This window comes from Streptomyces sp. NPDC029674 (genome assembly GCF_044903205.1).
In the GTDB taxonomy this organism is placed as follows: Bacteria; Actinomycetota; Actinomycetes; order Streptomycetales; family Streptomycetaceae; genus Streptomyces.
Genome location: NZ_JBJDPY010000013.1, coordinates 157946 through 270196 on the forward strand (window position 1 = coordinate 157946; position 112251 = coordinate 270196).

A 112251-nucleotide genomic window follows, 5' to 3' on the forward strand; every position below is an offset into this window, starting at 1 on the left:
GGCGGCGGCCCGGCAGAACCTGATCCGCGAACCGGTGGAGCACGTGGAGGTGACCGGTCCGCAGGGTGCGCGGCTGCAGTCGGTCCACGGGGACTCCCACTTCGTGGCCAGCAAGGCGCTCGTGCTCCCGGAGCTGGCCCGCGCGACCACGGGCAGGGAACTGCCGGAGGCCGGGGCGCTCGTCGCCGTCCCCAGCAGGAACCTGCTCGCGTTCCATCCGATCGAGGACGGCACGGTGGTGGACGCGGTCAACGACCTGGGCACGTACGCGCTCGGCGCCCACGAGGACGGGCCTGGCGCGCTGTCGCCCCGCCTGTACTGGTGGCACCAGGGGCGGCTGACCTCGCTCACCGTCATCGACCACGAGACCCGCTCGTTCTCCGTGGTGCCGCCGCCGGAGCTGATGGAGGTGATGAGGGAACTGCACGCCGGAACGTCGTCGACGCGCCCGCAACACACCGCCTCTGCCACCGACTTGGCCGGACTCGACGGCACCGCCGCCGCCGAGCACATCACCCGGCTGGCGCAGGGCCCGGCAGGGCTCGCCGCCGCCTTCACGGCCACGAAGAAGCTCAGCGACGCTCGCTTCGCGGCCGACCCGGACGGCGCGAACCTGGAGACGTGGGAGGCGTGGGTGTGGGCGATGCAGACCGGCTCGGCGCTGTTCCGCACGGCCACGTCCCACCAGGGCACGGTGGAGTGCCGCATCGCCGACCAAGTGCTGTCCTTGCCCGCCACAGGACCCGTACCGGCCGCGGACGCCCGCGCCTGGCTCGACGCCTTCTACCTCGCCGTCGTCTGCCGGGAACAGGACAGACTGATCCTGCTCTGCGACGTGCCGATGGACGACCTGCGCCGGGCCACGCCCCTCGACGCGTACGTCTTCCACTGGATCGAGACGCTGCGGGCCCTCTGGCTCCGGCAGCCCATGGACGACGTCGTCCAGCACCTGATCGCCACCATGGAGACCTCCCACCCCCATGTCGCGACCGGCACCCCGAGCGACTTCCTCAACCTGATCGACTACCAGCCGGCCGCCCTCATGCACCCCCTGGTCAAGGGTGACCGCGAGGCCTTCTCGAAGGCCCTCGCCGAAGCCCTCGCCCACCACGAGCGCTACTGGACCGGCCGCACCGACGGGACAGCGGACGCCGGGGGCGACGCACCGTACAGCCGCGTGGCACTCGGCCCCCTCGCGATGGCGTGCCTGGCGCACGACTGGGACTTCCCCGTCGACGAGAAGTCGCCGTTCCTGCCCAAGCACCTCCTCAACCGCGGCTGGCTCGGCGAGTTCACGACGTAGAACACGGCGTGTTGTCGTCGTGCGGTGTTGTCCACGGCGGTGGTGATGGGCGAGTGTGCTGTGTCATGGACTGTGACCGGCACGACACCGCGTTGCCCCTGTCGCGACTGTTTCGGCCGTCCCGACGCCAGCTGTTCGTCGCCGCGGGTGCCTCCGGGGCGGTCGCCGCGCTGGGGACCGCCCCGGCTCCGGCCCGGCCGCGCACCACGGTTCCCCTCTCGTTCACCCGCGTCACGAACGGAGCGGCGACCCTCTCGCCGGCCGCCGACCGGCTGGTCGTCGAGGCGCAAGCCACTCTCTGGTCCCTGCCCCGCACCGGCGGCGAGGCGCTGCCGCTGACACCGGCGGGGCTGGAGCCGAACCGGCCGGTCCACGCCCCGGACGGCACGTCGGTCGCGTTCGGCGCCTACCAGGACGGCGGATTCCACCTCTGGACGATGCGCGCCGACGGGTCACGGCTCCGGCAGCGCACCGAAGGACCCTGGGACGACCGGGGTCCCGCCTGGTCGCCGGACGGATCGCGCATCGCCTTCGCGTCCGAGCGCGGCGGCGACCCGGTGCGCGGCGGTTCGTACCGCATCCACGTCCTGCACCTCGCGAGCGGCGAAATCACCCGGGTGACCGGGCGCCCGGGACAGGACGGGCCGCTGCAGGACGGGCCGTGGGAGGACTTCGACCCGACCTGGTCACCGGACGGCAAGCGACTCCTGTTCGTCCGGGGCAGACCCGTCAGCACGGCTCAGGGCACCACACTCGACGCCCGGACCGTCGCGGCCGTCCCCGCCGGCGGCGCGGGCCCCGTCACCGTCGTCCGCACCGAGACCACGGCCGCGCAGGTCATGACCCCCGCCCTGGCCCCCGACGGACACCGGCTCGCCTACCTGCGCACCACCGCCGCGCCCCGCGCCTCCTGCACCCTCGTCGTCGACGGCCGGCCCCTCGCACTCGACGGCGATGTCGCTCCCGTGCCGCCGCGCTGGACGGTCAAGGGCGAGCTCCTGCTCACCGTGGACGGCCGCTTCACCCTCGTACGCCCCGACAGTCCGGGCACGTCCGAAGTGATCCCCTTCGATGCCACCCTGCCGGTGCGCCGCCCGCGGTACCGGGTCAAGGAGTACGACCTGGGCCTTGGACGGGCGCGTCCGACCCGGGGCATCCACCTGCCCGCGCTCTCGCCCGACGGACACCGGATCGCCTTCGCTGCCCTCAACTCCCTCTGGCTGGCCCCCACTTCGGGCGGCCGGCCGCCCCGCAGGCTGCACCGCGCGGCGCCCACCGGCTTTCTGCTCGGCCCGTCCTGGGCGCGGGACGGGAAGTCCCTCGTGTACGCCGACGACCGCGACGGGCTGCTCGGCGTGTACCGGCACGATCTCGCCACCGGAACGGAGACCGCACTGGCGACCGGCGGCCGGGTCCACCCGGCGCTCTCGCCCGACGGCGAGCGGCTCGCCTCCCTGGACATGACCGGCCGCCTCATGGTGCGCGACCTGGCGTCGGGCACCGAACGCGCGCTGGTGACGCCGCTCGGCGGAGGAGGCCTGCCGGGCCGGCCGAGCTGGTCACCGGACGGCCGCCACCTCGCGCTGTGCGACCGCAACCGCCTCAACCACCGCTTCCGCGAGGGCTACAACCTCATCCGGATCGTCGACGCCGCCACCGGAGCGGACCGGCTGCACGCCGTGGCCCCGCACGCCTCGGTCTCCGACCGGTACGACTCCGGTCCCGTCTGGTCGCCGGACGGCCGGTGGCTCGCCGTGATCGTCGAATCGGCGCTGCACCTGCTGCCCGTGGCGCCCGACGGCACACCGCGCGGCGCCCCGCGCATGCTCTCGACCGAACCCGCGGACCACCCCTCATGGTCGGGTGACGGGAAGACGCTCCTCTACCTGTCGAACGGCCGGCTGCGCCTGATCGGCGTCGACGGAGGCCGCCCGCGCACGGTCCGCGCACCGCTGGACCGGCGCAGGCCCGCGCCCGCCGACGTCGTCGTGCACGCGGGCCGGCTGTGGGACGGCACCGGCGACGAGGTGCGGGAGGACGTCGACATCGTCGTCCGAGGCGGCCGGATCGCCTCCGTGCGACCACACCGCTCCACGGGCCGCCCCGCCGCGGACCGCCACGTCGACGCCTCACGGCACACGGTCGTCCCCGGCCTCTGGGACACCCACACCCACCCGTGGCAGACGACGTACGGCGGACGCCAGACGGCGGGCCAACTGACGTACGGCATCACCACGGCCGTGTCACTGGGCGGCTTCGCCTACGAACAGGCCCGCGTCCGTGAGGCGGTGTTCTCGGGCGAACTGGCGGGCCCCCGCCTCCTCACCACGGGCGAACTCCTCGACGGCGCCCGCGTCGCGTACAGCATGGGCCGTGCCCACCGCAGCGGGGCCGCGCTGAGACGCACCCTGGAGCGCGGGGCGGCGCTCGACTGGGACTTCGTCAAGACCTATGTGCGGGCACCGGGCTGGGTGATGGAGGAGGCGGCGCGCTTCGCCCACGAACGGCTCGGCGTACGCACGGGAGGCCATCTGCTCTCACCCGGCATCCAGCTCGGCCAGGACCTGACGACTCATCTGCAGGCCACGCAGCGCGCCGAGTTCGGGCACGCGGTGACGGCGACCGGCCGCGCCTACGACGACGTCGTCGAGATCTACAGCGCACGCGGCGCCGCCTTCTCCCTGATCGCCACACCGTTCACGTCGGCGCCCCTGCTCGGCGCGGACCCCGGCCTCGCGGACGACCCACGCGTCACCGCGGTGATGCCCCCGTGGGACGCCGCGGCGGTCAAGGCCGGCGCCGCCGTCCCGCCGAGCGAGGCCCAACTGGCCACGTCACGCAGGGAGGTCGACATCTACCGGCGCATCCTGGCCGCCGGCGGCCAGGTGGCCCTCGGCACGGACCAGCCCATCGTCCCGGTCGGCCTCGCCCTGCACCTGGGGCTGCGCGCCCTGCACCTGGGCGGCCTGTCCCCGGCACAGGCCCTGCGCACCGCGACCGTACTGCCGGCCCGCGTCTTCGGTCTGGAAAGGGACCTGGGCACCCTCGAAGCCGGGAAGGTCGCCGACGTCACCGTGGTGGACGGCGACCCGTTCACGGACTTCGACACGATGGTGCGGACGGTGTCGGTGCTCCGGGGCGGCACCCCCTACACGACCGAGGAGCTGACGTCCGCGTTCGAACGGCAGGGGGAGGACGAGGCGTACTGGCTGAAGGTCGGCCGTCTGATGCGGCGGGACGGCTGCTGCACACCGGTGACGTGAAGGGACCCTGTGACGTGAGGGGCCGTGTGACGTAAAGGGACCGGCCTACTCGAAGCGTGAGATGTCACCCGCTCCGCGCCGGACGATCTCCGCCTCACCACCGGAGAAGTCGATGACGGTGGTCGGCTCCGTGCCGCAGTCGCCGGAGTCGACCACCGCGTCCACGAGGTGGTCGAGGCGCTCCTTGATGTCCCAGCCCTGCGTCAGCGGCTCCTCCTGGTCGGGCAGGAGCAGCGTGCTGGAGAGCAGCGGCTCGCCGAGTTCGGTGAGCAGCGCCTGGGTGACGATGTGGTCGGGGATGCGGACACCGACGGTCTTCTTCTTCGGGTGCATCATCTGCCGCGGCACCTCTTTGGTGGCGGGCAGGATGAAGGTGTAACTGCCGGGCGTGGCGGCCTTGATGGCGCGGAACACGTCGTTGTCGAGGTGAACGAACTGCCCCAGCTGCGCGAAGCTCTCACACATCAGGGTGAAGTGATGGCGGTCGTCGAGCTGACGGATCGACCGGATGCGGTCCATGCCGTCGCGGCTGCCGAGCCGGCAGCCCAGCGCGTAGCAGGAGTCCGTCGGATACGCCACGAGCGCGCCGGAGCGGATCCCGTCCACCACGCTGCTGATGCTGCGCCGCTGGGGGTTGTCGGGATGCACGTCGAAGTACTTGGCCATTGCGCGAGTGTAGGTGACCCGCGTGTGCGCCGCGTCAGCCGGTGAGGGCGTGGCGCAGGGTCTTCGCGAAGGGCTCGGGGGCGCCGTGCTGACCGTATTCCCCGCCCATGAATCCGGCGTGGTGACTGGGGAACACGGCGAGCTCGGTGCCGAGTCCCTCGGCGACGGCGGCCGCCGCGCGGGCGGCGAACTCGCCCTCGGACTCCTGGCCGGCCGCGAGGACGACACGGGTCGACGCGGCACGCAGCGCGGCGAGATCCGGCCGGTAGCCGGTGCAGCCGCGCAGGTTCTGCCCCAGCAGCGGGTTGTCGCGCGAACCGTCGTCCTCGGCCGGCAGCCCGAAGTCGGCGGGAGACGGCGCGGGCTCGTCCGCCCAGCTCGCAGGGAACGGTCCCTTCCGGCTCGTCACCGCGATGAACTTCGCCATCGCGGGGCCCAGGCCGGCACGCAGATAGGTGGCGTGGATGTCCGCGCAGACCGCGAGCATCACCTCGCGGTCGGGGAGCACCTGCGCGGTCGGCGGCTCATGGGCGACGAGGGTGCGCACGAGATCCCCGTGCCGCTCCATCAGCGCGAGGGCGTTGACGGCCCCGCCGCTGGTCGCGAAGACGTCGACAGGGCCCGCGCCGAGCGCCTCGATCACCTGCCGCAGGTCGGCGGCGTGCTCCTCGACCGCGGTCTCGGCCGCGCCGTCGGTACGGGGGCTGCGGCTCACTCCCCGGGGGTCGTAGGTGACGACGGTCCGGTCGGTGAAGTACGACGCGAGCGTGGCGAACCCCGTGGCGTCCATCGGCGAACCCACCAGGAACAGAACGCTGCCGTCGGACACATCGCCGGACCCGCCGCCGCGGATGTCGTAAGTCAGTGTGGCGCCGTGTGCGGTCAGCGTGCGGGTCTCTGCCTCAGCCATGACGGTCTCCTCGGTGGTCGCGGCCGCGGTCGCGGTTGCGGTTGCGTGAAGGAAGACCGTGCGCACCCCGAGAACTCATCGGTGAGCCGCGCCGATGAACTCGAGCAGGTCCTGGTTGACCGCGTCGGCGTGGGTGATGAAGATGCCGTGCCCGGCGAGGGGGTACTCCTTGTAGACGTTGTCCGGCACCAACTTCGCCAGACGCTGGCCGCACAGGGCGACGGGAGCGGAGTCGTCGGCGTCGCCGTGCAGGATCAGCGTCGGCACCCGGATCGCGGCGGCCTCCTCGCGTACGTCGGTGCTGAACGCCGTCCGCACGACCTCGACGGCAGCCTTGGCCGAGCAGTCGAGGCAGCGTTGGATCGTCCACTCCATGAGCTCGGCGGAGACGGCGTTGCCCAGGTGCGTGGCGAAGAACGCCTGCGAGTTCTGGGCCATCCACCTCGGGCGGTCCTTGATCCGGCCGGCCTCCACGGCGTCGAACACCTCCTGGGCGATCCCCTCCGGGTTGTCCGGCGCGGCACGCATCAGCGGCGCGGTCGTCCCGATCAACGCCACCCGGCTCACCCGGTCGTAGCCGTGCCGGGACAGGTAGCGGATCACCTCGCCACCGCCCATCGAGTGCGCCACCAGCGTCACGTCGCGGAGGTCGAGACGGTCGAGCAGGGCCGCGAGGTCATCGGCGAGGGTGTCGTAGTCGAAGCCGTGACCGACCCAGTCCGAGCGGCCGTGCCCCCGCCGGTCGAACGCCACGCACCGCAGGCCCTGTTCGGACAGCGGAAGCATCTGGAACTCCCACGAGCTGCTGCTGAGCCAGGCGCCCGCCACGAACACCACCGGCTTGCCCTGCCCCCAGTCGGTGTAGAAGAGGCTGGTCCCGTCGGAGCCCTCGAAGTACGGCATGAATGGTTCCTTCCTGAGTGGCGCGGTGGCGAGGTGCCGCCTGTCGCTGCGACGGCCCCACTCTCGCCCGGCGATGACCATGCCGTCGATTACTCCCGAGGTAATTCGGTGGTGAGCGGAACTCCGGCGCTCCCGAGCACGACTACTGGGACGTCAACTGGGCCGATGACGAAGGGCGTTGGTGGTCATGTCGAGGGATGGCGGCAGGCGGAAGCCGAGTCGGCGTGGAGTGCTGCGGGGCGCGGTGTCGGGAGCGGTGGGGGCGGGGGCCGTCCTCGCCGTCGGTACGAGCGGTTCCGCGCAGGCGGCGCCCGCGGCCGGGCGGTTGAGCGTGGCGATACTGCTCTACGACGGGTTCACGGCACTGGACGCCGTCGGACCGTACGAAATGCTGTGCCGCGTGCCGGGTGTGCGGGTGACGATGGTCGGCCACGAGACGGGCCCGGTCCGTACGGACACGGGAGAGCTGAGCCTGGTGGCGGAGCGCGCCATGCGGGACGTACGCCACGCGGATGTGCTGTTGATCCCCGGGGGCGGCGAGCGGGGGACCACGGCCATGATGGCGGACACCACGGTCCACGAGTGGATCCGCCGCATTCACCGCCGGTCGGTCTGGACGACGTCCGTGTGCACGGGCTCGCTGATCCTGGGTGCGGCCGGGCTGCTGCGCGGTCTGCCCGCGACGACGTACTGGGCGTCCAGGCCGTACTTGGCGGAGGTCGGCGCGACGTTCACGCCCGGACGTTTCGTCGAGGCAGGGAAGATCATCACGGCCGCGGGGGTCTCCGCCGGCATCGACATGGGACTCCACCTCGCCGCCCGCCTCTCCGACGTCAAGGTGGCGCAGGCCGTGCAGCTCGCGGTCGAGTACGACCCGGACCCGCCGTACGACACCGGCAGCCCGGAGAAGGCCGACGCCGAAACGGAGGCGCTGGCCCTGAAGCTGATCGCCGACGCGGCGGTCTGAACGCGCGTCAGTCCTCGTCGGCGTCGGATAGGGCCTCGGTGATCATGCGGGTGGCGAAGTCGGGGTCGTCGGCGATGCGGTTGATGTGCTCCGCGAGAAGGAAGGCGGTCGCTTCCAGGGGGTTCATCTCCTCGTCGGTCCAGTCCCCGTACTGCGCGCGCCACAGATTGGGACTCAGGCCGAGGCCCGCGGCGGTGACCAGGCCGGCCATGGTGGGGATGACCTCCGAGGGGCAACTCTTGGGCATCATGCGCATCGAGGCCACGAGGTTGGGCACCACGTACTCGATGACGTCCTTCTCGTGCTGCTCGTGGACGTTCCGCAGCCAGGTCATATACATGAAGATGAGCGTGCAGGCGCCGTCCAGCACGTCATGGGCTCCGTCGGGGCCCAGCGACCGTGTGAACTGACGCACCAGTTCCTCGTGTTCGGCATCGGTTTCGGTCCTGCCGTCGTGGATGCCCTTGAGCCGGGAGTCGATCATCATGAGCGCCACACCCACATCGCCGACGGGTGCGTACTGGGGGTCGCAGGGCGATGGCACAGGATCTCTCCCGCATACAGACGAGGGCCGTGAAGGTGAGTCACGAGTCTGTCGCTCGACACCGGCCCGGAAGAAGCGTTCGCGCCGGCGTCATGCTTTCGGGACGGCCCGCTCGGTCACCTGAGCGGGCGTGGGCGACCTGTTCGGGCGCACGCGTCCGTCGTGGCTTCGGCGATCCGGTCGATGTCGGAGGCAAGGGGAACAGGTTCTGAGCCGCCGGTGACGTGGTACTCGTAGTGGTACGCCCCCAAGGAGATGAGCATCCCGTGACCGAATCTCCCGAAGCCTGCGGACAGCCCGGGCCCGGCACCGAGACGACCACCGCCGACCGGGCCTGGCTCGCCGTGGCCTGCCAACTCGCCACCCAGAGCCCGCCGTCGGCCACGGCGCTCTCCGGCGGCGCCGTCATCGTCGCCGACGACGGCACGGAACTCGCCCGCGCCCACTCCCGCCGGGAGGGCCCGCACGACCACGCCGAGGAAGCCGCTCTCGGCCAACTCGCCCCGGGCGACCCGCGCTTGGCCGAGGCCACGCTCTACAGTTCGCTCGAACCGTGCGCCGAGCGTGCCTCCCGGCCGCGGCCCTGCGCCCGGCTGGTCCGCGAGGCGGGCATCCGGCGCGTGGTCGTCGGATGGGTACCCGGCGTGGACGGTGCCGAGCGGCTCGAAGCCGCCGGCATCACCGTCATCGAACTCCCCGAGTACGCGGACGCCGCCAAGTCCCCCAACCGGCACCTGCTCTGACCCGCCCGGGCACGCGGACCACCGCAGGGCGCGGACGGCCGGTCACTGCGACTGTTTCGAGCTCACCACGAAGCGTGCCCCGTCGGGATCGCACAGGATGGCCTCCGTCGCGTTCCCTTCCCCCTGGATGACGCTGCCGCCGTTCGCCAGCGCGGCCTCGGCGCACGCCGCCACGTCGTCGACGGTGAAATGGATCTGCCAGCGCGGCCGGATCGCGGGATCGGGCGCGGACTCCACCGCTCCCGAGTGGATGCGGGCCACGACGTCGCCCTGGCTGCGCAGCACGACCTTCTCGTCCTCGTAGTGGACTTCGCAGCAGCCCGCGACGTTGGACGCCCAGCCGAGGACCTCCGCGTAGAAGATGGCCGCGTCGAAGGCGTTGCGGGTGTGGAGCTCCACGAAGACCGGTGCCGCGCGGCGCCACTCCTCCCAGTTGGCGACCAGCTCGCCCTCCCAGATCCCGAAGACCGCTCCGTCGCGGTCGGCCAGCAGCGCCGCCCGCCCCGGGGGGAACGAGATGGGCCCCACGGCGGTCGTCCCGCCACGCTCCTGGCTGCGGGCGACGGTCTCGTTCGCGTTGGACGCGGCGAAGAACGGGGTCCATGCGACGGCCGTCTGCCCCATCGCTTCGACGACGGATACCCCGGCCACCGGAAGTTCGCCCACATGGGCGAACCTGTACTGGTCGCCCAGCTTGCCGATGCGCCAGTCCCAGCCGAGCACGGCGTGGTAGAACCTCTCCGCAGACCGCAGGTCGCGCGTGGTCAGGCTGACCCAGCAGGGCGCGCCGAACACCGAGCTGCTGGCTACGTGCTCGGTCGCAGGTGTCTTGGAGCTGTTCATCTCTGTACCGTTCCGAGGTCGATGGACGCCGGCCTCCATCATCCCCACGGTCGGGCCCCGCGTCGCGCCATGGCACTGGTGTGACTTAACGCTGCGCCGGTCACCGAGCGCGTCGATGGGGCTGCGGCGACGCCGCTGTCCCCGGAAGAGTGAATCGAACGGACAGGTGCCGGGCGTCCGGGCCGCAGGCACTTGCCCCGCCCGTCTGGCATCGAACAGCTGCTCGACAAGTCGCCCGAGGCTGCCCGTATCGGCCCTGTGATCAGGGACGTTGTCTCGGTGTTCGGTCCATTTCCCGCCACCGAGGAGAATCCGTGAATCCCGTCCGCGTGCTGACCGCCCTCCACCCCCTGTTCGAGAACCCGCCCGCTCAGGCCGTCGCGGCCACCGCGTTCCGGCGCCCGGTCGACGTGCGTCGCGCCCTGTTCGCCTCCGCGTCACGACCGTCATCGAGGTGGGGAGCATGACCGACCCGACCACACCCGCGCCCGACGGACCCGTATCCGTGTCGGTCCCCGCGGCACGCACCGGAGCCCCGCGCCCCTCCGCCCCGCCGGAGCTCGACTACAACGGGCGCAAGCACCGCGGCGCCGTGGCCGACGCCACCTTGTGGGACATGGCCCGCCGCATTCCCGCGGCGTTGATCCAGACGGGCCGGCTCGCCTGGACGGTCGACCGCCGCATGACCGTGACGGTCATCGTGTGCCAGCTGCTGTCCGGCATCGGCACGGGAGTGATGCTCGGCGCCGTGGCCAGGGCCCTGCCGCAGCTGATGGGCTCCGACCCCCGCGAAGGCCTCACACGCGCGTGGCCCGCTCTCGCCGTCGCCGTCGTGGCGATGGCCACCGGCGCGGCGATGTGGATCCTCGCCGACTGGGCCACCCGGCGCCTGAACCCCAAGATCGCCTCGGCCGCGGACCTCACCCTCGTCGACCTGTACATGCGGGCCGAGCTCGCCGCGTACGACACCGAGGGCTTCGGCGACCGCAGCAAGGCGGCGGAGATCGGCGCGCTGCGCGCCGTCGACCTCGCCGACGACGCCAAAACCCTCACCAACGGATTCGTCCAACTGGTGTCCGCGGCGACCGTGCTCACCTCCCTGCACCCGCTGCTGCTCGGAGTGCTGCTGCTGTCCGTCGTTCCCCGCGGCATGGGCGGAGTGATCGCCGCACGGGTCGACTACCGCATCCACGACCGGACCGTCTCCGCCCGCAACGTCCGCGGAATGATGCGCTGGTGGCTGACCACGGCCGAGCTCGCCGACGAGCTGCGGGCCAACACGATGCGCGGCTACCTGCACTTCTGGTACCGGGCCATGTGCGACCGCGTGGAAGGCCGCGAGCTGGCGGGCGCCCGCCCGTACCTGTTCATCACGTTGCTGGCCGCGTCACTCGGCGGCCTGTTCACCCTCGGCATGTGGGCGTCCCTGGCCGCGCTGGTGCTCGCCGGCGCCATGTCGACGGGGATCGCGGGCACCGCCGTCGTCGCCTCCCAGACCGCGGGACGCGCGCTGAACTCGATCATCAGATACAGCACCGTCATGTTCCACCACGGCCTCTACCTCTCCGACTACTACGAGTTCATCGACGAGGTCCGCGCCATGACCACGGCCCGCGGCACCGCCCAGGCCGCACCGCCGCGCCGGATCCGCCTGGAAGGCGCCTCCTACAGCTACCCGAGCAAGGACACCGCCGCCGTACGGCCGATCACCCTCACCCTGCGCCGTGGCGAGATCGTCGCCCTGGTCGGGGAGAACGGCGCAGGCAAGTCGACCCTGATCCGCCTGCTCACCGGGCTGACCCTGCCCACGCACGGCAGGGTGCTGTGGGACGACACCGATCTGGCCACCGCCGACGCGGACTCGGTCTGGCGGCACGTGGGCCTGGTCCCGCAGAAGAACGGGCACTGGCCGCTCGCGGCACGGGAGAACATCACCCTGGGCCAGCCCCGCGAGCACGGCGACGAGCGGATCTGGGACGTGGTGGAACGGGTCGGCATGACCGAGGCCCTGCGCGAACTGCCCGACGGGCTCGACACACTGCTCGCCCGCTCGGTGTGGGGCGGCCACGAACTCTCGGGCGGCCAGTGGCAACGGGTCGCGTGTGCGCGGGCGATGTACCGCGAACCGGCCGTACTCGTCCTGGACGAGCCGACCAGCGAGATGGACGCCCGCGGCGAACACACGGTCTTCCAGGAGCTGCGGGCCACGGCCCCGGACCGGATCACCGTGGTGGTCACGCACCGACTGGACAACGTACGGATGGCCGACCGCGTCATCGTCCTCGACCGGGGCGCCGTCCGGGAACAGGGCACCTTCGACGAACTCGTCGCGACCGAGGGAAGCCTCCTGGGCGAGCTGAACGCCCTCGCCCAGGACCGCTGAGAGGAAAGGCAGGGTCAGCGGCCGTACGCGTCGGAGCGGGGGAGGGGGCCGACGCCGGCGCGGCGGCCGGGGCGGAGTGCGGCGTGCCGCCGGCCGGGACCGGGGCCTCCCCGGGCGGCCAGGGCGTCGGCGACGGCCCCGGTGGCGAAGGCGTAGACGGCCTTGTGCAGCAGGTCGACGGCCAGCTCCTTGCGGGGCCAGGTGGGCGGCGGGGCGCCGACGCCGGTGGCGTTCTCGAGGATCTGGTCGTTCGTGAGGCGCACGACGGCGAACTGCGCCGACGCCGCAGGTCCGCGCAGCCCGGACTGGGCCATGACCGAGCGCAGCACGCCGAGGACGGCGGCCTGACCGAAGTGCATGGCCCAGTTCACGGGGAGGGGCTGCCGGCCGGGGCGTTCGGGCATGCCGGTCAGACGCTGGAGGGTCCGCGCGGGCACATGTGAGTCGGGCCGCCCGGTGAGGGCCTGCTCCATCTTCTCGCCGAGCGTCATCACGACACCTCCGGCGGCACCGGCGACCAGTCCTTGCCACAACGCACGCTTGATCATGCCGTTGCGGGTACCCGGTGCCGACGCGTCGACCCACCCGATCGGGACGGACTCCACCCGGTCGCTGGGCGCCTCACCCGGATGCCGGGACCCGCGGGCGCGCGAACGGCACCAAGGGGTAGGCGTACGGGGCAGCGGCCCGTCCCCGATCTCGGCACGGCAGAAAGGCAGACCCATGAACGCATCGGCCCGTCCGCACCCCGCCGCCCCCGGGACGAGGCCCGAGCCGCGCAGGTCGATGGTGGTGTGCGGGCTGCTCGGGGTCGCGGTGATGGCCGCGGTGGACGAGATCGTCTTCCACCAGATCCTGCACTGGCACCACTTCTACGACCGCTCCACCACCGGCATGGGCCTGATGTCGGACGGCCTTCTGCACACCGGCGAACTGCTGGGCCTGGTCGCCGGTTTCTTCCTGTACGCCGATCTGCGGCGCCGCCGCTCCCTGTCGCCGTCCCACGCCCTGGCCGGGTTCTTCCTCGGCCTGGGGATCTTCCAGCTGTACGACGGGATCGTGGACCACAAGCTGCTGCGCCTGCACCAGGTCCGCTACGGCGTGGATGTCACCCCGTACGACTGGGCGTGGAACCTGGCGGGCCTGGTTCTGCTGCTGACCGGCGTGGCGCTGGCCGTCCGCGCGGCCCGCGTCGGCAGGACGGACTCGGGCTCGGGGTCGGGCTCGGCGTCGTGACGCTCGCGCACGTCCACCCGGGCCCGGCCGTGGGACACGGCCCCGGCGTCACCGAGCTGATCACGGTGCCGGCCGCCCTGCTGGCGGCCGCTGCCTATCTGCTGGCCGCGGGCCGGCTGCGGCAGCGCGGGGACAGCTGGCCCTGGTGGCGTGACGTCTCGTTCGCCGCCGGCGGTTCGGGTGTGGCGTGGGCGGCGGTGGGACCGCTGCCGGGCGGCCCGTTCACCGCCCACATGGTCCAGCACCTCATCATCGGCATGGCGGCCCCCCTGCTCCTCGTCCTGGCCCGCCCCCTCACGCTCACCCTGCGCACCCTGTCACCCGGCGCGGCGCGCAGGGAACTGCTGACCCTCGCCCGTTCCCGCCCCGTCACCTGGCTGCTCTTCCCGCCGCTGGCGGCCCTGCTCGACGTCGGAGGGCTGTGGCTGCTGTACCGCACGGAGTTGTTCGCGACGATGCGGCACGAGCCGTGGCTGCACGCCGTCGTGCACGCGCACGTCCTCGCGGCAGGGCTGCTGTTCACCTTCGCGGTCTGCCAGCTCGACCCCGTCCGGCACCGGTGGAGCCTCACCGTGCGCGGGGCTACCTTGCTGGCCGCCGGTGCCGCGCACGCCGTACTGGCCAAGTCGTTGTACGCGACGACACCGCCCGGCACCTCGTTCACCGCCGCCGACCTGCACACAGGCGCACAAGTCATGTACTACGGCGGCGACTTGGCCGAGGCGGCGCTCGCCGTCGTCATGGCCGCCACCTGGTACCGGGCCGCCGGCCGAGCCCGGACGGCCCGGCGCTCGGCCCGAAAGGGGCCGGCCCGAGCTCAGGAGATGGAGACGCTGAAGACCGGTGACAGCGTGGCTTTGCCTCCCGGGGAAACCGTCCCGGCCGAGGGCCCCGAGCACTGACTGTCGAGGTACAGGGTGACGGGGGCGTCGGTGTGGTTCTGGATGGAGGCCTGACCGGGGGTCGGGTAGCAACCGCTGGGGTTCTGGTGGTGCTCATTGTTGATGATCAGGTCGCCCGTTGCGGCCTGGGCGCTCAGTGGCCCGGTCAGCACGAGCGTCCCGGCCATGGCCAGGCCGCCGAGTACCGTGGTGAGTCGTTGTCGCATCGAACCGCTCCTTCGTTGCGGGACGGGACCCGGTCTCGCCGCGCGGCTTTTGCCGCTGACCAGGCCGGGGACGATGCCCAGAGGTTGCCCGGCCATGCGCCGGACTCGGCGATGAGCAGGCGAGATACCACGAACGAGTGTCCTGCTTCGGAGCACACCGGTATCGGCCTGGTCGCGGAGGAGCTCGTCAGCGGGGGCCGGCCGCCGAGCCGCCGCGCTGCCGACCGCACCGCCTTCAGGGGCGCGCCGCGATCTCCTCGCCGCGGCCCGGCGCCCCTTCGCCTCCGGCGAGCAACCGGGACAGTTCGACGCGGGACCGTACACCCAGCGCGGCGAACACGTTGCGCAGGTGGTGGTCGACGGTGCGGTGGCTCACCGAGAGGCGTGTCGCCACCTCGCGGTTGGTGGCGCCCTCCGCGACATGGCGTGCGATGCGCTGCTGTTGGGGAGTGAGCGCCGTCAGGGGCCCCGGACGGCCCGGCTCTCCCGTCACCGCCTCGCCCGCCGCACGCAGTTCGCCGCGGCTGCGGTCCGCCCAGGCCCGTGCCCCGCACCGCTCGAAGGCGACCAGGGCGTCACGCAGCGGGCCGCGTGCCTCGCGGGTGCGGCGCCTGCGGCGCAGCCACTGCCCGTACAGGAGCTGCGTAAGGCCTCGTTCGAACTCGCCCGGCAGGCGGTCGTGATGCGCCAGCGCCCTCTCGTACGCCGCGGCCGCCTGCTGGGCGGGAGCCAACAGGGCCTGGCAGCGGGCCAGTTGGGCCGGTGCGAGCGGGTCGGCCGTGGCCCCGGCCCAACGGGTGAACTCCTCCGTGGCGTGCCGGGCCTCCGCCGTACGCCCGGCCTGCACGGCCGCCTCCACGAAGCACGGAACGGCCAGCATCCTGACGGCGAAGTGACCGCGTCGCGGCCCCGGGGTGACCAGCGGTGCCAGCCGGGCCGCCGCGTCGGCCGGGCGCCCCGCGGCGAGATCCGTGCGGGCGACGGCCCACACGGCGAGGGTCGCGGCCTGGGCGAGTCCGTTCGGTCCCGCGCCCGCCGTCGCGGCGTCCGCATGCGTGGTGCAGGCGTCCGCGTCGCCCTCCACGGACGCGGCGAGTGCGAGAACGGCGTGCAGGGCGACCGCGGCGTTGGGCTGCGTGAGTCGATGCGCGGCTCTGAGACCTTCGAGGGCGTGCGCCCGGGCACGGGTGTGGCGGCCCCCGCGCAGCTCTCCGTAGGCCAGCTGCTCCAGGGCGCGCGGCAGGAGGACTTCGGGACCGTACGCGCGTACGGCGGCGAGTGCTCTGGTCCCGGCCTCGCACGCGGTCTCCACCTCACCGACCACGAGGGCGGCGGCACCGGCGCGCAGCAGCCCGGCCGCTTCGGACGTTCCGGGCAGTTCCTCCAGGCAGCGGCGCAGTGCGGCATGTCCCTCGGCGGTGCGGCCCGCGAGGACCGCGCACATGCCGACGCGGTACGCCTCCAGGAGCGGGTCGTCGGCGCAGGACGGTACCCGCGTCATAGCCTCCCGGTAGGCGGCGGCATCGCCCATCGCCCAGGCCGCCTCCGCCGCGCCGATCAGTGCGTACCGGGCCTGCTCGGGCGGGAGCAGTGCGGCGGCGGTGAGCAGGGACTCCCTGGCGTCGTCGGCAGGACCGTCGGCGAGTGCGAGCAGTCCGTGCACCCGGTGGACGCCGCCGTGGGCGGGGACGGCACCGGCGCGGGCCAGCAGGGCGCGGGCTCGTACGGGATCTCCTGCCAGCCGGGCCGCCTCCGCCGCCTCGGCGAGCCGGTCGGTGCGGGACTCCGGGTCGGCGGTGAGCGCCGCGGCACGGGCCAGGACGGCGGACCGCTGGGCGTGCGGCCGGTCCGCGGTCGCCTCCGCGGCGAGGGATCCGGCGAGCCGCGCGTCGTGGTCCTCGGCCGCGCAGGCGAGTTGGATCAGCTGGGAGAGGCGGTCGCGGCAGGCGTCGGCGAGGCGCACATGGGCGGCTCGGCGGCGCGCGAGTGGGGCGCGGCGCAGGACCGCCCGGCGCAGCAGCGGGTGGGTGAAGTGGATGCGGCCGCCCGCGCCGACGACGGCCCCGGCGGCTTCGGCGGACGCGAGCTCTGAAGGGGCACCGCCGGCCCGCAGCACCAGGGCGAGGTCCGCGCCCGCTCCCTCGGGCTCGTGCTCCCCGGCCGCCGCGGCGAGCAGCAGCAGGGCGCGGGCGCTGCCGGGCAGCTCGTCGACGCCGACCGCGGTCGCGTAGTCGTCGAGGACGTCCTCCCCGCCGGGCAGGGGGTCGGGCAGCTGGGTGCGCCCCGCCAGCTGGTCGGGGGTGAGGGCCGCGACGAGCGCGCTGAGCAGGCGGGGGTTCCCCGCGGCCGCACGGATGAGCCATGCGCCGACGACCGGGTCGGCGCGACCCCGGGTGAGCCGGTCGAGCAGGGCGGCGGCCGCGCTGTCGTCGAGCGGCTCCAGACGAAGGGTCGGCAGCCCTGCGAACTCGACCGTGCCTGCGGTGAGTTCGCAGAGCGTGAGCAGTACGGCCACGGGTCTCGCGGCGGTCAGGCGGCGCAGCTCCGTGGAGAGGGCGGCCCGGGCCGCGGGCTCCCACCGGTGGGCGTCATCGACGCAGACCAGCTGCGGCCCTTCGTACTCAATCGGCACAGGACTCCTGTGCCCAGCCGGTGCGGTCGGGCGCACCGTCGGCGTCGGGTGACAGGCCGCCCGTGCGTACTCCACCAGCGCGGTGCGGCCGAGGCCGGGAGGCGCGGTCAGGACAAGCATGCCGCCCCGACCGGCCCGTACGCCTGCCAGCAGGGAGTCCACGGCGGCGAGCGCCGCGCGGCGACCGTGGAGCTCGGGGGTCATGAGCGCGCCGGGTACGGACGTGGAAAGGGTCACGCCCGCACGTTACTTCCGCGTAACACCGCCCGGAAGCCCCGCGTCCGCCGCGCTGGGCAAGCCCCCAGTGGCACCCGCCTCCGGATGTGCGCGAGCACAATCGCACGGCCGGGGCGGACGCGCGTCGTCCGTCGCCCGGACAGCAGGCGACGGACTACGCGCTGGATGCGACGGCGATTTAGGCGCAAGGGGCCTTCAACGTCACTACGCGTGCGGGCAGTTGCCCCGGTACTCCTCGATCGTGAGGCTCGGCCTCGGCAGCGGGCAGAGGAACTGCTCGTAGCGGGTGTCGTTGTCGATGAACCGCTTCAGCCACGAAATGCTGTACTTCGCGATCGTCGTGTTGGACGAGTTCGGCGTGAAGTGGCTGGCGTTGTTGAGCTCCAGGTACGCCTTGTCCAGGGAGCCCGGCAGCGACTCGTAGAACGGTTCGGAGTGGCTGGAGACCGGCGCCACGCTGTCACCGTCCGCGCCGACGACCAGTGTCGGGGTCCTCAGCTCGGGCCAGGTCTTGTCGGTGTTCCAGCCGGTCAGCGGGATCGCCGCCTTCAGCGACGTACGGCTCTTCGCCGCCTCCAGGCTGCCGCCGCCACCCATCGAGTGGCCCATCACGCCGAGCCGGGAGGCATCGACCCGGCCGCGCACCGAACTCGACTTCGTCAAGTAGTCGAGGGCGGAGAGGAGCTGGCGGCCCCGGCTGTCGGGCTGGTCGAGGGTGGTGAGGGTGTCGATCGTGAAGACCACGAAGCCCTGGGAGGCGAGCCGCGGACCGAGCCAGGCGATGCTCGACTGGTAGGCGGTGAAGCCCGGCGAGATGACGACGGCGCCGAACGTGCCGTCGGCGGTGGACGTCGGGTAGTAGATGGTGCCGCCGCCGAAGCCGGAGACGCCGAGCGAGGAGACGTCGGTCTGCGAGACGGCGTAGGAGCCGCGGGAGGCCTCGATGCTGGAGACGGTCGGTGCTGGTCCGCGTTCGTACGGGTTCTCCGCGGCGGCCTGGGCGGGGGCGAGGCCGGTGCCGAGGAGGCCGGCGGTGGCGACCGCGGCGGCCAGACAGGCGCGTACGACAGGGCGGGAGAAGACGTGCAGCTGCACGGAGGGGTCCTCTCGATCGTGGCGGAACCGGGCGGGGAGGGGAAGGTGCGCCCCGGCTCCCGGTGGGACCGCCGTGTTCGTTGGGGGTCTCACCGTGGCGCCGCCGACGGCGTACGACATCGGCGAAATCACCGGTGTCGCGGGCGGCTGAGGGTCCGCGACACGGGCCCACGGGACGGCTTCGCACCGATGGTTGCCCATTCCGCACGGTTACGGCCCAGAAAGTCCGCCGAAGCGCCCGGCCCGGCTGATGCAACCGGCCCATCCACACCGGCGGAGGGCACGCGGCACATTGACCCCCGCAATCGCACGGTGTTCGCTCGGCCTTCCCGGCCGGCACACGGAGACCGCTGTCGACACAGGAGGAACAGATGACCGTTCATCAGCGCGTGACGGCCGCGGGCACCGCGCTCACCGCCCTCTGCGCCGCGACCGCAGTGACCGCCGCGACCACCATGATCGTGCTCTCACCCGCGGGCGACGCATCCGCCGCCCAAGCCTCCGCGCCCCGCACCGAACGGGTGAGCGTCGGCCCGGGCGGCGCCCAGGGGAACGCCGCCTCCACCAACCCCGCCATCAGCGCGAACGGCCGCTACGTCGCCTTCGTCTCCGCGTCCCGCAACCTGGTCGGGAACGACACCAACGGCACGCCCGACGCCTTCGTCCGCGACCTGAGCACCGGCACGACGGAGCGTGTCAGCGTCAAGAGCAACGGAAAGGCGAGCCACGGCGTCGTACGGGAGGTCTCGATCAGCCCCGACGGGCGGTACGTGGCCTTCACCTCCACGGCCGACGATCTCGTACGCGGCGACCCCAACGACCTCGACGACGTCTTCCTGCACGACCGGAGCACCGGCAGGACCCAGCGGATCAGCCCCACGGGCGCGTCCTACGACGGGCTGCGCGGCCACCTGACGTACGACCCCGCCGTCAGCGGTGACGGCCGGTACGTCGCCTACGCGTCGGGTGCCGAGGACATAGCCCCCGGCGACGCCAACGAACGGGACGACGTCTTTCGCTACGACCGCAGGACGAAGACCACGGAGCTGGTACAGCTCACCGACGCGGGCAAGCACGGCGAGGGCGACGCGTTCGGCCCCGCGTTCGCGGGCGACTCCGGCGGCCGGTACCTCGCCTTCACCTCCAACACCTCCCACCTCGCCGAGGTGGAGGACCACTCCTCCGCGACGGACATCTTCCTGCGCGACCACGAGAAGAAGACGACGGAGCTCATCAGCGTTCCCCACGCCTACAACCGCAAGACCCCCTCCTGGGGCGCCGCCCTGAGCGGCGACGCCCGCCATGTGGCGTTCACCTCGGCCTCCAGGGTGCTCCGGCCCGAGGGCCCGGCCCCGGAAAGCCCGCACAACGTCTTCCTCTACGACCGCGAGACGAAGCGCATGCGCCTGGTCAGCGCCGCGCAGGACGGCACACCGGCCAACGGCAACAGCGACGGCGTCTCACTGAGCCCGGACGGGCGCTACGCGGCCTTCACCTCCGAGGCCTCCAACCTCACGCCCGACGACGGCGACAGCAGCGCGGACGTCTTCCTGCGGGACATGCTGACCGGGGAGGTACGCCTCGTCAGCGGCGAGAGCGAACCGGTCTCCGAGGACACCCAACCGGGACGACGGACCGGAGTCGCCGAAGGCGGCGGCTCAGTGGTGTTCGACTCCCCGGCCTCCAACCTGGTGCCCGACGACACGAACGGCGCGCCCGACGTCTTCCTGCGCCACGTGCGCTGAGACCGCCCGCGCGGAACCGGGGGCGGGCCGGCCTCACATCGCGCCCAACGCGTCGCGGAGCCGCCCGACGACCGGCGCCAGCCGACCCGCGTCGACCGGCACGGCCCGTCGCAGGTTCACCAAGTCCTCCAGCGCTTCCGCTACTTGGTGTCGTGAGGGGCGGTGCGACAGGAAGCGGTGCAGCTGCTCCTCGGCACGTCCCCAATCGGGCAGCGCGCACAGCACCACCAGCAGATTGCTGCGCGCCAGGTCCGTGCCGCCGGGGCCGTCCACCCCCTGCGCCTCGAACAGTTCCAGCGCACACCGCCACCGGTCGGCCTCGCCGGGAGCTCCGGTCACTCTCATGGTCAGAGCGCTCTGGTACGGGAACCAGCCGCAGGCAGGCCCGAGTTCGACGGCACGCTCGCCATCGGCCAAGGCCTCCTCGTAACGGCCCAGGTCGGCGAGGGGCTTTGCCGCCTCCGTCGCCGGTCGTGCGCTTCACCGGTCGAGCAGATCGCGCAGGGCTCCGCCGACCACCGCGGGGTCCTCCTCCGCCATGAAGTGGCCGCAGGAGACGGTCCGGTGATCCAGGTCGGGCGCCCAGGCGCGCCACAGGGCGGCGGCGTCGAAGCCGAGGGCCGACCCCCAGTCCTGCTGGAGTACGGACACCGGCATGGTGAGGCGGTTGCCCGCGTCCCGGTCCGCGCGGTCGTGCTCGACGTCGATGTGGGCGGAGGCGCGGTAGTCGGCGACGATGGACGGCACGGCCTCGCGGGACGCCTTGAGGTAGGCGGCGCGTACGTCGGCGGGGATCGCCGCGGTGTCGCGTGTCCAGATGTCGAGGAAGTGGCCGAAGAACGCGTCCGGGGCGGCGCCGATCAGCTGCTCGGGCAGACCGGGCGGCTGCGCCATCAGGTACAGGTGGAAACCCACGGCGGCGGTGGTGCCGTGCATGACGTCCCACATGTCGAGGGTCGGCAGCACGTCGAGGGACAGGAGGTGCGTGACCGCTCCCGGGTGGTCGAGCGCGGTCCGCAGGGCGACGAGGGCGCCTCGGTCGTGCCCGGCCAGGGCGAACCGGTCGTGGCCGAGGATCCGGGCGAGCTCGACGACGTCGGCCGCCATGGTGCGCTTCGCGTACGTCGATCCGTCGACGTCCTCGGCGGGCTTGTCACTGTCGCCATACCCGCGCAGGTCCGGGCAGATCACGGTGTGCCGCTCCGCGAGGCCGGCCGCGACGTGCCGCCACATGAGGTGCGTCTGCGGGAAGCCGTGCAGCAGCACGACGGGGCTGCCGGAACCGCCGACGGCCACGTGGAGGCGTACGCCGTCCGCGACAGGGACGCGGTGGTACTCGAAGCCGGGGATGGTCGGTGTCATGGGGTGCTCTCCGGGAAGATGGGGCGAGCGGTGTGCCCGCCCGGAAGTGGGTCGGGCCGCCGGGTGGCGGATGCCTTCAGCTTGCCGCCGGTGAATCAGCAAGTGATCAGTAGCGATCAGCAGCAGTCAGTACGGAGAGAGCACGGTGGTCCGCACATGTCGGGCATGACGGAGACGGGGGCGGAGAACGGGGCGGGGGCCGCGCAGGCCGTCGCATTCGAGGTGCTCGGCCCCGTGGGCGCCCGGAACGCGGCCGGACCGCTGGCCCTGCGAGGACCGCGCCAGCGAGCCGTCCTGGCCCGGCTGATCGTCGCCCGCCGCCACGTCGTGCCCGTCGGGCGCCTCATCGACGACCTGTGGGAAGACCCGCCGGAACGTGCCCTGGGGACGGTACGGACCTTCGTCGCCGCGCTGCGCAAGGCCCTGGAACCCGACCGCCCGCGCAGGGCCCCCGCCCGGCTGCTCGTCACCGAGGGCCCCGGCTACGCGCTGCGGGCCGCGCCGGACGCGGTGGACGCCTGGCGCTTCGAGACGGCCGTGGCCGAGGCCCGCCCGCTGCCGCCGCGGGACGCGCTGCGCCGGCTCGACGAGGCACTGGCCCTGTGGCGGGGCCCGGCCTACGCCGAGTTCACCGACGAGGACTGGGCGCGCACGGAACGGTCGCGCCTCGCCGAGCTGCGCGCACTGGCCGTCGAGCGCCGCGCCGAGGCGTCACTCGACCTCGGCCGGGCCGCCGACGCCGTGCCCGACCTCGACGCGCATGTGGCCCGCCACCCGTGGCGCGAGGACGCCTGGCGGCTGCTGGCCCTCGCGCTGTACCGCTCCGGCCGCCAGGGCGACGCCCTCGCGACCCTGCGCCGGGCCCGCGCCACGCTGGCGGAGGAACTGGGGCTCGACCCGGGCGCCGGCCTGCGCCGCCTGGAGGCGGACATGCTGGCGCAGGACGCGAGCCTGGATGTGGGGGAGGGGCGACGGTGGCCGAGTACGAGGGACGAACTGGACGGCACGTCGTCCGAGGCACCGGTTCCACCTGCGCGGCTCGGCCCACCTGGTCCGCCTGGTCCGTCTGGTCCGTCTGGTCCGCCTGGTCCGTCTGGTCCGTTCGAGCTGTCCGGCACGCCCGGCTCACCCCATCCCCCCGGCCCATCCGATCCCACGGTGACCGCATCCCGCCTCTGGAGCGAGGCGGCCGCATCGTACGACCGCACCGTCCAAGCCGGGGCCCGCGCCCGGCTCGAGTCGACGGTCGGGCTCATCCGCAGCCTCGCCGTGACCGGTGCCGGGGGACTGGAGGCGGCGCGGAGCCACCGCATGGGGACCGTCGAGGCGGCCGAGGAGTACGGCGACCCGGAGCTGACGGCCCGAGTGATCGGCGCCTTCGACGTACCCGCGATCTGGACCCGCGCCGACGACCCCGAGCTCGCCCGGCAGCTCGTCGGGGCCGCCGAACGGACCCTCGCGAGACTGCCGGATGACGCCTCGGAGGCGACGCGCTGCCGTCTGCTCGCCACCATCGCGGTGGAGACGCGCGGCGTCAGGACACCGCGCGGACCCGACGCCGCGCGGGAGGCGGAGCGCCTCGCGCGGCGCCTCGACGACCCGGCGCTGCTCGCGTTCGCGCTCAACGGCACGTTCATGCAGTCCTTCACCCGCGCGGGCCTCGCCCCACGGCGCGACGCCATCGGCGCCGAGCTCATCGAACTCGCCGCCCGGCACGGCCTGGTCACCTTCGAAGTGCTCGGCCACCTCATCCGGCTGCAGGCACGCGCCGCACTCGACGACTTTCCGGCCGCCGACGCGCACGCCGCCGCCGCGACGCGGCTGTCACGGCGTCACGAACTGCCGCTGGTGAGCGTCTTCACCCAGTGGTACGACGCCCTGCGCCTGGCCGCATCCGGTGACATGACCCGAGCCGAGTCCGCCTCCCGCGCCGCCGCCGCGAGCCTGGACGGGGCGGGCATGCCGGGCATGCGCACGGGCCTCCTGCCGCTGGCCCTGGTGTCCCTGCGCCTGGCCCACCTGCGGCCGCCCCACGTCGACCTCGCGGCGGACTGGGGCCCCCACCGCCCCTGGGCCGAGGCGCTCGCCCTCGCGGAGGCCGGCCGCCACGCCCAGGCCCGCGCGGCCCTGCGCGCACTGCCCGAACCGCCTCCGGACCTGCTGTACGAGGCGCTGTGCTGCGTGGAGGCGGAGGCGGCCCTGCGCTCCGGGGACCGGGCCGCGCTCGCCAGGGTCCGCTCACGCCTGCTGCCCGCCGCCGGCCAACTGGCCGGCGCGGGCAGCGGAGTACTCACCGCCGGTCCCGTCGACCGCTGGCTCCCCCGCCTCGCGGACGCGCTGGACTGAACTCCTCCTGCCGCGTACCTCGTTGCGCAACGTGCCACGCGCCGAACGCGAGCAGAACGGAGATCAGCGCGAGCACCACGGGCACCGCGGTGAGCCACCCGGGAAACTCACCGCTCGCGTACGTGGTGCCGTCGTCCAGGACGCACTCGAACCGGAGCGGCAGATGCGAAACCCGGTAGCCGGTGATGTTCTCGGCGGAGACGGGAGCGTCTGCCTGGCACGACGGCGAAGGAGAGGAAGAGGCTCCGTGGGAGGACTCGTTCACCGCCATCTCGATGCTGAAAAGGCCCTTGAAGTAGACGGCGGCGGCCGCGCAGCCGGCCAGCAGTGCCGACCGGTGCATGAGTGGCCCCGCCCACAAGGGCGGACGGCCTGGCAGTGCCATGGCCAGGACCCCGAAGAAGGCGATGAGCGCGCCGATGGCCGCAACCCCGGAAAGCCCACCAGCCAGTAGTACGAGCATTCGGCCCACCCCATCAGAAGAGACCACACCAGGCTGTGACGGCCGTCACCCCACCCGTCACAGAGGCGTCACAGCAACGGAGCGCCGAACACTTCGTCCTTGCCGAGCAGCGCCTTCGAACCGACACTGACTGCATGATCAGTGCAGCGCGCGAACCACTACCCGGAGGCGGGCTCGTCCTGACCGTCCCAGGAGGTGCGCAGGGCTGCTGCCGGCCCTCCTTGCGCTTCGAACGCGCGACAGACCGGAGCTGGTCCCTCCTCCAGGACGAACACCCGCTCATCCAGGCCCACTCCGAGGGCGACGGCTGCTGCCGCGACCTCCACCTGCGCCGACTGCCCGGCCACCGCTCCCCGCTGCCACCCGTGACCGCCGCGGCGATGCGCTCCGAGGTCAACTGGCCCCACCAATACGCGCGTTGGCTCGCCGAGGACACGGGGCGCGGCCCGCTCCACCACGGGCGCTGGCGGATGACCCGACGCGCCACCTTCGCTCCGGGCATCTGGAGCTGCGACCTCGTCCGGGACTGGCCCGACGCGACCCTCGAACTGCTCTGCGGGGGCGGCTGGCACGGCGTCCTGCCACTGCGCCCGCTCCCGGCACCGGACACCGCCCGCGTGAAGGCCTACCGCAAACACGTCCACGAGGGCACCCTCGCCCCCGTCCTGTTGTGGTGGGTGTCCTTCCTGGACGGCTGGCTGCTCCTGGACGGTCACGCCCGGGCCGCGGCCGCGCTGGCCGAGGGAACGGAACCGGTCTGCGTGGAACTGGCCCGCGTACCGGACGACACCGACTGGCGGACGACCGCCGACCGGATCACCGAGGCTCACGAGGCACAGATGGCGCGCCTGGCCGCGCTCCCCGCCGGCCCGCACATCGCACGCCAACGACAGGCGCTGGAACAGGGCTACGCCGACGCCCTCTCCACCCTCCCGTACGACGCCGCAGGCACCCCCATGTTCCAGCGTCATCAGCGCAGTCGTCATCCGCAGCCGTAACCGCAGTCGTCACTGTGCGAGGGGCCGATGCGTCGGCGGAACGGGTGTCAACCGGTAGGCGTCTCCGTGGGACACCACCCGGCCCGCCGTGGGCTCGGGGAAGTGCGTGCCCAGCACGAGGGTGTCGGTGTCGGCGACCGAGGCGAGGAGAGCGCGGCGCGACGCTTCGGCCTGGTCCGGGTCGATGTCGACGCAGCTTCCGATGTGGGGGTGGGGGAGCTGGACGGGATGGTGGATCAAGTCGCCGGTGATCAGCGCTGTTTCGTCGTGACTGGTCACTTGGACGGCGAGGTGGCCCGGGGTGTGACCGGGGGCGGACAACAGCCGTAGCCCGGGGGCGACTTCGGTGCCGCCGTCCGCGATGTCGACGAGGTCGAGCAGCCCGGCGTCCTCGACCGGGTGCACGGAGTCGCGGAACATCTGCCGCCGCGCCTCGTCCATGGCGTACCCCGCCCAGAACTCCCGCTCGGCGCGGGAGGTGACGTAGCGGGCGTTGGGGAAGGTCGGGACCCAGGCGCCGCCCGCCTGCCGGGTGTTCCAGCCGACGTGGTCGGTGTGCAGGTGGGTGAGGACGACCAGGTCGACGGAGTCCGGGGGGAACCCGGCGTCGGTGAGGCGCTGCAGGTAGTCGGTGTGGAGGTCGTGCCATGCCGGGTTCGCCCGCGTTTTGCCGTTGCCGATACCGGTGTCGACGAGCACCCGCAGCGACCCCACGACGAACGCGAAGCTGTGGCTGTCGAGGTGGAGCACACCTTCATGGCCGGCGAAGTCGGGGCGCAGCCAGGGCTGTTGCCCGACTACGTCGGCCGTGGCGTCGGGCAGCAGCCAGGGCCCGGTCTCGGGCGGCAGGGGGATTTCGTCGATGCGGTGGACGGTGATGTCGCCGACGGTCCAGTGGGGGAGTGCGGGGGCGGTCACGTCTGAAGTCATGTCTGGTCCGTTCCGTTTCCGAGTCGAGCGCACGCTAAAAGCTAACTGTTTGCGTTAAGTGAGCGTAGGCCCTACCGTGGCACTAACGCAAACGGTTTGCGTTTAGCGGGGCTCGCCCACGCAGCTCCGTCCCGACCCGACCCGACACGACACGGAAAAGGAATCTCGATGCCCACCCCTGAAGAACGCACCCCTGAAGACGGCACGCCTGAAGAACTCACCCCTGAAGAACTCACACCGTCCGAGGCCGCCCGGTGGGCGGCACGATCCGGACTCCCGCTCGCGGCGGACCGGCATGAGGCGGTCGCCGCCACGGCCGACCACATCCGCTCCGTCGTAGCCGTCCTGCGCGAACTGGACTTCGCGGACACCTCTCCCATGCCGCCCACCACGACGGCCCTGCCCGCCACCGCCCCCCTCCACCCCACACAGGAGAGCCACCATGCAGCCGTATGAACTGTCCCTCGCCGCTGCCGCCGACGAGATAGGGGCGCGTCGACTCTCGCCCGTGGAACTCGTCGACTCGGTGCTGGACCGGATCGAGCAGACGGAACCCGGCCTCCAGGCCTACGTCACCATCACGGCGGAGCGCGCACGTGACGCGGCGCGTGAGGCCGAACAGGCCGCCGCCACAGGCAACTTGAGGGGCCCGCTGCATGGCGTTCCCGTGGCGCTGAAGGACCTGATCGACGTCGCCGGTGTGGCGACCACGGCCAGCTCCCGGGTCCGGGCGGAGCACCGGGCGCACGCCGACAGCACGGTCGCGGAGCGCCTGGGCGCGGCCGGCACCGCCCTGGTCGGCAAGACCCACACCCACGAGTTCGCCTACGGGCTGACCACGCCGCAGACCAACAACGCCTGGGACCCGGAACGGGTGGCCGGCGGCTCCAGCGGCGGTTCCGCCGTCGCCGTGGCGGCGGGTGCGGCGACCTTCGCCCTGGGCACGGACACGGGCGGGTCGATCCGCGTGCCGGCCGCGTTGAACGGCGTCGTCGGCCTCAAGCCCACGTACGGCCTCGTTCCCCGGCACGGCGTGACGTCCCTGTCCTGGTCACTGGACCACGTCGGCCCCCTGACCCGTACCGTCGAGGACGCGGCCCTGGCGATGTCCGTACTCGCGGGACACGACCCGCGCGACCCCGCCAGCCTGTCCGCGCCTCCCGCGGACTACCGACCGGCACCCGGAACCGACCTCACGGGGCTGCGCGTCGGCGTCCCGCGGAACTACTACTTCGACCACGTCGACCCCGAGGTCGAGGCCGCGGTGCGAGCCGCCATCACCCAGCTGCACATCCTCGGCGCGACTCTCGTCGACGTCGAGATCCCGATGACCCGCTACATCCAGGCCACCCAATGGGGCCTGATGGTCCCGGAAGCCACCGCCTACCACGAGCAGACGCTGCGCTCGGCCCCGGAGCACTACGGAGCCGACGTCCGGATCCTCCTGGAAGCCGGCGCCCTCATGCCCGCCGTCGACTACCTGCGCGCCCGACGCGCCCGCACGCTCATGCGCCAGGCCTGGCTGCACACGCTGGACGAGGTCGACGTGATCGCCGCGCCAACCGTCCCCGCGACCGCGGTCCGCTCGGAACAGGAGACCATCACATGGGCCGACGGAACGACGGAGAGCGTCTCCGACGCCTATGTGCGCCTGTCGGCCCCCGCCGACATCACCGGCGTACCGGCACTGTCCGTACCGGTCGGCCGCGACCGCGCGGGCATGCCCATCGGCATGCAACTCCTGGGCCGCCCCCTCGCCGAGGCGGTACTCCTGCGGGTCGGGCACGCCTACGAGCGGACAGTCCCTGCCCACCCGTTCGCCCCGGCGGCCGTCGCCCCCTGAGGACTCACTTTAAAGTGATGACGTGGAGGTCATGACGTGAGCCGTAGACCAATGGCGCGCCCCGGCGGGCGCAGCGCCCGGGTACAGGAGGCGGTGCACACCGCCGTGCGCGAACTCGCGGCCGAGGTGGGGCGTGACGCACTGACGGTCCCGCAGATCGCCGCCCGCGCCGAGGTCACGCCCTCGACGATCTACCGTCGCTGGGGCGACCTGCAGGCGCTCCTGTCGGACGTGGCGGTCGAGCGCCTGCGCCCCGAGGCGCCGCCGGAGGACCGCGGGGACCTGCGATCCGACCTCCGGGCCTGGGCGGAACAGTTCCTCGACGAGATGTCGTCCCCGGGAGGCCGCGCCTACATCCGCGACGCCCTGCTCGGCGATCCGGACGGCAGCAACGCGGGCCAGTGCTCCGCCTACGCGGCCGAGCAGATCGACGTCATCCTGACCCGCGCGGCCGACCGCGGGGAGACCGCCCCCGACGTCGAGACCGTACTGGACCACGTCGTGGCCCCGATGATGTACCGCATCCTCTTCCGGCCGACCGGCCATGACGCCGCGTACGCCCGCCGACTGGTGGCCGGAGTGCTCGACACCCCTTCCTGACGACGGCGGCCCCGGCGGATCAGAGGAGCAGGCGGCCGAAGACGAAGGCGGCGTCGGTTACCCACACCGAGCGCCCGGCCCGTCACTCCGGGCGCAGGCTCAGGACGAGGTCGCGGGGCAGGCCGTGTGTGTCGTGGAGGTAGTGCAAGTGCTCCTCGGAGAGCGGCCCTTGGAAGCGCGGTTGGGACAGGATCCGCTGCCCGCGCTCCAGAAGCCGACGGAACCGGCGCTCCTCGTCGAGCAGGACGACGCGTACGGCGACGGGGTCCACGTGCTGGCGGAAGTGGTCCAGGGTGTGCTGGATCAGGTCGCCCGGCAGGTCGCCGAGTCCGCGCGTGGGGTCGTCGCGCCACAGCACGGTGAGCAGGCGCCGGACCAGCCGGCGCAGCACGTAGCCGCGACCGGAGTTGCCCGGGCGCACCCCGTCCCCGATCACCACCACGGCCGAACGCAGGTGATCGCAGACGATCCGCAGCGACGGTTCGTCGAGCCGCCACAGTTCCGGCACGAGCAGCCGCCAGGGGGCGAAGACGTCACACTCGTACACCGACGGCTTGCCCTGCAGCAGCGAGACCAGCCGCTCCAGGCCCAGTCCGGTGTCGACGTTCCGCTGGGGGAGCGGCACGAGTGAACCGTCGACGAGCCTGCGGTAGCGCATCGTGACGTGGTTCCACATCTCCACCCAACGGTCGTCGCGCGTGGGCGTCGACCGCGGTGGGGTGTCGCCGGTCCACAGGAAGATCTCGGAGTCGGGACCGCACGGGCCGGTCGGCCCGTTGGACCACCAGTTGTCCTCCACGGTCAGCTCCACCGGGATCCCGAGCTCCTCCCACACGTCCAGGGAGGCGGTGTCCGGGCCGGTCCGGTCGTCGCCGCCGAAGACCGTGGCGTGCATCATGCGGGGTTCGATACCGAGACCCTCAGTCAGCAACTCGTATCCCCAGCGCAGGCTTTGCGGCCCTTCGTAGTCACCGAGCGACCAGGTACCGAGCATCTCGAAGACGGTCAGGTGGCTGGCGTCGCCCACCTCTTCGAGATCCGTGGTACGCAGACAGCGCTGCACATTGACGAGCCGGCTGCCGAGCGGATGCGGGCACCCCTCCAGGTAGGGAGTGAGGGGATGCATGCCCGAAGTGGTGAACAGTACGGAATCGCCGGGCGGCGGCAGCAGGGTCGAACCGGTGATGAGCCGGTGACCGCGCTCCTGGAAGTAGTCGACGAACGTGCGGAGGACGGTGTCCGTGTTCATGAGGTGGCTCCTTCGCGTGTACGGGCGGGAGGCACCGGACAACGGGTCCGCGCGAAGGGTGGACTGAGGCGGGAGAGCCGGAGCCACGGGAACATCGGCGGTCCGTTTCCGGTCGCCGATGGGGAGAAGACAGACGTCAGGCGGCGGCAACCGGCGAGCTGGTCGCTCGCGCGGTCGCGGTGAGGCCGTGGCCGGTGACGTTCATGAAACCGACGATAACGCGGCCCGTCCGCCGGGTCACACAATTTTCTGCCGAGGCATGAGCTCGACGCCCGGTCGCTGTGTCGCTGCGCGTGGCCCAGGCGGTTCGGACCACCTGGACCACGCGCCACGCACATCCCGCATCCCGCATCCCGCATCCCGCACACAGCGCTCCAGCGGAGGGGCGACCGTGCGCGAGCCGTCCCCGCCTGACCGTCCTTACCTGACCAGTTCCGCCGGCTCGTCGAGACGCGTCAGCTTCCGCGGATTCGCCACCGCGTAGATCCGGGCGATCCGCCCGTTCTCCACGACGAAACTCACCGCGGCCACCCGCCCATCTACCTCGGTCCAGCCCGCGGGCGCACCGTTGAGCGTCACGGTCGACACCACCCGGTTCGGGCGCGCGAGCGCGGTCGCGACCAGCTCGGCCCCGCGGACCGGAACCAGGGCGGCGCCCGCCAGCCCACCGCCGTCGGCGACCAGCACCACGTCCGGAGCCATGACCTCCATCAGCTCCTGGACCTGTCCGGTCCGCAGTGCCGCGAGGAACCGCTCCACCACGGCCTGCTGCTCCGACCGGCTCACCGCCACCCGGGGCCGGCGGGCCGCCACATGCTCGCGGGCGCGCCGAGCGGTCTGCCGCACCGTCGCCGCGGACTTGCCGACAGCCTCGGCGATCTCCCCGTACGGCATGTCGAAGACCTCGCGGAGCACGAACACCGCCCGCTCCGTCGGCCCGAGCGTTTCGAGCACGGTGAGCATCGCGATGGAGACGCTCTCCGCGAGCTCGACGTCCTCGGCCACGTCGGGACTGGTCAGCAACGGCTCCGGCAGCCACTCGCCCACGTAGTCCTCGCGCCGGCGCGACAACGTACGCATGCGGTTGAGCGCCTGCCGCGTGACGATCCTGACGAGGTACGCCCGCGGCTCGCTCACCCGCTCTTGGTCGACGGCGGCCCACCGCAGCCAGGAATCCTGCAGCACGTCCTCCGCGTCGGCCGCGGAGCCGAGCATCTCGTAGGCGACGGTGAACAGCAGGCTGCGGTGGACGACGAACGGATCCCCGGCCCCGGTCATGCCGTCGCCGCTGCGCCGGCCCGTCCAGGGCGCGCGGCCAGCGGAATCTCGCAGGCGTCGGAGAAACCCTGCGACGTGATCCCGTGTGCCGTGTTGTTCCTGGTCGACATGTTGCTGAAGGCGATGTAGGCGGTGAGTTCGACCATCGCCGCCGCGCCGAGCCGGTCGAGCAGGCGCGCGTGCAGTTCGTCGGTGACGGTCGTCGGTGTGTCGGTCATGGCCTCGGTGTACTCCAGGACGTCCCGTTCCAGCGGTGTGAACGCGTCCGACTCCCTCCAGCGCGGCACCTGACTCGCCTTGGCCAGGTCCAGCTCGTGATTCTGCGCCATGAAGTAGTTGACGTCGAGGCACCAGCTGCAGCCGACCTGCGCCGCGACGGCCATGTGCACGAACGTCTTGAGGCTCGCGTCGACCGCGTCCCAAGCGCCCGCCTTGCCCGCGAACTCCAAGTTGTCCGCAGCCACGACCGGGCTGTGCCACACCACCTCGACGGGCTCGGGCACGGCACCGAGCTGCTCGATCATGTTGTTCTTGAGCTCGACGGGGAGCTCGGCCTTCGCGATGCGTAGCGCCATGGTGTTCTCAGTCTCCTTGTGCGGTTGCCTGTTCACCATGGAGACACCGCGCGGCCCGCGGGTGTGACACACCTGCGGCGCGACCGGCCGACGGGCGGCCCGACTCACCACCAGTAGGCGGGGTAGCGCGGTGCGCTGGGGCGGGCGCACGAGGCGGCCCAGCCCACGAGGACGAGGAGAGCGGCGGAACCCACGAGCAGGGGCACGAACGTCGAGGGCCGCGGCGTGTTCAGGACGATGACGACGGCGGTCGCGCACGCGGGGGAGTGCGGCGTACGAGCCACGGTCATCACGGCCAGGCCGATCCCGGCCGCCATGGCCGCTGCCCACGGTGAGCTGCCCGAGGCGGCGACGACCCCGTATCCGACGACGGCACACAGCAGATGACCGGCGATCACGCTGCGCGGCTGGGCCAGCGGCAGCCCCGGCGCGCCGTGGATGATCGCGGCGGACGCGGCCAGCGGGGGTATGAGCACGGGCTCGTGGATGAGGGAGCCGATGGCCACCAGGGCCAGCAGGACGGCAGTGGCGACGCAGACGTTGTGCAGCGCGGTACCGGGCGACGGCGGGGCGGGCGCGCGTCCGGCGAGGCGCGTGCGGATACGGACGGGGACGCGGGGGCGGGAACCGGAGCGTGCTGCGGATACGGCGGGAGAAGGCCGGACGTCGACGACGTCTTCGATGATTTCTTCGGTGCTCAAGACAGTGGTGTTCCGGGGCTGGGCCGGCGGGAGACCCGGACGGCGGGACAGGAGGGCAGGAGTCGGCCCGGCTTCCCGATTCTACGCGGCGGCGTCTCGTCGCTGCAGGTCAGGGTCTTGTTGATCGCGAGATGCGGAACGTCGGCGACGCCTGGGACCGTGCTTCTCCCCACCGGAGCCGCCGACGCGCCGGCCTGATCGAGCTGTCCTTGAAGGGGACGCGGGATGTGTTCCCGCTGTCGGTTTACGTGGGTGTGGAAGCGGAGGTGGTGGTGTGGGTGAGGGTCGTGGTGTGTGTGGAGTGGTTGTTCTGGTGGCTGGTGACGGTGTGCGTAGTGGTGTGACCGGTGGCGGTGATGGTCGTGATGGGGGGAGTGGTGGTGATGTGGCAGGGGCTGCTGAGCTCGACGTAGTGGTGCCACTCGGTGTGGGAGTGCGTGAGGTGCGTGGCCGGGGGGTGGGGGTGAGTGGCCTGGCGGGACGCCTCGATGAGGACCATGCCGGGGATGTGGTCCCCGTCGTGGTCGAAGAGGATCGGATGGGCCGGGTCGGGGTTGAGCCGGTAGCGGTGGGGCTCGTGGGTGGGGGCGAGAACGAGGTCGCGGGCGTGGACGCGGCCGTAGGTGGCTGGGTTCTGCTGCGTGGGAATGTGCTCGAGAGTTTCGAGGGTGTGCGCAGTGGGGTTGGCGGGGCCGGAGTTGGTGGGGTTGGCGCTGCGCAGGCGCCGGTACGCGGCAGGAGAGATGCAGGTGAAGTGGCCGTAGCCGGTGGAGACGGTGTCGTGCTGCTGATTGGTGATGGTGAGGCTGATCGTGAAGTTGGCGCCGCGACGGGTGCGCGTCAGCGTGGTGTTGAGGATGAGATTGGTGGGGGCGGTGCCGATGGCGAGGTGCTCGGGATGGGTGGTCACGGTCATGTCCTGCATGACGAAGTGGTGGCCCAGGGGTATGCCGAACTCGGCGTGGGCGAGGTAGATACCGGTCTGGCGGAGGGTTTCGCAGGCTTGGAGATGATCGTGGTGGCGTCCGTCCGACGTATTGAAGAAGGTGTGGGCGCGGGGCCATTGGCCGGTGAGGACGAAGGTGTTCTCACCGGTTTTCTCGCAGTCGGTGAGGAAGACTTCGGCGAGGGCGGCCCGGTGGACGTATTCCGCGGGGACGGTCGTGGTGAGCCGGGGTAGCTGGGCCGGCGAACCGTCGGTGCGGGCGGTGTGGCTGCGGTTGCCCTGGCCGTCTTTGGACTCGGGCAGGACGAGACTACTGCTCATGAACCTCTCCCCCGGAGGTGAATGAAAGTGACGCCATAACATACATACTCACCGGTTTCCTTTTCAAGGACCGGTGGCGATTACACGGGCTCGGAGTGGGGAAAAAGAACCTTCTGGGATTCGGTTTTCTGTGACGCTGCGTAGCGCCGAAGAGTTTCCTTCCTGGTGAGAGGCGGGTTGCGGCTTTCCGGAAAAGGGGAATTCTTCCATCCGTTTATCGCGCGAAAACCGGCTGCCCGGTTCCCTTGTTATGCTCTCACGCTGATCGGCTCCGCTCGGGCCATCCCGAGCCCGCCCCTCCACCCGTTGTCGGATCTCCATCCTCCGGTTTTCCTGCCGTTTCGTCAGCTGGTTCATCGTTGGTTCACCGCTGGTTCGTCGGCTCGCGGAGACTGTGGGATTGTTCGGCTCCGGGCTGCTTGGGCCGGGCCGTGCAGGGTCGCGTCAACGCAGCCCGGGTGGCGGTCAGTTGGATCAGTCGGGACTGTTGTAGATCATCGGAACGTGGGGGTTGGCGTGGTGGGTCGCGAGGATTCGTCCGGGGCCGGTTCGGATTCGGACGTCCGTGAGGTAGGACGTCCGGAGGGGCTGGCGCACCTGAGGCTGGTGGCGGTAAATATCGACGGAGTATTGTTGAACGATAGTTTCGGCCCGGTGATCCGCCGCTTGGTGGAGTCGAGGGGCGGCCAGTACGGACCCGCGTTGGAGCAGGCGTTGTTGTCGCAGTCGCAGCTGGTGGCTGCCCAGGCAGCGGCAGACGTTTTGGGGGGAACGGCCGAGTCGTTGCTGACCTCGTATTTCCAGGAGCGCGAGCGCTATTTGCTCGAGCATCCGGTGAAGGTCTTGGACGGTGCGCACCGGTTGATGGAAAGGCTCCGCTCCACGGGGGTGCGTACGGTGTGTTACGGCGGGTTGGAGCGCGCGCACTTCGACCGTTATCTGGGTGATTTGGTCGAGTATTTCGACGAGCCGATATATGTGTGCACCAATGATTTCCGTCCGGGCATCCGGGAGATCACTGAGGAGGTCTTCGGGCTCCGTTTTGACCAGGTGCTTTTCATCGACGATGTGGCACGGGTGGCGCAGACGGCGCGCGAGCTGGGCGTCGCGTTCATCGGCCACCCCAGCGACTACGACGACGGCTTCCAGCGCCCGTTGATGGAGCAGGTCGGCGTGCGGCATGTGGTCCGCTCGCTGGACGACATCGATGAGGAGCTGCTGCGCAGGGTGGACGCGGAGGCGGCGGCCGGCGGCAACTGGCCGGACGGCGAGGGTACGCGGCAGGGCTGACGTCGACGTCGAATTTCTGAGCGCGAACCACGGGGCAGTTGCGGACGGACGGCTTCTGCGGTGGTGTGCGCGGTGTGTGCATGGGGTGGTGATGTGTGAGGGAAGTTGCTCTTGAGGGGTAGGGGCCTCGCCGGTTGGGGGTGGATTTGTCGGGCGGAGGGGGCTGAAGAGCAGGATGGGGGAAGATCCCTGCCCGGGTCCCCAGAGGGCGTTGTGGGTAAGGTACGTCCACGACGGTTTCTTTTTCGGGTCCGCTGCATACCCGAGGGGGCACGAGTGCAGGGGAGGTCACGTGGCGCAGCAGGAGCGTGCAGTTCGAACACGCCGCGCGGTACTTGAGGCGGCCGCGACGGTCTTTGCCGAGCACGGGTATTCGGCGGCCACGGTGTCGGACATCCTTCAGGCGGCCGGGGTCACCAAGGGCGCGTTGTATTTCCACTTCGACTCCAAGGAAGCCCTGGCGCGGGGAGTGCTGCAGGCGCAGGTCGCGTATGCGGGGCCGCCGCAGGACCTCAAGGTCCAGGAGTGGGTGGACGCGGGCCTGTTGCTGGCGCACCGGCTGCCGCGGGACCCGGTGGTACGAGCCGGTGCGGTGCTCTCATCCGACCCGCAGGGCCGGGAGCACTACGGGAGCGCCTGGCCGGCCTGGATCGAACTGTCCGCCCAGACGCTCGCCGAGGCCAAGGACCGCGGCGAGATCCTTTCCCACGTAGTTCCCCGCCAGACCGCGGAGCTCATCGTCAGCGCGTTTCACGGGGTGCAGCTCTTCTCCCAGCTCGAGTGCGGGTGGGCGGACGTCGAGCGGCGCATCTCGGTCCTCTACGACCACGTGATACCGGCGATCACGGTCCCCGCGGTGCTGTCCCGCCTCGACCTCGCCCCGGACCGGGGAGCGCGCCTGTACGCACAGGCGGTGTCCGTCCCCCAGCCCGTCCTGGTCCCCACGACCGGCTGACGCCGTCCCGCTCCGCGCACTACGACCTGGCCGTGGAGGGGACTTACCAGCTGGTGGCGCCGCCGTCCACGGGCACGGTGGCACCGGTGACGAAGGAGGCGCGGTCGCTGCACAACCAGGCGGCGGCCTCGGCGACTTCCTCGGGTTCGGCCATGCGGTTCTGCGGGGAGGAGGCTTTGCTCTTGGCCTCCTGCCCGGGGAAGCGGGCGAACCAGTCCTCGACCATCTCCGAGCGGGCAAGGCCCGGGGCGATGGCGTTGACCCGGATGTTGCTGGACGCGTACTCGACCGCGGCAACCTTGGTAAGGCCGACCACAGCATGCTTGGAGGCGATGTAAGGAGCCGCGACGGAGGTCGCGACCAGACCGGCCACGCTGCTCGTGTTCACGATCGAGCCGCCGCCGTTCTCGAGCATCGCGCCGATCTCGGGTCGCAGGCAGTTCCACACGCCGCGGACGTTGGTGTCCATGATGAGGTCGTAGGCCGCGTCGTCCATCAGGTGCAGCGGGCTCTTCTCCACGGCTGCGCCCGCGTTGTTGAACGCGACGTCCAGTCGCCCGTAGGTATCCACCGCGAAGGCGACGGCACGCCGCATGTCGGCGGACACCTGAACGTCCGCGGCACAGCAGGAAGCCTCTGCCCCCTCGGCACGCAACTCCTTGACCAGGGACTGGAGTCGGTCCTCGCGCCGGGATATGAGCACCACTTGCGCGCCCTCCCGCGTGAACACCCGGGCGGCCGCCGCGCCGATCCCACTGCTCGCCCCGGTGATGAGGGCGACCTTCCCTGCGAGCGAACCCTGACCCTGCGTCATCTGGCGCATTCCCTTTGCCTCGGGCGGCGCATGCCGCTGCAGTGCCATTCACGCCGAGGCGTGACGGCCTGCCGGTAGCGTAACGGGCCTGTTCGATAACGGAGGCGGCATTGCTGGATCTTGCGTCCTGACTGCCCGGACTGGTTGGAGAGGCGGGACGCGTCGGCCGGAGCGGTGACTGCCTTCTCCGGCCACCCGCAGCGGCGGCATGCTCCGCTCCCGTTCCCGGCTCCCGCGCCGACGCTTCCAACACTGCGAGGGACGTGGGGAGTTGTGGCCTGCCTTGCTCGCACTGTCCGGTGGTGGCTGCCGCTATGTGCCCGTGTCCTAAGTGGTCGCTGTGGGTGCGGGCGTGGGCGTGCCGTTGGGGTGGAGGGTGGGGAGTGCGTGGGGGTGGGTGATGGTCGGGAGGAGGAGCTGCCAGAAGTGGGTGAGAGGGCCGGGCGTGAGGGTGTGGGGATGGGTGTGGTGGAGGAGTTCGAGGCCGGTGGTGGTGGCGATGACGGTGCTGGCCAGGGCTTCAGGGGTGGTGCGGGGGGTGAGGGCGTCCTCTTGGGCGGCTTGAGCGGTGAGGCGGTGGACGTGGGTGTGCCACTGGTGGCGCAGGTCGTGAGCGTGGGGGCCGGGGTCGTGGGTGAGGCGGAACGCGGCGCGGGTGATGGGGTCGTGATGGAGGAGGTGGTTGAGGCGGTGCGTGAGGTTCATGAGGTGCTGGAGGGCGTTGACGTGATGGGGGATCGGGGGATGGGCGGTGTGGTGGAGGGTGTGGGCGGCGGCTTGTTCGATGGCGCGGGCGAGGTCTGTTTTCGTGGGGAAGTGGAAGTGCAGGGCGCCTCGGCTGACACCAGCGCGGGCACTGATCTGATCGAGGGTGGTGCGGGTGTAGCCGTGGCGGTCGAAGAGGGTGGCGGCGGCCTGGAGGAGGGCGTCGCGGGTGCGGGTGGCGCGTTCTTGCTTGCTCATAGCTGACTCCCGTCGGGGGCTGTTTCCCGTCGGCGTATAAAACCAGCGTGCTGGTTTTATCTCCAGGGTTTGGCGTGCCGGGTTCTGGGTGTCGCCAGGGGTGTGGCGCGTTCCGTTTGCTGGGAAGTGGGTCCGGGGTGCCGCGCGGGCGTCATCTTGGCGGCCGTAGGGATGCCTGCAGCGACCAGTGAACCTGGTGACAAGCGGCCCATCAGCAGCTTTGGATCCGGAGGCATGCCCTTCGCCGGACGCGGTCCCTCCACCTCCCGAAGGCGACCGAACCTTCGCTCACCGATGGTGAGTTGGCGTCACAGGCTTCCTGCGGTCGGGGAGAAGGCGCCGTTGTCCGCTGTGCGCTCTGCCGGCCCGCATCTGGTTGGGCCGGGTGCGGAGTCTGCCGGACCCGACGTGACGTGGCCGGATCTTCTGACCGCCAGGTGCAACTTGGAGCTTGATGGTCAGGCCGCCACGCGAGCGCCCGGGCCCGTGGTCCTCCGGCTCAGTGGTGACACAACGCCAGGCGGCTCTGCGGCTCGGTGCAGACCCGCTGCCCCATGTCGTCTCGCTGCCAGCGGCGGAACAGGTCGTACACCCGCCCCGAGGGCCCGTACCGCTCCGGAATATCCCGCCACGACGGCCCGGTGCGGTGCCTACCTGAGGCCTCGCGGGATCCGGTGCACCATCCTGGACAAGGCCGACCAGGCCCGCAACCGCAAGAGGCGCAGCTCACGCGGCGACTGCCCGCCGAGGTTCGACAAGACCGACTATCGGGAGCGGCGCGCGGTGTACTGCGGCACCAACCGTCTCCAAAAGCACTGGACGGTGGCCACACGCCACACGCCACACGCCACACGCCACACGCGACACGCCACTCGCTACGAGAAGCTCGCCGTCCGCTACGAAGCAACCGTCCTAGTCGCGGCCATCAACGAGTGGCTGGGGCCAGCAATCTCCAACGAGTGGCTGTGACCAGCCATTCCGCGATCGGCATGGCGGCCGTTTACTGACCCTCCGACCCGAACGCCTGGGCAACAGCAAGGCTGTCCTCATAGACGTGATGCCGGGTGACGAGGCCGGCTTCGATGGTGAGGTGCAGGGCGAACCGCGCGCGATACGCCCGTCCGGTGGGCCGGGCGGTCTGGCGGATCTCGCCGAGCACGACCGCCTCGTTTCCGTCGACGAGGATGCGCTCGACCTCGGTCGCCACGTGCTCCGGAATGTGCCATTCGGCAAGCTCGCGATAGTGGGCGGCCGCGTCGGCCCGGGTGGAGCGGTGACGGATCCACGGCGTGGCAGTGCGGCCGTGCTCGGCCTCCGGCCAGTCCAGCTTCCAATCGCTCCGCTCCGCATACAGCTCGGCGATGCGCTCGGGATCGCCCTCGCCGATCCTGCGCAGCAGTTCCTCAACCACGGTGCGTGTGCTCGTAGGCGCGGCTGTCGACATGGCAAACCTCTCCCCTCCTGGTCCGCGTCCTGTCGACGCGGAGGAGTCACCGACCTTGCCAGCGCAGGTTGGCCGAGGCGATTACCTCTGGGGTAAGGCAAGTCCATCCTCAAGATGCACTTTCGATACATGCCTAGGTTGGTCGTAGGCCCGCCCGCCCCAGCCCCCGGAAGGCCGACTGGCGGCCACCCCCGCAGCCCACGGCGGCGGCCGCTGACCCGGATCGCACCACCCGAACCCGCGGTTCCGCCTTCCCGGACAGCCGGAATACGAGAAGATAGGCGAAAGGCGTTTCCGGCAATGCCCGACGGGTGTCGCCCATGAGACGGCCCCGACAGGCGGAAGGGCGCTGGACCATGGGCAGCGAAGCGGGGGCATGGACTTTTTCGACGAACCACGCGCGGGTGCTGCTGGCCATCGCACGCGACCCGAGCGTGCGGCTGAGACGGGTGGCCGCCACCTGCCGGACCACCGCACGCACCGCCCGGGCCGTGGTGAGCGGCGACTTGGACGACGTGGCGTACCGGCACTGCCGACGCGCGGGACGGCGTAACCAGTACACACCCGAGTTCGATGGACCGTTCAGGCAACCGGCAGACGTCGTGCTCCCGGTGCGCGCTCTGTGGGGCATCTTCGCCGCCCGCCAAGCGGGCTCCGCCCCGCCCACGGGCTGAAAGAGGGAACCAGCCGCCATGGAGCAGGAACCCCAGCCCCGCCTGGTGATCCGACATGTCCCGGCAGGCCGGTCGGTGGTCCTGGTCTGCCTGGCCGGCGAGCTGGACGTCGATACGGTCACGTCGTTGCGCGAGGCGATCGTGCAGGCGGCATCGTGGCCGGAGGGCGACCGTCTCCTGCTGCTGGAGCTGTCCAACCTCACCTACTGTGACAACGCTGGCGTGTTCACCCTGCTGGGCATCTGCCAAGCCATGGACGCGGCCGCCGTCACGGTCGGCATCGAAGCCGGGATCGTCGCCAGCGCCGCGATCGACCGCGCGGGTCTGCAGGGCCAGTTGCCACTGCGCCCAGTCTGACCAGCAGCGCGCGCGTTGCCGCTGCGTGACGGGATGTCCCGCCCGCTGCTTCATGGCTACTGGCCCGGCGGCAGCTCGTCCAAGGCCTCGTCGGCGTGCGCGAAACCACCAACGGCAGCAATCTGACTATCGCTTACGGTGCCGGCCGCCATGCCGGAAGAAGAGACAGACCACAGCCTGGCGTGGCTCGTGCGTCACGTGGGCCCTCGCCTTCGCACGACGAGAGTTGCACAGCACAGGCGATCAGATCGGGGCATCGTCGGTCAGCGAAGGCACGGCGCACGGACGCAGGACCATGAGCGATCCTTCCAAGGTCGCCACCACGGCAAAGGGGAACCGGTCAACCTCAAGACAGAGCGCAACGTCATCAGGATGGACTCCTTGACGCACCCCCTCCGCCAGCTCCGCGGCGGCGCGCGACTTGCCGGCGCGGTGGAGGAACTCGGCAGCATCCGCCCCGGCCCCGGTGGCCCTGCCAGCGATGTACTGAGCACAGGCCAGATCTTCGTCGGCCCGGCCGTCCTCGCCAGTGACCACGAACGTGACCCTTTGACTCTTACGCGTCCGCAAGAGCCGAGCCGTTGCCTCCGCCACTACGAAGCTGGCGCACAGCACCAGCGACGCCTCCTTGACCGCGAGGGCGCCGACTGTCCCGGCCGTGGTCTTCTGCACAACGGTTCGTCCGTGAAGGTCAACAGACCGCAGCAGGCCCGGCGAGTTGACCATGTCGAACCCGGGCGCGGGCGGCCCGTCCTTGAGCGCCGCCCAATCCGGGTGGCGAGCCTTGAGCGCCAGGGCCTCGTCCAGCGACTCAGCAAGAACGATCTTCTCCGCCCCCCGGGCAAAGGCCCAGGGGGCCACCGTAAAAGCACGCATGACGTCGACTACGACTGCCACGGACGGGGCTTCGACCAGCTCAGCGATGCCAAGGAAACGAGAGTCCATGCCGATCATGATCGTGGATGGCCAACTCGAAGCACCCGAACAGTGATACGCATCACAACGACGGTCTCGGAAGGCAACACCTCCGGCTGCTTGCGTCGCGAAAGTGGTCAGCACTTGGGTTGCTGCCTACTCAGCGGCTGAGCCGTCCCCTATGATCTCGATCATGGGCAATTTCTCCTGAGCGGTCCGCGACGGTCCACAGGCATCCGCCCGGCAGGTGCCGGGCCCCGTCAGCGTGCCCGCACGCTCACCTCAGGAGACACGACCACACCATGTCCGTTCACTCTGCCCGTTCCGCCCTGGACGATCGCATCGCACGCCTGCGACAGCTCGCCCACGCCGACACCCGGCTGGAGGGCGTACTGCTCTACGGCTCGTGGACCATGGGCGAGGCCGACGCCCATTCCGACATCGAGGCGTACCTCTACATCCAGGAAGACCACCTCGCCGACTTCGACGGCCCCGCCTTCCTGGCACAGCTCGCCCCGCTCAAGCTCTCCTACACCAACATGTACGGCATCCTCGCCGTCGTCTTCGACGACCTGATGCGCGGCGAGTTCCACCTCACCCCGGCCGGTCCCGGCATCGACGAAGTGCCCACCTGGCAAGGGATGGTGCACCTACCCCGCCCCGACGACGCCGTCCTGCTCGACCGCACCGGCCGGCTCACCCAGGCCGCCCGACAACTGGCCACCTTCCAGCCGCCCGAGCCGGTGACCACCGCCCAGCAGCTCACCGACGAGCTGACCAACTGGACGCTCATGCTCGCCCACGTCCTGGCCCGCGGCGAGATCGCCCGCGCCCACGCCCTGTTGCACACCGTCATCGCACCCCAGCAACTTCAGCTCTGCCGCCTGTTGCGCAACAGCACAGCCCACTGGCTCACCCCCAGCCGCGCGCTCGAACAGGACCTGCCCGACACTGACCGCCATCGCTACACATCCACAACGGCTACCGCTCGCGAGCAGGACGTGCGCACGGCGGCACGCAACAGCTGGCGCTGGAGCCGTGACCTGGCCGCCGAGGCCGCCGACCGCTGGACCATCCACCTGCCGCATGAACTCCACGAACAGATCAGCAGCCGCCTGAACGACCCTCGCTGACCCCATCCGGCTGGGGCCACCGGACTCAGTCAGCGGCCCCAGCCGGTGCTTGTATGTTGCGTAGGCGTGACACCGGAAGGCACTGTCCGCGCAGAGGCGTGTTCTGCCCGAACTGCTGCGTAACCGCCAGGGGAGCATCAAGCGAGCGTAGGGACCATCCGGGCGTTCAAGGGCGGCCAGGACCGGACGAAGCCCCGACTGGGGCAGGACGGGCAGGACGGGCAGGACGGGCAGGACGGGCAGGACGGGCAGGACGGGCAGGACGGGCAGGACGGGCAGTAAAGACCACTTGATCACCGATGCCACGACCGGGGAATCCGGTTGCCTGGATTGCCGGCCCGTCCGCAGACTCACGATCATGATGCCTCACGCACGCCGTCTGGTCCTCGAACGCTTCCGGTGGATCGGCGGCCACGCTGACATCTGGCAGATCTTCCGTGACCCTGGGACGCTCGCCGCGGTGGTCCTGCGGATTGGCTGGGCCGTTCCGGGAAGGCGGCGTCACGGCCGTCTGCGGCATCGAGTCGCGGGGATTCCTGCTCGGCGCGGCAGCGGCCGTTGAGCTCGGGGTCGGTTTCGTCGCGGTACGCAAGGGCGAGGGGGTCTTCCCGGGGGAGAAGGTCACCCGACGCAGCGCCCCCGACTACCGGGGCACTCGCCAGGAGCTGCGTCTGCAGCGGGCGGCGGTGGGCCCCGGCGACCGGGTGCTGCTGGTCGACGACTGGATCGAGACGGGCAGCCAGGCATCGGCTGTGCGGTCGATGGTCGCGGAGTGCGGCGGGCAGTGGGCCGGTTGCTCCGTCGTCGTAGACCAGACGGTCCCGGCGCGGCGGGCGGACCTGGGCGTCCGCAGGATCGTCACCGCCGCCGAACTTCCGGCTTGGGATGAAAGGTCCTGAGACGTGTCCGTTTAGCCGATTGGTTTAGCCGATTGGCCAGTTGGCCAGTTGGCCGGGTGTGTCTCTCCGCCAGTGTGACTGAGCGTTTCGGTTGGCCCTGCGCGCTTTTCTTGGCCCGCTCGAGCATGGTGGCCGGCCTGGGGGATGGGCGCGCGGGTGGCGCCGGGTTCACGTTTCGGTGGCGGACGTCGCTGATGTCCGGTGGGAGGTCGCCGGAGCTGCCGGCAGCTTTCGCAGCGCACGGATGGGGGAGTAGAAGACCGGGAGGAAGGCGCCGGCCAGGCACGCCGCGCCTGCCCACACGACGATGCGTACGTTCGCGGCCTCACCAATGAGGCCGCCCAGGGCGGAGCCGATGGCCAGGGCGCCGGTGAGCAGGAAGCGGAAGGTGGCGTTCATGCGGCCGAGCAGCGGGTCCGGGGTCAGGTGCTGGCGCAAGGTGACGCCGAGGACGTTGTCGATGCCCGTCTTTGTCATGGCGGCCAGCCACCCGGCACCGGCCACCCACAGCCACGGGCCGGTGTCGACCAGTGCGATGGCCGGCGCGGCGGGTGCGAACCACAGTCCGGCCAGGGCCAGGGTGCGGCCGTGGCCGAGGCGGGCGGCGAGGGGGCGGGCGAGGCGGGCACCGAGCAGGATGCCCAGGCCGCCGGCTGCCCAGTACAGGCCGAGTGCTGCGGCGGGCAGGTGCAGTTCGCGGGTGAACAGCACCGGCAGCATGGCGTTGATCATCTGTGCGCCGAGGTTGCTGAGGGTCGCGGTGAGCGCCAGGGGCCGCAGTTCGCGCGTGCCGAGGACGTGGCGCAGCCCTTCTGTGATCTCGGTCCGTAGCCGTCGCTTGGCGGTCGAGGTTTTTGTGCGAGCGTGGTGACGGGCGATACCGGTGAGGCTGCAGGCGGAAGCGAGGTAGGCGAGGGCGCCGCCGAGAATCGCCAAGGGTGCCGTGAGGAGTTGGACCATGAAGCCGCCGGCGCCGCGGCCGGCGATGTTGGCGCCGGCCATCAGGCTGACGATGGCGGCGTTCGCCGGCACCAGGCGCTCGCGGCCGACCAGTTCGGGCAGGACGCTCTGAGAGCCGACGTCGAAGAACACGGTGGCACAGCCGGTCAGCAGCACCACTGCGTACAGCTGCGGCAGCGAGAGCACGCCCAGCCACCAGGCCAGCGGAATCGAGGCGAGCAACACCGCGCGAGCGGCGTCGGCGGCCACCAGCAGGCGGCGTCCGGACAGGCGGTCCACCCACACGCCCGCGGGCAGCCCGATGAGCAGGAAGGCGGCGGTGGACAGCGCAGCCAGCGCACCGGCCTGGCCGGGGCCGGCGTCGAGCGTGGTGACGGCGAGCAGCGGTATCGCCACATAACCGACGTTGCTGCCGAGGTGGCTGAGGGCACTTGCGGCAAAGAGCGTGCGGAAGGCGCCCACGCGCCACGGGGAATCTGGGGCTTCGGTCATGCGGCGTACGGTGCGCGACCCTGTGCGGCTCTCCATAAAGATTTACGCTGAGCTAAATGATCGAGATCGAATTCGCCATGGAGGACGTGGCCCGCACCCGCTTCGCGATCTCCCCGCTGTGGGAGGTGGTGGCAAGCGTCCGTGTCCTCAAGAGTGCGGACGCGCACGGCCTGCATCACGCCTGGGCAGACCAGGTACGCCCGCGGCTGGCGGCGGCCGGCCTCGACCTGAGCCCGCTGTTCGACCTCGTCCCGATGCCCGTTCGCTCGCCCTGGGCCGGCCGCATCCCGGGGTTCATCTGCCCGCCGCCCACGACGCCGCTGCCGTCGCTGGACATTGAGCTGGCCACGGTGCGGGCCATGCCGCCGGCCCTTCTGCACACCACGGCCGAGGTACCGGAATCACGGATGGCGGCTCTGCGCGGCAATCCGGCCGCCGAGCTCGCGCGGCTGGCAGAGGCGATCGAGGCGTACTGGGAGCTGGCGCTGGCCCCGTACTGGTCACGCATCCTCACCCTGCTGGAGGGCGACATCCGCTACCGCGCCGACCGCCTGGTCACCGGCGGCGCGCAGCACCTGTTCACCGACCTCGACCCGCAGGTCAACTGGGCTCAAGGCACCCTGCACCTGGAACACCGCACCGTGCGCGGAGCACGTCGGCTCGACGGCCGGGGCCTGCTGCTGGTGCCCTCCGCCTTCGTCTGGCCACGCGTCTTCTCCGTGCTCAACGAACCGTGGCAGCCCTCGCTGCGCTATCCACCCCGCGCCGTCGGCACGCTCTGGCACACCCGGCCCGCGACCGTCCCCAACGCCCTGACGGGGGTGCTGGGCCGCTCCCGCGCGGTGATCCTGACCGAGCTGACCGCCCCCGCGTCCACCACCGAACTCGCCCGCCGCACCGGCCTGACCCCCGGCGGCACCTCCCAGCACCTCACCGCCCTGCGGAACGCCGGGCTGGTCAGCGCCCACCGCGCAGGCAGGCAGGTCCTGTACGCACGCACCCAAGCCGGTCAGACAGTGACAGAGGCCGCCGAGTCGGGCTCACCTCCATCCGCTGCGGCCACGCCCCGGTCCCCACAGACTGCGAGCGCACCTCAAGGGGCCAACCGTGATGCTCAGCCGGGCCACCAACTCAACCGCTCAGTGGCCAACTGAAGGCCATAGAGGAAGAGAACCAGCTCAAACTGAACGAGGCGACGCAGGTGTTCCGCGAGGTGACCTCGAGGCCGGGCGTCACCCGATGGCTCCTGGACCGCCAGGAGGAGCTGTTCGGCAGGGACCTTGGCGTGCGGGACTACTCGGCTCTCGTGGCCGCCGTCGCTGGTGCTGTTGCGCCCGCTTCCGCCGCGCGCAACGCCCACTTCGGTACGGCGTGGCCGTGGCCTACTGACGAGCCTCCGGCGAGACCGCCGCCGACGACTTCGAACCGCGGCGCGACCTGATCGCTGATATCCGCGCGCTGCGGCTGACGGTGTATGACGTAGCCGCGGGTGATGATGGCCCATCTGCGCCGTCGACGTGCTTGCACAGCGGCGTGCAGCCCGTGGGCGGTGACCACGGAGTACACCTGTACGCGGGCGCAACCAGAAGTGACCGCTTGTAGGTTGACTGAATGTCTGATCAGAGCGAGATGAAGCAGATCACTGGGGTGTGGGACCGGCTTACTGGTTGGCTGGCCGAGTATGCGCCTGCCTCGTATGCTTCGCTGCTTCCCCCGGCGACCGCGGACACTGTCACTGCCGCGGAGGCCCGTCTGATGCATGTGCTCGACTTCGGCTTCCCGCCCGAGCTGAAAGCTCTGTGGCAGGTGTGTGGCGGTGTCCGGAAGGTCGATGTGCCGGGCAATGAGGACGGTGAGCTGTGGGCGGGCAAGTTCCTGCCCGGGGGGATCTTCCTCGGTCCCGAAGTCTCGCTCTGGCAGCGTCTGCGCTTCGGTCCGGGCGAGGACGATCCGTGGGAGGGGGCCGACTTCGTGTCGTTTCTCGATGCCGAGGAGCCAAGTGGCGCAGGCGAGTTCGGCATGTACGTCTCATGGTCGACGGATCCGACCCTGCAAGGTGTTGGGGAATGGTCGACCACGACGGGCCCGGCTCTGTCGCCCCCGGCCTGGCCGTCCGTGGCCGCCTATCTGGAGGCGGTCTGTGAGCTGCTTCAGACCGGCGGTGGGCCCCTGCTGGAAACGGCTGACCGGCAACAACCGGTGCTGTCACTGGGGTGCTTGGTATGGATCGATCCCGAGGATGGCCTGGAGGTTTCCTGGCGGCCTGTCCATCCGTGAGATGAGCCGGTGCGGGCCCGCCGGCATCGACAACATTCTCAAGCAGGTCGCGGCGGACGACGTATTCACCGACACTGACCTCGCCGACCTCCATCAGAAGATCGTCCGCGACGTCACCCAGACCCTCATGTTCGGAGCAGTTCCCAGCCCGGCCGGACGTCTGCCGACCGTCCACGAACAGACCGCGGCAGCATGCCTGGACAAGCTCTCCACCCAGGCTCTGCACCACCCGGACGCCGCCGGCCATTTCTCCCAGCTCGCCACCCGATGCCCCGACAACCCGACGGCGCCCTGTTCATCGCCTGCCTGCTCAGCCTGGCTGGGTGCTGCGACGGCACCGAATGGCTCGCTGCGGACCCGCAGGTGCCACAGCGCAGTCCCCTGCAGTGGCATGCCGCACTGCAATGCCTGACCGCCGGAGACGTGGACGGCGCCCGCCACCGGGCCGATACCGAACTCGTCCACAAGGACGTCGGCGCCCGCTCAGTGGTCAACACTTTCCAGCTCGCTCTGGCCCTTACCGTCGCTGGCGATGCCCCCACACTCGAATGCTCGGGGGATCGAAGGAGAGTCCGCGGCAGAGGGCTACCGATTGCCGTCCGCGGCCGTTCGGAAGTCGGCCACGAGCTGGTGCGCGTACTCATCCTCAGGACCTAGAAATTCAACCGCTTCATTGGCCTCTTGAAGCCGGCCGTTTCCGCACAGCAACTTCACGAGGTGATACAGGGCATGACTGTCGCCGGCCTCAGCACGGTGGCGCAACGCTGTGTCCATCCCACGCTCGTGAAGCGATCTGTTGAGACGCCGACGCGCGTGGACGTCTGTGTCCGCGAGCTTGGTGAGCTGGGCGAATCGCCCGGCACGGACGAGCAGATCCATGTGCCACAGATGATTGTCGTGCGCGTGGAAATCGGTGGAGGAGTAGCACTCGGCACGAGCGCTCACCAGCGAGATAGCTACATCCCAATCACTGATCTCTTCCGCCGCTCGTACCTGCTCGCGCCATTCCACAGGGCGAGTATCGCGTAACGCTTCCCTCAACGACACCGAGAATCTGCATCAGCGAGCATCCTCGGTCAGACTTTGGAGAAACGTCTCTGAACTCCCGTGGGTGTCCTCGCCGTTGATGAGTTGGGATCCTTGGCCTCCGGCCGGGTGGAGGAGGGCGCGTGAGTGTCGAGGAGTCGTGGGGCAAGATCGAACGCTGGATAGCCCAGCTGCGTCACAACGGCTCAGGCCTGACCGTGATTCTCCCGCCCGGGTTCACGCTCCTCAGCGTCGAGGACATCCTTGAGAAGCGTGCGACCTGGTTGAAGTACGCAGCACCGGATGACTGCAACCTGGCGGAAGGAGACAAACCCTTCCTCGTCCCGTTCGCGGCGTTGAGCGTTATCCAGCTTCTGGTCGACATCAGGACAGGTCGTATCGGCGAGTGGGACATCGAGCAGGGCTTCTTCTGGGAACGTGATCCCCTCTGGCGCTCCTTCATCAGTGCGCTGGGCTTCGTCGGGGATTTGCTGGCCTCGCCACCTCCTTGGATCGCGGTACTGCCGGGCGACGACGAGTGGGAAGTAACCGACAGGCACCCGGATCTCCCCGGGACGCTCGTATGGACCGAAGACCCCGTCGACTGACCCCCAACCGGCCTGGAGGCAGACCCCCGAGTACCGCTCTCATCGCCGCGAGATCCCTTGCCGGGGGACGAGCGGGTAGACGGCATGTGATCACACCGACGGCACTACCGAAGCGGGGCGGGGAAGGGCGGCTGTCAGGTGCAGGAACGCCTTCGCCCAGTCCACAATTGGCTGATTGCTAGCCTCATCGGGGTGTGCGGGGTCTGAGAACGTTGCGGGACCACACCCCCTGTGACACTGGATTGGAGCGGGTATGGCGGATCTCAGCTCTAGGCACACACCGCGTGTCTCCAAAATTCTTAGTGCGGCTGATTTACTGGCCCAAGGCATGGGGCACGATCACGTTGGTGCCGAGCACATCTTTCTAGCGATCCTGTCGGACACTGAAGCTATGCCAACCCAGATTCTCGCCGAACACCTTTCCCCTCAGCAAGTGATCGCTTCCCTTGAAGCGCAGATGAACTCGCCGGAGTACCTGGGAGCTACGGAGCCGACCGACGATATTGGTCCGCCGGAATAGGCCGCCGCCTAATGCCTGGTAGACCTGCATTTCATTCCTGCAGGCACGAACGGAATCGGCGGAGCAGTTCGAGTGCGGCCGAGCTCTCCGCGTCGAAGGTCTGGCCTTGTTGCTCGGCAGGAAGATCCGGCCCCCAAAGGCGGGCACCGTGACAGCGGAAGCAGAAGGCGATCTCGAAGAGCTGATCGGTGGAGTCGTGCGCCCGGACACCCCAGCCCGGGAGGAAGCAGCGGTACAGCTCACTGCCTGGTAGGTCGGTGATCAGAGACAGGGCCTGCTGGGCTTGGTCACCCTCCCAGATTGCGGCAGTGTCGCCCGCCAGGTCCTCCGAATTGAGGTGCCTGACGGGATCGGTGATGCGGACGACCTCTATGAGTTCGGTCTTCCCCTGAGCAGGCGGCAGCAACATGCCCCCAGAGTCTCCGATCACGATCTCGCTGACCAGGAGGGCCTGCAGGCAAAAGTTTCGGAGCCTCAGATGGGGAGGCGGCGGTAGCGGATGAGGGCTGCGGCGATACCCCGGCGAAGGTGAAAAATGCTTGGGCCTGCGTTCGCTGGTCCTCGACGGGCTCACCCCTGTCCCGGACTGGCGCAACCGCGCTGCCGGCGACACCAGCTGGTGGTCGACCACATCGACCTGGCCGGGTCACGCTGCGAGCTGCGATGGAGGCGGCCCAGAAGAACGGCAGCAGCCAGAAGGCGAAAGCCGGTCCGTACGGTGCGGCGCAACGGGTGCGCGCCGATGGGTCTCGGAGCGGCGATCGGCGCGCTGGTCACCGAGCGGGCCTGGGAGCTCCCGGCCGCCGGCGCCACGCTGCGGGACCGGTGGGCTGCCCTCGCCCGCAGTTCACCGGGTACGTCGTTGCCGTGTCCTACGCCCCGGGCTCCGGCCGACTCGCCGTGTGCCCGGAGTCGACGGCCTGGGCGACGAAAGCCCGGCTAGAGCAGCCCCGGATCATCGCGGCCGCCAACCAGGCGGCGGGCCGCACCGTTGTGAGCTCCCTGTGGATCCTGCCCCGGCGCCGTGCCTGCCCCCAGTCCGACCGATGCTGTCCCGGCAGACCCGGTCCCGGCAGCGCCCACCGGGCCCGCGAGGACCCGAAGACGGCGTGGGAGGGCTACCGCCGAGCACTCGCCGCCCACCAGGAGGTCGCGCCACCGCGCTGGGTGGACCCGGGCAGGGCGAAGGCGGTGGACGCCAGACTGTCGCGCTGCGGGAACGCAGACGCCGCACATTCTCTGAGACCGATGCTGGCGTTCCGGCGACGCGCTGACCCCGTTTGATGGCGCCCGTTCCGAGCATCGCTGCCGTGCTGAGGTGCCCCGCGCGGCCGCGCTGTGCGGGGCCTGGCAAGAGCGCGTTGGCCGGGAGCGGGACGAGGACCAGCGTCCGGAAAGCGGCTGTACTGCGGAGCACGGGCCGCTTGTCGTCCATATCGACCTTACCGGTGTCCACGGGCTGTTCAACCTCGTCCAAGACGGCCTCGATCGGGCCACGTTCTGGGGCACCAGGTCGGCTTCGCTCTCGTCGAACTGGCGGCCGCCCAGACCGGGAACGGTGCGGCCGGACGAAACGCTCATCCTGGCGCCAGCCGGGCCATGCCAATCTCAGCGGCACTTTCTGTACCGCAACTACACACGAAGGCGCTTCCACTGGCGGCTCCGCCGCCGAGCCGGCGCTCAGCCGAATCGCTGTGGAGACATGTATCGCAACCTCAAGGCAGCGAAAAGCCTGTGGGCCAGTCCGCGACGTCGACTGGCGGGGGCCGAGGCCGGAAAAGCGGAGGCGCGGTCCAAATAGATGAAGAACAACCTGAATGCGTCGCTCGCAGGCAACTACGTGCCGCAGACCTGGGACACACTGCGACGGACCTGTCATGCTCGCAGCCACCTGAGCAGAGTCGGCAAGAAGCCGCCGTGTCCTGAGAAATGACCGCTCATCGCAACCGTCCGTACTGCCTATCGCCGCGACCGGGTCCCGCAACACCGGCCCGACGCCGAAGGAGGCGAGACATTCCATGCCGCGTATCCAGACTCCCGCTTCCGTCGCGGAGTGACATCCGTAGAGACCCGCACAGCCACCCACAGACGGGATCTGCGGCGCTGGCTCAGGCGCCGGTTGCTCGTTCCGAGCGGGGTCGGGCGCGCAGGGCGGGCAGCCGGGCGCAGTCGTCCGCTCCGGCCAGGCTTTGGCCGAGGGCCAGGAGCGAGAGGAGCCGCACCGGCCGACCGGCCGTGGCAGCTGCCTCCAGCTTGTGGTGACCGTCGAGCAGGAAGTGGGTCAAGCCCCAGTGCACGGAGGGATCATCTCCCAGGTCCAGGGCGGGCTGGCACACGTCCAGCGTGGAGATCGCCACCGCGGTGGGGACCGATCCCTGTTCCATGAGCGCGACGTATTCCTCGATACGCTCCCGCTCGTTCCACGTCGGGGGAACCATGGGCACGACGAACTCGTAGAGGTGGGCGTCCGCGTCCACGGCGGTCTCGAAGGTTCGGTAGTACGGGGTGTGCGGGTACTCCGGCAGGCCCCAGAACTGATCGACCCCCCACGTCAGGACCTGTTCATGACTGAAGTAGTCGCCCTCCTGGCCCGGGACGACCAGCCGGGGTTCCACGTCCAGGAGCAGCGGAAGGTACTCATCCTCCGGCAGCAACGCACCGAACGCCTCAAGCACGCCGCCGCCGTCCGGATCGCCCAGTGGGCCGGTGAGCCGTTCCTGCATGCTCTCCAGGGACAACTTCTCCCGCGCGCCCTCCAGCCGGCGGAACAGCAACGGGCACGTTCCGCAGTAGAAGCTGAGCTCGAAGGCGGGCTCGTCATCGACCATGAGCAAGCGGCGCCGCGGCCCGCCGCCGATCTCCTGCAGTTCCGTGTCGAAGTGCAACCGCGCCTGGGAGGCGGGCAGGCCGAGGCGACGGGGATTCCCCGTTTTGATCATCACGGGCCGACCGTACGGGATGCCGTGGAGCGGCTCCACCGACTGCTGAGCGCGTATCGCTCAGCCGGACGGGCCAACTGAAGCGCCCAGTCACACACACGGCTATCGACCATGACAAGAGTCCGCTGCGGACGGCAGACCAGGCTGCCGTCCGCCGACGCATCGCCGACGCCCTACGCTGCAGCCCGTACATCTTCTTCGCCGCCCCGGCCGAGCCCGGCGACGAAGTGTGGTCTACCCCTGGGCTTCACCAGTACTGGATCATCACCTTGGTGAGGATGATGACTCCCACCCCGAGGATGCCGAGAGCCAGGACCGTCCCGAACATGTCCTTGCCCGGCTGGGGCTCGGAGGCGGTGGCCTTGTCCGGTTCAGCGTCCGCGTAGTACACACGTGTCTCGTCGCCCGCCTCGCGGCTTGACGGGCCACCCGACTCCTTGAATCGGACGGCCAGGCCGTCCGCCGTCGTGAAGTCGTATTCGTGCCACTGGATGCGCCGCGGAACGTTGTTGACCATTTGGGTGGTGATCCAGGCACGCACCACGCGCGCTTGCGCGGTGAGTCCGCTCTCCCAGGCAGTACGTCGTTCCCGTGTTCGGCGCACGATCGTGTAGGCGGCCCAACATGCCAGCACGATGAGCAGCGGGAAGAGTATGTGGAAGACGAAATCCATGTGGTACGTACCCCCGTACGTGAGGAAAGGGAACCACCGGCGCCGCGACGGCAGCTGATCACGGCACACGCGGACCCTATACGAGCGAGCCCGGAACATGACATCTGGACGTGGACCGGAAAGCCGGGCTGCACCGACGCAGTGGGGGTTCCGGGCCTGGAACGCCGATCAGTGGCTCGTCGAAGTGCCGTCGTTGACGAAGCCGGGCAGGTTCACGGGTTACGCAATCACCGAAAGGAGTGGGTGGGCGCGAAGGCGCGTTGCTCGTCGAACGGCTACTGGCCTGGAGACAGGGCCGACGCCGGCATCGTGCCAGTCGGCGTGTCCGCGTCGGCGGTGGTATCGGGCTTTCGCTCCAAATGAGGCGGCGTACGCAGCAGTTCAGAGTGCCCCTCAGGTAGTGGCCGCTGATCCACCCTTGGCCCGCCGTCGTGATGGGCGCTGACCGAGCTTTGGCTTTCGCGTCGGCCGCCGCAGCTCTCGTTTCTCGCCGGTCTGGTGACACCGCGAAACGATCTTTCGAAGCTGTCTCGCCGTTGTACAACACTCTTGAGACGAGGGGCTCACGCTCACCGCGATGGCGCCGCGGTGCGCCGGCCGGGCTTCGGCGGTCCGGAAGTCGCCTGCCGAGGCGTTCGGGACGATACGCATATAAGTGGCCAAGAGGGCGGAGAATGGTAAGGGCGGTTGGCGGCAGATCGCTCCGTGACGATTTATGAGGCCTGGCAAGAACCGCTGGGTGTAGCAGCGGAAGATCTCCAACAAGGTGTCCACCTGGCAGATGCTGACCGGTGAGGTGCACTGGGCCGGCTACAACTACCGGGACCTTGGCCACGTTCGCCTGCGGCGAGGGAGACGATGCAGGATGGCAGCTACCGTCAGAGGGGTCTTGCATGTAGTGGCCATACCTGGTCACCAAGTGTGCTCTGGCGGAGATGCTGTCAGTCAGCCGCTATGCCAGCGGCTCTCGTTGGGCCGAACCACCGGGCCATCTGCCAGATGCGCTCGGTACCCCTCGTCGACACGGGAGAGTTCGGCTGAGAGCCACGAGCACTCGGGCAGTCCAGCTTGGCAGGGCAGCCCTGGCTGGCCCGGGGGGACGCCGGAAGAAATGATCCTGAAGTAGCTCCGGGCATGGTCACTGAGCCGCTGGGGCCGTCGCAGGACATGGAGGTGTGTGCTGCGCTTCGGTGCCGGGTATATCTCTGGGCTCCGTGGAACTGGTAGTGGGCGACGGCGCGACACATCGCGTCGGCGATGTTGCCCCTGCCTCAGGCGACCTGAGTGTGGAGTGGCGTCCAGGAATCCGGAGCGGCGGACCTCGCATTCGTCGTAACCCAAGTCGGTGACGAGCCCCGGGACAAAGCAGAGGTTCGCTCCATGCTCCGGAACGCCGCCTCACTGGGGACCTTCTGGCTCTTCGTCGGATTCGGCCAAGGCAAGCTCGCCTTCTGCAGAGATCTCAACGCCGTGGGAGCCGGGCTTCGCCGTCCTTCGGCTCCCGCACCTGCTGTCGGAACAGTCTGGGCCCGGTCGGGGTCGCAGAGGCACGCGCTGTCCTCCGCGTCACCCTCGGAAAGATGAGGCCCCGATGAGGTCCCCGCAGTGGAGGGCACCTCCCTGGCCAGTGAGGATCGAAGCCATGGATATTCGGCAGTTGGAGTACTTCCTGGCCGTCGTCGACCGCGGCGGTTTCAACCGGGCCGCTTCGGCGCTGTACGTGTCGCAGCCGTCGTTGTCGCAGGCTGTGCGTGCGCTGGAGCGTGATCTGGGTACGGAGCTGTTCCATCGGATCGGGCGCCGCGCGGTGCTGACGGAGGCAGGCCGGGCGTTGATCGAACCGGCCCGTGCGGCGGTGCGGAGCCTGGAGGTCGCCCGGGCGAGCGTGGCGTCCGTGCACGAACTGCGGGAGGGGCGCCTCGATGTGGCGTCGATGCCGTCCCAGGCCGTCGAGCCCCTGACGTCGTTGATCCGCTCCTTCGCCCGGCGTCATCCGGGCGTGACGGTGGCGGTCAAGGCTGTCTTCACGGCTCGGGACGTCGTCGGCGCGGTACGGACAGGGGCCGCCGAGCTCGGCCTGCTGGCGACGGCCGGGAGGGTGCCGGACACGGAGGTCCGCGCGCATGTGCTGGGGGAGCAGCGGTTCGTGCTGGTGGTACCGCCGGGCGGGCCCTTCGCCGGCCGGAAAGCGGTGGCGTGCGAGGAACTGGCGGGCCAGCGGCTGATCGTGGGACAGCCCGGGACGGGGATGCGGGCGTACGTCGACTCCCTGCGCGACCAGGGCATCGACTTCAGTGTGGCGGCGGAGACGGAGCACCGGGTCGCGTTGCTGCCGCTGGTGCTGGCCGGGGTCGGGCTCGCGGTCGTGACGGAATCCTGGCGGGAGATCGCCCGGCGGACGGGGGCCGAGGTGCTGGACATCGAACCCGCGACCGCGCTGAATATTGCCCTGATCAGCCGCCGGGGCGTCCTGTCCCCGGCGGCCGCCGCCTTCCGCGCGATTGCCGTCCCCACCGGCACCGACTGATAGACGGCTACCGACTGATGGACGCCACTGAGCGATAGGCGACCACTGAACTGATAGGCGGCCGCTATAAGGGAGATCCGGTTTCGGTCTTGGACGTCTGCCCGGGCGCGTTGCTGGAATCGAAGGCATGACGAACCACCGCATCGCCCTCATCCCCGGTGACGGCATCGGCACCGAAGTACTGCCTCCCGCGCAGCAGGTACTCGACGTCCTCGGCCGCCGGCACGGCTTCACCCTCTCCTATACGTCCTACGACGACTGGTCGTGCGAGCGGTATCTGCGCGAGGGCGCCATGATGCCCGCCGACGGCCTCGCCCAGCTGCGCGACAAGGACGCCATCCTGCTGGGCGCGGTGGGCCATCCCGCGGTGCCCGACCACGTCTCGCTGTGGGGACTGCTGATCCCGATCCGCCGCGGCTTCCGCCAGTACGTCAACCTGCGGCCCATCCGAGTCTTCGAGGGCATCGACAGTCCGGTGCGAGGGGCGCGGGCCGGCGAGGTCGACTTCGTCGTCGTCAGGGAGAACGTGGAAGGCGAGTACAGCGAGGCCGGCGGGCGGCTCAACCGCGGGTTCCCGGACGAGATGGCCGTACAGGAGGCCGTGTTCACCCGGGCCGGCGTCACACGCGTGCTGGATTACGCCTTCAACCTCGCCGAGCAGCGCGAGGGCCGGCTGACCTCGGCCACCAAGTCGAACGGCATCGTGCACACCATGCCGTTCTGGGACGAGCTCGTCGCCGAGCGGGCCGCCTCGTTCCCGCAGGTCAGCTGGGACCAGGAGCACATCGACGCGCTCGCGGCCAAGTTCGTCCTCGAACCGGCCCGCTTCGACGTCGTGGTCGGCTCCAACCTCTTCGGTGACATCCTCAGTGACCTCGCCGCCGCGGTGGCCGGGTCCATCGGTGTCGCCCCGGCGGCCAACCTCAACCCCGAGCGGGAGTTCCCCTCGATGTTCGAGCCGGTGCACGGCTCCGCCCCCGACATCGCCGGCCAGGGCATCGCCAATCCGCTGGGCGCGATCTGGTCGGCCGCCATGATGCTCGATCACCTCGGCCATCCGGAAGCGGCCGGGGACATCACCGATGCGATGGCCGCGGTCCTGGCCAAGACAGACGTACGCACCCGGGACCTGGGCGGCACTGCCTCCACGGCCGAGTTCACCGACAAGCTCCTCGAACTCCTCTGAGCCCGCACGCTCTCTTGAGCCTGCACCCTCTCTTGAGCCTGCACACTCTCTTGATCCTGCGCCCTCGCCGCGGTCGGCACGGACGACGCCGCCCCCGCCCCCCCCAGGCGCCCCCGACCCTCCAAGCGCTCGCGCACCTTCTGTTCCCGAGCCGCGCTCGCCCACCGGCGCTCCCGTCCCCGAGCCGGCCCTCCCGTCCCCGAGCCGGCGCTCCCGTCCCCGAGCCGGCGCTCCCGTCCCCGAGCCGGCGCTCCCGTCCCCGAGCCGGCCCTCCCGTCCCCGAGCCGGCCCTCCCGTCCCCGAGCCGGCCCTCCCGCCCCCGAGGACCCTTCCGCGTCCCGGTTGCGCCCCGTTCCTCAACGAGGAGAAACGCCATGGCAGCATCCGCCCCGCCGCCCGCAGCCCCCGCTCCACCCCAGGCCGAAGCGGCCAGGAAGCCTTGGTACCGGCAGCTGTACTTCTGGGTCCTGACCGCCATCGTCACCGGTGTCCTCACCGGCTGGCTGTGGCCCTCGGTCGGCACCGCGATGGAACCCGTCGGCACCACCTTCGTCGCCGCGATCAAGATGCTGATCACGCCGATCGTGTTCGTGACCATCGTGGCCGGCATCGGCGGCGTCGACAGCCTCGGCCGGGTGGGCCGGGTCGGTCTGAAGTCCCTGCTGTACTTCCAGGCCGGCACCCTCGCCGCCCTGCTCATCGGCCTCGTCGCGGTCAACGTCTTCCAGCCCGGAGCCGGCGTCCACGCCCACCCCGGAGACCTCCAGCTGACAGGAGACGCCGGTCAGTACGTCAAAGACGGCGAAGGCCAGTCCTGGTGGCACTTCCTGACCGACCTCGTGCCCACCAGCGCCGTCGGCGCCTTCGCCGAGGGCAACATTCTCCAGGTCCTCTTCTTCTCGGTCCTCTTCGGCATCGCCCTCAAGGCCGTCGGCCCCGTCGGCGAGCCTCTCGTCGACGGCATCCAGCGCCTCAGCGCCGTCGTCTTCAAGATCCTGCACTACGTCATGCTGGCCGCGCCCGTGGGTGCCTTCGGCGCGATGGCCTTCACCATCGGCAAGTACGGCTTCTCCACCCTGACCAGCCTCGGCCGGCTCATCGGGCTCTTCTACGGCACCTCGGCGTTCTTCGTGATCGTCGTCCTCGGCGCGGTGACCGCCGCACTCAGGATCAGCATCTTCCGGCTACTGCGCTACCTGCGCGAGGAGTTCGTCCTCGTCCTGGGCACCTCGTCCTCCGAGAGCGCCCTGCCCCGGCTGATGCAGAAACTCGAAGGGCTCGGTATCCGTCGCGACATCGTCGGCCTAACCGTCCCCACCGGCTACTCCTTCAACCTCGACGGCAGCTCCATCTACCTCTCCCTGGCCGCCATCTACATCGCCCAGGCGACCGACACCCCCCTGAGCATCGGCCAGCAGCTGGGCCTGCTGGCCGTCATGATCCTCACCTCCAAGGGATCCGGCGGCATCACCGGCGCCGGGTTCATCGCCCTCGCCGCCACGCTCTCCACCGTCGGCACCATTCCCGCCGCCGGCATCATGCTCATCTTCGGCATCGACAAGTTCATGTCCGAATGCCGCGCCCTGACCAACCTCGCCGGCAACGCGGTCGCCACCCTCGTCGTCGCCCGCTGGGAAAACGCCCTCGACACCTCCCACGTCAACAAGGTGCTGCGCACCGGAAAACCCCAGCCCCCGCCGCCCACACAGGAACAGACAGCAGCCGACCTGTCGACACAACTGCCGACGCAAGCCTGACCACCAGCCTTCGACTTGTCACCCGCCACGACCTGCAGGACATCCTCACCGCAACTGGCCGAGCAACTGCGCGGCCCGGCGCGCGCACCTCCTCCCGGCTTCCGGGTGACGCTGCGGCTCTCACTCACGCAAGGGGGAGTGGGGTAGGACTGTCGCGACTGGGAGTACGGCCAGTCGGCTGCTGGTCCGTGAGCGAGAGGGCGCCGCGGGCTACGGAGGGGAGTTCGACACGGCCGGAACTTCCTACCCCCTACCGTTCTCCCCGGCAGGGGGCAGAAGAGGCCGGGACAGCACATTTCCCCTACGCCGGGCACGCATACGCCGGTGTTCCCTTCCCCGTGGCATGTCGGCTCTTCATCAGCAGCTTCTAAGTCTCAGAAGGGGCCTACCCCACCTCTGAGTGAGAACGGGTTCTGCGAACGAACCCGGGCTCGGCGGAATCCAAAGACCCAGCGTGCCCACAGCCAGCCTCACGTGGGTGAGGAACGTGGTGCGTGCGCGACCAGATTGGAGGGGCCGGTGGTATGGGCAATGAAGGCGAGTTCGTCGTGGCGGTACAGCGTGAGAGCGACCTCGTCGAGATGGGCCGGAGTGACCGCCATCCACAGCAGGACTCCGGTACTGCCTCCCAGTAGTGCGGAGTCGATCTCGACGTCTTAGAAGATTGCTCCGCAGTCGCGGAGACTGTCCAAGCGCCGCGACACCGTGGCAGCAAGAGGTGGACGGAGACTGCGGTGAGGCCGATGCTGGGCGGCAGCTCATGCAGGAGCAGGGAGTGACTAGTGACCATGCGCCTTCTTCGGCGTCGCGTACACGATCCCCTGACCGCCAGCTCTGAACCAGCAAGAGCCTGTCAGTTGGCTCCGAGGCCTGCTCACACCCTCACCGGCTGCCTGCGCTTGACGGAACGTCGCTCCGGAGGAAGATCCCCGAGCTCTAAGTGGACGTTGAGTCCGTCTCTGGTAGGGCCTCGTCCGGGTTGGGAGAAAGTCTTGGCGACTGGCCGGGCGCCCGTGCATGCCCCTCAGCAGCCGGAGTGAGGTCATGCTGGGACAAGGCCATCGCGCACCTCTCATCCTTCCAGGAGAGTGACGCGATGGCCCCCAGCAACAGGGCCTACGTCAAGATCCCTGCTCCATCACCCGGCGGGACGGCATCGGGCCTGCCGGCAGTCCGGGGTCGATCACCACCAGGAACCGCACCTGCCGGCGCGGCTGTCGCAGATCCGGAAGTACACCTTGTCACGGTCGTTGTAGCTGCCTGAGTACGAGGAGTTGTAGACCGTGCCGTCCTCATACCGTTGCAGGTAGCTGTACGAGGGCAGGGTTGACGGGCCGTTCGTCCGCCATTTGCCGTCGTAGTCATTGCCGTCCCAGACCCAGGTCTTGCACAGCGGCAGGTTGCCACCGGACGGTCCCGGCAGTTTGGTGCACGCCTCCGCCGCCGACGCCGACGACGCAAACCCCACCGATGTTGCCGCAATGACAGTGGCCGTGAGACCGATTTGCGCAATTATTCGCTTCAAGTCGCATCCCCTTGTCTTCTCGTCAGGGCTCCGAAGTCCCTGATCCAATTCAACGACCGGGAGCATCTCCGACGTCCGATTTCGGCGAGAAGGGTGAGCATCGTTGGCGTGTGTTCGCAAAGATACTCAATCCGCTCGCGAGTGCACTCGACATCGTACGTCGGCAGTCCGCGCGATTCCTTTCGCCGGCGGATCCGCTCAATGGACTTAACGCCCTCTGAATGAATCGCCAGCCAACAGAGGAGTCGCGCGAGTACTGAGCGCAGCAATGGAACGAACTCGCATCGATTCCCCCGCGATGGTCGGTTGCGACTCACAGGCTACGAAGACCGAGCCTTGGGCGCGTCCCACAAGGGGTTGACCCGGAAGTACCACGCTGGTTTGCTCCCACGGGAGCTACAACCAGTGCAGTACAGCGGAAGCGGTGCAGTTCCTGTCGAGGGCTGTCTGAACTGGGGTAATGCCGACGCAACCGCGACGATCAGAGCGAACGGCCTTATCCAGAAGCTGGAAAGGTGGATCAAGGAGCAGGTCAACGGCACGTTGATGTTGCACCGGTGCCTGGCCCGCAAGTACGAGCATCGAACCCAAGACATACGCCCGCGTGTCTACGGAGTCTCCATCGCGCATATGGCCCGCCGCCTCACCGCACCCGCACTGGCTGCCGGGCGCGGCACCAACTCCAGTTGGCCGCGTGAACATCGCCAACGTTCCGGCCAGCCTCCAGGCCCGGCACGACGAGACCACAGCCCGGGCAGGCGAACGACGCCAACACGATGCGCACTTGACTCCCGCCTGCCGAGACCGAACTGCGACTCGCGGACCTGGTCACCGTGTTCCAAGGAGGAGCCAGAGTGGAAAACGGTCGAGCGACAGTCGAACCCATCGAGCAGGCCAGGTCGAGGGTGCCGTTCGCCACGTAGAAAGCGAAGAGTCGGGAACGGTCCGCCCCGTGCAGCGCTCCCTTTCCAACGTCAAGCACTCATCGGATGATCGGTCCCATGATGCTCTGTTCTTCCTCTGTCCGGCTGTGGTTGCTTCCCAACGCTGTCCTGCTCGTCGTGTTGTCGATTTGGGGTGCGCTCCGCTACCCACACCTGCCGGGGCGGATACCGAAGCACATCGGGGTCGACGGAGTGGACGCCTGGACGGACAAGTCGATCGGCGGCGCGTTCGTGCTGGTCTTCTTGTACGCGGGAATGACAGTTCTGATGGCCGGCTGTGCGGAGCTGACGCTGCGGCTGACACCACGCGACGAGTTGTCGGACGCCAACGCCGCACCCTTCCCTTCAGCACGGGCGACATCGTCCCTGCTGAACAGGCCCGGCAGCCGGGCCTCAGCGTGCCGGATCGCACGTGCCCTGTTGCTGTTCAACACCTGCATCGGCATTTCCTTCCTCGTGGGCTGCGGAATGCTCTGGCGTTCGACGCCGGACCCGAACGTGCCCGCATGGCTCCTTGTGGCGATGATTCTGCCGCTCCTCGCCGGCACTGTGGTGACGGTCGTTGCGGCCATGAGCGACAGGAAGAAGTGAGCCCCCCTCGGGTCCCGGCTTCGTCCAGCGGATCGGGGCCCCGCACCTGAGCTTTAGGCACGCCTACAAGCCGACCCTGCCCGAGCAGAAGACCGTCCGCACCGCTGCACACACCGGCGCGCTCCTCTCCAACATGCGCAAGCACGGCCTCTTCGAGAACGGTGGCTCCACCGAGAGGGAGGGACAAGCTATGCAACCTGCCCCTCAAGGACCTTCAGGCTGCTTCCTACGAGCTGGGGCGCTCGGCGGGGGAGGGGGATGGAGCTCCACCGCACGCGGCGCGGGCTCCAGCGACGCCTCCCACCCGATGACCGCCAACGAAACCGTCATCGCCATGCTGCGCCCGAAGCCGAACATGGCCAGACTCGCCGACGACCCACCGCAAGGCCGCAGAGGTGAGTGTGCTGAACCACAATGCCCGCCGCGAGGCGTTCGACTTCACGTCACACTTGTGGGAGGACCTGTACGCGTGCCTGACCCGACGCGGTGGCACCCTGTTCGAGCTGACGGACGCGATGCTCTGTGAGGACAGGCCAGTGACTTCGCCGGTGGACCTGACGCTGCTGGCGCTGGCCGAACATCGACGCGGGCACGGCCGTTGTACGACGCCCTGAACTGCGGCCGCGTTGACGTGGAGCGGACGCGGACGCGCTTCGCTACGCCCTGGCGGTGCTGCCGCAGCCCAAGACGGCCGACAACCGGCTTGTCCTGGCGGTCGACGTAACCAACTGGCTGCGTCCAGATGCTCCGTGCAGCCCGGAGTGGCTGTTCTGCCATGCTTGCGGACGCAGCGGGCGGCCGCCGAAGCACGGCAAGGAGTTCCGCTTCGCCAGGTCCGGGACCTGGGACGAGCGCGACGCGGAGACGGTGCAGGGCACCGACCGCTACGGCACAGCCCAGGCCATAGCCTGGAACCGCATCCGCCCCCAGGCTCACCACCCGCTCGGCCTGAATCGACCACGACGGCGAACTCCCCATCATCGAGGCAACCCTCACCCGCCTCCAGGTGGACCAGATGCGAACGACCAGACGGTCGAGACCATCACCGAACGTAATCGCCTTAAAGGCCGTAAAGATCAGTAACAAGCTGAGCGCCTCCGCCGGGGCTATTGGAATAGGAGCTCTCGATGCCGGCTGACCGGCGTGCCACCAGGGCTCAGACGGTAGTTGTCAGTGCCCGTTGCTACGTTCAAGCCGTCTGAATCACTCACGCCAAGGAGCATCAGGTGGGATCTCAGCTCAACCCGTGCCTTGCCTTCAATGGGAACGCACGTCAGGCGATCGAGTTCTATCAGGACGTCCTGGGCGGCCAGCTGGAAATGGGCACCTACGCCGAATACGGCTCGCCGGACGTGCCTCACCCCGACAAGATCATGCACGCCACGCTCCGCACCTCGGACGGCTACACGCTGATGGCGTGGGACGTTCGGGAAGGGATGCCCCACACTCCAGGCAACAACGTCGCGGTCTTCCTCGGCGGTGACGACGCCAGACTCCGCGATTACTTCGAGAAGCTGTCCAACGGCGGCACCGTGACGCTGTCCCTGGAGAAGCAGTCATGGGGTGACGAGGCCGGCTCGCTCGTCGACCAGTTCGGGATCACCTGGATGGTCAACATCATCCAGCAGCCCGCTGCCCGGATAGATCACAGGGCAGCATCAACGTCCGATTCCGGGGTCAAAGGGCAAGCTGAGCAAGCTGAGTAAGACCCGCACGCATCGGAAACCCATCGCAGGCAGCAGCCGCTTCCTCGCCGCTGCCCGGCCCGTCCCTGGTTCAGCGGCGAGCCGGACGGGCGCAGCGCACGTTCCCGGAGGTGATCGCGTCCCGGGGCAAAGCGAGGCCGAAGGCCCGTTCCAGGCCTTCGAAGAACAGCGCGATGTTGTCCGTCCAGTTGCCTGCCTTCTCCGCGATGCGGAGGTGCAGGTTGAGGAAGGACAGCGGCGCTTCCGGGGCGAACGGCGCCTCCCCCGGGGTGTACCAGATGAGCTCGTACATGTCCCGCTGGTCTTCGTCGTCGTCCTCGATGGGGAAGGGATTCTGGTACACCCCGTCCTTGAAGTAGTCGAAGGTGTAAATGGCCTTGGCCATGGTCGCGCCGAGCGTGATCTGCTGCTCGGGAGGCGGGTCGAGGGAGCGCGAGAAGGCATGGTCGAAGTCGTGGTAGCCCAGCCACGTCCAGCCGTTCTCCTCCCCGAAGGCCAGCACGCGGGTGAGGTCGTCGGTGCCTTCCCGCGCGTCTTGCTCCTCGACCTGGTGGAGCAGCAGCCCGTCGGCGATGTCCTGCGCGTCGGCCCCGTAGGCGAGGGCGACGTCCTCGGCGGTCGGCCCCTTGATGAACACGAGTTTCGTGAAGGGCTGTTGGTCCCGCCAACTGTCGGCGATCCACGCCACGCCGTCGCCCACCGGCCCCTGGCGGGCGAGGAACTCCTCGAACGCGGCCACCTGCTTCGGGGGCATGTAGCCCTGGCGGGCCGTGCGCGCCCTGTCCTCCAGCCAGTCGAGCTCCGCCACGGACCTCAGCTCGGCCACGACCACCCGGTCCCGCACGAAGGTCATCCGCCCCCCGTCAGCGTGCACGTACCGGATGTACGGGCCCTGCGGGTCCGGGCCGAACGGGTGCCCCTGCCCCGATCCGGACCTGGGCCGGAATCGCGCTCCGCCCTGGGCCCGTTGGGCGAAGTGTTCCAGCTCGGCGAGTTCCGCCGCGGGCAGGAGCACACTCGTCGGCTCGCCACCGTCGACGACACACACCCGCTCGCCGGTCTCCTCGACGCGACCGACGAGACCCGCGAAGTCCGCTATGGCGTCGCTCAGTTCAACGTTGTCCATACGAGGGGACATTACTAGCGGCGATGCGGCGGCGCTCGACTCTCAAGCTCTTCACTTTTTGAGCGCCTTCATTCGCGCCAGTGCGTAAGTGCCCCCGCAGCCGAGTGAAAGGACATGGAATGAGCCAGTATTCGAAGCGTCTCAGTATTTACCTTGGCGGTTTGGTGATTCTAGGACTTATCTTCTGGCCGATCATGGTGTGGATGTCAGGTCTGGGGAAAGGGACCAGGTGGGTCGTAGGCGTACCCATGCTCATCGTTCTTTTCGGATACATGTTAATGGGTGGGGTATGGGCCAACCAAGGAAGTCGGCGGCCCTGACGATATGGCCGACTTGACGGGCTGGCAGGTAATGCGCCGTCGACATCAGGGAGTCGATGAGCAGGACTGCGAGCGCGCCAGGTAGATCCGAATGGGCAGGGTCTTGTGCCCGGCCCGGACCGGCTCTCCCCATCGCGTTGGCCGGGCGCCGCCGAGTGCGGCCTTCAGCTTGCGCACGAGCGTGGACTTGCCGATGCCGCCCACGCCATGGAAGACGACCAGAGGGGTACAAGGGGGGGGAATGCACCTGGTAGAAGAATGTGGAGGTGGTGATGGCGGAGCTAGCAGCTCCGGGTGGGGGGCCCGACCGTCCCGTCTGGGCTCAAGTAGCGTTCCTCGTTGCAGTGGTTGTTCCGGGGGTTATCTTCCTGTTGCGTCTGCGGCGCGGTCGAGGCAAGTGAAAGGTGCGCAGCTCAGTGCGGCGACCGAGGACGCCGATGGGTGACGCAGTCAGAGGTGCGCGGAACCTCTCGGCAATAGTGCTCGTGGGAGGGATCTGCGCATGCATTGCAGGGGCCATTTCCGGTGATGCGGTCCCGATCGCACTCGGGGCGATAGCCGTGGCGAGTGGAATGGTTCTCGCAATTCTTGCTCTCCTCGCCCACCGGAAGACCCGTTCCTGAACGGTCGCCCGCCCTCCACCCGAGCCATGAGAGGTGGCGGGCAAGCCCGCGTTCTGGGCCACCCGACCGACCCCGCGATCCGGTGGCCGGTGAACCGCCCGCCTGCCCACGGTCGTGGGCGCTGCCCGGGAAGACTGGTGCCGCTCACCAGAGTGGGGGGCAGCGCTCTGCGGGCCTACCGGCCGTATGCCTTTCACGGGCAGCCTGGACCGGGGAGGGCAGTGGGCTCCCGGGCAGAACGACCGCCATGGTGACGACACGGACCGTCTGGGCGTGGCGGGGAAGGCAGTCAATGAGCGTCGTGGAGCCGGCCGCGCCTGCCCCCCCAACGCGGTCAGGCCATTTCGACGTAGCGGTGGACCCTGTCGAAGCGCCGGGCCGCCACATCCCGGCGGCGGACCACCCAGTGGGCCATGCCGGAGTCCAGTTCCGTGACGTCCTCGCCGCACCTCCAACTGGCCAGGAGAGCCCAGTCGTCGGCGTCCTCTCCGTGAGCCGTACCGCCCTGCGCGGAGGGACCGGCATCTTCGGGGTCACGGGCGTCGTGGACGGGGTCGTTCTGGGGCGAGACCGGGTGGCCGCCGACCTGCAAGGCCCAGGCAGGACGGTGGCCGCCCACGTGTGCCCAGGCGTCGCTGAGTTCGTCGGCGAGTTCGAACTGCTCGTCCTCGGGGAAGCCGCCCCATCTGTCGAGGGCGAAGCTCTCCGGCATCTGCGCGCTCGGCTGGTGCCAGACCGTGCGGAGCTCGCGCGGCCGGTACGGTTCGCGCCAGCTGTGTTCGAGAGGGCTCCGGGTTGTCGGGGTCCCGGCGGGGACGTACAGCACCGCATCGGACACCTGTCCACCGATGCCAGGCATATCGGTGCCGGCGAAAAGGAGCAGGTGGCCGTCGGCGGGGAGCGGGAGGCCGGTGGCGTCCGGCGGCAGAGCCGCGAGGTCGACGGAGGCCACGAAGTGCTCGGACGGCCTCGGCAGGCCGTGCGGCAGCATGGGGTCGCCGCCGATCCGGGCCACGAGGGGACCGTCACCGCCCTCCGCCAAGTACGCTGCCGGACGGGCGACACGTATCCATTCCTCCACCTCCTCCGATGGCAGACCCTGGGATGCCGCCTCGGCCCGGAATCGGTTCGTTCTGTCCATACTCGCATCGGTCACCGGGCCACCCTAACGGGATCATGAGCGGGCAGCAGCGGGGCCGAACTCGCTTGAGGGCAAAGCTATTTGGCGCTACTGGCCTGTGAAGTGCGATGTCGGCAGGGGCTGAATGGGTGGTCGGCGCGATGGCTTTGTTCACGAGTTACGGTTCTGGCTCAGCTTCCATGCAGTGGCCACGGTGAGTGACGGCTGAGCGTCTCCGGACGTAGGTGAAGTCGCCCGAACATGGACGGTGGTCGGTGCCGCTTGGCAGACAATCCGGGCCGTGCAAGACGTTCCACGTTGCACTCCGGCTGAAGGCGCTGTTGTTCCCGGTGATCGCGGACATCACGGTGCTGTCGGTGGCCGTGGCTATCGAGAAGGTGCGCCTTGACGCCGCGCAGTGCACCACGGCGGCGCCGCCTGCCCGGGCTGCGGAGTCTGCTCGACCCGAGTTCACAGCGCCTACCTGCGGTTTCTCACTGATATCCCGAGCGCGGGACGAAGCGTCGCAGTCCAGCTGCGGGTCCGGTGGTTCCGGTGCGGGAGCAGGAACGCCAAGTGCCCACGTCAGACGTTCGTGGAGCAGATATCCGGTCTCGCCTGCAGGCATGGCCAGCGCACCGAGCGACTGCGTTCCATCCTGACCGCAGTCGGCCTCGCCCTGGCTTATCGAGCCGGTGCCCGCCTGGCTGCCGTGCTCGGCACGCCCATCAGCCGGAGTACGGTCCTGCGCCTGGTCGAGGCGCTGCCGAACCGGAGGTGCCGACGCCGCGGGTGGTCGGCCTCGACGAGTACGCCACCCGCAAGGGCCGTCGCTACGGCACTGTCCTGGTGGACGTCGAGACCAGCCGGCCGACTGATCTCCTGCCTGATCGGGAAGCATCGAGCCTGGCCGCCTGGCTCGCCCAGCGGCCAGGTATTGAGGTCGTCTGCCGGGACTGCGCGCCGTTCTCCGCGGAAGGCGCCACTGCCGGTGCGCCCCAGACGACGCAGGTCGCCGACCGCTGGCACTGGCGCAACCTCGGGGAAGCCGCTGAGCGGGCTGTTGCCCGCCGCCTCGACGACGAGGACAAGCCCTACCTGGATGAGCGCTGGGACGAGGGCCGCACCAACGCCTGGAAGCTCTGGGAGGGGATCGTTCCCTTGGGCTATCGAGGCGGCTACGGCCCGCGTCAGCGCCTACCTGCGAGAGAAGCGCACTTCGCCTCGGCCAGTCGAGGCGCAGCCGCCGGCGCCTCGCGCGGTGACGAGGTGGATCCTCCCCCGACCCGACCCGACCCGACCCGACCCGACCCGACCCGAGACGCTGACCGAGATCGAACAGCTCCGGCGCCAAGGCGAACGACTCCCACAATGGCTCGACGCAGTCCGCCAGGACGACCTGCCCAGCCTCCACACTCGTGCGGCAGGAATCGACCGAGACCGCGATGCGGTCGTCGCCGGACTCACCTTGCATGGAATTCTGGCGTCGTCGAAGGGCACGTCAACAGGATCAAGATGCTTAAGCGCCACATGTCCGGACGCGTCGGCTTCCAACTTCTACGCAAACGGGGCCTGCTCGCCCCGTAGCCATGTTGTCAGTCTCTGATGCGAAGATCCGGGCGACCTTACGTAAGGGAGATCAACATGGGTACCTGGGGTACCGGTCCCTTCGACAACGACACAGCCGCAGACTTCGCCAACGCTCTCGACGACGCCGAGCCCGAGGCGCGCGAAGCCCTGATCCGACACGTCCTCATCCGGACGATCGACGCCACCGGCTATCTCACGGAAGCGGAAGAGGCGGTCGCCGCCGCTGCGCTCATCGCGGCGCAATGCCCGGAAGGCGATCCCGACGACATGTCCTACGGTCCGGAAACACCTATGCCCGTGTTCTCTTCCGACCTTCGGGCACTCGCCGACGAGGCCCTCGCCCGTATCGCCAGCGACGAGGATGGCCCGGCCTCAAACTGGGTCGACCCGGAGGACTGGAAGCAGTGGCAAGCTGTACTTACCCGCCTGCGCGCAGTGCTTGCCCCGCCACCCCCTTCCATCGCTCTCTTCGATGTCCAGCCGTAACGGAGCGTCACTCGGCGCGAAAGCTGAGCCAGAACCCGAGTCACAACAGCGGACGTTCGCGACGTTGAGCAGCGTCCTTGTGATGTCGTGTTCGATGTTCGTGAGAAACGACAGCATCAGTACCCGGACGCCTCCGTGACCGGCGGCCGGTACATCCGCTCCATCATCCCCGCCGTCCGGGCGTCCATGGTCTGCTGCACACCGCCGTCGCTGATCGTCACACTTCCGTCGTCATGCCGGGCCACCTCCGACGAGCCGTCCGGTGGTACCAACTCCTGCGTCAGTAGCTGCAGCGGCGTACCGTCCGGCATCCGGCTGCCCACGACCGTCACCTCCGCGTGCAAGGCCTTCAAGGCCTTCAAGGCCTTCCACATCTGTATGGCGTGCTGATCGGCAGGCCCGTGAAGAATCGCGCCCCGCGGGTCGGCCACCGCGATCACTTCGCCCGGCTTCAGCACGGTGAAACCCGCCTGTCGGTAGTACCGCGCCAGGGACAGGACAGTGGTAGTCCCGAGCGTCAGCCGGTAGCCGAAACCTGCCTAGTGCGCGGCAGCCTTCTCGATCAGGCGATGCCCCGGGTGGCGCCCGCGGACCTGCGGCGCGATCGACAGAGCTTCCACCTCCACGATGTGCTGGGCAACGCACGACCGGTGCTCCTGGCTCATCATGTGGAAGCCCTTTTGATCGAACCGATCCACCCCAGCGGCGGTGCCGCGGTCAGCGCACCCACCACCTCGCCACGCCGCCGCTCGGCCACCCATGACGCCCGCACACCGCAGGTCGGCTCGAGCCGGTGCCGGAACGCGATGGCATGAGCCATTTCCGCGTACGCCGCGTACGCCCCGCCCTGCCCCGCCGCCCGCACCCGCGACGCTCGTTCCATGTCCTCCCAACGAACTGTTCCAGCATTTCGCCCCGCCAACGGCCCGAGATGCTCCCTTGGACGGAAGACCGTCACCAGCAACGGCCCGCCGTCGGCGGCGATACGGTGTGCGCACCGAGGGCACCGAGGGCACCGCAGACAGGGCGTGCCCTCTGACACTGAAGTTGGATCGGCTGCCCTTGAAGTCGGACCGCCTGGCCTTTACTGCTCAGGCGTGGCGGGCGAGCTTGACCGCAGAGACGAGCAGAATCACGGCCAAGGCGGGGATGAGTACCAGGTCCGGGAAGACGCCGAGGAGTAGTCCGCCCAGGACGGCCCCGGCGACCGAGCCGGCGGCCATGGTCGCGGTGAAGCGGAGGTTGGCGCCGAGGACGGCGAAGCTGCCGTCGCGGCTGTAGCGGGCGAACGCGACGAGCATGGTCGGCAGGGAGACCAGAAGAGAGAGGCTTCCGGCGGTCCTGATGTCCTCGCCGAAGAGCAGCACGATTGTGGGGATCAGCAGCTCACCGCCGGCCACTCCCATGATTGCGGCGATGACGCCGATGCCGAATCCGGCCGCGACGCCGGCGGGGATCTGGGCCCAGAGCGGCAGCGCGAGGGTGTCCAGGGTGGTGGCGTGGGTGACCACGAGCGCGGCGGCCATGAGGACCATGAGGGCGGCCAGCACCTTATAGAGGGTGGCGGTGCGCATGCGCACCGCCCAGGACGCGCCGGCCCAGGCTCCGAGGGGACTGCCGGCCAGCAGGTTGACCGCCACGGGCCAGCGGGCGGCGACTTCGGTGGCCGGGACCGCGGCGAGGCGGGCGGGCAGCGCGATCAGGACCACGACCAGGCTCATCGCCTTGTTCAGGATGACCGCCGAGAGCGCGGCGAACCCGAAGAGGCCGATCAGCAGTGGCAGGCGGAACTCGGCGCCGCCCAACCCGATCATCCCGCCCAGTACACCGATCGCGGCACCCGCTCCAAAGACGACGGGTGCCGAGTGCGGCGTCTGGAGAGGGTGAAGGTAATGGAGGGTCCGGTTGCTCATGAGGGGCATCCTCGCCAGTGGGCCATCTCTGCTGCTACGGCGCGGGCCCACCTTCGGTGCAAGGCACCGGGCGTCCGCTCCTGATTCGTTCGGACCTCCCAAGAATGTCCCGTCTCATCGAACTTGGATCGTTTGCCGTCGTAGTTGGACGACCGCCAGTCGGAGTTGAGTACTCCAGGTGACGTCACTCATCAGCTCTCCCCGTCCATGACCTGCCACCGATCCGATTCCGGGGCGATCACATGGATCCGCCGGAACCGGAGTAGGACCCCTGGCCGGACTCCATCAGCTCCTTGAGGCGGGCCAGGTCGGCAGCGACCATGCCGACGTCTCGCTCGAACTCGGTGTCGCTCATCCCCGGCCCCCGACGGAGGGTGAACACCACTTCGCTCCCTGCGCCGCTGGCGATCACGCGGACCGGGTTGTAGACGGTCTCTCCAGAGGGCAGCGTGACGTCGTGGTCGAGCACACCCAGCTCGTTGTGCGGCGCGAAGGTGACCACGACCCGTCCCATGGGGGAAGACTCCGCGACCCAATGGTCTTCGATCTTTTCGATGGATTCCCCCAGGCCACGGGCCCATGCGGGCAGGTTGGCCGGGTCCGATGCGTAGGCGTAGACATCGTTGACGGTGCGGTCAATATAGGTACTGAGATGGCGTGAGCCCTTACCGCTGTTGTTCATGGTGGTGACGGTAATGGACCGTGGTCACCGTCCTCTTGAACGAATCGGACATGCATGATGCGCCGGACAGTCCCTTGGCGTAGCGGCCGCGTGGGCTCTCAGCTGGCCTGGCCCAATTCCACTGTCACGGCATCACCGGTCATCCAACTTCCGCGACTCAAAGGGCAAGGCGGGCCCTGCGCTCATTGTGCCGGCCGACGCACCGGTCTTTATCTGTCAGCCTTCTACCGGGCGAGGAAGTCGACAACGCCGCCCACCGCACGGTGCGGGCCCGGGTGGAACACGTCATTGGCCGGATGAAGGACTACAAGACTCTCCGCGACTGCCGGCAGCACGGCAACGGCCTCCATCACGCCGTCCAGGCCGTCGCGCACATGCACAACCTCGCCCTGGCCTCATGACCAGACAACCCCTGTCACGGACCCTGACCTGCCCGAACGCAGCCTTGTGCGACACGCTTCAGGGGAGGGCGCTGTGTCCGAGGTGACGGGCACTGTTGCGGGCGAGCGGTTGAAGGCTCTGGTGGATCGGTCGGTGAGCTGGCCAGAGATGAAGCGCGGCTGGTCACGATGTGCCGGCCACTCGCAGCGCGTAGGACCTTGCGATGAGCTCCTCCACCAGAGCACTCTTGGAGGCCGAGTAGGCCGCCCTGCCCTCGCTGTCGGCTGTACACCGCTGGGCCAAGGCCATCTTCAAGGCACTGTAGCGCTGGACCTCGGCGGGCCGCTGCCGCAGGTAGTCACGGAGTAGCACGTGATCAAGGTGGGGCTTCGTGCCCGCGACCACGCCGTACAGATGGTGTTCGGCAGCTGCAGGCGGGGCCCGGAATGCCGCCCGTCCCTGAATACCGAGGTCGCCTTCGTGCCGGTAGCCCTGACCTGCGAGTCGCGAGATCAACTCGGGCATGGCCGCCTCCTCGGCCACCACGACATCGAGGTCAATGATCGGCTTGGCCGCACACCCGGGTACGGCCGTACTGCCGACGTGCTCGATGGACAAAGCCAGATCCGCGACGTGAGGGGCCAGCCACTGAAACGCAGATCCTCGAACCGCTCGGGCCGCTGGGGGGGCGTAGGCGCTGACCACGATCCTGTCCGTCATGTCGGCAGTCTCTCAGGGGCGCCGGAGCCCATCGCATTCCTCAGAGATCTGCGGCTGGCATTTACGTGTCCGTGTACGTGTACCGGGTCGCTGGTCACTCCATGCGGTGGGCGCTGAGTGCTGTCACCAGCGGGCGACAAGAGTCTCCTTCGTACCCCGATTCCGGTAAAGCCACGTTGCGCCCGGCGCGACGGCCCCGGTCAGATAGCTGACGATCGGCTCCCGCTGTGTCGCGCTGTCCAGTTCGCCGAGCAGCTCCAGGGCATCAGGCAGGAGGAAGAAGGCGGATTGTTCGATGTCGTCGTCCTGCGGCGCGAGGTCCCCCGACCAATGTTCGACCTCGAAGGCTGCGGCCAATGCCGAGGGGTGCTGCTCGGAGTCGACGTGCACGAGGAAAGCCGTCCGCGCCGGATCGCCGATCAGCAGCCCGGCCTCCTCCTGCACCTCGCGCCGGAGAGCTTCGTGCAGGAGTCCGCCTTGCCGGGCCCAGCACTGTTCGCGAGAGATGCCGTGTCATCGCAGACCGGCCATCAGGTGGATGACAGGTTTCCGAGCCAGCGATGTCCTGGGTGGACGCGGGTGAGGAGCTCGGCCAGTGCCGTGCGCTGAGCTGAAGTCATGTGCGGGAGGGTGGCGTTGAAGTCTTCCTGGTCCTTGGGGCGTGCGTGTTTGGCCTTGAACAGCAGGACCAGTTCCGGCGCCAGGTAGGGGATGCCCTCTGGGGTACGGTGGATGATCTTGCTGTAGGGAAGCCGGATCGTCTGGTCGTGTCGGCAGATCCACATCTTGCCGGCGTGGGGTTCGCGGAACACATCGAGCAGGTAGTCGCCGGTGGCCGGCTCGCGCAGCCAGGTCTGGTGTGTGGCGGCCAGTACGTCCGGTGTGGCGTTCTCCCAGATCCGGCCGCTGCTGACCGCGTCGAAGGCATATCCGGGAAAGCGGCTGCGAACCTCGGGGAACTCTGCGGCGGGGACCGCGATCTCGATGTCCCCGTGCTCGCGCGTCTGCGTACCGCGAAATAGATCCAGCGCCCAGCCGGCGGCGACGCACCACGGCGCGGCGACCCCGGCCAGGCGCTGTGCAACCTCCTCCGGGGTCCAGCAGGACGACCACCTGGCGTCCAGGGCATCGATTTCGGCGGGCGACAGCTCGATGCCACCGCTGGGGAGTTGCTCGCTCACCAGAAGGAATCTAGCAGCAGGACAGAAGCGACCCCGCGGGGCTTCTTCCGGGCACGCAGGGCACGGTTCTGGTACTCCAACACCAACTACCTATTGCTCGACCTGATCGTCGAACGGGTCACCGGCCGCGACCTGCGCAGCAACCTCGAATGCCGCATCTTCGCCCCCCCCTCGGGCTGCGCGACACCTCGTACCCGCTGGCACAGACCGCCATCGACGGAGCCCATGTACACGGCTACGCGGACGTCTCGCTCCTGCTGTCGAACGCACCGGGCCCAACCCGGTTCGGCGTCGGCCCGCAGTTCATCTGACACGATCCACGGCTGCCACTGACGGGTCCCCATACCCAGACCTATGAGGAAAAGGACCGACCGTCTCATGATCAGCAGCTTTTGTTGGAGCCAGTAAGCACTCTTCTACGCGCACATGGCCCGCGTCTTCGCCTCACTGCTTCTGCTGCCGGAGGTCATGTGGCACCAAGCGGCCCCCACCTTGGAGGGCCAGTACGTCCTGAAGAACCTGGTCCTGGTCGCCGCCGGCCTCACCGTCACCGTGGACGAACTCGACCGGTGAAGGACCTGTCCCACCCACGAGTCACCGCACGGAACCTCAGGAGAACAACCGTGGGCAGCACCATCACCCTGCACCACCTCACCAAGACCTACCCCAGCGGCCACCGGGCCGTGCACGACGTCTCCCTGCACCTGGACGCAGGCGAGTTTCTCGCCCTCCTCGGCCCTCCGGCTGCGGGAAATCCACCCTGCTTCGCATGATTGCCGGACCCGAGAGCATCACCAGCGGCCGACTCCTCCTCGATCAGCAGCCGGCCGACGACCTGCCTGCCGGCGAACGCGACGTGGCCATGGTCTTGCAGAACTTCGCCCTCCACCCCGCCATGACCGCAGCCGAAAACATCGCCTTTCCCCTTACCGCCCGCGGCGACGACCAGCACACCACCACCCAGGCCGTGAACGCCGTCGCCGACCTGCTCGGCATCCGCTCCCTGCTCACCCGCACCGCCGCCCAGCTGTCCGGCGGAGAACGCCAACGCGTCGCCATGGACCGCGCCGTCATCCGCCGCCCTTCCGTCTTCCTCATGGACGAACCGCTCTCCAGCCTCGACGCACGCCTGCGCGTGCGACTGCGCACCGAGATCCCCCTGGTGGTGCGCCGCACCGGCGCCACCACCGTCTACGTCACCCAGGGCCATGCCGAAGCCATGGCCCTGGGCGACCGCGTCGCCGTCCTGCGCGACGGCGCCCTACAGCAGATCGGCACCCCGAACGAACTCTGCGAACTGCCGGCCAACGCCTTTGTGGACACCCCTCACATCAACACGACCCCCACCCCGTACGAACGCCCCCTGACCGCCCTCGTGCACCACGTCGAATACCAGGGCCACGAAGACCTGCTCCACGTCACAGTCGGCGCCCGACCGACAGATGTGCCCCGCCCAGAGGCCGCACCTGATGAACCTCAGACCACCAACTCCCTGGCCCGAGCGCTCCACAGCACGATCGGAGGACTCCGCCGCGCCCTCCCACGCAGGCCCGTGCCCGCCTCCCCACCGCGCCTCTTCTGCCCGAGCACTACGGGGCCGGCGAACTCGTCCTGCGCGCCCGGCAAGAAGCCAACTACCAACGCGGTGACCGCATACTCCTCCTCGTCGACATCCGGGCCCTGATGCTCTTCGACGCACAAGGCCACCGCATCTTCCCCCACCCCACACACCGGCAGGAACTCTGAACAGGCACGCAGGCGCCGTAGCTCGTCGATCACGAGCATGTCCGGCCTGGGCACCATCCTCGGCGCCGAGCTACTGCCCGCGCGACTGCACCGGCCATGCCGCCTGTTCCCGGACGAGTACTCAACCGGGCTTGCCCATACCAGCACTTGGGCCTGCACCCTCAGTTACTCGATTCGCTCAGCCAGAATCCGTAACGTGAATCGTGTCGCCTGCGCCACCGCTCAGCACGGCACGCGCGGCGGCCTCCGCGTCAGCTCGATCCGACTTGCTCCCTCGACGGCGGGCCGGCCGCGCTCGGCGCGGGCAAGTGGTCGAGCAGTCGTCGCCTGGTGAGCCGGGCGCTCGGGGAGGGGCGGGGATCCCTCGCCGGTTCGTCTTCTTCGACGTCCCCGAGGGATACCCGCCCCTGCCCGGCTGCCCATCCGGTCCCGGTGAATGGGAGTGGAAGCCAGCATCCACAGGATCAGTGGGCGCCGCTGAGGCCCTGCGCGAAGCCGCCGTCGACCGGGAACTCGACGTTGGTGCTGAAGGTGGCGTCCGCGGCGAGGAACAAGGCGGCCGCGGCGACCTCTTCGACCGTGCCGTTGCGCTTGAGCGGGGTGGTCTGGCTGCCCTGCTCCTCGAACTCGCGGCGTTCCTTCTCGGTCAGCCCGACGACGCCCATGGTGGGAGTCTTGATGTAGCCGGGAGCCACGAGGTTCACGCGGATCTGGCGGGGCAGGAACTCGGCCGCGAGGACATGGGCGACCGCGCGTACTGCCTCCTTCGAACCGGAGTAGGCGCTGAGACCGGGGAAGATCAGGTCGTTGGCGACCGTGGTGAAGACGATCGCGCCGCCGTCGTTGAGGAGCGGCGACAGGCTCTGCACGGTGAAGAAGGCTCCCTTGGTGTTCACCGCGAAGGCCCGGTCCCAGACTTCCTCGGTGACCTCGTCGAGGGTCTGTACCTCCGCGATGCCGTGATTGACGAAGAGGTAGTCGACCTGGCCGAGCTTCTCTTGAACCGTGTCCGCGAGGGCCCGGATGTCGGCCATGCTCGCGGCGTCGGAGCGGACGACGTGCGCGGAGTCCGACTTCAGCTCCGTCCGTGCCTCCTCGATGTTCTTCTCGTTGCGACCTGTGAGGACTATCTCCGCCCCGCCGTCCAGGAGCGCCTTGACGATGGCCAGGCCCATACCGTGGGTGCCGCCGGTGACGACGGCCTTCTTGCCTGCGAACTTGCTCATGATGACTCCCTGTCAAGACTGCGTGGAAGGTGCTTGTCACGCCGGTTTTCCCCGGTGCAAGCAGAGTGCGGGCAACGGCTTGCGGTCGACTGTCGGTCCGCTTGCGGTGCACTGACACACCCCGCGACGACCACGGGGCGGCTACCTTGATCCCATGCGCTTCGGGGTACTGGGTCCGCCGGCCATCTGGTCGGCGGACGGTGAACTGGTAGGGGTGCCGGAGGCCAAGGTGCGCTCGTTGCTCGCGGCCCTGCTGACGGCACCGGGGCAGGTGGTCTCCGCCGACCGCCTGATCGACGAGCTGTGGGGTGACGCGCCGCCCGCCAACGCCACGGGCGCACTGCAGACCCTGGTGTCGCGATTACGGAAGGTGCTCACCCGGGCCGGAGGCCCCGGCCTCCTGACGTACCGGGCCCGCGGGTACGTCCTGGAGGTGGCGGACGACGCGGTGGACGCCGGCCGCTTCACCGCACTCACCGCCCGGGCGCGTACGGTCGCGGACCCCCGGGAGCGGGCCGAGCTGTTCACCGAGGCACTCGGGCTGTGGCGCGGCCCCGCCTTCGCCGGCTTCCAGGATGAACAGTTCGCCCGCGAAGCCCTCACCCGGCTCGAGGAACAGCGGCTGCTCGCCCTGGAGGAACAGGCGGAAGCCCGCCTCGAATTGGGTGAGCACAGCCAACTGGCGCCCGAGCTGGGCGAACTGACGAGACGTCACCCTCTGCGAGAACGACTGCGCGGCGCCCATATGCGCGCCCTGTACGGGGCGGGCCGCGCCAGCGAGGCCCTGGACAGCTACCAGGACCTGCGCCGCCGCCTCGACGAGGACCTGGGCCTCGAACCGGCGCCCGAACTGGCCGCCCTGCAACAGGAGATCCTGCGGCAGGACCCCGCCCTGCGGGCCGCACCCGCGCCCTCGGCCACACCGCGGCCACGCACCAACCTGCCCACCCCGGTCACCGACCTGATCGGCCGCTCCCACTCCGTGGACGCGGTGCGCGACCTGGTGGACTCCGGCCGCCTGGTGACCTTGACCGGGCCCGGCGGGGTCGGCAAGTCCCGCCTCGCGGTGGAGGTGGCGACCCGTCTGTCCGAGACGTACGCGGACGGCGTCTGGCTGGTGGAACTGGCCTCACAGACCTTGCCCGCCGCATCCGGGGCGGCCGCGGGCGACGACCTCGCCGAGATCGTGGCCGCGACGCTCGGAATCCGGGACGACACCGGCCCCGGTCCGCTGCCGAGCGGCCTGCCGCGTACGCTGCTCGACCGCCTCACCGACGCCCTGCGCGGCCGTCGCCTGCTCCTGGTCCTCGACAACTGCGAGCACGTCATCGAGGCGGCCGCGGGGCTCGTGCAGGCGGTGCTGCGCGGCGCACCGGGCGTCCGCGTCCTCGCCACCAGCCAGGAGCCCCTCGACATCGCGGGCGAGCAGCTGTGGCCGGTGCGGCCGCTCGACCTGCCCGAGGATTCGGCCGACCCGGCGGTGCTGCGGCGCTCCAGCGCGGTACGGCTGTTCCTCGACCGGGCCGCGGCCGCCTCGCCCGATTTCGAGCTGACCGACGCCAACGCCCGGGCGGTGGCCTCGATCTGCCGCCGTCTCGACGGAATCCCGCTCGCCCTGGAACTGGCGTCCGCACGGGTACGCGTCCTCGGAGTGCGCGAGCTCGCGGAGCGCCTGGACGACCGGTTCAAGCTCCTCACCGGCGGCCACCGGGGCACACCCGCACGGCAGCAGACACTGCGGGCGATGATCGACTGGAGCTGGGAGCTGCTCACCGCGGCCGAGCAGACGGTCCTGCGCCGGCTCGCCATCCACTCCGACGGCTGCACGCTGGACGCCGCCGAGGCCGTCTGCACAGGCGACGGAGTGAAGCCCGCCGAGGTCCTGGATCTGCTGACCTGCCTGGTGGACCGCTCCCTCGTCCTGGCCGACCACGAAGCCGACGGGCTTCGGTACCGGCTCCTCGAATCGGTCTCCGCGTACTGCCTCGAACGGCTGCGCGCCACCGAGTACGAGCGGGTGCGGCGCACCCACGCGCACTACTACGCAGCCTTCGCCGAGCGGGCCGACTCCTTCCTGCGCGGCGGTGACCAGCGGCAGTGGCTGCGGCGCCTGGACGCGGAGACCGCCAACATCCGCAGCGCGCTCGACGCGGCCGCCACGGACGGCGACGGCGGCCTGATGCGGGGCCTGGCGCACGCCATGGTCTGGTACTGGTTCCTGCGCGGCCGTCTCACCGAGGCCCAGCGCCGGCTGACCGTGGCCCTCGACCTGCCGGGCGAGGCGCAGCCGACGGCTGAAGGCGACCCGGGCCGCGCGGTGACCGCGGCCTGGCGGGCCGGGACGGGCCTGCTGTCCGGCGCCCCGGACGACTCCGCGCGCCGCAGCGGGGCGGTTCTCGAACTGTACGAGGACATCCGCGACCCGCACGAGCGGACCAGGGCCGGCTGGTTCCTCGGGTTGGCGGTCACCCGGTTCGGGGACTTCGCGGTGAGCGAGGAACTCGTCAACCGGGTGCTCACGGAGTCCCGTGCTCTGGGTGACCCCTGGGGCATCGCCGCGGGACTGAGCACACGAGGCATGCAGACGTACGTGTGCGGGGACCTGACGGCTTCCCGCAGCGCCGGCGAGGAGAGCCTCGCGCTGTTCCACGAGACCGGCGACGGGTGGGGCGGGCTGCAGGCGATGGCGGTGCTCGGGCGGCTCGCGGAGATCGAGGGCGACTACCAGGAAGCCGCCCGGCTGCACGAGCGAGGGCTGCGCGTCGCCGAGGAGCTGGGGCTGTGGACCGACGCGTCGATGCGCTGGTCCGACCTCGGCCGGATCGCCCTGCTGACCGGGGATTACGCCCGCGCCGACGAGTTCCACGAGCGCGGCAGGCGGCTCGCGGTCGAACAGGGCGACAAGCCCGCCGAGGAGTTCGCCGAGCTCGGCCTCGCCCTCGCCGCGCGGCGGCAGGGACGGCTCGACGCCGCCGAGTCGTACCTGCGCCCCTGGCTGGCGTGGAACAGGCAGTTCGACGCGGAGTACGGGGCGGCCCTGATTCTGGCCGAACTCGGCTTCGTCGCCGAGCTGCGCGGGGACGCCGTGGCCGCGCTGTCCCTGCATCTGGAGGGCCTCGCCGCGGCCCGCGACACCGGCGATCCGCGGGCCGTCGCCCTGGCGGCGGAGGGACTCGCGGGGGCGCAGGCACTGGCCGGGCACGCCGGCCGGGCCGCACGGCTGCTCGGGGCGGCGGCCGCGGCCCGCGCCTCGGTGGGCGCACCGCTGCCGGCGGAGGAGCGCGGCGACGTGGACCGGGTGACGGCCGCCGTGCGCGCGGTACTTGAGGAGGCGGACTTCACGGAGGCGTTCGAGCGGGGCGCGGCATCGGACCCGGTCCGGGAGGCGGAGTCGCTGCGGGTCTGACGCGCCATGGCGCCACGGGTCATGGCCCCGCGGAGGGGGGGCACGGCAGGCAGCACGGGGTGCGGAGGGCCTGGTGGTGGTACGAGTACGCGCCTCCCCGCACGCGCCCGGCGACACTCTGCCCGGCGCGTAGCAGTGCCAGGCGAGGCGGGAAGAGAGCGAGCCGCGGGCCGGGACGATCTCCCTGGGCGAGGCCGCGCCGTCCACGACCACCTCGGTGCCCGTGGTGAAAGTCGCCTCGAAGGCCAGGAACAGCAGCGGCATCAGCTCGGCTCCTGGCCGCACGCCGCGCCGACGCCATGGAGCGCCTCAAGGAATTCATCCATGCCTACCCCCTTCACCCCCGATGTCCCCGCAGCTTTACCGGCAGCGCAGATCTCCGAGCCGGGACGCATCCGGTGAGAGCCCGCCTCTGAACCTCGTCCTCCGCGGAATGCGCGGGCGCAGCGGTGGCCGTTGGGGCGCAAGGCAGGGGCAAAGGCAGGCTGCTGAAGCGGGCGCCCCCGCGGCTGTAGAGGGTGCGGGGGCGGGACGAGACGGCGGGCCAGGACGGTGAGGAAGGTCAGGACGCTGTTCGAGACGAAGTGGACGTCGGTGAGATCGAGAACGATCTCGTCGGTCCGTGCGGCTTCTTCGGTCAGAGCCATGACCACGGGGCCGCGATGGGTGCTGAAGACCTCGCCCCACAGAGCACACCAGAAGGGAAGTCAGGCCCACCAGTTATACATCTCCGTGGGATTGGAACGGGGATACTGCGTGATGTAGTAAACCGGGACAACTCCGCTAGTCTTACTGCGGAAAGCGGTTCGCATCATAGGAAGGCAGGAGCTGCAGGGTTCGCGATTAGTGGTCGGCGAGTTGAAAAACTTCGGGGATGACGTGCTGGGGGCGCCTGGCCGCCTGGAACGACCCGAGCGCGGCGTTCGGACTCCTCGCCACGGTGGAACCAGATGCTCACCACGCCACTGGCCAGGACGATCAGCACGAACGACAGCACTGTCAGCAGCGCCGTGCGGGTGCGGTTACGGCTGCTCACAGTCCCAGCCGTTACCTTGCACTCGGCCTCATTGCGCACGTCGTGCCGCGGGTCGGTCCGGTGGGCCGTGCGGGGCCACATCGGCGGTGCCGCTCCTGGACAGGAATGCGCCCGCCATGAACCAGCTGAAGACCGCCGCGCCGGCGACGCCCACCGCGATCCCTCACCTGGCCCCCAGCGCGAGACGGTGTCCAACCGTTCGGACTCGTCCACTTCTTCCCGACCTCCCCGCCGTCCACCCCGTCAGGATTCCGGCACAGGCAACCCCTGGGCCGATAGGGAATCTTGGAAGACAGCCGATCGCCCACGGCCGGGTACACCGGACCTCGGTGTGCCCGGCCCTCGGTCTCTCGGCCTACCAGTTCCGCGCCCAGTGGGCCGCATTCATCGCGACGCGGGCCGGAGCCGCACCGTCCGCGTCGTAGTGCCACAGCCCGTCGCCGGGCTCATTCCGGTACTGCATCTCGTAAGTGCCGGTGGTCTTCTCGTTGATGTCGGCGTGCTTCCAGCCGTTGCCCCGGTAATACATCACCCGGTGATCCGCTCCCTCCATGCCGATGGCGGACCCGAGGACGGCGAGGTCGTCGGCCGAGCCGATCAGGGTCCAGTCAGTTCCTTGCGTCGACTGAGGGTTGTCGCCCGTCCAGTCGAGGAAGTCGGACCCCGGCCGCATGTCCCGGCACTGCTGAGTGCGCTCGACCGGCCAGCAGAGGTACGCGAGCCTCAGGCCGTCGTGCGGAGTGACGATGGTGACCGCGTCCTCGACGTAGAGGTAGGGCGGCCAGTCGGCCAGCTTCTGCTCGACTCCGGTGAGGGCCGCTCGGGCGACCAGACCGCCCATGGAGTGGCCGATGAGGTCGACGGACTGGCCGTTCTTGGAGTAGCGGTTGTAGATGTCCCAGGCGAGCCGCTTCCCCAGTTCCTTGATGGGGAGGTTCTTGTCGCCCGTGGCGATCCTGACGTCGCAGTTCACGTCGCCCTGGTAGTAGCCGACCATGTGCAGGGGCCCTGACCAGCCCTCGCTCTTGAAGAGGTCGCGAGCCGGACGCCAGCCGTCCAGGCAGTCGCTGCCGGGCGCGTCCGAGGAGACACCCAGGTAGCCCTTGAGGAAATAGACCGGCTCATTGACCGTGTCATCCCGGGGCGGGATCGCGGCGGCGCTTGCCGCGGCCTCGTCCGCGGAGACGCTGCCGGACGACGCCGAAGCGGCCGCCGCCCCGCCCGCCGCCAGCATGGCCACCACGACCACCAGCACAGCCACGAGGTGTGCCAAGAGGCGCGATGTTCTGTGTACAGGCATAGCTCCACGTACAGGCATGGTTCCTCCTTCATCAGGTCGATAGAGGTACTGCGCCGGACGCTAACAAGGGGGCGGCGCCCGCGAATCCAGCAACGGGTTGACCTCACGCCTACCGCCTGCGTTGACGCGAAGGCCACGTACAACCGGCGCCGTAGCGCGCCCCGGAGACGGGGTGTTGATGCGGTGCACGCGACAGGGGGCGCTGTCCGTATCCGGACGCCGCCCCCTATGTGACCGGGCGGGGAGGTTACGTGACGTTGACGCCGGTCCAGGCGGCGGCCACGCGCTCGCCCCAGTGACCGCGACCGCGTAGGCGAAGACCCTGTGATGCCTGATCGTGATCCACGGGTGCACAACCCCGTACGGACCTTGGCTGTCTGAAAGGCGCCGGAGGAGGGCTCTCCGGCGCCTTTCGGCACAGAGACACAGAGACACAGAAATACAGAGATGACAGAGATCGGAGATCAGGTGGGCAAGAAAGTCTGGAGAGCTGTCGTGGCCGGTGGCGCGGCGGCGGTGTTCACGGGCGTGGCCGCGGTGCCGGCCGGGGCGGCCGAGGGCGGGGTCTCCTTCACCCGCGTCCAGGTGAACGGCGGCAAGCCGATCGTGATCGGGGTGGACAAGGAGGTCGCGGTGCCCACCTCCTTCCGTATGGCGACCACTCACAAGTGGAAGTGGCCGGCGGTGTTCTTGTACCGCGGCAATACGGGTGACCGGCTGTGGCACGCGATCGAAACGAGCGACTGCCACGAGGTGAGCTCGGGCGTCTGCGACTTCAACGAGACGATGTACTTCGACCCCAGCGTGTGGGACATGCGTAACAGCGAGGCCGGAGCCTGGAAGATCGCGGCCGAGGTGTCCTTCAAGGGCGGCGGCGGTGACACGGACGACAAGGGCATGACCGCCTACGTCAAGCGCAACTCCCGTCTGAGTGTGAACGCCGCGCCCGAGCCGGTGGCCGAGGGCCGGACCATCACCGTGACCGGCAAGGTGACGCGGGCCAACTGGGAGACGAAGAAGTACGCCTCCTACGGAAGCCGCCTGGTGAGCCTGCAGTTCAAGGCCAGCGGAGCCACCTCCTACACCACGGTGAAGAAGGTGCACGCCAATGACTCGGGTGCTCTCAAGACGACCGTGAAGGTATCCAAGACGGGCGCGTGGCGCTGGGCGTACTACGGCAACACCACCACAGGACCGTCGACTTCGGCTGCGGACAACGTCGTGGTGCGGTGAGAACCCGTCCTGCCTTCTGAGACGGGCCTGAGCAGGCCCCCTCGTACGATCGGAGGCCGGGCCCACCGACGGTCAGTGCGCAGACGACTCTGCGCGGCCATCGTCGACCGGCCCGCCTTCAACGGCGCCATCATCGAGACCGGCACCGGCTCCTACCGCCTCGCCCACACCAAAGCTCAGGCTGAACGAGCCGGAGCCGGCTGAACACGATCCGTCGCAGTAAATCCCGTTGCGTCATGCCAGCGGCGACCGGACTGTGTCTCTACGGCTGCAGCAGCAGCCTGAATGGTCGTTGGCTATCGAGAAGGACCTCATGTCAGCCGTTGTTGTTGTCGGTGCGGGAATCGTCGGCTCCTCAGTGGCCTACCACCTGGCACGTCGGGGCGCCCCGGTCACCTTGCTCGAGCAAGGACCTGCACCGGCCACCGGGGTGACGGGAAGCTCCTTCGCCTGGATCGGCAGCTGGGGACGCCACTGGCCGGGTGGAGCGCAGGACCTTCGTGAGTACGTCCTGGCGGACTACCGACGCCTGGAGAACGAACTGCCCCATATCGCCGTCCGCCGGACCGGCTCACTGTCCTGGGCCGGCACACCGGCGCAGGACTCACGGCCAGGGCCAGGCCAGTTCCGCATCGGACGAAGTGACATCGCAGCCCTGGAGCCCAACCTCCGACACCCACCCGACCAGGCCATCCATACCCCCAGCGACGCAGGCGTCGACCCAACAGCCCTGGCCCACGCACTCGTGGCAGCCGCCGCGGCCCACGGAGCAACCGTCCTCCACAACACCGCGGTCACCTCCTTGCAGATGACCAACGGACGCGTCCAGGGAGTACTGACGCCGACCGGATTCCACGCCGCCGCAACCGTCGTACTCACTGCCGGAACAAACATTCCCAAGCTCTGCGAGCCGCTGACGGCCGACCTGGCCATTGCCGCCTCACCGGCCACCCTCGCGCGGGTCACGGCACCGCCCGGCCTGGTCAAGACCATCGTGGCCAGACCTGACTTCGAGGTCCGAGAAGTTCGGGACGGCGACCTCTTGTTGGTCGTGCCGCATGTTGAAGGCACAGCAGCACTTGAGCAGGCCGCTCAAGACGCGTTCCGACACCTGAAGGCGGCCTTCCAAGGAAGCGACCAGTGCCGCCTGCTGGGCTACGGCACCGGCCAACGCCCCATGCCCGCGCACGGCCCCATCATCGGCTACGCGACACACGATCGATCCGTCTACGTCGCCGTCATGCACTCCGCCATCAGCCTGGCACCCACCGTCGGACGGCTCACCGCAGACGAACTCCTGACCGGCAGGCCAGCCCCCGAACTACGCCACTGCCGCCCCAGCGTTCGCTGACGTCACTTCTCGACGACATTGATCAGGAAGAACCGAGCTCAACGACTCCCCGAACTCATCGCGAAACGGCATCCGCAGACACTGACACAGCCAAGCGGGGGGGGGCTAGCACTTCTACGCGAATTTGCGCGCGCGGCGGGTCAGGACCCGGGTGCGCCAGCGCCGCGGACGGTGTCGGTGCTGTGCCGCCGGGTGGGGCAAGGAGATGGTGGAGTACGAGCTCGCAGGCTGAGCAGCCCGCCTGTGTCCCGTCGTCCTGCTGGTGACGGGACAGAGACGTTCCCCATGACCTGGTGGATCCAATCCGGCAGGACGGTCACGTCGGCGCGGCGCGGCGCGGAGCAGGACGGGTTCCACCGCTTGGATTGGGATTGGCGGCACGACTCCGGCTACAGCGTCTACTGCTCTGACCGGGAAGGCCTGCCGGGCCTGGGGGAGGCCAAACTCCGCACGGACGCCTCTGTTGGGCTATAGCGTCATGTTCACGACGAAGGGAGATTCGTGATCATGGCAGAGCGTGTGGTCCCGCCTCGCGTGGTGGCTGCGGAGCGTGTGGCCTCCGAGGCGGGTTTCAAGAAGAGCTGCATCGCCGAGGTGGGCAGGTTTCTCAGGCTGGCCGCCGCTGCGAAACCCGACGGAGTCATCGCGGAGAGCGGCACCGGTTCGGGCGTGGGTACCGCCTGGTTGCACAGCGGGCTGGGCGCTGGTGCTCGCCTGGTCACCGTAGAGCGTGACGAGGAGTTGGCCCGTCGAGCGGCTGATGTCTTCGCGGACGACGACCGCGTCAGCGTGCTCAGCGGCGACTGGCGGCTGCTTGAGCGGCATGCCCCCTTCGATGTCTTCTTCTGCGACGGCGGAGGCAAGCGTGACGACCCCGAAGGCGTCGTCGAGCTGCTTGCTCCCGGGGGCCTTCTCATCCTGGACGACTTCACCCCATCGCCCCACTGGCCGCCTCGTTTCGGCGGCGAAGTGGATGAGCTCCGCCTGTTCTACCTCACTCATCCCGCCCTGGAGGCCACTGAAGTACTCACAACACCAGCCAGTTCAGCGGTTGTCGCGGCACGACGCCTTTAGCGAGGAAGGCGTGAACCGTTCTTGATCGTGCCGCGAGAGCTGGTCTGCCGCCCCAGCGGCTGCCCTTCTCGCCGCGGATGCCGGCGCGTTCCTTGCGTTGTGCGGCGAGGACATTGAGGTGCGGACGTTGGCGTTGCGCCGACGCAGGTGACGGCGCAGGTCCCGGGTCTCGACGGGCACTGCGACGCCCGCTTCGAAGGCGTCCGGGCCGCTTTTGCGGACAACTTCCGCGAGCGCGGTGAACTGGGAGCCGCCGTAACCGTCCTGCTCGACGGGGAGCCCGTCGTCGACCTGTGGGGCGGCTGGGCCGACGCCGCGCGCAGCCGCCTGTGGGAGCGGGAGACCCTCGTCAACGTGTGGTCGACGACCAAGGGGGCCACGGCGCTGTGCGCGCATTTGCTGGTCGACCGGGGTCTGCTCGACCTGGACGCGCCGGTCGCCGCCTACTGGCCCGAATTCGCCGCAGCAGGCAAGGAGAACATTCGCGTACATCATCTGCTCTCGCGCCGCGCGGGCCTGGCCGGGCTGCGAGAACCGCATACGTTGGCCGAGCTGTACGACTGGGAGTTGACCACTGCACGCCTCGCGGCCACCGAACCCTGGTGGCAGCCGGGCACCCGCTCCGGCTACCACGCACTGACCTACGGCTTCCTGGTTGGCGAGGTCGTACGGCGCATCACCGGACAGCTTCCGTCCACGTTCCTGCACCAGGAGGTCACTGGACCGCTCGGCATCGACTTCTCCATTCGCCTTCCGGAGAACGAAGGCCGGCGCGCCGCCGAGCTGGTCCACCCGCCGGCCACGGTCGGCAGTGAACAGGATGCCGCCTTCAGCCAGTTGCAGCCGGTTGCTCTCGCCGCCCTGGCCAACCCACTCACCGGAGCCGCCGACGCGAACACTCCCGAGTGGCGTGCTGCCGAGATTCCCGCCGCGGCTGGCCATGGGACGGCCCGAGGAGTCGCCGCGCTGTACGCGCTCTTCACCGGCCAGGGACGCTCGGACGGCCCGCAGGTGTTGTCGGCGCAGGCCGTGGAACGCGTACGCGAAGGCCAGGGCAGCTGCCGGGACCTGGTTCTGGGCGCCGCTTTCAAGCACGACACCGAGATCGGTCTCGGTCTCTGGCTGAGCGGCCGGAACGGCTCGTACGGCCCCAACCCGCGGGCCGCCGGCCACGACGGCTTCGGCGGTTCCTTCGGGCTGGCCGACCCCGAAGCGGGCATCAGCATCGGCTATGTCATGAACCGCATGGGTACGCACATCGCGGATGCCCCCCGGAAGATGGCGCTGATCGACGCTGTATACAAGGCAGGCGTGCCTTCCGCCTGCGGGCCGCCCCGTTGCGGCGTGAGCTATCCGGTCAGGGCGAGGTTGCGCAGACGGACGACGCCGAGCATCGCCCGGTGGACACCGTCGCCCTTGAGCCGACAGTCCCGCAGAACTTTCCAGTTCTTCAGCCGGTACCGCGCGCGCTCAACCCTCGCACGGACTTTGCGGTGAAACTTGCTCTCCGTACGACTGCCGGGCGCTCACGGAGTCCGGCATCGACCGGGCCTGCCGTGAGGCTCGGGCCATCGCCGACGGAAGTTATCGGGGCACCGGCGCTCACATCTCGCACCGGGCAGGCGGCGTGCGCAGCAGCGCCTGAGCCCGCAGCAAAAGGCTTGCGGCTGCCAGGCAGCGGGAGAACAACTGATTGACGGTCAGACGTTGAAAAGATGTGGGCTACCAGGTCGACCGCGGCACCGACGCCGAGGGTGATCGGACCCCGGTAGCTTTCTCAGATGGACTGCCGAGAAGCACTGATGTACGAGCGCAGCTTCGCAAACTGGTCGTCGGTGGTCTGATCGGCAGCCTTCGGGGCGCCTTGGAACTGCTCCGTCAGACGCGCCGCACCTTGTTCTCGCGTCCACCGAGTTCAGCTCGCAACCCGCGCCGCCACGTCTCCAAATCCTCCATACGCTGCTCAAGTCTCGGCACGCCCACCGTCCCCTCAGCAGTCGCTGTCACCGGACCGAGGACGCAATGAGCCGAGCCGTACACGGTCCGCGGAAACTCCAGGTATGACGCCGGATTTCGCCGTGCGGTGCGGATGTCCTTCACGGTTCACCTGAGCCCCCACAGCTCCAGTACCCGCGCCCGCGGGGAGGTCCTCGCACGCGGAAGCTGATCATGCTCACCGTAGAGAGTTCCCGGACAAGTGGGAGTGCTGGTACTAACGGGGCCGTCGCTCTCGGGTCTCGGAGGCTGGCTCATCAAGTATCTTCCGCCCGGGTCAGTGTCAAGTCTCCCTGCTGCGGTTGCTCTCTACATCCCTCCCGCTGACCGCTGCCAGGCAGACCGGAGCTGTCGTGTTTCCCGCAGTAACCGGCGCACACCCAGGCCGCTAGCATCGGCGGGTCGGGTACTGCTTCGGCCCGGGACTGGTGGGGGACTTCGCAATGACCTTCGGACTGATTCTTGCCATCATCCTGGCGGTCGTGTTCGTCGCCCTCGGCCTGGCTGATCAGCGCAAGTTGTGGCGGCGGTTCACCGCGAGGTGGTTCCGCAACCGGGCGGCCCGTGAGCTCTCTGACGCCGCGGTGACGGGGTTACGCGTGTTTTTCTTCGCGTGGGCTGCGCTACTGCTCTTCGCGGGGTGTCAGGCGCAGGAGGCCGAGGACAGGATGGACCGGATCGAGCAGGAGATGGATTCCCCGTACGGGTCGTGATGCGCTCTCCGATACGCCGCCGAGAGAGGCCGGGTCTGCGCTTGTGGCCGGTCGGCCTGGTCCTGGCCCCGGCCTTTGTCTTCGCGGTCATGGTGGCCGCCGCCGTGTTCTTGGCCGCGTGGGATCTGCTCGGCGCCCGGGAGCTGAAGCCGGAGCGGCGCATCGAGTCCAAGACGCTCTTCGCCCTGGTCAAGCTCTCCTCTGCGGGAGCTGAGAAGGGCTCGTGGTACGAGCCGGAGACAGGGATGATCACCTCATGATGCGAGGTGCCTACGACGTCCCTTTGACCGGACTCTTTCCTCTCCTGACGCCTGCGGATGCGGACTCCTTGAATCAGGAGGCCGCACGGTTAACACGGCTCGTGCAGGTAGAACTACGTCGGATTGGGAGTGGGCCCTGGAGCATGCCGCCTTCCCCGGCACACAGATACAGAGGGGGACGCCGATCGTGCTTGGGCTGGATGTCATCGAGCACGCCGAGGGAGGCGACCAGATGGAGTTTTTGCTTCAAGTGGTGTGGACCGACCTGGGCCAGCTCGCGGTCGATGCGGCGGTGAATGTGGCCTGCTGGTGCGAGACCGACCACGCCTCCCATGACGTCGACGCCCTGAGGATCGTGGTCGGCGAGGAGGCTTCGTTGCCTGATGCATTCCGTGCCGGCGCTGAACGCCTGACCGGCTGGCTGGCCGATCCTCACAACGCCGACCACTGGCGTGCCAAAGCGGGATTACCTCCCAGGCGGATCAACTGGGAGTCCGGTGCCGGGTAGGTTCCTAGGACGGCGCCCCGACCTACGTGATCTTGGAGAACCCGTCCGCCTACATGGGCGAGGAGATCCGGGCCTGGGCGAAGAAGCACCGGGTCGAACTGTGTTTCACCCCGACCTACGCGTCTTGGGCCAACCCGATCGAGGCGCGCTGCGGACCGCTGCGGCAGTTCACCATCGCCAACTCGAACCGACCGAACCACGCCGTGCAGACCCGAGCCCTGCACGCCTACCTGCGCTGGCGCAACGCCAATGCCCGCCATCCCGACGTCCTGGCCGCTCAGCGCAAGGAACGTGCCAGCATCCGAAGCGAGAAGGGTATCCGCTGGGGTGGACACCCCCTTCTCGCAGTCGCTTGACCACCGCGGCGAACCCCACGCGGTCACGGCGTTAGAAGTCTCCGTCCTTCCTGACTCTGACGAAAATGCCGGTTCGTCGCGTTTCGATGACCACTCGTATGCGGAACTCCTGCTTCAGATCTTCAGGGAGCTTTTGCGCTTGCCACTCGCGTTCCGCGGCCACGACAGTTTCGGCATGCTCGCGATCTGACGCGGCAAGAGCTTTGAGTGCGTAGTAGGAACCACCGAACGCATGTTGTGGCACGTGCGCCGTCGCCACCGCTTGCCCTGCTGCACGAGCGGCGAAGCAGGCCCCGTCATCGTCCGCCTTCGCGGTCCGCGCCGCTGCGTGAGCGTCGAGGGAGGCTCGGCGGATGTCCGCCATCCTGAAGACGCCCGTTTCACCCCATTCACGGCAGGCTTGGATGGCATGTCGGGGCCGTCCATCCTCCGGGCGTGCACGCTCGAAGAGCGGGAGCACGCGCTCGGCACAATTTGCGGCCCACAGGGCCATGATGCGCTGATCTTCCCTGCTGTAGCTCTTCACCACACGACCCTACGACGACGGTCGTCACCGAAGCCCCGCGCTGTGGACAGACCAAACCGGCGAACCACCCCGGTCAAAGCACTAGCGGGGGGTGCTCGGCCCAGCGGGGCACGATGAACCAGTGTGTGAGCCACTGCTCGTGTTCCGCTTTCGGCGGGGCGGTCAGGAGGCCGCCTCGTCGCACAGCGCGATGCGCGGGCCGGTTGCAGGAACTCCGAGCGGTCATCGGCTGACGTTGCCGGGCAGTTGACGCGAACGCGTCTGCTCTCGGCCGGAACACCGCGGGGGCCGGACTCTGTATCGGGCGGAGACCTGCGCCCGGCTGCCGTTGTGAGTGATCCTGCGGTGTGACCCCCAATCTGATATGCCGCCGGGAGCGGCGCGGGCTGCGTCTGTGGAACGTCGGCCTCGTCCTGGCCCTGGCCTTCGCCGCCGCGCTGGCGGTCGCCGCCGCGGTGTTCTTCGCCGGGTGGGACCTGCTCGGCGCCCGCGGGTTGCAGACCCAGCACCGCCTGGACTCCAAGACGCTGTTCGACCTGGTGAAGCTGTCCTTCGGGGTGGTGGCCGGTGCCGGTGCGCTGGTCGCCCTGGTGGTGGCCTACCGCCGCCAGCGGGTGGATGAGGACGGTGCGCCGCGCGAGGCGACCCGGCTGCACACCGAACGCTTCACCACCGGCGTCTCCCAGCTCGGCGAGGAGTCCGCCGCAGTGCGCCTGGGCGGGGTGCACGCGCTGGCCGGGCTCGCCGACGACGCCCCTACCACCCTGCTGCGCCAGACGTGCACGTGCTGTGCGCGTATCTGCGTCTGCCCTACACCGCCGAGACCGACCTGCCGCCGGACGACATGGCCGCCCGGCACGCCTACCTGGCGCTGCGCGAGGTGCGGCACACCGTCATCCGCCTCATCCGGGACCGCACCGCGGTCGGTCCCGAGGAGACGCACGTCTCCTGGCGCGGCCACGACTTTGACTTCACCGGGGTCGTCTTCGACGGCGGCGACTTCTCCGGCGCGGCGTTCACTGACGGCACGGTCCACTTCGTCGATGTGGTGTTCGCCGACGGCCGGGTCGACTTCAGCGGCACGCGGTTCTCCGGCGGCACGGTCGACTACACCGCCGCGGGTGTTCTCCACCAGCGGCACGGTCTCCTTCTCCAGCGCGCACTTCTGCGGCGGCCTCGTAGACGCCGGTGGTCTCCGGGGTCAACCCGGCCCCGCTGACGGTGTGCCAGATCGAGTGCAGGCGGCGGAAGAGGAAGCCGTCGGTGTCGGGGCCGTCCAGCCCGGCCGCCCTGGAGCCAGGCCCGCACGGTGCGCACCGGGCAGGTGGAGGGGCGCTGGCCGTACTTGACCTTCACGCTCATGACCCGTCGGACTACCCGACCGCCCATTCACCCAACAGCCGCACTTCCCCGCCCCGCTTCGGTAGTGCAGGCGGTGTGATCACAAGCCGTCTGCGCGCTCGTCCCCGGTAAGAGGGGGCCGTGGCGACTCGAGGCAGCGGATCTTCTTCCGGGGCGTGCTGGGCTATCCGTCAGGCCGCAGCAGACGCTGGGAGATCACCCGCTCGGTTGCACGTTCGGACCAGCCGTCAGGTCTTGGAGGACCTTATCCCCCTCTGGCAGGTCGGCACCGCCACACTGGTTGGCCGGACTTCCGATGGGAAGTCCGGCAACGTTGCCGTTGGCCGCTCCAGTGCCGTGCGTCGTGGCCCCGCTGGCATGGGTCTCGTGGTGATTGATGCAGCCATTGCCGATAGCCGGGGGACATGAAGGCGCCGATCCCGCCAGCCGATGCAGGTGCGGCTGCTCCCAGTACCGCTACCGCCGTGAACGAGCACATCGTGACTGTCTTATGCAGGGCCCTACCCGTCGAACGACCATGGCTACGTAAGGTCACTGCGTCGATCCATGCAGCGTTCTCACCACGCACCGGGGCGCAGCCGCAAGACGGTAAGGCATGACCTGAGCACGGATCGTTGAGGTTTGAAGACGGGCTCTGAGATGGCACGCGCTGGCTTCTGTTCACGTCGTGACTCCTGCCCGGAGTCGTCGGTGTGGGCGACGAAGGCCCGCCTGGAGCAGATCCGCCTCATCAAGGCCACCAACAAGGCAGCGGCCCCACCGTCGTGCGTGTCCTGCGGAGATGCTGGCACCTGGCGCCGTACCCGCGCCCGCTCCGGCCGCGCCCACCGGTCCGGCGCGACCAGGGACACGGCGTGCGAGGACTTCCGCCGTGCGCTCGCCGCGCACCAGGAGGCAGCGCGACCGCCTCGGCGAGCAGGGCGTCTCCATGCTTCCGGCGTCGCCGCCCCGGGCGAAGTGACCAGCCTGCTTGCGTCTAGCAGCAATGAACAGCGCTGATGTCCGGTCCCAGTAGATGCGACGGAGGCGCTGGTTCTGACCAGGGAGCCCGTCAGTTTGGAGTGGGACCTCGTGACTCCTTGGCGTCCCAGCGCAGGTGGCTGTGGAAATCGGGCTGATCGGCAGCCTCACAGCTTTCCAGTAGGACTGGCAAGCGCGAGGGATCAGGCCGAGGCTTCGGGGATGTCGACAGGCAGGCGATGCCACGCGTGGCCGCAACCGTCGGAGCAGAAGCGCTCTCGTCGGCGTTCGTCGGCGACGGCCAGCACTGCGATCAGCAGCCGGAATGACTTGAGGCGTTCGTCGTGCGGGGTGAGACTGGCGATCTTTCCGAGTTGCTGGTCGATCCGCCCTCGTGTGATCAGAACTGCCGGTGTGTGCGTGGCGCGAAGTCCGGCGCGTCGGATACTTTCCGGGCCGTCCTCGGCGGTGGCGCGGGCCTGAGTGCAGAAGTGTGACAGAAGACGCAGGGTGTTGGACTGCTCCTCAGTCGAGAGGCCCTCGAACCACTCGATTCCCTGTGGCATCGGCCGAAGGGCCTGGGCGAGTTCGTTGAGAATGATGTACGGTTCGGCCATTCTCACACCCCCGTTGCGCTCGACTCACAGGCTTTCCAAGTCATCCAAGCAGACCCTCGGGTGCTAGAAAGGCAGTTCGTCGGCTTCCAATGGCTCTGAGTACCCACGTACCCAGTGGCCAGGGAGGGCGGCGCAGAGCGACTCCAGGTCGGCGAACGTGCTTCCCCGAACATGTAGCCAGCTGTGATCGCTCAGTCCGTCGAGCCGCAAGAGCTTCCCCGGGGCGGAAAACCAGCACACGGGTGACTCTTCCTTCCCCGTCCACATCGGGTACTCAGGAAATTCCACCGGCGCAAACCGACTCGGCAGCTCTCGAATCAGGCTGGCGGGAAGTTCGCAGGCGTTGTAGAGCCGTCCTTCGCCGCCGAGCAGCGTCTCGCTGAGTACGAGCTCGACACAGGCCAGGGAGACCCGCTCCAGGAAGCGGACCCAACCATCCTGTGACTGGACGAACACCGCCGGATCGTCCTGACCGAGGTCCCGCAGCCGCACTCCCCAGAAAGCGCATCCCTGGTTCTCGCTGCGGACGACGAGCACTCCATCGAACTCGTCGTGCACGAACAGCTCGGAAGGGCGCAGCAGCGGGTCCTGGTTGCCGGTGAGGTCGTGACGCGTACCGAGAAGCGAGTACGCCTCGCGCAACGCGGTCGGCAGCGTAAGCCCCAGCATCTCCTCGGCTCGCTCCAGCTCCTTCGTTCGCGTACCCGCGCCGTCGGCGAGCGGCTCCGCCCACGCTGCGGCAAAGTCCCGAACGAAGGCCCAGGCTCGCGCCCTGTCGGGTATCCCACCGCGCAGAGCTTGAGCCACATCGAACTCGTCAACCATGCGGTGGACCGTACAGGCCGGCCAGCTTCTCAGGGACTCCGCCAGGTCGTTTGCCAGAAGCACTGGGACTCGCCACATCTACTGAGAACGGACAAGGGGCGTCAACAAGGGATGACGCGGGGAGGTGGCCTGGCCCACGCCTCGGGCGACTGTCCGGCCTCGCTGAAGGTGAGGCAGTGCGGCGCTTTGACTTGGGGTGCCTCTGGTTGAGCGAGACGCCAAGTGTTCGTCTATCTCGCTCAACCTGGAGCAGCTGGTCACGATGCGTTGGGCTTGTGGGCGAGGAAGAAGGCTTGCTGGCCTGACCGAGGTCTCTCGCTCTCGTCAGGTTCGCGGATCAACTGAGCGTCCACGACGAGGTCGGCTTTGCTCATCAGGTAGGCCATGTGATCAGGCGACATCCAATAGACGTCGAGCGACAGCTCGTGGCCGTATCCCTTGTGCAGATGCCGACGCTGGTTTCCGGCCTTGCATGCCAGGATTACGTGGCCACCTGGAGCCAACACCCGGTGGCATTCCGCGAACACGGTGGGCAGGAGCTCCGGCGGGGTGTGGACGGTTGAGTACCAGGCGACGGCGCCGCCGAGTGCCCCGTCCGCCAGGTCTAGAGCAGTCATCGATCCCTCTTCAAACCGAAGGTGCGGATGGGTCTGGCGGGCCACTGCGATCATCTCGGGGGAGAGGTCGATGCCGAATGTGTTCACTCCAAGTGAGTGGAGGTGGGCCGTGATGCGGCCGGGGCCGCAGCCGAGGTCGGCGACAGGCCCGGTGTCCGGTGCCTGCACGAGCTCGGAGAACGGGGCCAGCATGGCCCGGTCCAACGGCTTAGAGGCCCTAACAAAGGCGTCGGACGTGGCGATGGGTGATCAGGCAGACGGCGAGGCCAAGGAATGCTTCGTGGATGTCGTCGCGTCGTTCCCAGCGGATGCGCAGGCGGCGGAAGCCGTGGAGCCAGGCGATCGTGCGCTCGACGACGTAGCGGAAGACGCCCAGGCCAGTGCCGTGTGGCTCGCCTCGCTTCGCGATCACGGGGCGGATGCCTTGCTGCCAGAGCAGACGGCGGTACTTGTCGTGGTCGTAGCCGCGGTCGGCCAGCAGGGCGTCGGGGCGTCGGCGGGGTCTGCCGACTTGGCCCGCGACGGCGGGAATCTTGTCGAGCAGCGGCTCGAGTTGGGTGACGTCGTTGCGGTTTGTGCCGGTCAGCGACCGCGAGCGGGATGCCCTGGCCGTCGACGATGAGGTGGTGCTTGCTGCCCGGCCGTGCGCGGTCGACCGGGCTGGGCCCGCTTTTGGGCCCCGTCGGGCGGCCCGCATGTGCGAGGAGTCGATCACCGCCCGCTCCCAGTCCAGCTGGTTCTTGGACCGCAGCTTCTCCAGCAGCAACGCGTGCAGCTGGTCCCACACACCGGCCTCGCTCCAGGCTGCCAGGCGCCGCCAGCAGGTCATGCCCGAGCCGAAGCCGAGTTCCTGGGGCAGGTACTCCCACTGGATGCCGGTGTGCAGGACGAAGAGGATCCCGCACAGCGCCTGCCGGTCCGGCACCCGCGGTCTGCCCTCGACCTTCTTCGGCCCCGGCGTCGGCAGCAACGGCTCGATCAGCGACCACAGTTCACCCGACACGATCCACGGCCGCGACTGACGGTTTCCCATACCCAGACCTACGAGGAAAAGGACCGACCGTCTCATGATCAGCAGCTTTTGTTAGAGCCAGTTAGTGTCTAGCTCGTCGCGCAGAAGCTTCTCGTAGTTCACGGCAACGGTGTCGTAGGCCGTCCGAGTGGCGTGGAGGTAGGTCGCTTCGGCCATGGCCCATGACCGTAACGCTGTCCCTTCCCTTGCTCATAGACCACTTCGACTAGTGGTTCCGGTCTCGCTGATGCCCTCACGCGGAGTGCCCCAGATTCAGCGAGACGGCCCAGCAACGTCCGGCTCCCGGTGCCGAGTTGAAAGAGGAGGCCTCTTGCCCGTGTACGGGCAGCCGGAGGACCTGCTTCCTACTCGCGTAAGAGAACGCCCTGTCTGTCGGCGATGCCGGAACCGCATAACCGCGCCGATGATGCTCTTGAGGTGTCTTGTGGCGTGAAAACGCTCGGGGCGGGCCTGCCCGGTGATGGCTCGGGGGTGGGGCCCGCTCGATGCTCCGACAGGGTGACCTGCCAGTTTCTGCAAGGGTGTTCGGGCGTAACACGTGACTGGTTGCCGGGTGGTGAGCGGTCCGTTCGCCTTCCGCTGCTTGGCGAGCGCGAGGGCGAGCATTTCCTCGGTCACGTCGAGGCCGTACGTCTTGCCGTTGGGGGCCGACGCGTCTGGCGGAGAAGGTCGATGCCGCCTCCGGAGCCGAGGTCGAGGACGCTTGCCGAGCCCAGTGAAGTGATCCGTCTCACGTCCTGTCACAGCGGCCGATGTCGCGGTGACTTATGGCCGAGCACCTGGAATCGGAGGAGGCACCATGACTGGGGAGACGCAGGTGATCGGTGGTGGGTACGCGGGTGTGATGGCCGCGAATCGGCTGACGCAGCGCGCCGACGTGGCCGTGACGCTGAGCAACCCGCGCTCGGACCTTGTCCACGGGGTCCGCCTGCACCAGCTGGTGGGCGGGTCCGACGACGCGGTCGTCGCTTACCAGGACGTCCTGGCCGAGCACGTCCGGCTGAAGGTTGACACCGCGACGCGCATCGACGCGGCTACGGGCAGCGTGGCTCTGGCGGCCGGCGGCACGCTCGACCACCACTACTTGATCTACGCCGTGGGCAGTGGCAGCGCGGAGCCGGGCGTGCTCGGGGCCGCTGAGTTCGCGTACTCGATCGCCGCCCTGGAGGAGGAGCGGCGACTGCGTGCGGTCCTCGACGCCACACCCGCGACAGCCCCGGTGACGGTGGTCGGCGCCAGTCCGACCGGCATTGAGAGCGCCGCCGAGCTCGCGGATGCCGACTGTGCGGTGACGCTGGTCTGCGGCGGCGTTCTCGCCCCGTACCTGCACAGCCGGGGCCGGCGCTCGGTCGCGAAGCGGCTGGCCAAGCTCGGTGTGACGGTCGTCGACGGCTCCGACGCGAAGGTCACGGCGGTGACATGGGACGCCGTGTGGCTCGCCGACGGCCGTGAGCTGCCGAGCGACGTCACCGTGTGGACCGTCGGCTCCGGCGTTCCCGACCTGGCCGTCCGCAGCGGGCTGAGCACCGACGCCGTGGGGCGCCTGCTCACGGACGAGACGCTGACGAGCGTGGACGACGCGCGCATCCTCGCGGCCGGAAACTCGGCGGCACCCTCCGGCCTGCCGCTGCGAAAGAGCTGCCTGAACGCGGAGCCGCTGGGCCTCGGGCCGCCGATACCGTGCTCAGCCGACTCGCTGGTGAGGAGTCGGAGAACCTCCACCAGTCGATGTACGCACAGTGCATCAACCTGGGTCGGAGCGCGGGCATTTACCAGTTCACCAACAGGTCAGACGTCGCGGTGTGGCTGCACTTGGACGACGGCCTGGATGCCAGGATCAAGGCAGTGTTCTGCAAGGGCATCCCCAAGGACCTGGTCGGCAAGGCGCACGAGCCTGGTTCATTCAGGCTGCACCGCATGGCGGCGGTGTCGCGAAGCGTCGGCAGATGCTGGGCGCCCACCGCGCCGAGGCACCGGCCGCCGACCGGGCAGCCTGACTGGTGCCTGCTGTGAGGATCCAGCTGTGGACGCATGCGAACACGGTCGGCCGCCAGGGCCGAGACATGAGCGATCAGTCCACCGACCCGGCGACCGAGGCGTTCATCGCCCACCGCAATCTGCTCTTCACCGTCGCCTACGAGATGCTTGGATCGGCCGCCGACGCCGAGGACGTCCTCCAGGAGACCTGGCTGCAATGGGTCAAGGCCGATCAGGGGTCGGTACGCGACCAGCGCGCCTTCCTCGTCCGGATCACCACTCGTCAGGCGCTCAACCGGCTCCGTACCGTGAAGCGCCGCCGGGAGGCGTACGTCGGCTCCTGGCTGCCCGAGCCGTTGCTCACCACGCCTGATGTGGCCGAGAACGTCGAGCTCGCCGAGAGCGTCTCGATGGCGCTCATGCTCGTCCTCGAGACGCTGTCGCCGACCGAGCGCGCCGTCTTCGTGCTGCGCGAGGTCTTCGACATCGGGTACGACGAGATCGCCGAGGCCGTCGACAAGAGCCCTGCGGCCGTCCGCCAGATCGCCCACCGCGCCCGTCGGCACATCGACGCCCGCCGCCCCCGCCGGGTGGTCTCCTCGAATGAGGGCCGGGCGGTCCTGGAGTCGTTTCACCGCGCGGTCGAAACCGCGGACCCGCAGGCCCTCCTTGAGGTGCTCGCCCCTGATGTCGTCCTGATGAGCGACGGCGGCGGCATCAAGCACGCCGCGCTGCGTCCGGTCACGGGCGTTGAGCAGGTGGCCCGTATGTTCGCCGGCGGCATCGGCAAGTTCGAAGACCGGCTCACCGCCGAACCGACCGTGGTCAACGGCAACCCGGCACTCCTGGTCCACCTGGACGGTGAGATCGACGGCGTCATGGCGATCCGCGTCCAGGACGCCCGCATCACCGGCCTCTACTACGTCCGCAACCCGGAGAAGTTGTCCCGCCTCACCTCCGCGACCCCGCTCACCCTGCGCTGAACACCAACGGTCCCCAACGTCAGAGCCGGGGCCGTCACGGTCATCACGCGCCTGCGCCGTCTGAAACAGCGATCGCGGCGACCTGGCCCACCCCGTCCTGGACGCCTTCGTGGTGTGGGGCCGCTTCGGCCACGAGTCTTTCACCAGCTGACCCGCCAGGGAGATACCCGATGGGCCACGCAAGCAAGCGAAGAGGAGAAAACATGAAGGCAGTGCGTTACCACTCCTACGGTGGCAGCGACGTCCTCGTCTACGAGGAGGCGGACCGGCCGGTGCCAGGTGCGGGCCAAGTAGTGGTGCGGGTGGCCGGCACCTCGTACAACGACGCGGACTCCGGCCTCCGCTCGGGATTGCGACAGGACCTGCTCCCACTGGCCTTCCCGCACATTCCCGGCCTCGACCTGGCCGGAGTCATCGCCGAGGTCGGCGAGGGCGTGTCCAACTGGAGTGTGGGGGACGCGGTGGTCGCGCTTCTGCCGGTGGACGTGCCCGGCGCGGCCGCCGAATACGTCGCGGTTTCCGCCGAAGCGTTGGCCGCCGCTCCCCGCACCGTCGACCTTGCCGACGCCGCGGCCCTGCCTCTCGTCGGGCTGACGGCATGGCAGGCCCTGTTCGAACACGCCGGCCTCAAGTCCGGGCAGAGCATCCTGATCAACGGCGCGGGCAGCGCGGTGGGCGGGTACGCCGTCCAGCTCGCCGTGCAGGCCGGTGCGGGCGTGACCGCGACCGCCGGTGCGCGCAGCCGCGACCGTGTCCGCCGCTACGGCGCGGACCGGATCGTTGACTACGCCGTGACCGCCGTCGCGCGGGCGCTGGCCGGCCAGCACTTCGACGTGGTGCTGCAGCTGGCTCCCGCCGGTCCCGAGGAGAACGCGCAGCTGGTGGATCTGGTCGCCGACGGCGGAGCCTTCGTCAGCGTCACCACTCCCGGCCCGCGGGATGCCCGGCGCGGGGTGCGCACGGTGCACGTGTTCGTGCGAGGTGACGTCACCCAGCTCGCCGAGCTGGTCGCCCGCGTCGACGCCGGAAATCTGGCGATCGAAGTGGCCCAGCGGCTGCCACTGGCCGACCTGGCCACGGTCCACGCCCGCGCCGCCGGCCGGTTTGCCCAGATCGCCGAGCTGGCCGCCCAGGCCGAAGGCGGAGACCTGGCCGAGCGGCTGCGTGGTGATCAGACCGCCGCGGTCCGCTCCCCGGCGGCCGCCGGAGAGCTGGCAGGCAAGACCGTCCTGACCCCCTGACCGAGCGACACCGGCACCGGCCCAGTGTGTGGTGGCCGGCGTCCAGGAACTGGGTGATCATGCGGGTGGCCAGTTTCGGCATGGTCGACTGCATAATTTTCAGTGTTCACACACCGATGATCAACGGCGGCCGTACCCGTCCCACAGCGCGGCAGCGGCGCGCGGAGTCCGCCTGCCGGTCCTGTGTCAGGAGGACATGTGCGTCGTGGCGAAGTCTGGTGGGCCGAGTTCGACGAGCGGCGGCTGGTCGTACTGCTGTCGGGCGATGACGCGTCCGGGATCCGGGTGATGCAGGTCGTCGCTCCGGCGGGCACCGACATCAGCGGTCTGGGCATCGAAGTGGCAGTGGGAGTCGTGGAAGGTCTGCCCTTCGAAGGCGTGCTGCGGTTCGCGTTCCGCCGTCCGGGCTTTACCCCTTGTACGTGGCTGACCACCGTGTCCCGAGACGACCTGATCGAGTGCGCGGGCGCCCTGTCCTCCGCGAAGCTCAGCGAGATCGAGGATGCCCTCCGACTCTCAGAACAGGAGAAGGAGTGGACCTCGGCGACGACCGCTAAGCTCAGCGAGATGAGGGATGCCCTGCATCTCGGCGGACCGGGGGAACGACCGTAAGGCAGGCCGTTGGTGTCGTACCAGCATGAGCCTGAAAGCTGCGCCGCCATCCCCGATAGCCCCCAGGACTCCCAACCCTCACTGGAGTAGAACGTCACGACACGACAGTTGTGCGTAAATAACCCTGCGCGGGCAGCTGGTCGAACCACACGAGCGCGGTGCCGTGGTCGTCGGTCGGGAGAACGGCCTGGAGCGGCGGCTGTACTCCTCCGAGGACGTCGAGAAGGGCCCCGCCCGCCGCTCGATGTACAGCCGGGCGCGCAGGTGCTGGCCGACGAGCGTGAGGCAGTCGAAGGCGGCGGGGTTGCGGTGGAGCAGGTCGGCCGGGCGGCGGCCGCGGGCCGAGGCGCGCGAGCGGACCGCACCGCAGTCGATGCGGCCCTCGCGCCCTCGCGTCGGATGACGGCCTCGCGGTCGAGGACGGTGTCGGCGGGGAGGTTCATGGCGGCGGTGGCGAGGTCGAGCCAGTGCTCGGTGGCGTCCCGGCCGGAGCGGGTCTGTATACGGACGGTATCTCGACGCCACAGCACGGTGCGGTCGCCAGGCGAACTTGGGCTCGTACTACCAGCCCTCGCCCTGGGGCAGGCGGGCGGTGTTCTCGGCGAGTGCGACAGCGACGGGGTACTCCACCTCGCCACCGTCCGGCCGTTCACGGAGACGTGCGTGGCGGACTGTTCTGGTCGGTCACGTCGTCCAGTCCTCCGGACTGCGCCCGCGTTCAGTTGTGCCCGAACCGCCGCTCCCGGTGCTTTCGGGCAACGTCACCCGGGTTTGTCTCTGCCGCGGATTTGGCCTGGGCCTCCATGGCAGACTGCTGGGCCTGCTCCTGGCCGCGCTCCGCCTGGGCGGCAGCCTTCTGATTACGGTCCCGATCCTTGTTCTTGGCCATGACCGTCACTCCTCGTACTTGGGATCCGGCCCCCCAGCGAACATCGCACACGGGTTCCCGCCCCGCCACCGCACCGCTCACCGGGGCGCGCGGCTGGCTGCTCCCGTCGGTCACATCGTCCAGACGTCCGGCCCGCTGCCCTGCCACTCGCTCAGCGGCGAGCGTACGACGTCCATCTCGTCGTAGTCCTGGAGCCCGGCATCCTGCATGAACGCGGCCACGTCCTGCACGGAGAAGGCGCAGCCGGAGACTGTTCCGTCGATCCGGACGCGCCGACTGCCCTCCTTGTTGGGTGGATAGATCACAACGGGCGTGCTGGTGGCCATGACGCCGACTGAACGGCTGCGGCGTGGGACGCACGCCGCCGCGCTTGCCGTCCCCGCAAGCTTGTGGCGGGGCTCTTCGGCAGGTGGTGCGGCGTCCACCTTGGGTCACGCGCATGGTCATGAGGAACCGCCAGGTGACTACTTGAAAGCGAACGGCGCCGCTGTGCAGTAACTGCGGCTGCGCTCAACATGCAGCCCCCTGGCCGCCGCTCGGGTGCCAGGCAGAGGCCGATCCCGCTGTAGAGCGAGCCTGCGGCCGCAAGAGACGCCGGGTCGCTGCCACTCCTGAGGCAAAGCGGTGGGTCACGTCGCCTGCCCGGTTTCGTCTGCGTTCGGTGGCCGATGCCGGCCTCGTAGGCGGCGGAGGCTGGGAATTGCCGCTGCCCCTAGCAACAGGCCAGCGGTGAGTGTGGCCGCGGGCCACCGCCAGTGCGTGGCCAAACTCCGCTCGGGTGCCGGTGTCGCGTCGGCGTGGGTGGCGGCGGGGCGGGGCTGGGCCGCCCCGTCGTACAGGCCCAGCCGGTCCAGCAATGGCAGCAAGGCCGGGTCTGCCCGATACCAGTTGTCGCGGAATCGGCCGCCCAGGAGGTTGTCTTCCTTGCGCACCCAGGCCCGGCCACCGTCGTAGGCGGGTAGTACCGAGTCCACGGAGAAGACCGTGTCGTTCCCGCCCCGCCGCAGCACCGTTATCTGTCGGCCGGTGTCCGGCCGCGTCCCTGCCTCCACCCGCGGTGGCGAGGGTTCGACGGCATCCTCCCGGTACGGTGGCAGCAGTTGGGCCAGGGTGTGCACCTCCGGGTCGTCTTCTGTGAGGACCACCGTCCTGTCCGTCGCCGCCGAGATCAGTACCACGCTCTGCGGACCCTTCGCCGCAGCGGGCTCCGCCGTCCACAGTCCGATGCCGAGCATTGTTGCCCATGCCGGCACAAGGACCGCGAGCAGCTTCGCGAGCCGTCGAACCGATCGCATACTTCCCCCAGATGACGCCCGCACGGGCCGTCCGTACCGCGTCATCTCTGGTACACCGCCCGAGCCTCGCAGGTTCCCAGTCGGGTCATTCAATCTCGGGAGACGGGCTGACCGGGCAGACGCTGACCGGCGTGCGGGATGACCGCGCAGGCCGCTGTGGGCCCAGCGCCTGTACGGCGAAGGCCGCGCTGGCGCAGGCCACCGCGGCCGGAGCCGACGACCACAGCCCCACCGCACTCGCCCGCACGGTGCCCGGCGACAAGGCCGACGAACACGCCGACCGGCTAGGCTTCGACGGCGACGAACTGTGGACTCGCTTCGGCCCGACCAACTGCAAGCTCTACCGGGTCACCGCCCACGCCGCCCTCGCCGACCTCCCGCGCGAGCGCCGGTCTGAGCCGCCTTGAGGGTGCGTGACGCGAGCCGATCAGATGCTGAATAGGGTTGTGGTCATGACCAAGGGGATGGGGCGGCGGCTCGAGGTGGACCTGGACAGCGGCGTCGAGGACGTGACGCTGTCCATCCTGGAGTGGCTTGGCGAGCAGGGAGTCGGTGCCATGATCCGGGTCGACGCGGAGCGCATGCGTGACGGTCAGCCTGCGTGGACATTCGCCGCTTCAGGTGGGCCGCTGGACGGTGGGATGAGGGCCGACGGGGCCTCGGTCGCCGAGTGTATGGGCGTGGCACTGTTTCGATTGCGCGAGGCCGGCCTGGCCGTTCCATTCTGATGGTGACACTGCCCGGCGCAGGGGCCCAGCAGCTGCAGCATGGGCGCGTCCGCGCCGGCCCGGCGCCGGCCGCCGGTGAGGGCGTAGGTGACGTGCACCGGCAGGTGCAGACCATGACCTCATCCAGGCCGCCCCTGACCACGCTCGCCCTCACCGTCACAGCAGCCAGCACCGGAATCGTCAGCCAGTACCAGAATCGTCAGCCAGCACCGGAATCGTCACACCTTTTCCGCCGCAGCCGACGGGGCTGGGATGTCCTGCCCCGGCATTCGGCGGGCCGACGGGGATTCCTGCTCGCCGAGGCCGCGGCGTTCCTGGTGCTCGAACGGCTGGACCACCAACCGATCAGGCCCATCCACGGGACATCGGCCGGGCTGATGCCCGAGATCGGTGACGCACACGGGCGTCCCGCAGTTCGCCGGCTACGCCGCGACGCCTGTCTTCACCCGTCATCTGAATTAGCGCCGGGCCGTACAAGCCGCCTGGAGCTGTATACCCGCTTCCGGTGACAATGGTGACAACAACTCCCTTGGGGGCGCTCAACTGACGTATTGAGCACAGGCGTTAGTGAGCCCTTTCCAACCTCAGGTTGAGGCGTGACGAAGGGCGGGGATGGTCTTCACGATGGCAGTGGCTCGGGTGGTGCTACAGCGGAGTTTCCGCGGGAGGCGCCAGCCCTTCAGGGCTGCCATGGCTTGGTCGCCGAGGCAACGGATTCCGGCCTGGCTGCTGTTGTGCCGACGTCGCCGCAGCTTGAGATGCCGCCCGCGGACGGGCGCCCGGGTGGTGCCGCCGGCGCCTCGATACACCTTCTCCGGCCAGCACTTCACCTCCGCGTCGCGGGGGGGGGAGAGAGAGAGTCACTGGCAGCACCCGTGTCGTGGCGAGCGCCCGGAACGGTGGGTGAGGCCGCCAGCAGCCGACCTGCCGCATCGGCGATGGCCTGCCACGCCGGGCTCGTCGGGCATGGCGGCGCCGACACGGCTGAGAGCTGCCGCGGAGCTGCGCACCGACCGGTGAGTGGTCGGTGCGGGCCCGGTCTACCGGTTCGCGGCTTCGCGAGAGGCGATCCGGTTCGTGCGACCGACCGCGCGGCCCACCGCGTTGCGCACCGCGAGGCCCGGCCGGGTGCGGGGCACCATGAGCCTGGAGAGCAGACCGACACGACGCTGCCGCGGGCCTACCTCACCGCGGAGCCGCGACTCGTAGGCGGCGAAGGCGCGGGCGTGATCACCGGGATGGGCGGCGAGCTCTTCTGCGAGGGCGTACGCGCCCGCCATCGCCATGCTGGACCCGTCACCCAGCAGGGCTGTCGCCGCCGCCGCGTCCCCGAGCAGTACGACCCGTCCACGGGACCACGAGGGCACCCGGACGGTGGTCAGGGGGTCGAAGAACGGAGCCGGGTGGTCGAGGAACGCCGCCACGAGTTCCGGTGCCCGCCACCGCACGTCGGCGTAGGCGTCGGCCACGGTCTGCTTGTGAAGGGCGATGTTCTTGCGGTCGTGGGGCGCCGGCTGTGCGGCCCGGAAGGTGAAGATCGCGAGCGGAGTGGTCCGCGAAGGGTGGAGGACCAGCATCCGGTTCGGCACGGTCAGCATCGTCATCTCGGTCGGGTCCTCGATGGCGTCGGGTTCCAGCGGGACGGTCGCGCCGTACAGGCCCAGGTCGCTCGCGAACTGCCGCTCGGGTCCGAACACCAGGCGCCGTACGGTGGAGTGCATCCCGTCGGCACCGACTACCAAGTCGAAGCGCCGTGGCGCGGACCGCCGGAAGGTGACGTCCACCCCGCCTTCGTCCTGGTCGAGAGCGGTGACCGTGTCGTCGAACAAGAACTCGGTCTCGGTCTGCGCCGACTGGTGGAGCACCTCGGACAGGTCGGCTCGGGTCACCTCGACCGTCGGCGCCTTGTCCGAGGTGAGCGGGAGTTGCAGGATCCGCCTGCCGCCGGGGTCGAGCAGGGTCAGCGACCGATTGCGGGTGGCGAGCTCGCGGAGCTGCGGGAGGATGCCCATGCGCTCGGCGACCGGGACCGCAGGCCCCTTCACGACGATCGCGCTACCACCGGAGCGCAGCTGCCGGGCATGTTCGACGACCGTCGGCCGGTATCCATTCCGGGAGAGCCAGTAGGCGAGTGCGGGCCCTGCGATTCCGGCACCGACTATCAGCACCTCGGGCTTCTTCATGACGAATGACCTCTCGGAGTGTCGATGACCAGGTCCCCGGCGAGTGCCGGTCCTGGTCTCAGGGGGCGGCGGCACGGGCAGCACAACCGGACCAAGGTACGAAAATTTTCGTACCTCAGTGGAGCACGTCCTTCAGGTACGATGCAAGTCGTACTTGAAGGAGGTGCGGCGTGGCCGGGAGGAACCTGGTCGGCCCGGAGGCCGATGCGCTCGATCTGGGTGCGGTGTTCCGCGCCCTCGCCGACGAGCACCGTCGTTCGGTGATGATGGAGTTGGCCGCCGACCGCAGCGACAGCGAGCGGGGCTGCAACTCGTTCGATCTTCCGATCTCGAAGCAGACCCAGACCCACCACTTCCGGGTCCTGCGCGAGGCAGGTCTCATTGACGAGATCAACTACGGCAACCGCAAGGGCATCCGACTACGACGCGCGGACATCGAGAAGAGATTCCCCGGGCTGCTCACGCTCCTGGGCGCAGAGTCCCCGGGCGGTACTGCTCCTCGCTGAACACAGCTGAGCACACCGGAAGGAGTCCGAGTCGGCCCTGAGCCGCAAGCTTGACCGGATCCAGCTCGCGCCCGGCTCGCAGGTAGCCGAGCACGATGCGGACACGAATGGATCGGTGTCGCTCCGACCACCGTCCCGCGCTCGTGATCGGCGCCGAGCACTTCCGCGCGCGCTCCCTCATGCCAACACCCACCGAGGTGTCCTCAACCTGCGTGCGGAGCAGGGCCACTGGGGGTAAGGGCGGGGTCTGGGCGTAGAGAAGCTCCTGGTAGACGGGTACGTGTCGAGTACAAGCCATCCTGCCAGGAGCTTTCCGTATGCTTGTCTACCCAGCCGGGGTGGATCTTTCCACCTCCGCTCTGCGCTTCCTCGCCCGTGAGTTGACCGCACGTCGTCTTGCGCAAGGGACACGATGTCTTGCGCAAGAAACACGATGGCGCCGGCTGGCCGCCGGACGGCAGGCACTGCTCGACCTGGACGCACCGTGCAGGAAATCATGGACGAGTGACGTCGACCGAAGCAGCAGCAATCGCTCTACAGGACCATGCCGCTCTCTAAAGCATGGGGGAAATCCGCGCGAGCGACGTGGTGAATGCTGCCGACGTGGTGAATGCCGCCTGTGACGCGCTCGTTGCCGGACTCGACACCCCCGGCCTTCGAATGCTCGCCGCCTGCACGTGCGCCGAGGCGGACTACGACGTCCACGACCTGCTACCCGCAGCACTCGACGAACTCGGCCTCGCCCTCTATCCGGTCGGCAGTGAGGCCGGTCAGGAAGCCGTCGCCCGAGCCCTCGCACGCCGCATGCTCGCCGGAGAGCTCACGCCTCGGGAGTTCACCCTCCGGATTCATCAGCGTTACGGACATGAGCTGCCCCTGACCGCGCGCCTCGCTGAACTCGACGACGAATACGACATCCTCGAATACGGCGACAGAACCGTGGACCAGGTCGATGCCGAGGTCACCGCCGAAGCCCGCCGCCTCACAGCCCACCCCACGGTTCCCGCCGAACCCACGGATTCGCCCAGCTGACGCAATCGAACCGAGCCGCGAGTTCCCGCTGAACAGACTTCGGTTTCTTTCCCTGAACCCACGGTGAACCCACGGGCCTTCGCCGCCTCGAAGAACCAATCCTGCGGACGACGACGAGCAGGCGGTGGCCCGGCTCGTCCACTCACTGGCCGACGCCGCCGGGGACGGGCTCCCCGCTGCCGTAGTGGTGGAGACCGTGCAGGGCGAGGGCGGGTCAACCTCGACATCCTGGCCTGGCTGAGCGCGCCGGACTCCTGGGCCCGGGAGCGTGGCACTCTGCTGGTGGTGGACCACATTCAGATGGGCTGCGGTCGCACGGGACCGTTCTTCTCCTTCGAACCGGCCGGAATCGTCCCCGACATCGTCTGCCTGTCCAAGTCCATCAGCGGGTACGGGATGCCCATGGATCTCATGCTGATGCGTCCCAAGTGCGACGTGTGGAAGTCCGGCGAGCACGACGGCACCTTCCGTGGGTACACGGACGAGCAACTCGAATTGGGCCTGGGAATACTCGAGGAGTACGTCGCCTCGACGGTCGGCAGGCGGGCCGTCGCGGCCTGAGTGCGCCCGAGCATCCCACCTCTTGGATGAACTCGGATGAACGACCCTCGCGCGGCGGACCGGCCTTGGGGTCGGCGAAGAACCGGCCGCGGGGCCAACGAAAGGGAGAACGCATGTCGGTCGACCTCATCGGCTTCCTCGGCGTAGTCATGGTGGCCTATGTGGTACCCGGCCCGGACTTCCTCGTAGTGGTGAGAGCGGCCGCCGACCATCCCGCCAAGGGCCGGGCCGCCGGACTGGGCGCCCAGACCGGCCTGTGCGTGCACATGCTCGCCGCCGCGGTCGGGCTCTCGGTGATCGCCGCCCGCTCCCCGATGGTCTATGACGCCATCAAGCTGCTGGGCGCGGCGTACCTCGTGTACCTGGGCGTCCGGGCCGTGTTGGCCGCGCGACGAGCCGCACACGAGCGGGCCGCCGGAAGGGAGGCGGTCGGTGGCCTGGCCGGCGGCAATGATTCACGAACCCCTCAGAAGGAAGGGTCGGCCCACGGCAGGTGGAGGTCCGGCTTCACCCAGGGCTTCCTCACCAATGTGCTCAACCCCAAGGCTGCACTGTTCTTCCTCAGTATCCTGCCGCAATTCGTCAACGGTGGCGGCTCAGCCACTCGGCAGATCTTCTTCCTCGGCACCCTGGACATCGTCATCGGTGTCGCCTACTGGTTCGCCCTTGTCGCCGTCGCCGCGCGGCTACGGGCATTGCTCGCCCGCCCGAAAGTCCGCCACCGCTGGGAGTTGACGACCGGCTGGCTGTTCATCGGCATCGGCATCGGTATCGCCGCTGCGGCCTGACAGGGTGTTCGAGAACCGATCCGGACCGTTAGGTTTGGTCGGCTGGTCATGTGACTGTGCCGAGTGGGTCCGGCGCCTAGAGCCAACCGGCCCTCATGCTGGTCACCGTCCCTGAATCCATATCGTTCGGTTGGCCGAGTTCGCCAGCCCATACCCGCTCCAGCATCCGGCGAACGCAGCCCAGGATTTCAGGCGTTGCTGTGCGCAGGCTGTCTGCATCCGCCGCAGAGATCTCGTCCGGAGAGATGCCGGCTTCGTCCAGCATGCTGGAGATGTTGGTGAACCTCTCAGCCAGCCATGCCAGCGGCTCGTCCGACAGCTCTTCGTCGAAAGTCCGCGGGCCGGGTTCCCAACCAACGATGTTGGGGTGGTGGTGCGTCCGATCAAAGGTGTTCGGAGCGGCCCCCGCATCCTGAAGGAGGTCCACCCGCCAGAGCGGGCGACTGATCGTGATGGGGCGCGCAGAGTAGATGGAGCTGGGCAACTCGCCGCTTTCGAAGACTCGTAGTTCCAGCCGTACACCGCACTCGGGGGACTCCTGTCCGTGGAGCGGGTTCGGGTTCAGGAAGTAGAGGTCGCTCACCACGACGCCGACCCGCTCAAAGGCGAATGCGTACAACACGCCAACCCCCTGGCTCCTCGTGAAACAGGCGAGTCCTGCCTTGCCGAGCCTACGGAAGCCCGCTCCTGCCTGACGATGCAGAACCGGCCAACGATACGCGGGCACTTACAGGTCATCTCAGTTGGACAGTCTGCGGTGGCCTATGAGGGGCACGGCGATGGCGGTGAAGGAGAGGAAGTGTTCTGGCTTTCTCCGGAAATGTGAGCACAGTTGTCGTGCTGATCCTGGACTCCCGTCACGGAGCACAGGATCAGCACGAAGCGGCGAGCGTTCCTGTCCGAGGGGCCCTCCGACGGAGACCGCCGGGCTGAGACCCTCATCCCGCCCGAGGTCACCCAACCCTCGCCGGCTGGGGTATGACGCCACCGATGGCGGTGACCGATGCCACCTATGGCCCCAACGCCACCTGCGGGTCGCGGTGAGTGACGATTAACTCGCCTTTCGGATGCTGGCCCCAGCCCCGCTACCGCGACCCTGGTCTCTCTCAGTGGGACACCTGCCGCGGGACTCGAGGCCTTCTCCCTATGCCGTTCGGTATGCCAGACGCGAGTAGCGAAGTGGTCCATCACAGCAAGCGGTCGACCAGTCCGTCGATGTAGTCCGGGGTGAGCGGGCCCATGCCGAACAGGACGCGGATATACATCGGGGCCAGGATGTGGTCCAGCACGTCGAACGCGTCGGGTGCGTCCTCGCCACGTTCGCGGGCGCGGTCGAGCATGGACTGCAGCTGCCGCATGCGTTCGGCGCGAAGGTCGGCACCCGCCTTCAGGCCCTGGTGACCGTTGCTGGACAGGGCGACGGCCAGGTGCAGCACCGCTGGGCCGTCGGGCCCGGTGATCTCGCGGGCCACGTTGGCAGCGTAAGTGCGCAGGTCGCCGGCGAGGCTCCCGGTGTCGGGCATCGGCGACTGCGCGTTGAGGCGAGTGAGCGCCACGTCGGTGAGCAGGGTTTCCAGGTTGCCCCACCGGCGGTAGATGCTGCTGTCGGCTACGCCCGCACGGGCCGCGACATCGCCGACGGTGAAGTTGCCGTAACCGCGCTCGCTGATCAGGTCGGTGACGGCCTGGTGCACCTCCGCGCCGACGCGGGCGCTACGCCCGCCGGGCCGCCGGGCTCGTTGTCGCTCGTTCATGCTCCCACCTTAACGCAGGTGAGACTTGCGTTTATGGGCGGCCGTCCCTATGGTCGCTTAATGCAGTCGCAGACTGCTTTAAAGCGCTCAGGTGCATCGCGCCACCCGCGGCGACCTGGGCCGGGCGCAACCAACGATTGAACGATTGAGAGGAATCCCCATGGCTGCATCGCATGTGGCCGTAGGCGGTCGATCAAACCGGGCCGTGCTGCTCACGGTGACCTGCCTAGGCCAGTTCATGGTCCTGCTCGACAACACGATTGTTGGAGCGGCGCTGCCCGATATGCAGCAACGGCTGCACACTCAGTTGACCGGCCTGCAATGGATCGTCGATGCATACGTACTGCTGGTTGCCATGCTGCTGCTGTCCGGCGGCATCTTCGCCGACCGGTTCGGCCGCAAGCGCGTGTACCTGACCGGCGTGGTGGTGTTCACCGTCGCGTCGGTGCTGTGCAGCCTCGCGCCCTCGGTCGGCTGGCTGGTCGCCGGCCGGGTGCTGCAGGGCATCGGGGCCGCGGCGCTGAGCCCTGCCTCACTGGCCCTGCTCGCCGCCGCCCATCCCGTGCCGCAAGAACGAATCAAGGCGATCGGGCTGTGGGCCGGATTCAGTGGAATCGGTCTGGCCGCAGGCCCCGTGGCCGGCGGCGTGCTGACAGATGCCTTCGGCTGGCCGGCCATCTTCCTGGTCAATCTGCCCATCGGCGTGGTTCTTCTGCTGGTCGGTCTGCGCACCCTTGAAGAGACTCGCAATCCGAGCGCCCCCGCGATCGACATCCCGGGGACGGTGCTGTCCGTTCTGGGGGTGGGGACGCTGACCTACGGGTTGATCGAGGGGGGTGCCCGCGGCTGGACGTCGCCGGTGATCCTGGGCAGTTTCACCGCCGCGATGATCCTCCTCGCCGCCTTCATCGCCGTCGAAGCGCGTCGTTCCGCTCCGATGCTGCCGCTGCGGTTGTTCCGGCAGCGGCTGTTCACGGTGTCCAACACGGCGATGGTCGTGGTGGGGTTCGCGCTCATGGGTTCGTCGTTCTTCTTCTCCCAGTTCTTCGTGTACGTCCAGGGCAGCTCGATCCTGCGCGCCGGTGTGCAGACCCTGCCGCTGTCCCTTGCCATGGTGATCGTCAGTCCGTACGCGGGCCGGCTCGCCGCGCGGTACGGCTTCCGGATCGTGGTTACCGTCGGCTTGGCCCTGGCCGGCCTGGGACTGCTGGCGCTGGGCATGGTGCACGCCGACACCGGCTACGGGAACGTGTGGTGGCGGCTGGGACTCGTCGGCATCGGCTTCGGCCTGACCATGTCCCCACTGACGGGGGCCGCCATCCAAGCGGTGAGCCCGCAGGAGGGCGGCCTTGCGTCAGGTATCAGCAGCACCACCCGGCAAATCGGCGCGGTGCTCGGCGTGGCGGTACTGGGGGCCATCGTCCGCACCCGGCAAGCCGACGGCGCCTCCTTCGAGTCGGGCCTCAACAGCGCGTTCGTAGCGGCCGGTGCCATCACGTTGGCCGCTGCCGTGTTCACCGGTTTGTGGCTGGCGGGGTCCAAGCGGGCGGAAGGCGCTGCGGCGGCGCGGCGTTCCACCGGCCTTGAGGCGGTCACCGCCTCGAAGGAGGCGCCCGCGAACAGCCGTTGATGACCGCGAGCGTCTCGGCCGGGCGGGAGGGTCCCGAGGGAGGCTCCTTCAGGGGGCACCCTCCCGGCGCGCAACGGGATGGCGCGACGCCCTGCGTCTTTGGCGCAAGGCCAGACGATTGCTGCTTTGCCCGCTCGGCAGAGGCGTCCCGTGTGCGGTGTGGTTGGTGGGGATGGGGCGTTGGTGTTGGCCTGGGCGGTGGTTAGGGCGGGCTATGGGTTCTGTTGCGGTGGTCGGGTGTAAGGGCGCAGGTGGCGAGCGTCCTCAAACCGGACAGGCGGTTTATATGGGGTCCGGGCGCTGTTGGTAAGCCCAGGACTAGTTAGGGAGCGTCGTCTCATTCTGTGCTGAGTGCTGAGTGCTGAGTGCTGAGTGCTAACTGCTGGGTGCTGAGCGCTGGGTGCTGAGTGCTGGGTGCGGG

At 69.3% G+C, this 112251-nt stretch carries 103 protein-coding genes and 10 pseudogenes (1 of these 113 running past the window's edge); 61 read left to right on the forward strand and 52 right to left on the reverse strand.

Going from position 1 to position 112251, the window contains the following annotated elements; all coding sequences use genetic code 11:
* Both ACI2L3_RS28800 and ACI2L3_RS28805 read left to right on the forward strand, forming a co-directional pair.
* Positions 1–1303, forward strand: partial view of an immunity 49 family protein gene (locus ACI2L3_RS28800; RefSeq protein ID WP_404755296.1) — the 3' portion only. It extends 464 nt beyond the left edge of the window; only the last 1303 of its 1767 coding nucleotides appear in the window; its start codon lies off the left edge, out of view; the stop codon is at positions 1301–1303.
* Between the two features lie 65 nt (positions 1304–1368).
* Entirely contained in the window at positions 1369–4566 is a 3198-nt protein-coding gene (locus ACI2L3_RS28805; RefSeq protein WP_404755297.1) for an amidohydrolase family protein, read from the forward strand.
* Positions 4567–4611: 45 nt separating this feature from the next.
* Here the strand turns inward: ACI2L3_RS28805 and ACI2L3_RS28810 are convergent, their stop codons facing one another.
* The 3 genes from ACI2L3_RS28810 to ACI2L3_RS28820 all read right to left on the reverse strand — a co-directional run bounded on the left by ACI2L3_RS28810 (position 4612) and on the right by ACI2L3_RS28820 (position 7045).
* Entirely contained in the window at positions 4612–5232 is a 621-nt protein-coding gene (locus tag ACI2L3_RS28810) for an L-threonylcarbamoyladenylate synthase (RefSeq protein ID WP_404755298.1), read from the reverse strand.
* A 34-nt stretch (positions 5233–5266) separates the two neighbouring features.
* Positions 5267–6142: an alpha/beta fold hydrolase gene (locus tag ACI2L3_RS28815; protein ID WP_404755299.1), complete on the reverse strand. Its 876-nt coding sequence runs from the start codon at positions 6140–6142 to the stop codon at positions 5267–5269.
* Positions 6143–6217: 75 nt separating this feature from the next.
* Positions 6218–7045, reverse strand: coding sequence for an alpha/beta fold hydrolase (locus ACI2L3_RS28820; RefSeq protein ID WP_404755300.1), 828 nt, complete (start codon positions 7043–7045; stop codon positions 6218–6220).
* Between the two features lie 187 nt (positions 7046–7232).
* Here ACI2L3_RS28820 and ACI2L3_RS28825 point away from each other — a divergent pair, with 187 nt between their 5' ends.
* Positions 7233–8012: a DJ-1/PfpI family protein gene (locus tag ACI2L3_RS28825; protein WP_404755301.1), complete on the forward strand. Its 780-nt coding sequence runs from the start codon at positions 7233–7235 to the stop codon at positions 8010–8012.
* A gap of 7 nt (positions 8013–8019) precedes the next feature.
* Here ACI2L3_RS28825 and ACI2L3_RS28830 read toward each other — a convergent pair whose 3' ends face one another.
* Positions 8020–8556: a hypothetical protein gene (locus ACI2L3_RS28830; RefSeq protein ID WP_404755302.1), complete on the reverse strand. Its 537-nt coding sequence runs from the start codon at positions 8554–8556 to the stop codon at positions 8020–8022.
* 266 nt (positions 8557–8822) lie between these two features.
* On the opposite strand from ACI2L3_RS28830, the gene ACI2L3_RS28835 reads away from it, so the two are divergent.
* Positions 8823–9299, forward strand: a complete 477-nt coding sequence (locus ACI2L3_RS28835) for a deaminase (RefSeq protein ID WP_404755303.1) — start codon at positions 8823–8825, stop codon at positions 9297–9299.
* 42 nt (positions 9300–9341) lie between these two features.
* On the opposite strand, the gene ACI2L3_RS28840 is transcribed toward ACI2L3_RS28835, so the two are convergent.
* Positions 9342–10142, reverse strand: coding sequence for a VOC family protein (locus tag ACI2L3_RS28840; RefSeq protein ID WP_404755304.1), 801 nt, complete (start codon positions 10140–10142; stop codon positions 9342–9344).
* Between the two features lie 463 nt (positions 10143–10605).
* Here ACI2L3_RS28840 and ACI2L3_RS28845 point away from each other — a divergent pair, with 463 nt between their 5' ends.
* Complete coding sequence (locus ACI2L3_RS28845; protein ID WP_404755305.1) at positions 10606–12525, forward strand: ATP-binding cassette domain-containing protein; 1920 nt, start codon at positions 10606–10608, stop codon at positions 12523–12525.
* 14 nt (positions 12526–12539) lie between these two features.
* Here the strand turns inward: ACI2L3_RS28845 and ACI2L3_RS28850 are convergent, their stop codons facing one another.
* The gene (locus tag ACI2L3_RS28850) at positions 12540–13073 is read right to left on the reverse strand and encodes a hypothetical protein (protein WP_404755306.1); all 534 of its coding nucleotides are present in this window, start codon (positions 13071–13073) and stop codon (positions 12540–12542) included.
* Positions 13074–13248: 175 nt separating this feature from the next.
* On the opposite strand from ACI2L3_RS28850, the gene ACI2L3_RS28855 reads away from it, so the two are divergent.
* Positions 13249–13761 carry a DUF2243 domain-containing protein gene (locus tag ACI2L3_RS28855; RefSeq protein ID WP_404755307.1) on the forward strand — a complete coding sequence of 171 codons (513 nt, stop codon included), beginning with the start codon at positions 13249–13251 and terminating at the stop codon, positions 13759–13761.
* Positions 13758–14663 carry a cytochrome c oxidase assembly protein gene (locus ACI2L3_RS28860; protein ID WP_404755308.1) on the forward strand — a complete coding sequence of 302 codons (906 nt, stop codon included), beginning with the start codon at positions 13758–13760 and terminating at the stop codon, positions 14661–14663. The genes ACI2L3_RS28855 and ACI2L3_RS28860 overlap by 4 nt, the downstream gene beginning before the upstream one ends.
* Here ACI2L3_RS28860 and ACI2L3_RS28865 read toward each other — a convergent pair.
* The 3 genes from ACI2L3_RS28865 to ACI2L3_RS28875 all read right to left on the reverse strand — a co-directional run bounded on the left by ACI2L3_RS28865 (position 14579) and on the right by ACI2L3_RS28875 (position 18833).
* Entirely contained in the window at positions 14579–14869 is a 291-nt protein-coding gene (locus tag ACI2L3_RS28865; RefSeq protein ID WP_404755309.1) for a hypothetical protein, read from the reverse strand. The genes ACI2L3_RS28860 and ACI2L3_RS28865 overlap by 85 nt on opposite strands.
* Positions 14870–15104: 235 nt before the next feature.
* Positions 15105–17705, reverse strand: coding sequence for a LuxR C-terminal-related transcriptional regulator (locus ACI2L3_RS28870; protein WP_404755405.1), 2601 nt, complete (start codon positions 17703–17705; stop codon positions 15105–15107).
* A gap of 237 nt (positions 17706–17942) precedes the next feature.
* Positions 17943–18833, reverse strand: a complete 891-nt coding sequence (locus ACI2L3_RS28875; RefSeq protein ID WP_404755310.1) for an alpha/beta hydrolase — start codon at positions 18831–18833, stop codon at positions 17943–17945.
* A gap of 371 nt (positions 18834–19204) precedes the next feature.
* Here ACI2L3_RS28875 and ACI2L3_RS28880 point away from each other — a divergent pair, with 371 nt between their 5' ends.
* Positions 19205–20578, forward strand: a complete 1374-nt coding sequence (locus ACI2L3_RS28880; RefSeq protein ID WP_404755311.1) for a TolB family protein — start codon at positions 19205–19207, stop codon at positions 20576–20578.
* 33 nt (positions 20579–20611) lie between these two features.
* Here ACI2L3_RS28880 and ACI2L3_RS28885 read toward each other — a convergent pair whose 3' ends face one another.
* Positions 20612–20995: a hypothetical protein gene (locus tag ACI2L3_RS28885; protein ID WP_404755312.1), complete on the reverse strand. Its 384-nt coding sequence runs from the start codon at positions 20993–20995 to the stop codon at positions 20612–20614.
* A 63-nt stretch (positions 20996–21058) separates the two neighbouring features.
* Complete coding sequence (locus ACI2L3_RS28890) at positions 21059–21940, reverse strand: alpha/beta fold hydrolase (RefSeq protein WP_404755313.1); 882 nt, start codon at positions 21938–21940, stop codon at positions 21059–21061.
* Between the two features lie 156 nt (positions 21941–22096).
* On the opposite strand from ACI2L3_RS28890, the gene ACI2L3_RS28895 reads away from it, so the two are divergent.
* Complete coding sequence (locus tag ACI2L3_RS28895; protein ID WP_404755314.1) at positions 22097–24286, forward strand: BTAD domain-containing putative transcriptional regulator; 2190 nt, start codon at positions 22097–22099, stop codon at positions 24284–24286.
* Here ACI2L3_RS28895 and ACI2L3_RS28900 read toward each other — a convergent pair.
* Positions 24231–24629 carry a hypothetical protein gene (locus tag ACI2L3_RS28900; RefSeq protein ID WP_404755315.1) on the reverse strand — a complete coding sequence of 133 codons (399 nt, stop codon included), beginning with the start codon at positions 24627–24629 and terminating at the stop codon, positions 24231–24233. The genes ACI2L3_RS28895 and ACI2L3_RS28900 overlap by 56 nt on opposite strands.
* 254 nt (positions 24630–24883) lie before the next feature.
* Between ACI2L3_RS28900 and ACI2L3_RS28905 the strand changes: the two genes are divergently transcribed.
* A complete protein-coding gene (locus ACI2L3_RS28905; RefSeq protein ID WP_404755316.1) occupies positions 24884–25747 on the forward strand; it encodes a hypothetical protein in 864 nt (287 codons plus the stop codon).
* Between the two features lie 9 nt (positions 25748–25756).
* Here the strand turns inward: ACI2L3_RS28905 and ACI2L3_RS28910 are convergent, their stop codons facing one another.
* Positions 25757–26677: an MBL fold metallo-hydrolase gene (locus ACI2L3_RS28910; protein ID WP_404755317.1), complete on the reverse strand. Its 921-nt coding sequence runs from the start codon at positions 26675–26677 to the stop codon at positions 25757–25759.
* A gap of 168 nt (positions 26678–26845) precedes the next feature.
* On the opposite strand from ACI2L3_RS28910, the gene ACI2L3_RS28915 reads away from it, so the two are divergent.
* The 3 genes from ACI2L3_RS28915 to ACI2L3_RS28925 are packed head-to-tail and all read left to right on the forward strand — an operon-like array spanning position 26846 to position 29120.
* On the forward strand, positions 26846–27133 hold the full coding sequence (locus ACI2L3_RS28915; protein WP_404755318.1) for a hypothetical protein: 288 nt from the start codon (positions 26846–26848) through the stop codon (positions 27131–27133).
* A complete protein-coding gene (locus ACI2L3_RS28920) occupies positions 27120–28520 on the forward strand; it encodes an amidase (RefSeq protein WP_404755319.1) in 1401 nt (466 codons plus the stop codon). Before ACI2L3_RS28915 ends, ACI2L3_RS28920 begins: the two co-directional genes overlap by 14 nt.
* A 51-nt stretch (positions 28521–28571) precedes the next feature.
* Positions 28572–29120, forward strand: a complete 549-nt coding sequence (locus ACI2L3_RS28925) for a TetR/AcrR family transcriptional regulator (protein WP_404755406.1) — start codon at positions 28572–28574, stop codon at positions 29118–29120.
* Between the two features lie 82 nt (positions 29121–29202).
* On the opposite strand, the gene ACI2L3_RS28930 is transcribed toward ACI2L3_RS28925, so the two are convergent.
* The 5 genes from ACI2L3_RS28930 to ACI2L3_RS28950 all read right to left on the reverse strand — a co-directional run bounded on the left by ACI2L3_RS28930 (position 29203) and on the right by ACI2L3_RS28950 (position 34190).
* Positions 29203–30369: an alanine--tRNA ligase-related protein gene (locus ACI2L3_RS28930; protein WP_404755320.1), complete on the reverse strand. Its 1167-nt coding sequence runs from the start codon at positions 30367–30369 to the stop codon at positions 29203–29205.
* A 420-nt stretch (positions 30370–30789) separates the two neighbouring features.
* Positions 30790–31647 carry an RNA polymerase sigma factor SigJ gene (sigJ, locus tag ACI2L3_RS28935; RefSeq protein WP_404755321.1) on the reverse strand — a complete coding sequence of 286 codons (858 nt, stop codon included), beginning with the start codon at positions 31645–31647 and terminating at the stop codon, positions 30790–30792.
* Positions 31644–32222: a carboxymuconolactone decarboxylase family protein gene (locus ACI2L3_RS28940; RefSeq protein WP_404755322.1), complete on the reverse strand. Its 579-nt coding sequence runs from the start codon at positions 32220–32222 to the stop codon at positions 31644–31646. Before ACI2L3_RS28940 ends, sigJ begins: the two co-directional genes overlap by 4 nt.
* Positions 32223–32326: 104 nt before the next feature.
* Positions 32327–32923, reverse strand: a complete 597-nt coding sequence (locus ACI2L3_RS28945) for an HPP family protein (protein ID WP_404755323.1) — start codon at positions 32921–32923, stop codon at positions 32327–32329.
* Between the two features lie 244 nt (positions 32924–33167).
* Positions 33168–34190, reverse strand: coding sequence for a ScbA/BarX family gamma-butyrolactone biosynthesis protein (locus ACI2L3_RS28950; RefSeq protein WP_404755324.1), 1023 nt, complete (start codon positions 34188–34190; stop codon positions 33168–33170).
* A gap of 504 nt (positions 34191–34694) precedes the next feature.
* Here ACI2L3_RS28950 and ACI2L3_RS28955 point away from each other — a divergent pair.
* Both ACI2L3_RS28955 and ACI2L3_RS28960 read left to right on the forward strand, forming a co-directional pair.
* Entirely contained in the window at positions 34695–35480 is a 786-nt protein-coding gene (locus tag ACI2L3_RS28955) for an HAD family hydrolase (protein ID WP_404755325.1), read from the forward strand.
* A gap of 292 nt (positions 35481–35772) precedes the next feature.
* Entirely contained in the window at positions 35773–36435 is a 663-nt protein-coding gene (locus ACI2L3_RS28960) for a ScbR family autoregulator-binding transcription factor (protein WP_404755326.1), read from the forward strand.
* A gap of 43 nt (positions 36436–36478) precedes the next feature.
* Here the strand turns inward: ACI2L3_RS28960 and ACI2L3_RS28965 are convergent, their stop codons facing one another.
* The 3 genes from ACI2L3_RS28965 to ACI2L3_RS28975 all read right to left on the reverse strand — a co-directional run bounded on the left by ACI2L3_RS28965 (position 36479) and on the right by ACI2L3_RS28975 (position 39656).
* Entirely contained in the window at positions 36479–37258 is a 780-nt protein-coding gene (locus ACI2L3_RS28965) for a glucose 1-dehydrogenase (protein WP_404755327.1), read from the reverse strand.
* A 318-nt stretch (positions 37259–37576) separates the two neighbouring features.
* Positions 37577–38212, reverse strand: coding sequence for a ScbR family autoregulator-binding transcription factor (locus ACI2L3_RS28970; RefSeq protein WP_404755328.1), 636 nt, complete (start codon positions 38210–38212; stop codon positions 37577–37579).
* 1000 nt (positions 38213–39212) lie between these two features.
* The gene (locus ACI2L3_RS28975; RefSeq protein ID WP_404755329.1) at positions 39213–39656 is read right to left on the reverse strand and encodes a nuclear transport factor 2 family protein; all 444 of its coding nucleotides are present in this window, start codon (positions 39654–39656) and stop codon (positions 39213–39215) included.
* A gap of 692 nt (positions 39657–40348) precedes the next feature.
* On the opposite strand from ACI2L3_RS28975, the gene ACI2L3_RS28980 reads away from it, so the two are divergent.
* Positions 40349–40687: an STAS domain-containing protein gene (locus ACI2L3_RS28980; protein ID WP_404755330.1), complete on the forward strand. Its 339-nt coding sequence runs from the start codon at positions 40349–40351 to the stop codon at positions 40685–40687.
* Positions 40688–40930: 243 nt separating this feature from the next.
* Here ACI2L3_RS28980 and ACI2L3_RS28985 read toward each other — a convergent pair whose 3' ends face one another.
* Entirely contained in the window at positions 40931–41632 is a 702-nt protein-coding gene (locus ACI2L3_RS28985; protein WP_404755331.1) for a 2-phosphosulfolactate phosphatase, read from the reverse strand.
* Between the two features lie 272 nt (positions 41633–41904).
* Between ACI2L3_RS28985 and ACI2L3_RS28990 the strand changes: the two genes are divergently transcribed.
* Together ACI2L3_RS28990 and ACI2L3_RS28995 are read left to right on the forward strand one after the other, a co-directional pair.
* Positions 41905–42735 (forward strand): nucleotidyltransferase domain-containing protein, encoded by an 831-nt coding sequence (locus ACI2L3_RS28990; protein WP_404755332.1) that lies wholly within the window; start codon positions 41905–41907, stop codon positions 42733–42735.
* 473 nt (positions 42736–43208) lie between these two features.
* Positions 43209–43634 carry a phosphoribosyltransferase family protein gene (locus tag ACI2L3_RS28995; RefSeq protein WP_404755333.1) on the forward strand — a complete coding sequence of 142 codons (426 nt, stop codon included), beginning with the start codon at positions 43209–43211 and terminating at the stop codon, positions 43632–43634.
* A 168-nt stretch (positions 43635–43802) separates the two neighbouring features.
* Here the strand turns inward: ACI2L3_RS28995 and ACI2L3_RS29000 are convergent, their stop codons facing one another.
* Complete coding sequence (locus tag ACI2L3_RS29000) at positions 43803–45086, reverse strand: MFS transporter (protein WP_404755334.1); 1284 nt, start codon at positions 45084–45086, stop codon at positions 43803–43805.
* A gap of 56 nt (positions 45087–45142) precedes the next feature.
* Between ACI2L3_RS29000 and ACI2L3_RS29005 the strand changes: the two genes are divergently transcribed.
* The 3 genes from ACI2L3_RS29005 (at position 45143) to ACI2L3_RS29015 (ending at position 47775) form a co-directional block, all read left to right on the forward strand.
* The gene (locus ACI2L3_RS29005) at positions 45143–46240 is read left to right on the forward strand and encodes a DUF5937 family protein (RefSeq protein WP_404755335.1); all 1098 of its coding nucleotides are present in this window, start codon (positions 45143–45145) and stop codon (positions 46238–46240) included.
* A gap of 457 nt (positions 46241–46697) precedes the next feature.
* Complete coding sequence (locus ACI2L3_RS29010; protein WP_404755336.1) at positions 46698–47363, forward strand: hypothetical protein; 666 nt, start codon at positions 46698–46700, stop codon at positions 47361–47363.
* On the forward strand, positions 47326–47775 hold the full coding sequence (locus ACI2L3_RS29015) for a hypothetical protein (RefSeq protein WP_404755337.1): 450 nt from the start codon (positions 47326–47328) through the stop codon (positions 47773–47775). Before ACI2L3_RS29010 ends, ACI2L3_RS29015 begins: the two co-directional genes overlap by 38 nt.
* 173 nt (positions 47776–47948) lie before the next feature.
* Here ACI2L3_RS29015 and ACI2L3_RS29020 read toward each other — a convergent pair whose 3' ends face one another.
* Positions 47949–48374: a hypothetical protein gene (locus ACI2L3_RS29020; RefSeq protein ID WP_404755338.1), complete on the reverse strand. Its 426-nt coding sequence runs from the start codon at positions 48372–48374 to the stop codon at positions 47949–47951.
* 158 nt (positions 48375–48532) lie between these two features.
* Here ACI2L3_RS29020 and ACI2L3_RS29025 point away from each other — a divergent pair, with 158 nt between their 5' ends.
* Positions 48533–48997: a hypothetical protein gene (locus ACI2L3_RS29025; RefSeq protein WP_404755339.1), complete on the forward strand. Its 465-nt coding sequence runs from the start codon at positions 48533–48535 to the stop codon at positions 48995–48997.
* A gap of 253 nt (positions 48998–49250) precedes the next feature.
* Positions 49251–49517: a Clp protease N-terminal domain-containing protein gene (locus tag ACI2L3_RS29030; protein WP_404755340.1), complete on the forward strand. Its 267-nt coding sequence runs from the start codon at positions 49251–49253 to the stop codon at positions 49515–49517.
* 31 nt (positions 49518–49548) lie between these two features.
* Here the strand turns inward: ACI2L3_RS29030 and ACI2L3_RS29035 are convergent, their stop codons facing one another.
* The gene (locus ACI2L3_RS29035) at positions 49549–49926 is read right to left on the reverse strand and encodes a hypothetical protein (protein ID WP_404755341.1); all 378 of its coding nucleotides are present in this window, start codon (positions 49924–49926) and stop codon (positions 49549–49551) included.
* Positions 49927–50180: 254 nt separating this feature from the next.
* On the opposite strand from ACI2L3_RS29035, the gene ACI2L3_RS29040 reads away from it, so the two are divergent.
* On the forward strand, positions 50181–50801 hold the full coding sequence (locus tag ACI2L3_RS29040) for a DciA family protein (RefSeq protein WP_404755342.1): 621 nt from the start codon (positions 50181–50183) through the stop codon (positions 50799–50801).
* 824 nt (positions 50802–51625) lie between these two features.
* Here ACI2L3_RS29040 and ACI2L3_RS29045 read toward each other — a convergent pair.
* The gene (locus ACI2L3_RS29045) at positions 51626–52456 is read right to left on the reverse strand and encodes a hypothetical protein (RefSeq protein ID WP_404755407.1); all 831 of its coding nucleotides are present in this window, start codon (positions 52454–52456) and stop codon (positions 51626–51628) included.
* Positions 52457–52703: 247 nt separating this feature from the next.
* Complete coding sequence (locus ACI2L3_RS29050) at positions 52704–53129, reverse strand: DUF3592 domain-containing protein (RefSeq protein ID WP_404755343.1); 426 nt, start codon at positions 53127–53129, stop codon at positions 52704–52706.
* Between the two features lie 1642 nt (positions 53130–54771).
* Between ACI2L3_RS29050 and ACI2L3_RS29055 the strand changes: the two genes are divergently transcribed.
* From ACI2L3_RS29055 to dctA, 3 genes are all read left to right on the forward strand, one after another.
* On the forward strand, positions 54772–55656 hold the full coding sequence (locus ACI2L3_RS29055) for a LysR family transcriptional regulator (RefSeq protein WP_404755344.1): 885 nt from the start codon (positions 54772–54774) through the stop codon (positions 55654–55656).
* A 127-nt stretch (positions 55657–55783) separates the two neighbouring features.
* On the forward strand, positions 55784–56842 hold the full coding sequence (locus tag ACI2L3_RS29060) for a tartrate dehydrogenase (protein ID WP_404755345.1): 1059 nt from the start codon (positions 55784–55786) through the stop codon (positions 56840–56842).
* A 374-nt stretch (positions 56843–57216) separates the two neighbouring features.
* Positions 57217–58599: a C4-dicarboxylate transporter DctA gene (gene dctA, locus ACI2L3_RS29065; RefSeq protein ID WP_404755346.1), complete on the forward strand. Its 1383-nt coding sequence runs from the start codon at positions 57217–57219 to the stop codon at positions 58597–58599.
* A 1183-nt stretch (positions 58600–59782) separates the two neighbouring features.
* Here the strand turns inward: dctA and ACI2L3_RS29070 are convergent.
* Positions 59783–60124, reverse strand: coding sequence for a hypothetical protein (locus ACI2L3_RS29070; protein WP_404755347.1), 342 nt, complete (start codon positions 60122–60124; stop codon positions 59783–59785).
* Positions 60125–61113: 989 nt separating this feature from the next.
* On the opposite strand from ACI2L3_RS29070, the gene ACI2L3_RS29075 reads away from it, so the two are divergent.
* The 3 genes and pseudogenes from ACI2L3_RS29075 to ACI2L3_RS29085 all read left to right on the forward strand — a co-directional run bounded on the left by ACI2L3_RS29075 (position 61114) and on the right by ACI2L3_RS29085 (position 63365).
* Complete coding sequence (locus ACI2L3_RS29075; protein ID WP_404755348.1) at positions 61114–61659, forward strand: DUF1648 domain-containing protein; 546 nt, start codon at positions 61114–61116, stop codon at positions 61657–61659.
* A 395-nt stretch (positions 61660–62054) separates the two neighbouring features.
* Positions 62055–62677: pseudogene (locus ACI2L3_RS29080) on the forward strand (transposase); the annotation flags it as partial.
* A gap of 208 nt (positions 62678–62885) precedes the next feature.
* Positions 62886–63365 carry a VOC family protein gene (locus tag ACI2L3_RS29085; protein WP_404755349.1) on the forward strand — a complete coding sequence of 160 codons (480 nt, stop codon included), beginning with the start codon at positions 62886–62888 and terminating at the stop codon, positions 63363–63365.
* 70 nt (positions 63366–63435) lie between these two features.
* Here ACI2L3_RS29085 and ACI2L3_RS29090 read toward each other — a convergent pair whose 3' ends face one another.
* Together ACI2L3_RS29090 and ACI2L3_RS29095 are read right to left on the reverse strand one after the other, a co-directional pair.
* A complete protein-coding gene (locus ACI2L3_RS29090) occupies positions 63436–64491 on the reverse strand; it encodes a type II toxin-antitoxin system Phd/YefM family antitoxin (RefSeq protein WP_404755350.1) in 1056 nt (351 codons plus the stop codon).
* A gap of 1277 nt (positions 64492–65768) precedes the next feature.
* Positions 65769–66449: a DUF1963 domain-containing protein gene (locus tag ACI2L3_RS29095; protein ID WP_404755351.1), complete on the reverse strand. Its 681-nt coding sequence runs from the start codon at positions 66447–66449 to the stop codon at positions 65769–65771.
* 954 nt (positions 66450–67403) lie between these two features.
* Here ACI2L3_RS29095 and ACI2L3_RS29100 point away from each other — a divergent pair.
* On the forward strand, positions 67404–68141 hold the full coding sequence (locus tag ACI2L3_RS29100) for a transposase (protein ID WP_404755408.1): 738 nt from the start codon (positions 67404–67406) through the stop codon (positions 68139–68141).
* A gap of 57 nt (positions 68142–68198) precedes the next feature.
* On the forward strand, positions 68199–68630 hold the full coding sequence (locus tag ACI2L3_RS29105; RefSeq protein ID WP_404755352.1) for a DUF4259 domain-containing protein: 432 nt from the start codon (positions 68199–68201) through the stop codon (positions 68628–68630).
* Between the two features lie 116 nt (positions 68631–68746).
* Here the strand turns inward: ACI2L3_RS29105 and ACI2L3_RS29110 are convergent, their stop codons facing one another.
* The 4 genes from ACI2L3_RS29110 to ACI2L3_RS29125 all read right to left on the reverse strand — a co-directional run bounded on the left by ACI2L3_RS29110 (position 68747) and on the right by ACI2L3_RS29125 (position 71225).
* Complete coding sequence (locus ACI2L3_RS29110; protein ID WP_404755353.1) at positions 68747–69088, reverse strand: hypothetical protein; 342 nt, start codon at positions 69086–69088, stop codon at positions 68747–68749.
* Between the two features lie 206 nt (positions 69089–69294).
* Positions 69295–69513: a hypothetical protein gene (locus tag ACI2L3_RS29115; protein ID WP_404755354.1), complete on the reverse strand. Its 219-nt coding sequence runs from the start codon at positions 69511–69513 to the stop codon at positions 69295–69297.
* 208 nt (positions 69514–69721) lie between these two features.
* The gene (locus ACI2L3_RS29120; RefSeq protein ID WP_404755355.1) at positions 69722–70543 is read right to left on the reverse strand and encodes a sulfite exporter TauE/SafE family protein; all 822 of its coding nucleotides are present in this window, start codon (positions 70541–70543) and stop codon (positions 69722–69724) included.
* 238 nt (positions 70544–70781) lie between these two features.
* The gene (locus ACI2L3_RS29125) at positions 70782–71225 is read right to left on the reverse strand and encodes an SRPBCC family protein (RefSeq protein ID WP_404755356.1); all 444 of its coding nucleotides are present in this window, start codon (positions 71223–71225) and stop codon (positions 70782–70784) included.
* A gap of 218 nt (positions 71226–71443) precedes the next feature.
* Here ACI2L3_RS29125 and ACI2L3_RS29130 point away from each other — a divergent pair.
* Positions 71444–71626, forward strand: a pseudogene (locus ACI2L3_RS29130) (IS5/IS1182 family transposase); the annotation flags it as partial.
* A 163-nt stretch (positions 71627–71789) separates the two neighbouring features.
* Here ACI2L3_RS29130 and ACI2L3_RS29135 read toward each other — a convergent pair.
* From ACI2L3_RS29135 to ACI2L3_RS29145, 3 genes are all read right to left on the reverse strand, one after another.
* Positions 71790–72326 carry a GrpB family protein gene (locus tag ACI2L3_RS29135; protein WP_404755357.1) on the reverse strand — a complete coding sequence of 179 codons (537 nt, stop codon included), beginning with the start codon at positions 72324–72326 and terminating at the stop codon, positions 71790–71792.
* A gap of 123 nt (positions 72327–72449) precedes the next feature.
* Entirely contained in the window at positions 72450–72833 is a 384-nt protein-coding gene (locus tag ACI2L3_RS29140; protein ID WP_404755409.1) for an NUDIX domain-containing protein, read from the reverse strand.
* A 23-nt stretch (positions 72834–72856) separates the two neighbouring features.
* Positions 72857–73507: a nucleotidyltransferase domain-containing protein gene (locus ACI2L3_RS29145; protein WP_404755358.1), complete on the reverse strand. Its 651-nt coding sequence runs from the start codon at positions 73505–73507 to the stop codon at positions 72857–72859.
* 93 nt (positions 73508–73600) lie between these two features.
* Here ACI2L3_RS29145 and ACI2L3_RS29150 point away from each other — a divergent pair, with 93 nt between their 5' ends.
* From ACI2L3_RS29150 to ACI2L3_RS29165, 4 genes are all read left to right on the forward strand, one after another.
* Complete coding sequence (locus tag ACI2L3_RS29150) at positions 73601–73840, forward strand: hypothetical protein (RefSeq protein WP_404755359.1); 240 nt, start codon at positions 73601–73603, stop codon at positions 73838–73840.
* A 93-nt stretch (positions 73841–73933) separates the two neighbouring features.
* The gene (locus tag ACI2L3_RS29155) at positions 73934–74080 is read left to right on the forward strand and encodes a hypothetical protein (protein WP_404755360.1); all 147 of its coding nucleotides are present in this window, start codon (positions 73934–73936) and stop codon (positions 74078–74080) included.
* 50 nt (positions 74081–74130) lie between these two features.
* The gene (locus ACI2L3_RS29160) at positions 74131–74280 is read left to right on the forward strand and encodes a hypothetical protein (protein ID WP_404755361.1); all 150 of its coding nucleotides are present in this window, start codon (positions 74131–74133) and stop codon (positions 74278–74280) included.
* Positions 74277–75191 carry an ATP-binding cassette domain-containing protein gene (locus ACI2L3_RS29165; protein ID WP_404755362.1) on the forward strand — a complete coding sequence of 305 codons (915 nt, stop codon included), beginning with the start codon at positions 74277–74279 and terminating at the stop codon, positions 75189–75191. Before ACI2L3_RS29160 ends, ACI2L3_RS29165 begins: the two co-directional genes overlap by 4 nt.
* 526 nt (positions 75192–75717) lie before the next feature.
* Here ACI2L3_RS29165 and ACI2L3_RS29170 read toward each other — a convergent pair.
* On the reverse strand, positions 75718–76479 hold the full coding sequence (locus tag ACI2L3_RS29170; protein WP_404755363.1) for an SDR family oxidoreductase: 762 nt from the start codon (positions 76477–76479) through the stop codon (positions 75718–75720).
* A 154-nt stretch (positions 76480–76633) separates the two neighbouring features.
* On the opposite strand from ACI2L3_RS29170, the gene ACI2L3_RS29175 reads away from it, so the two are divergent.
* Entirely contained in the window at positions 76634–79885 is a 3252-nt protein-coding gene (locus ACI2L3_RS29175; RefSeq protein ID WP_404755364.1) for a BTAD domain-containing putative transcriptional regulator, read from the forward strand.
* 1391 nt (positions 79886–81276) lie between these two features.
* Here the strand turns inward: ACI2L3_RS29175 and ACI2L3_RS29180 are convergent.
* On the reverse strand, positions 81277–82194 hold the full coding sequence (locus tag ACI2L3_RS29180; protein ID WP_404755365.1) for an esterase/lipase family protein: 918 nt from the start codon (positions 82192–82194) through the stop codon (positions 81277–81279).
* A 495-nt stretch (positions 82195–82689) separates the two neighbouring features.
* Here ACI2L3_RS29180 and ACI2L3_RS29185 point away from each other — a divergent pair, with 495 nt between their 5' ends.
* The 4 genes and pseudogenes from ACI2L3_RS29185 (at position 82690) to ACI2L3_RS29200 (ending at position 85879) form a co-directional block, all read left to right on the forward strand.
* Positions 82690–83454, forward strand: a complete 765-nt coding sequence (locus ACI2L3_RS29185) for a hypothetical protein (protein ID WP_404755410.1) — start codon at positions 82690–82692, stop codon at positions 83452–83454.
* A gap of 84 nt (positions 83455–83538) precedes the next feature.
* Positions 83539–83658: pseudogene (locus ACI2L3_RS29190) on the forward strand (AAA family ATPase); the annotation flags it as partial.
* Between the two features lie 52 nt (positions 83659–83710).
* Complete coding sequence (locus ACI2L3_RS29195; RefSeq protein ID WP_404755366.1) at positions 83711–84805, forward strand: NAD(P)/FAD-dependent oxidoreductase; 1095 nt, start codon at positions 83711–83713, stop codon at positions 84803–84805.
* A gap of 507 nt (positions 84806–85312) precedes the next feature.
* Positions 85313–85879 carry an O-methyltransferase gene (locus tag ACI2L3_RS29200; RefSeq protein WP_404755367.1) on the forward strand — a complete coding sequence of 189 codons (567 nt, stop codon included), beginning with the start codon at positions 85313–85315 and terminating at the stop codon, positions 85877–85879.
* 28 nt (positions 85880–85907) lie between these two features.
* Here the strand turns inward: ACI2L3_RS29200 and ACI2L3_RS29205 are convergent.
* A pseudogene (locus tag ACI2L3_RS29205) lies at positions 85908–86053 on the reverse strand (IS630 family transposase); the annotation flags it as partial.
* Between ACI2L3_RS29205 and ACI2L3_RS29210 the strand changes: the two are divergent.
* A pseudogene (locus tag ACI2L3_RS29210) lies at positions 86027–87187 on the forward strand (serine hydrolase domain-containing protein); the annotation flags it as partial. The pseudogenes ACI2L3_RS29205 and ACI2L3_RS29210 sit on opposite strands and share 27 nt — an antisense overlap.
* 41 nt (positions 87188–87228) lie before the next feature.
* On the opposite strand, the pseudogene ACI2L3_RS29215 reads toward ACI2L3_RS29210, so the two are convergent.
* A pseudogene (locus tag ACI2L3_RS29215) lies at positions 87229–87384 on the reverse strand (IS5/IS1182 family transposase); the annotation flags it as partial.
* A gap of 8 nt (positions 87385–87392) precedes the next feature.
* Here ACI2L3_RS29215 and ACI2L3_RS29220 point away from each other — a divergent pair.
* From ACI2L3_RS29220 to ACI2L3_RS29240, 5 genes and pseudogenes are all read left to right on the forward strand, one after another.
* Positions 87393–87541, forward strand: a pseudogene (locus ACI2L3_RS29220) (IS5/IS1182 family transposase); the annotation flags it as partial.
* A gap of 776 nt (positions 87542–88317) precedes the next feature.
* A complete protein-coding gene (locus tag ACI2L3_RS29225) occupies positions 88318–88587 on the forward strand; it encodes a hypothetical protein (protein ID WP_404755368.1) in 270 nt (89 codons plus the stop codon).
* 41 nt (positions 88588–88628) lie between these two features.
* Entirely contained in the window at positions 88629–88847 is a 219-nt protein-coding gene (locus ACI2L3_RS29230) for a hypothetical protein (protein WP_404755369.1), read from the forward strand.
* Between the two features lie 187 nt (positions 88848–89034).
* Positions 89035–89355, forward strand: a complete 321-nt coding sequence (locus tag ACI2L3_RS29235) for a hypothetical protein (protein ID WP_404755370.1) — start codon at positions 89035–89037, stop codon at positions 89353–89355.
* Between the two features lie 8 nt (positions 89356–89363).
* Positions 89364–89711, forward strand: a pseudogene (locus ACI2L3_RS29240) (transposase); the annotation flags it as partial.
* A gap of 31 nt (positions 89712–89742) precedes the next feature.
* On the opposite strand, the gene ACI2L3_RS29245 reads toward ACI2L3_RS29240, so the two are convergent.
* Positions 89743–90237, reverse strand: coding sequence for a putative immunity protein (locus ACI2L3_RS29245; protein ID WP_404755371.1), 495 nt, complete (start codon positions 90235–90237; stop codon positions 89743–89745).
* 778 nt (positions 90238–91015) lie between these two features.
* Between ACI2L3_RS29245 and ACI2L3_RS29250 the strand changes: the two genes are divergently transcribed.
* Entirely contained in the window at positions 91016–91456 is a 441-nt protein-coding gene (locus ACI2L3_RS29250) for a hypothetical protein (protein WP_404755372.1), read from the forward strand.
* A gap of 1306 nt (positions 91457–92762) precedes the next feature.
* On the opposite strand, the gene ACI2L3_RS29255 is transcribed toward ACI2L3_RS29250, so the two are convergent.
* The 4 genes from ACI2L3_RS29255 to ACI2L3_RS29270 all read right to left on the reverse strand — a co-directional run bounded on the left by ACI2L3_RS29255 (position 92763) and on the right by ACI2L3_RS29270 (position 95651).
* Positions 92763–93176, reverse strand: coding sequence for a DUF5958 family protein (locus ACI2L3_RS29255; protein ID WP_404755373.1), 414 nt, complete (start codon positions 93174–93176; stop codon positions 92763–92765).
* Positions 93177–93239: 63 nt separating this feature from the next.
* On the reverse strand, positions 93240–94001 hold the full coding sequence (locus ACI2L3_RS29260; RefSeq protein ID WP_404755374.1) for an SMI1/KNR4 family protein: 762 nt from the start codon (positions 93999–94001) through the stop codon (positions 93240–93242).
* A gap of 257 nt (positions 94002–94258) precedes the next feature.
* Positions 94259–94810: a class I SAM-dependent methyltransferase gene (locus ACI2L3_RS29265; protein WP_404755375.1), complete on the reverse strand. Its 552-nt coding sequence runs from the start codon at positions 94808–94810 to the stop codon at positions 94259–94261.
* Positions 94811–94835: 25 nt separating this feature from the next.
* A complete protein-coding gene (locus ACI2L3_RS29270; protein WP_404755376.1) occupies positions 94836–95651 on the reverse strand; it encodes an IS5 family transposase in 816 nt (271 codons plus the stop codon).
* A gap of 799 nt (positions 95652–96450) precedes the next feature.
* On the opposite strand from ACI2L3_RS29270, the pseudogene ACI2L3_RS29275 reads away from it, so the two are divergent.
* The 4 genes and pseudogenes from ACI2L3_RS29275 (at position 96451) to ACI2L3_RS29290 (ending at position 100464) form a co-directional block, all read left to right on the forward strand.
* Positions 96451–97648 (forward strand): annotated as a pseudogene (locus tag ACI2L3_RS29275) (NAD(P)/FAD-dependent oxidoreductase).
* Between the two features lie 66 nt (positions 97649–97714).
* Positions 97715–98611 (forward strand): RNA polymerase sigma-70 factor, encoded by an 897-nt coding sequence (locus ACI2L3_RS29280; RefSeq protein WP_404755377.1) that lies wholly within the window; start codon positions 97715–97717, stop codon positions 98609–98611.
* A 203-nt stretch (positions 98612–98814) separates the two neighbouring features.
* Positions 98815–99852 carry an NADP-dependent oxidoreductase gene (locus ACI2L3_RS29285; protein WP_404755378.1) on the forward strand — a complete coding sequence of 346 codons (1038 nt, stop codon included), beginning with the start codon at positions 98815–98817 and terminating at the stop codon, positions 99850–99852.
* A gap of 198 nt (positions 99853–100050) precedes the next feature.
* The gene (locus tag ACI2L3_RS29290; protein ID WP_404755379.1) at positions 100051–100464 is read left to right on the forward strand and encodes a type II toxin-antitoxin system PemK/MazF family toxin; all 414 of its coding nucleotides are present in this window, start codon (positions 100051–100053) and stop codon (positions 100462–100464) included.
* Positions 100465–101182: 718 nt separating this feature from the next.
* Here ACI2L3_RS29290 and ACI2L3_RS29295 read toward each other — a convergent pair.
* The 3 genes from ACI2L3_RS29295 to ACI2L3_RS29305 form a co-directional block, all read right to left on the reverse strand.
* Positions 101183–101353 carry a hypothetical protein gene (locus ACI2L3_RS29295; protein WP_404755380.1) on the reverse strand — a complete coding sequence of 57 codons (171 nt, stop codon included), beginning with the start codon at positions 101351–101353 and terminating at the stop codon, positions 101183–101185.
* Positions 101354–101463: 110 nt separating this feature from the next.
* A complete protein-coding gene (locus tag ACI2L3_RS29300) occupies positions 101464–101679 on the reverse strand; it encodes a hypothetical protein (RefSeq protein ID WP_404755381.1) in 216 nt (71 codons plus the stop codon).
* A 303-nt stretch (positions 101680–101982) separates the two neighbouring features.
* A complete protein-coding gene (locus tag ACI2L3_RS29305) occupies positions 101983–102648 on the reverse strand; it encodes a hypothetical protein (protein WP_404755382.1) in 666 nt (221 codons plus the stop codon).
* A gap of 131 nt (positions 102649–102779) precedes the next feature.
* On the opposite strand from ACI2L3_RS29305, the gene ACI2L3_RS29310 reads away from it, so the two are divergent.
* The 3 genes from ACI2L3_RS29310 (at position 102780) to ACI2L3_RS29320 (ending at position 103885) form a co-directional block, all read left to right on the forward strand.
* The gene (locus tag ACI2L3_RS29310) at positions 102780–103055 is read left to right on the forward strand and encodes a hypothetical protein (RefSeq protein WP_404755383.1); all 276 of its coding nucleotides are present in this window, start codon (positions 102780–102782) and stop codon (positions 103053–103055) included.
* Between the two features lie 45 nt (positions 103056–103100).
* A complete protein-coding gene (locus tag ACI2L3_RS29315; RefSeq protein WP_404755384.1) occupies positions 103101–103376 on the forward strand; it encodes a hypothetical protein in 276 nt (91 codons plus the stop codon).
* Between the two features lie 113 nt (positions 103377–103489).
* The gene (locus ACI2L3_RS29320) at positions 103490–103885 is read left to right on the forward strand and encodes a hypothetical protein (protein ID WP_404755385.1); all 396 of its coding nucleotides are present in this window, start codon (positions 103490–103492) and stop codon (positions 103883–103885) included.
* A gap of 531 nt (positions 103886–104416) precedes the next feature.
* Here ACI2L3_RS29320 and ACI2L3_RS29325 read toward each other — a convergent pair.
* The gene (locus ACI2L3_RS29325; RefSeq protein WP_404755386.1) at positions 104417–105559 is read right to left on the reverse strand and encodes an FAD-dependent monooxygenase; all 1143 of its coding nucleotides are present in this window, start codon (positions 105557–105559) and stop codon (positions 104417–104419) included.
* 170 nt (positions 105560–105729) lie between these two features.
* Between ACI2L3_RS29325 and ACI2L3_RS29330 the strand changes: the two genes are divergently transcribed.
* The 4 genes and pseudogenes from ACI2L3_RS29330 (at position 105730) to ACI2L3_RS29345 (ending at position 108446) form a co-directional block, all read left to right on the forward strand.
* The gene (locus ACI2L3_RS29330; RefSeq protein ID WP_404755387.1) at positions 105730–106065 is read left to right on the forward strand and encodes an ArsR/SmtB family transcription factor; all 336 of its coding nucleotides are present in this window, start codon (positions 105730–105732) and stop codon (positions 106063–106065) included.
* A gap of 561 nt (positions 106066–106626) precedes the next feature.
* Entirely contained in the window at positions 106627–107097 is a 471-nt protein-coding gene (locus tag ACI2L3_RS29335; RefSeq protein WP_404755388.1) for a hypothetical protein, read from the forward strand.
* Between the two features lie 145 nt (positions 107098–107242).
* Positions 107243–107571, forward strand: a pseudogene (locus ACI2L3_RS29340) (aminotransferase class III-fold pyridoxal phosphate-dependent enzyme); the annotation flags it as partial.
* 200 nt (positions 107572–107771) lie between these two features.
* Positions 107772–108446: a LysE family translocator gene (locus ACI2L3_RS29345; RefSeq protein WP_404755389.1), complete on the forward strand. Its 675-nt coding sequence runs from the start codon at positions 107772–107774 to the stop codon at positions 108444–108446.
* Positions 108447–108522: 76 nt separating this feature from the next.
* Here the strand turns inward: ACI2L3_RS29345 and ACI2L3_RS29350 are convergent, their stop codons facing one another.
* Together ACI2L3_RS29350 and ACI2L3_RS29355 are read right to left on the reverse strand one after the other, a co-directional pair.
* A complete protein-coding gene (locus ACI2L3_RS29350; RefSeq protein WP_404755390.1) occupies positions 108523–109068 on the reverse strand; it encodes a hypothetical protein in 546 nt (181 codons plus the stop codon).
* A 565-nt stretch (positions 109069–109633) separates the two neighbouring features.
* Positions 109634–110200: a TetR/AcrR family transcriptional regulator gene (locus tag ACI2L3_RS29355; protein WP_404755391.1), complete on the reverse strand. Its 567-nt coding sequence runs from the start codon at positions 110198–110200 to the stop codon at positions 109634–109636.
* 160 nt (positions 110201–110360) lie between these two features.
* On the opposite strand from ACI2L3_RS29355, the gene ACI2L3_RS29360 reads away from it, so the two are divergent.
* On the forward strand, positions 110361–111830 hold the full coding sequence (locus ACI2L3_RS29360; RefSeq protein ID WP_404755392.1) for a DHA2 family efflux MFS transporter permease subunit: 1470 nt from the start codon (positions 110361–110363) through the stop codon (positions 111828–111830).
* Positions 111831–112251: the final 421 nt, after the last annotated feature.

What these genes read in the sequence shown, in the direction of transcription:
- ACI2L3_RS29255 (WP_404755373.1), bottom strand. Translation starts at nt 93,176, where the DNA reads ATGGCCGAACCGTACATCATTCTCAACGAACTCGCCCAGGCCCTTCGG.
- ACI2L3_RS29285 (WP_404755378.1), top strand. Translation starts at nt 98,815, where the DNA reads ATGAAGGCAGTGCGTTACCACTCCTACGGTGGCAGCGACGTCCTCGTC.
- ACI2L3_RS29335 (WP_404755388.1), top strand. Translation starts at nt 106,627, where the DNA reads ATGGGGGAAATCCGCGCGAGCGACGTGGTGAATGCTGCCGACGTGGTG.
- ACI2L3_RS29125 (WP_404755356.1), bottom strand. Translation starts at nt 71,225, where the DNA reads ATGAACAACAGCGGTAAGGGCTCACGCCATCTCAGTACCTATATTGAC.
- ACI2L3_RS29120 (WP_404755355.1), bottom strand. Translation starts at nt 70,543, where the DNA reads ATGAGCAACCGGACCCTCCATTACCTTCACCCTCTCCAGACGCCGCAC.
- ACI2L3_RS29010 (WP_404755336.1), top strand. Translation starts at nt 46,698, where the DNA reads ATGTCTGATCAGAGCGAGATGAAGCAGATCACTGGGGTGTGGGACCGG.
- ACI2L3_RS29170 (WP_404755363.1), bottom strand. Translation starts at nt 76,479, where the DNA reads ATGAGCAAGTTCGCAGGCAAGAAGGCCGTCGTCACCGGCGGCACCCAC.
- ACI2L3_RS28895 (WP_404755314.1), top strand. Translation starts at nt 22,097, where the DNA reads ATGTCGGGCATGACGGAGACGGGGGCGGAGAACGGGGCGGGGGCCGCG.
- ACI2L3_RS29050 (WP_404755343.1), bottom strand. Translation starts at nt 53,129, where the DNA reads ATGGATTTCGTCTTCCACATACTCTTCCCGCTGCTCATCGTGCTGGCA.
- ACI2L3_RS28905 (WP_404755316.1), top strand. Translation starts at nt 24,884, where the DNA reads ATGATCAGTGCAGCGCGCGAACCACTACCCGGAGGCGGGCTCGTCCTG.
- ACI2L3_RS28845 (WP_404755305.1), top strand. Translation starts at nt 10,606, where the DNA reads ATGACCGACCCGACCACACCCGCGCCCGACGGACCCGTATCCGTGTCG.
- ACI2L3_RS29115 (WP_404755354.1), bottom strand. Translation starts at nt 69,513, where the DNA reads ATGGAACGAGCGTCGCGGGTGCGGGCGGCGGGGCAGGGCGGGGCGTAC.
- ACI2L3_RS28850 (WP_404755306.1), bottom strand. Translation starts at nt 13,073, where the DNA reads ATGATCAAGCGTGCGTTGTGGCAAGGACTGGTCGCCGGTGCCGCCGGA.
- ACI2L3_RS28975 (WP_404755329.1), bottom strand. Translation starts at nt 39,656, where the DNA reads ATGTCGACAGCCGCGCCTACGAGCACACGCACCGTGGTTGAGGAACTG.
- ACI2L3_RS28870 (WP_404755405.1), bottom strand. Translation starts at nt 17,705, where the DNA reads ATGACCCCCGAGCTCCACGGTCGCCGCGCGGCGCTCGCCGCCGTGGAC.
- ACI2L3_RS29135 (WP_404755357.1), bottom strand. Translation starts at nt 72,326, where the DNA reads ATGACGGACAGGATCGTGGTCAGCGCCTACGCCCCCCCAGCGGCCCGA.
- ACI2L3_RS28920 (WP_404755319.1), top strand. Translation starts at nt 27,120, where the DNA reads ATGCAGCCGTATGAACTGTCCCTCGCCGCTGCCGCCGACGAGATAGGG.
- sigJ (WP_404755321.1), bottom strand. Translation starts at nt 31,647, where the DNA reads ATGACCGGGGCCGGGGATCCGTTCGTCGTCCACCGCAGCCTGCTGTTC.
- ACI2L3_RS28825 (WP_404755301.1), top strand. Translation starts at nt 7,233, where the DNA reads ATGTCGAGGGATGGCGGCAGGCGGAAGCCGAGTCGGCGTGGAGTGCTG.
- ACI2L3_RS29040 (WP_404755342.1), top strand. Translation starts at nt 50,181, where the DNA reads ATGGAGGCGGCCCAGAAGAACGGCAGCAGCCAGAAGGCGAAAGCCGGT.
- ACI2L3_RS29060 (WP_404755345.1), top strand. Translation starts at nt 55,784, where the DNA reads ATGACGAACCACCGCATCGCCCTCATCCCCGGTGACGGCATCGGCACC.
- ACI2L3_RS29305 (WP_404755382.1), bottom strand. Translation starts at nt 102,648, where the DNA reads ATGCGATCGGTTCGACGGCTCGCGAAGCTGCTCGCGGTCCTTGTGCCG.
- ACI2L3_RS28840 (WP_404755304.1), bottom strand. Translation starts at nt 10,142, where the DNA reads ATGAACAGCTCCAAGACACCTGCGACCGAGCACGTAGCCAGCAGCTCG.
- ACI2L3_RS28805 (WP_404755297.1), top strand. Translation starts at nt 1,369, where the DNA reads ATGGACTGTGACCGGCACGACACCGCGTTGCCCCTGTCGCGACTGTTT.
- ACI2L3_RS29280 (WP_404755377.1), top strand. Translation starts at nt 97,715, where the DNA reads ATGAGCGATCAGTCCACCGACCCGGCGACCGAGGCGTTCATCGCCCAC.
- ACI2L3_RS29325 (WP_404755386.1), bottom strand. Translation starts at nt 105,559, where the DNA reads ATGAAGAAGCCCGAGGTGCTGATAGTCGGTGCCGGAATCGCAGGGCCC.
- ACI2L3_RS28810 (WP_404755298.1), bottom strand. Translation starts at nt 5,232, where the DNA reads ATGGCCAAGTACTTCGACGTGCATCCCGACAACCCCCAGCGGCGCAGC.
- ACI2L3_RS28965 (WP_404755327.1), bottom strand. Translation starts at nt 37,258, where the DNA reads ATGCGCCAGATGACGCAGGGTCAGGGTTCGCTCGCAGGGAAGGTCGCC.
- ACI2L3_RS28910 (WP_404755317.1), bottom strand. Translation starts at nt 26,677, where the DNA reads ATGACTTCAGACGTGACCGCCCCCGCACTCCCCCACTGGACCGTCGGC.
- ACI2L3_RS29045 (WP_404755407.1), bottom strand. Translation starts at nt 52,456, where the DNA reads ATGATCAAAACGGGGAATCCCCGTCGCCTCGGCCTGCCCGCCTCCCAG.
- ACI2L3_RS28890 (WP_404755313.1), bottom strand. Translation starts at nt 21,940, where the DNA reads ATGACACCGACCATCCCCGGCTTCGAGTACCACCGCGTCCCTGTCGCG.
- ACI2L3_RS29155 (WP_404755360.1), top strand. Translation starts at nt 73,934, where the DNA reads ATGGCCCGCGTCTTCGCCTCACTGCTTCTGCTGCCGGAGGTCATGTGG.
- ACI2L3_RS28820 (WP_404755300.1), bottom strand. Translation starts at nt 7,045, where the DNA reads ATGCCGTACTTCGAGGGCTCCGACGGGACCAGCCTCTTCTACACCGAC.
- ACI2L3_RS29260 (WP_404755374.1), bottom strand. Translation starts at nt 94,001, where the DNA reads ATGGTTGACGAGTTCGATGTGGCTCAAGCTCTGCGCGGTGGGATACCC.
- ACI2L3_RS28915 (WP_404755318.1), top strand. Translation starts at nt 26,846, where the DNA reads ATGCCCACCCCTGAAGAACGCACCCCTGAAGACGGCACGCCTGAAGAA.
- ACI2L3_RS28880 (WP_404755311.1), top strand. Translation starts at nt 19,205, where the DNA reads ATGACCGTTCATCAGCGCGTGACGGCCGCGGGCACCGCGCTCACCGCC.
- ACI2L3_RS28970 (WP_404755328.1), bottom strand. Translation starts at nt 38,212, where the DNA reads ATGAGCAAGCAAGAACGCGCCACCCGCACCCGCGACGCCCTCCTCCAG.
- ACI2L3_RS29315 (WP_404755384.1), top strand. Translation starts at nt 103,101, where the DNA reads ATGACCAAGGGGATGGGGCGGCGGCTCGAGGTGGACCTGGACAGCGGC.
- ACI2L3_RS29030 (WP_404755340.1), top strand. Translation starts at nt 49,251, where the DNA reads ATGGCGGATCTCAGCTCTAGGCACACACCGCGTGTCTCCAAAATTCTT.
- ACI2L3_RS28925 (WP_404755406.1), top strand. Translation starts at nt 28,572, where the DNA reads ATGGCGCGCCCCGGCGGGCGCAGCGCCCGGGTACAGGAGGCGGTGCAC.
- ACI2L3_RS28900 (WP_404755315.1), bottom strand. Translation starts at nt 24,629, where the DNA reads ATGCACCGGTCGGCACTGCTGGCCGGCTGCGCGGCCGCCGCCGTCTAC.
- ACI2L3_RS29345 (WP_404755389.1), top strand. Translation starts at nt 107,772, where the DNA reads ATGTCGGTCGACCTCATCGGCTTCCTCGGCGTAGTCATGGTGGCCTAT.
- ACI2L3_RS28990 (WP_404755332.1), top strand. Translation starts at nt 41,905, where the DNA reads ATGTCCGTTCACTCTGCCCGTTCCGCCCTGGACGATCGCATCGCACGC.
- ACI2L3_RS29225 (WP_404755368.1), top strand. Translation starts at nt 88,318, where the DNA reads ATGACCTTCGGACTGATTCTTGCCATCATCCTGGCGGTCGTGTTCGTC.
- ACI2L3_RS29355 (WP_404755391.1), bottom strand. Translation starts at nt 110,200, where the DNA reads ATGAACGAGCGACAACGAGCCCGGCGGCCCGGCGGGCGTAGCGCCCGC.
- ACI2L3_RS29165 (WP_404755362.1), top strand. Translation starts at nt 74,277, where the DNA reads ATGATTGCCGGACCCGAGAGCATCACCAGCGGCCGACTCCTCCTCGAT.
- ACI2L3_RS29320 (WP_404755385.1), top strand. Translation starts at nt 103,490, where the DNA reads ATGACCTCATCCAGGCCGCCCCTGACCACGCTCGCCCTCACCGTCACA.
- ACI2L3_RS29265 (WP_404755375.1), bottom strand. Translation starts at nt 94,810, where the DNA reads ATGCTGGCCCCGTTCTCCGAGCTCGTGCAGGCACCGGACACCGGGCCT.
- ACI2L3_RS29005 (WP_404755335.1), top strand. Translation starts at nt 45,143, where the DNA reads ATGATCGAGATCGAATTCGCCATGGAGGACGTGGCCCGCACCCGCTTC.
- ACI2L3_RS29015 (WP_404755337.1), top strand. Translation starts at nt 47,326, where the DNA reads ATGGCCTGGAGGTTTCCTGGCGGCCTGTCCATCCGTGAGATGAGCCGG.
- dctA (WP_404755346.1), top strand. Translation starts at nt 57,217, where the DNA reads ATGGCAGCATCCGCCCCGCCGCCCGCAGCCCCCGCTCCACCCCAGGCC.
- ACI2L3_RS29035 (WP_404755341.1), bottom strand. Translation starts at nt 49,926, where the DNA reads ATGTTGCTGCCGCCTGCTCAGGGGAAGACCGAACTCATAGAGGTCGTC.
- ACI2L3_RS29295 (WP_404755380.1), bottom strand. Translation starts at nt 101,353, where the DNA reads ATGGCCAAGAACAAGGATCGGGACCGTAATCAGAAGGCTGCCGCCCAG.
- ACI2L3_RS29175 (WP_404755364.1), top strand. Translation starts at nt 76,634, where the DNA reads ATGCGCTTCGGGGTACTGGGTCCGCCGGCCATCTGGTCGGCGGACGGT.
- ACI2L3_RS29300 (WP_404755381.1), bottom strand. Translation starts at nt 101,679, where the DNA reads ATGGCCACCAGCACGCCCGTTGTGATCTATCCACCCAACAAGGAGGGC.
- ACI2L3_RS29055 (WP_404755344.1), top strand. Translation starts at nt 54,772, where the DNA reads ATGGATATTCGGCAGTTGGAGTACTTCCTGGCCGTCGTCGACCGCGGC.
- ACI2L3_RS28940 (WP_404755322.1), bottom strand. Translation starts at nt 32,222, where the DNA reads ATGGCGCTACGCATCGCGAAGGCCGAGCTCCCCGTCGAGCTCAAGAAC.
- ACI2L3_RS29270 (WP_404755376.1), bottom strand. Translation starts at nt 95,651, where the DNA reads ATGGGAAACCGTCAGTCGCGGCCGTGGATCGTGTCGGGTGAACTGTGG.
- ACI2L3_RS29105 (WP_404755352.1), top strand. Translation starts at nt 68,199, where the DNA reads ATGGGTACCTGGGGTACCGGTCCCTTCGACAACGACACAGCCGCAGAC.
- ACI2L3_RS28950 (WP_404755324.1), bottom strand. Translation starts at nt 34,190, where the DNA reads ATGAGCAGTAGTCTCGTCCTGCCCGAGTCCAAAGACGGCCAGGGCAAC.
- ACI2L3_RS28930 (WP_404755320.1), bottom strand. Translation starts at nt 30,369, where the DNA reads ATGAACACGGACACCGTCCTCCGCACGTTCGTCGACTACTTCCAGGAG.
- ACI2L3_RS29075 (WP_404755348.1), top strand. Translation starts at nt 61,114, where the DNA reads ATGATCGGTCCCATGATGCTCTGTTCTTCCTCTGTCCGGCTGTGGTTG.
- ACI2L3_RS28865 (WP_404755309.1), bottom strand. Translation starts at nt 14,869, where the DNA reads ATGCGACAACGACTCACCACGGTACTCGGCGGCCTGGCCATGGCCGGG.
- ACI2L3_RS28985 (WP_404755331.1), bottom strand. Translation starts at nt 41,632, where the DNA reads ATGGACTCTCGTTTCCTTGGCATCGCTGAGCTGGTCGAAGCCCCGTCC.
- ACI2L3_RS29360 (WP_404755392.1), top strand. Translation starts at nt 110,361, where the DNA reads ATGGCTGCATCGCATGTGGCCGTAGGCGGTCGATCAAACCGGGCCGTG.
- ACI2L3_RS28855 (WP_404755307.1), top strand. Translation starts at nt 13,249, where the DNA reads ATGAACGCATCGGCCCGTCCGCACCCCGCCGCCCCCGGGACGAGGCCC.
- ACI2L3_RS29000 (WP_404755334.1), bottom strand. Translation starts at nt 45,086, where the DNA reads ATGACCGAAGCCCCAGATTCCCCGTGGCGCGTGGGCGCCTTCCGCACG.
- ACI2L3_RS29200 (WP_404755367.1), top strand. Translation starts at nt 85,313, where the DNA reads ATGGCAGAGCGTGTGGTCCCGCCTCGCGTGGTGGCTGCGGAGCGTGTG.
- ACI2L3_RS29090 (WP_404755350.1), bottom strand. Translation starts at nt 64,491, where the DNA reads ATGGACAACGTTGAACTGAGCGACGCCATAGCGGACTTCGCGGGTCTC.
- ACI2L3_RS28980 (WP_404755330.1), top strand. Translation starts at nt 40,349, where the DNA reads ATGGAGCAGGAACCCCAGCCCCGCCTGGTGATCCGACATGTCCCGGCA.
- ACI2L3_RS28815 (WP_404755299.1), bottom strand. Translation starts at nt 6,142, where the DNA reads ATGGCTGAGGCAGAGACCCGCACGCTGACCGCACACGGCGCCACACTG.